The following is a 110,535-nucleotide window of genomic DNA, read 5'->3' as shown; positions in this document are numbered from 1 at the left end:
GCCCCCGTCACGATCGAGAACGACGCGAACGCGGCCGGGTGGGGCGAGTACCGCTTCGGCGCGGGCCAGGGCGTGCGCGACATGGTCATGCTCACGATGGGCACGGGCGTCGGCGGGGCCGTCGTCACCGACGGCGAGCTGTTCCGCGGCGGCCACGGCATCGGCGCTGAGCTGGGGCACATGCGCTTCGTGCGCGGCGGCCACCCGTGCGGGTGCGGGCAGAACGGCTGCCTCGAGCAGTACGCCTCGGGACGTGCCCTGCAGCGCGAGGCCAACGCCATCGCCGACGAGGGCGGCATCGGCGCGGCCCTGGCGGCGATCCGCGACGAGAAGGGCGCGATCCCGGGTCCGGCTGTGTCTCGCCTCGTGCTCGCGGGTGACCCGGGCGCCGTCGAGGCACTGCGCCGCGTGGCCACGGCGCTCGGCGAGGCGTGCGGCGGGTTCCAGGCCGTGCTCGACCCCGAGCTCTTCGTGATCGGCGGCGGTGTCGCCCAGCTGGGCGCGGATCTGCTCGTGCCGGTGAAGCTCGCGTACGAGACCTCGCTCCCGGGGTACGGTGAACGTCCGGTCGCGGAGTTCGCGATCGCGCGCCTGGGCAACGACGCCGGTCTCATCGGGGTCGCAGACCTCGCCGGGAAGGAGCGCTGACGATGTTCTACTGGCTCATGAAGTACGTGGTGATCGGGCCGGTCATCAAGGCCGTGTTCCGCCCGTGGATGGTGGGCCGGCGCAACATCCCCACCGAGGGTGCGGCGATCCTCGCCAGCAACCACCTGTCGTTCTCGGACTCGATCTTCCTGCCGCTGATGATCGACCGCCGCATGGCGTTCCTCGCCAAGAGCGACTACTTCACCGGCAAGGGCATCAAGGGCTGGGCGACCCGCATGTTCTTCACCGCGACGGGTCAGCTGCCCATCGACCGCTCGGGCGGCAAGGCCTCGGAGGCGTCGCTCAACACCGGCCTCGGCGTGCTCGGCCGCGGAGAACTGCTCGGCATCTACCCCGAGGGCACGCGCAGCCCCGACGGCACTCTCTACCGGGGCCGCACCGGCATCGCCCGCATGGCGCTCGAGGCCCGCGTTCCGGTCGTGCCCGTCGTCATGGTCGACACCGGGGCCGTCATGCCCATCGGCCAGCGCCTGCCGCGCGTGGGGCGTGTGGGCATCGTGATCGGCGAGCCCCTCGACTTCTCGCGCTTCGAGGGCATGGAGGGCGACCGTTACGTGCTCCGCTCGGTCACCGACGAGATCATGGTCGCCCTGCAGCGCCTCGGGGAGCAGCGTTACGAAGACGTGTACGCCTCGACCGTGAAGGACCGTCTGGCCACCGCGCAGGCGGCGAAGGCGCCGACCTCGCGCCACTAGACTTCAGGGGTGAATCAGCAGCTCCACGACCTCGACCACTGGCGAACCCTGCCCATCAAGCAGCAGCCCCAGTGGTATGACGAGGCCGCTGTGGCCGCGGCATCCGCAGAATTGGCGACCCTTCCTCCGCTGGTGTTCGCCGGCGAGGTCGACATCCTCCGCGACCGCCTCGCGCGTGCCGCCGCCGGCCAGGCGTTCCTCCTGCAGGGCGGTGACTGCGCCGAGACGTTCGCCGGTGCGACCGCCGAGCAGATCCGCAACCGCATCAAGACGGTGCTCCAGATGGCCGTCGTGCTGACCTACGGCGCCTCGATGCCCGTGGTGAAGATGGGCCGCATGGCGGGCCAGTTCGCCAAGCCCCGCTCGAGCGACGTCGAGACGCGCGGCGACGTGACGCTGCCGGCGTACCGCGGCGACATCGTCAACGGCTACGACTTCACCGAGGAGTCGCGAAAGGCCGACCCCGCGCGCCTGCTCAAGGGCTACCACACGGCCGCGTCGACCCTGAACCTCATCCGCGCCTTCACGCAGGGTGGCTTCGCCGACCTGCGCGAGGTGCACAGCTGGAACAAGGGCTTCGCGAGCACGCCGGCCAACCAGGCCTACGAGTCGATGGCGACCGAGATCGACCGCGCCATCAAGTTCATGGAGGCCGCCGGCGCCGACTTCGACGAGCTCACGCGCGTCGAGTTCTACACCGGCCACGAGGGCCTGCTCATGGACTACGAGCGCCCCATGACGCGCATCGACTCGCGCACGGGCCTGCCGTACAACACCTCGTCGCACTTCCAGTGGATCGGTGAGCGCACGCGCGAGCTCGACGGCGCGCACGTCGACTACTTCTCGAAGATCCGCAACCCCATCGGTGTGAAGCTCGGCCCCACGACCACGGCCGAGACGGCGCTCGCGCTCATCGACAAGCTCGACCCCGAGCGCGAGCCGGGCCGCCTCACCTTCATCACGCGCATGGGTGCCGGCAAGATCCGCGACGCGCTGCCCCCGCTGCTCGAGGCCGTGCGCGACTCCGGCGCGACGCCGCTGTGGGTCACCGACCCGATGCACGGCAACGGAATCACCACCCCCACCGGCTACAAGACCCGTCGCTTCGACGACGTGGTCGACGAGGTGCGCGGCTTCTTCGAGGCGCACCGCTCGGTGGGCACGCACCCCGGCGGCATCCACGTCGAGCTCACCGGCGACGACGTCACCGAGTGCCTGGGCGGGTCCGAGATGATCGACGAGGCCACCCTCGCGACGCGCTACGAGAGCCTGTGCGACCCGCGCCTGAACCACCGTCAGAGCCTCGAGCTGGCGTTCCTCGTGGCCGAGGAACTCGAGAACCGCTGACTCGCGTCTGTCGACACGCGACGCCCCCGACCCCCGCGGTCGGGGGCGTCGTCGTTTCCGGATGCCGCGGACGCGGGCGTGGAGGCATGTGAACGCTCGGCCACACGAACGGTACCGCGTCAGGGCGAAGCGTGCGACTACAGCGTCGGCGTGATCGTGATGGTCGAGCCCTGCGGAGCCGTCGTACCGGCCTTCGGATTGGTCGAGCGCACCTTGTAGATGTCCCAGTACTTGAACCCGAGGGGGAGGGTGCCGTCGTCGATGCCCGCGTTGACCTCGAAGCCGAGACCCTGCAGGGTCGTCACCGCCTCGCGGATCGACATGCCCACGATGTTGCCGGGGATCTCGACCGGCTTGGGACCGATCGAGACCGTCAGCGGAACGGTGTCGCCGGGGCGCCAGTTGCCGCCGCCGTCGCGGTCGCCCATGCGGATGACGTTTCCGGATGCCACCGAGTTGCTGTACTCCTCGGTGACCGAGCTGTCGAGTCCGACCTCCTCGAGGGCGTTCTGGGCACGGGACTGCGAGTCGCCCGTCACGTCGGGGATCGGACCCAGCGAGGTGACGAACGCCGACGCGTCGCCCTCGTAGACGGTGCAGCCGCCCGTGCAGTCGAAGGCGTCTCCGCCCGAGCGGGGGATGATCGACGCGCTGAGGACCGTGCCGTCGGCGGCATCCGTGAACTGTCTCTCCGGGTCGCCGACGCCGACGAACGCCTGCTCCATGACGGAGCGCGCCTCGTCGAAGCTCAGCCCGGCGAGCGAGGGGATCTGGTGCGTGGCGGGACCGGCCGAGACGAGCACGGTGACGACCGTGTCCTTGTCGAGGCGTGATCCCGGGTCGGGGTCGGAGCCGAGGGTCGTGCCCGCGGGGATCTCGCGATCGTTCACGTCCTGCTGCTGCGCGATCAGCTGCTGCTGCGCGAGCAGGGCCTCGGCGTCGGCGAAGCTGCGGCCGGACACGTCGGGCACCGACACCATCGAGCCCGGACCGGAACCGAAGTACCACCCGGTGAAGCCGGCGCCGCCGGCGAGCAGCAGCACGATCACGAGGATCCACGCCCCGCGGGCGGTGCGTCGGCGCGTGCGGGCGCGCAAGCGTGCCGCGTTGTCGGGCTCTTCGGTGGGGACCGGCGGAAGCGCTGCGGTCTGCGGGAGCACCTTCGTCAGCTCGCGCGACTCGGCGGCCGAGGCGGGGGAGGTGATGCCGACCGAGACGGCGCGCGCCACCTGCGGGGCCAGGCCCAGCTCCTTCTCGACGGCGCGCAGACGCTCGAGCATCGCGGCCGCATCGAGGGGGCGGTCGTCGGGCTCGCGCTCGGTCGACCACAGCACGAGCTCGTCGAGCTGCTCGGGGACCGACGGGTTCTTCGCGCTGGGGCGGGGGACCGAGTCGGTGGCGTGCTGGTAGGCGATCTGCATCGGCTGCTCGCCCTTGTAGGGCTGCTCGCCGGTCAGCATCTCGTAGAGCATGATGCCGAGCGAGTAGATGTCGCTGCGGGCGTCGGCGGTGCCGCGGGTGACCAGCTCGGGGGCGAGGTAGGCGATCGTGCCCATCAGCTGCGCGCCGCTGGCGGTGTTCGCCGTCGTCGCGCGGGCGAGGCCGAAGTCGCCGATCTTGATGCGGCCGTCTTCGGCCAGCAGCACGTTCTCGGGCTTCACGTCGCGGTGCACGATGCCGGCTCGGTGGGCGGCCGCGAGGCCCGACAGGATGGCATCCATGATCGTCAGGGTCTGATCGACCGTGAGGCGGCGGTGCTCGCGCAGCAGCTCGCGCAGCGTGATGCCCGGCAGGTACTCCATGACCAGGTAGGCCATCTCGCCGTCCTGGCCCTGGTCGAACACGTTCACCACGTGCGGATCGCTCAGGCGCGCGGCCGAGCGGGCTTCTTGGATGAACCGGCTCTGGAACACGGTGTCGTCGCTGAGGTGGCCGTGCATGACCTTCAGCGCGACGCGTCGCTCGAGGCGCAGGTCGGTCGCGACGTACACGGTCGCCATGCCGCCGCGCGCGATGCGCGCGCGGACCCGGTACCGGCCGTCGACGAGACGGCCGATCAGCGGGTCGGCCTGCTGACTCGTGCTCACGTGTCGAGTCTACGGAGAGCCCCCTGTGAGGCCGGGCAACGGCTCACCCTCACCTGGGGATCCGAGGCGTGATCAGCCGAGAACGGCGAGCCATGTCGTCGCGGGCTGCTCCCACTGCGCGTACCGGTCGGGGTAGGCCGAGATCTGCACGGCCTGAGCGGCGTCGGCGTAGGGCAGCTGCTCCCACCCCGGGATGTCGAGCAGGCCGCGCGTCGTGGCGCCGTTGGGGTCGGCCGAGCCGCCGAAGAACACGTGGGTCGAGCGGTCGCGGTCGCGGATCTGCTCGGCCGTGCCCCAGCCCTGGCTCGGACGCTGCTGGAACAGTCCCAGCGAGTCGCGGTCGCCCCAGTCGAGGTTGCGCAGCCACGACTCCTGCATGGCGGTGCCGAGAGCGATGACGATCCCGCGGTCCGAGACGCCGAGCTCGCGGCCGATGCGGATGATCAGGCGGGCGTTCTCGGACTGCTCGGCGTCGAGACCCGGGGCGGTGACGGGCGCGACAGAGGCGGGAGCGGGCCCGGCCGCGGGGATCTGCAGCACCTGCCCCGGGTAGATGATCGAGGCCCGGGTCAGGCCGTTCGCCGACAGCACGGCGTCGATCGACACGCCGTTGCGCGCGGCGATCGCCGACACGGTGTCTCCGGGTCGCACCTCGGCGGTCGCTCCCACGGGCGCGCTCTCGGGGGCGGGGGCGGATGCCGCCGGTGCGGCGGTCAGCGCGAGCACCTGTCCCGGGCGGATGACGTTGTCGGCGCCGATGCCGTTGGCGGCGCGCACGGAGGCGGTGTCGAGCCCGTGGGCGCGGGCGATGCCCCAGACGGTGTCGCCGGGCTGCACGACGTAGGTGAGCGCGGCGGGGGCGGCGGCGAGTACGGGGGTGCCCAGGGAGCGCGGTTCGAGCGCTCCCGTCGGGGGCACGAGGCTCGACGGGGTGAGAAGGGCGGTCGCGTGCGCGGCGTGCTCGCCGACCAGGCTGAGCGCGATCGAACCGACCACCGCGGCGGGCCAGACGGCGGGGGAGCGGCGGGGGGTCTCGGTGGGCAGGGGGGACAGCGTGAGTCGTCGCATGGTGGGGGATTCCGTTCTTCCGACTGCCCGCCACCGTCCCATGCCGTGGGGTGGATGTCAACGAATGAGGTGCATGTGACTCGTGTGACAGGCGAGCACGGGGGTTGATGAGCGCGCGGGGTGAGATAGTGAATCAGTGACCGACAACACCCGTTACGCGACCGACTGGCTGACCATCCCCGATCTGGTGGAGCTGCTCGACGAAGCCCACGGGCGCGTGCGCCGCCTGCTCGACGAGCAGTATCTGGTGGGCACGCGTCGCGACGGCGTCTTGAAGGTGCCGTCGGTGTTCATCGTCGACGGGCGTCCCCTGGCCTCGCTGCGCGGCACGATCATCGTGCTGCACGACGCCGGCTTCGACTCCGACGAGATCATCGACTGGCTGCTCAGCCCCGAAGAGACCATCGGCATGCCTCCGATCGAGGCGCTGCTGGCCGGTCGCAAGAGCGAGGTGCGTCGGGTCGCCGCGACCCTCGCCTGATCGATCCGGATGCCGCGGGCTCGCCCCCGCGGCGCCGTCGCCGGGTCTTCCGGCCGAGGCGTCTCGACTCAGGCGGTGCGCTCGGTCGCCGCTCGCGCCAGCGCGCGCAGTTCGTCGACCGCCCCGGCAGCCAGACTCGCCCCGTCGAGGGCGTCGTCGGCGCGCCGCGCGTAGTCGGCGATGAGTTCCTCGGTGCGCGCGAGGGCGCCGCTGTCGACGATGGCGCGCTGGAGCGTGCCGATCTGCTCGGCGGTGAGGGCCGGGTCGCCGAGCAGCGCGTCGATCGCGTGGCGCTCGTCGGCGGGCATCGCCTCGCGGGCGTAGGCGACGAGCACCGTGCGCTTGCCTTCGCGCAGATCGTCGCCGACGGGCTTTCCGGTGATCGCGGTGTCGCCGAAGACTCCGAGCACGTCGTCGCGCAGCTGGAAGGCCATGCCGACGTCGTGACCGAAGCGGCCGAGGGCGTCGAGCTGCCCGTCGTCGGCGCCGGCGAGCGAGGCCCCGATCAGCAGGGGCTGCTGGATGCTGTAGCGCGCCGACTTGTACGAGGCGACGCGCAGCGCGCGCTCGGCGTGCGTCTCATCGGGGTAGACGGTGTAGGCCGACTCTTCGGCGACGTCGAGGAACTGCCCGATCGTCACGTCGCGGCGCATCTGCGCGTACGCGCGACGGGTGGCCGCGGCCGTGGGGGAGCTCGAGGCGAGCCCCTCTTCGAGCAGGTCGTCGCTCCAGGCCACCAGCAGGTCGCCGAGCAGGATCGCCCCCGAGCGGCCGAACGCGTCGGAGTCGCCCGCCCAGCCGGCGTCGCGGTGGGCCGCCTGCAGCGCGCGGTGGGCGGCGGGCTGCCCCCGGCGGGTGTCGGAGTTGTCGACGAGGTCGTCGTGCACGAGGGCGGCGGCGTGGAAGATCTCGAGCGAGGTCGCCACGGCGAGGGCGGCGTCGTCGAACGAGGCGCTCGAGCGGCCGGCGGACCGCCAGCCCGTGAGGCAGAAGCGCGCACGCAGGCGCTTTCCTCCCCGCAGGGCGGAGGCGCCCGCACGGGTGAGGGATTCCGCCTCAGGGCCCAGTGCGGAGGCGTACGATAGCTGTTCAGTGAGGAACTTGTCGAGTCGCTGGGAAACAGCTTCGATCGGTTCCGGGGAGGTCGGCACGGGCCTAGCCTAGTGATCCACGCCGCGCGTAGAATCGTCCGCAACGAACAATAGAGGGGGATGCATGCCACTGTCAGAGCAGGAGCAGCGTCTGCTGGATGAGATGGAACGCCATCTCATGAGTAACGACACCGACGTCGTGACCGCCCCCAGTCGTGCCCTCAGCTACCGCAACATCGTCCTCGGTTCGATCCTCGTGCTCGCCGGCCTCGGCGCCCTCGTCGTGGGCGTGTCTGTCGGCTTCAACACGGGCGTCCTCGGCATCGCGATCGGCGTGCTCGGCTTCCTGCTCATGGTGGGTGGTGTGATCTTCGCGGTGACGCCGATGCGCGGCGCCGTGGCGTCCGCTCCGCGCTCGACGAAGCCGCGCGCCGCGCGCGCCTCGGGCGGATCCTTCATGGACCGCATGAACGACAGGTGGGACCGCCGCAACGAAGGGCGCTGATCCCTCGCAGATTTTTTGAAGCACCGGCTCTTCGGAGCCGGTGCTTTTTTTCGTGCCCGGGGCGCGGCATCCGGAACGATCTTCCGACGCGTCGACGGGGCGCGCTCGCGAGGGGGCGAGCCGCGGGGGGAGGAAGGGTGAGGCGCGTTTTCCCTCCCTTTCGCTCCACGCGCGGTGGCGCCACCGCCCGCTGAGCCCGCTGAACCGCGGAACCACGCGGATCTTCGACGTGCGCGGTCAAGCGTCCGGACACAGTACACGGCGACGCCCATCGCGAGAAGAGTGGGTTTTCGATAGCAAAGTGGAGGGCGGTGGAGTAAAGTGGGGGAAACTTCGCAGGCCGGACGAAGGGGGTGGACGCCCGAATGCTGCTCGGTACGCACACACCCAAGCTCGACGACAAGGGTCGGGTCATCCTGCCGGCGAAGTTCCGTGACGATCTCGGCGCCGGAGTGGTGATCACGCGCGGGCAGGACCGCTGCCTCTACGTGTTCAGCACCGAGGAGTTCGAGCGCGTGCACGAGCGGATCCGCGAGGCCCCGCTCAGCAACAAGCAGGCCCGCGACTTCCTGCGCATGTTCCTCTCGGGGGCCAGCGCCGAGAAGCCCGACAGCCAGAACCGCATCACCGTTCCCCCGGCGCTGCGCACCTACGCCGGCCTCGGGCGCGAGCTCGTCGTCACCGGCGTCGGAGCCCACGCCGAGATCTGGGACGCCGAGGCCTGGAACACCTACGCCGAGAGCAACGAAGAGACGTACGCCGAGATGGAGCAGGAGGTGATCCCGGGACTGTTCTGACCCTCCGGCTGTGATGCCCAGCCGCACGCCCTGACGCACTTCCCCGGCGCCAGGTCGAGCGGATGGGGATCAGAGCCGAAGGATCGGACCCCGACATCATGGACATCCGCGACATCCACACTCCCGTTCTCCTCGAGCGCTGCGCCGAACTGCTCGGTCCCGCCCTGCAGAAGCCCGGATCCGTCTTCGTCGATGGCACGCTCGGCATGGGCGGGCACTCCGAGGCCTTCCTCGAGCGCTTCCCCGAGGCCCGACTCATCGGCCTCGACCGCGACACCGACGCCCTGCGCATCGCGGGGGAGCGCCTCCAGCGTTTCGGCGACCGCGTCACCCTCGTGCACACCGTCTACGACGGCATCGCCGAGGCCGTGGCATCCGCCGGCGTCTCGAAGGTCGACGGCATCCTGTTCGACCTGGGCGTGTCGTCGCTGCAGCTCGACGAGGCCTCGCGCGGGTTCGCCTACGCGCAGGACGCCCCGCTCGACATGCGCATGGACCAGACCACCGGCGTGACCGCCGCCGAGGTACTCGCCACCTACGGCGAGGGCGACCTCCGCCGCATCTTCGAGCGGTACGGCGAAGAGAAGCTCGCCGGCCGCTACGCCCGCGCCATCATCGCCGCCCGCGCCGAGGCTCCTCTCGAGCGCTCGGGTCAGCTGGTCGACGTATTGCAGGCGGCGACGCCCGCGGCGGTGCTGCGCGAGCGTCACCCGGCCAAGCGCGTGTTCCAGGCCCTGCGCATCGAGGTCAACGCCGAGCTCTCGGTGCTCGAGCGCACGATCCCCGCGGCTCTCAAGGTGCTGGGCGTCGGCGGCCGCATCGTCGTGCTGTCGTACCAGTCGCTCGAAGACCGACTGGTCAAGCGCGTGTTCGCCGACGCGTCGACCTCGACCGCGCCTCGCGGCCTGCCGGTCGAGCTGCCCGAGCACGCGCCCAAGTTCACGCTCCTCGTGCGCGGTGCCGAGCTGGCATCCGAGGAAGAACGCGCGGTCAACCCCCGCGCCACCCCCGTTCGCCTGCGGGCGGCCGAGCGAATCCAGGAGGACGCATGAGTGCACCACAGGCCATCGATGCGGCTTTCCTGCCCGACTTCCCGACGCCGGTCCGCGAGCGTCGGCTCACCGTCGTCCCCGCGACCGCCCGCCGCCGCGCCCCGCGTCGCCTCTTCGGCGTCATCGCGGTCACGGGTGCCCTCGTGATCGTGCTCGTGCAGATGGGTCTCGGCATCCTGACCACGCAGAGCTCGTTCGAGATCGCCTCGCTCACCCAGCAGCAGCGCGACCTGACGTACCAGAAGCAGATCCTGAACGACGAGAGCGCCGGGCTCGCCTCGCCGCAGTACCTCGCCGCCAACGCCGCCGCGCTCGGCATGGTGATCGACGAATCGCCGACCTACCTGCGCCTGAGCGACGGGGCCGTGATCGGCTCCGACAAGCCCGCCGACGCGGTGTCGTCGGTGGATGCCATGGGGCGCGGTTCCGTGCGCAACGCGCTCATCGCCGGCGTGCCGCTCGTGACCGACCCCGCTGCCTCGACGACGGCGGACGGCGCCGCGACGGAGGCTCCCGCCGCCGACGCCACGGCCGGGGCGACGACGACCGGTGCGGCCACCCCGCCCGCCGGATCCGCGACACCCCCGTCGATCAGCGACGGTCTGCCGACTCCCGCGACACGATGAGAGCCATGACGACGACAACCTCCCGGTCCCCGCGGCGTCGCACCGTCGTCGCCCTCTCGATCGTCCTCGTCGTCCTGCTCGCCTTCGTGGTGCGCCTGGTCGACATCCAGGTCGTCAACGCACGCACCCACGTCGACGACTCGCTCGCGATGGGCCTCGAGAGCTCGCGCACCGAGTACGGCTCGCGGGGCTCGATCGTCGATGAGAACGGCGTCACCCTGGCATCCGCCGTCAACCGCTACGACGTGCAGATCGACCCGAAGCTCGCGGTCGAGGGCATCACCACCCGCACCGACGACGACGACGAAGACGGCACCACCACCGCGTGGCCCGTGCTGGCCGCGCAGATCGCCGCGGTCACGGGCCAGGAGGCCTCCGACGTCGAGAAGATCGTCACCGACGCCGTGGCCGAGAACCCCGACTCGCGGTACGCCATGATCGCGCGGAGCGTCTCGACCGAGCAGTACCGCGCGCTGGTCGACCTGCACCTGCCGTTCCTCAGCTTCCCGCCGCAGGCCGGACGCATGTACCCCGACGGCGCGGTCGCCGGCAACCTGCTCGGCTTCGTCGGCAGCGACGGACAGCCCCTCGCGGGCCTCGAGGGGGCCGACAACGCGTGCCTGGCCTCGAGCAACGGCAAGGTCGTCTTCCAGCAGAGCCGCGACGGCGTCGTGCTTCCGGGCACCGAGGTCGTCACCCAGCCCGCCGTCGACGGCGGCACGCTCACGCTCACGATCGACCGCGACCTGCAGTGGTACCTCCAGCAGCTCATCGCCGAGCAGGTGCAGAACACCGGCTCGCTGTCGGGCACCATCACGGTGGTCGAGGCGAAGACCGGCAAGATCCGCGCGCTCGCGGAGTACCCCTCGGTCGACCCCAACGACCCCACCGCGACGCCCGAGAACGACCGCGGCAGCGCGGCCTTCGGCAACCCCAACGAGCCGGGTTCGACGATGAAGGCCATCACGGCCGCGATCGGTCTGGACAGCGGGTCGTTCACCTCCGACACCACCGTGACCGCGTCGTCGAGCGAGACGCTCCCCGGCGGCTCGCGCGTCTCGGACTCGTTCTCGCACCCCGCGAACAACTACACCCTCACGGGCGTGCTCATCGACTCCTCGAACGTCGGCATCTCGAAGTTCGGCGAGATGATCCCGCTCGACACCCGTGTGTCGTACCTCGAGAAGTTCGGCCTCACGCAGCAGACCGCCGTCGGGTTCCCCGGCGAATCGGGCGGCATCATGCGCGACCCCGCCGGCTGGGACAAGCAGACCTTCTACAACACGACCTTCGGCCAGGGCATCTCGGTCACCGTGCCGCAGCTGGCCGGGGCGTACCAGACCATCGCCAACGGGGGAGTGCGCATGCCGCTCTCGATCGTCGAGGGTTGCACCGCGGCCGACGGCACCGTCACCGACGTGCCCGACGCCCAGGGCGAGCGCGTGGTCTCGGCCGACGCGGCGCACCAGGTCGGACTCATGCTCGAGAACGTCGCCACGCAGGGGACCCTCGCCAAGCAGGTCGCGATCCCCGGCTACCGCATCGCCATCAAGACCGGTACCGGCGAGAAGACCGACCCCACCACCGGGGCCTACAAGGGCGACGCGTACTTCACGACGATGATCGGTTTCGCCCCCGCCGACGACCCCCAGTACGTGGTCGAGGTCAACCTCGACGAACCGCGGACGGTAAAATCGTCCGCGGCCACCGCCCCCGCGTTCCAGAAGGCCCTCACGCAGGTTCTCAAGACCTACCGCGTGATTCCGTCCGGAACCACGACCCCCGAACTGCCCAAGTTCGGCTGAGACACCGCCGACGCCGGTCTCGTCTCGGTAACGAATGCGACACGGAAAGGGCGTCCGCACAGCAATGATCTCCACCAGCCTCTCCCACCTCGCCGACGTGCTCGGCGGGCGCCTCGTCGTCCGCTCCGGCGACACCCCCGACACCACGGTCTCGGGGCTCGTCGACACCGACTCGCGTCTCATCGAGCGCGGCGACATCTTCGTCGCCAAGCCCGGTGAGACCACCGACGGGCACCTGTTCGTCGGCACCGCCGTCGAGCGGGGAGCGGCTCTCGCGATCGTCGAGCGCGAGGTCGAGGCCGAGGTGAGCCAGATCGTCGTCGCCGACGTCGTGGCCGCCCTCGCCGACCTGGCCCGCGACGTCGTCGCGCGCGTGCGCGCGCACGGCGACTTGAAGATCGTCGGCATCACGGGCTCCAACGGCAAGACGACCACCAAGAACCTCCTCGCGCGCATCCTCGAGGGTGAGGGCGAGACGGTCGCCCCGCGCGCCTCGTTCAACAACGAGGTCGGCGCGCCGCTGACGATGCTCCGGGTGACGGATGCCACGCGCTACCTCGTGAGCGAGTTCGGCGCCAGTGCCCCCGGCGCGATCGCGCGCCTCGCGGGCCTGGTCACCCCCGACATCGGCGTCGTGCTGATGGTGGGCATGGCCCACGCCGGAGGCTTCGGCGGCATCGAATCGACGTTCCACGCAAAGAGCGAGCTGGTCAAGGCCACCCGCGAGGGCGGTCTCGCCGTGCTGAACGCCGACGACCCCCGCGTCGCGGCGATGGAGCCGATCGCGCGCGAGCGCGGCCAGCAGGTGCGCTGGTTCGGCCGGGGCGAGCGGGCCGAGGTGCGCGCGGTCGACGTCGAGGTCTCGGCATCCGGCACCCGCGCCGACCTGCTGGTCGACGGAGAACCCTTCACCCTCACCCTGCGGGTGCTCGGTGAGCACCACGTGATGAACGCCCTCGCCGCCCTGGCCGCCGCCACCGCCCTCGGCGTGTCCGCAGCCGACGCGATCGCGCGCCTCGAGACCGTCGAGATCGCCGAGCGCTGGCGCATGCAGCCGCTCGGCTCCGACCGCGTGCGCATCATCAACGACGCCTACAACGCCAGCCCCGACTCGATGGCCGCGGCCCTGCGCACCCTCGCGCAGATCACCGGCCCCGACGAGCGCACGGTGGCCGTGCTGGGCGCGATGAGCGAGCTGGGGGAGTACGCCGACGAGGAGCACGACCGCGTCGGCCTGCTCGCCGTGCGTCTGCGCATCCAGCGCATCGTCGTGATCGGGCCCGAGGCGCGCCGCATGTACCTCGAGGCGATCGCTCAGGGCTCGTGGGACGGCGAGGCGGTGTTCCTCGCCGACGCCGACGCCGCGTTCGACTACCTCTCGACCGAGCTGCGCGACGGCGACCGCGTGCTGGTGAAGTCGTCCAACTCGGCCGGGCTGCGACACCTCGGCGACCGACTCGGGGAGCTCTTCGCGTGAGATCACTTCTGACCGCGGCGGCGATCTCGCTGGCGTTCACCCTGTTCCTCACGCCCGTGTTCCTGCGCTGGTTCCGCAAGTGGGGCTGGGGCCAGGTCATCCGCACGCCCGAGAACGTGCACAACCCCTCGCACGGGGCCAAGCGCGGCACGCCCACGATGGGCGGCACGATCTTCATCCTCGGCACGATCGTCGGCTACCTGATCGGCTCGTTCGCCGGCAACAACCCGCCGACGATCTCGGGTCTGCTCGTGCTGTGGCTCATGCTCGGCTTCGGCGTGGTCGGCTTCATCGACGACTACATGAAGGTGCACTACCAGAACAGCCTCGGACTGTCGGGGTGGCGCAAGATCGCCGGCCAGGTGATCGTGGCCGTGCCCTTCGCCATCGTCGCCCTCAACTTCCCCAACGCCATCGGACAGACACCGGCGTCGGAGTACATCTCCGTGTTCCGCGACATCCAGGTGCTCTCGCTGTTCGCCCTGGGCCCCATCCTCGGCTGGCTGCTCTACCTGGCATGGATCTCGTTCATCGGCACGGCGGCATCCAACTCCGTCAACGTCGCCGACGGCCTCGACGGCCTGGCCGCGGGCTCGGGCATCTTCGTCGTGGGCGCCTACAGCCTCATGGCCTTCTGGCAGAACAAGCAGATGTGCGCCGAGGCTCTCGACCCGACGGTCCAGGCCGGCTGCTACGCGGTGCGCGATCCCTTCGACCTCGCCATCGTGTCGGCCTCGTTCGTGGGCGCCCTGGTCGGGTTCCTCTGGTGGAACGCGCCCAAGGCCAAGGTCTTCATGGGCGACTGCGGCTCGATGGCGATCGGCGGCGTCATCGCCGCCATGGCGATCCTCACCCGCACCGAGATTCTGCTCGTGCTCATCGCGGGCGTCTACGTCATCGCGTCGGGCTCCGTGATCCTGCAGCGGGCCTACTTCAAGGTCACCCGGGGCAAGCGGCTGTTCCTCATGAGCCCCCTGCACCACCACCTCGAGATGCGCGGGTGGCCCGAGGTCACCATCGTCGTGCGCATGTGGATCATCGCGGGCCTGCTCGCCGTCTCGGGCATCGGATTCTTCTACGTCGAATGGCTTGCACGCGTATGACCGACCTCACCACCCTCACCAGCTGGCACGCCGACTGGAAGGGCCTGCGCGTCGCCGTGCTGGGCCTGTCGGTCACGGGCTTCTCGGTCGCCGACACCCTCGCCGAGCTCGGCGCCGAGGTGCTCGTCGTGACCGAGCGGGCGGATGCCGAGTACGCCCGGCTGCTGCCGGTGATCGGCGTCGCGCTGCACGAGGGGTCGCTCGACACCGTGCCCGAGGCGCTGACCGCCTTCGCCCCCGAGGTCGTCGTCGCCTCGCCCGGCTTCCCGCCCCACCACCCGGTGATCCGCTGGAGCCTCGAGCACGACATCGCGCTCTGGGGCGACGTGGAGCTCGCATGGCGCGTGCGCGACAAGGTCGTGCGCGCCGACGGCCGACCCGCCGACTGGGTGCTGGTCACCGGCACCAACGGCAAGACCACCACCACGCGCCTCACGGCCGAGATGCTGATGACGGCGGGGATGCGCGCCGTACCCGTCGGCAACATCGGCACGCCCGTGCTCGACGCGGTGCGCGACCCGAGCGGCTTCGACGTCTTCGTCGTCGAGCTCTCGAGCCACCAGCTCTGGTACCTCAACCGTCAGAGCGGCGCCGACGCGCTCTCGCCCCACTCCGCGGTGTGCCTGAACCTCGCCGACGACCATCTCGAGTGGCACGGCGGAGCCGACGCGTATCGCGCGGCGAAGGCCGGCGTCTACGCCCGCACGCGCGTGGCCTGCGTCTACAACAAGGCCGACGCCGCCACCCGCGAGATGGTCGAAGACGCCGAGGTCGTCGAGGGCGCCCGCGCCATCGGCTTCGACCTCGGCGTGCCCGGCCCCAGCGACCTCGGTGTGGTCGACGGCATCCTGGTCGACCGCGCCTTCCTCGAGGAGCGCGCGACCTCGGCCCTCGAGCTCACGACGATCGCCGACCTCGCCGAGCGGGGTCTCGCGGCGCCGCACATGGTGGCGAACATCCTCGCGGCATCCGCCCTCGCCCGCTCCCTCGGAGCGACACCGGCGCACATCTTCGACACGCTCGAGCACTTCCGCCTCGACCCGCACCGCATCCAGGTCGTCGGCGCCCACCGGGGCGTCACGTGGGTCGACGACTCCAAGGCCACCAACCCGCACGCCGCGGCCTCGTCGCTGGCGGCGTATCCCGGAGCCGTGTGGATCGTGGGCGGGCTGCTCAAGGGCGTCGACCTCGGCGACCTCGTGCGCACGCGCGGCGCGACGGTGCGCGCGGCCATCGTGATCGGCACCGAGCGCGATGACATCGTCGCGGCGTTCGCGCGACACGCCCCGGCGGTGCCGCTGTTCGAGGTCGACCACGCTGAGACTGAAGACGTCATGGCGCAGGTCGTCGAACTGGCGGCGGGTGTGGCGCGGGACGGAGACACGGTTCTCCTGGCTCCGGCGGCGGCATCCTTCGATCAGTTCGCGTCCTACTCCGACCGCGGCACGCGATTCGCCGACGCGGTGCGGGCCTGGATCGCCGGCCACGACGGAGCATCACGACCGCAGGACTGAGAGGACACGCGTGACCACGACGGCGCCTCGTCCGCGGCAGAGCCCCGACGAACCCGCGCGCGCGGGTCTCGCGGCCCGCGTCTCGCTGGGCCGGGCCTTCCGCCCCGTGCCGAGCGAGTTCCTCCTCATCGCCTCCGCCGCCCTGCTGCTGACCGGATTCGGCCTGGTCATGGTGCTCTCGGCGACCTCGGCGCTCGACAACGGTCAGACGCCGTTCGACCACGTGCTCAAGCAGGGCATCTTCGCCGTGGTCGGCATCCCGCTCATGTTCGTCCTGAGCCGGATGCCGATGCAGTTCTGGAAGCGCGTGGCGTGGCCCGTGCTGATCTTCGCCACGGCGTTCCAGATGCTGGTGTACGTGCCCGGGCTCGGTATCGCCTCGTACGGAAACCGCAACTGGGTGAACATCGCGGGCTTCCAGTTCCAGCCCGCGGAGTTCCTCAAGCTCGCCCTGGCGCTGTGGATGGGCGCGGTGCTGTACCGCAAGCGCCACTTGCTGACGTCGTGGAAGCACGTGTTCATCCCCGTCGTGCCCGTCTCCGTGCTCGTCATCGGCACCGTGCTCGGCGGAAAAGACCTCGGCACCGTGATGATCCTCGTGCTCGTGGTGCTCGGCGCGCTGTTCTTCGCCGGCATCAAGCTGCGCATGTTCGTCATCCCTGCCGTGCTCGCCCTCGCCGTCGTGCTCGCCTCGGCCGTGGGCAGCGAGAACCGCATGGCGCGTATCGCGAGCCTGTTCAACCCCGACGACGCGTCGTGCTACTACACCTCGTGCTACCAGTCGCTGCACGGCATCTGGGGGCTCGCGAGCGGCGGCCTGTTCGGTCTGGGCCTGGGCAACTCGAAGGAGAAGTACGACTGGTTGCCTGCCGCCGCCAACGACTACATCTTCGCCATCATCGGCGAGGAGCTCGGACTCATCGGGTGCATCGTCGTGCTGCTGCTGTTCGCGATCTTCGCGGTGGGCGCGTTCCACATCGTCCGTCGCACCGACGACACCTTCGTGCGCATGATCGCCGGCGCGATCACGCTGTGGATCGTCGGCCAGGCCCTCGTCAACATCGGCGTCGTGCTGCGCATCTTCCCCGTGCTCGGTGTGCCCCTGCCGTTCATGTCGCAGGGCGGAACCTCGCTGCTGTCGGTGCTGATCGCGTGCGGCGTGCTGCTGTCGTGCGCGCGCACGTTGCCCGATCGCCGCACCGAGGTCGTCTCGGCGCCGCGAGCGCCGCGCCGTGGGGCGGCCCCGCGCTCGCGCGGCTGAGCATTTCGCGGCGACACCCCCGTACCCGCTCACGTGGCCGGGGCGCCCCGGGCGGGAACGCCCCGCGACCTCGTTAGGGTCGTACGGTGACGACTTACCTCCTCGCCGGCGGCGGTACCGCCGGGCACGTGAACCCCCTGCTGGCCGTCGCCGACGGCCTCCGCGCGCGCGACGCCGCGGCCGACGTGCTGGTGCTCGGCACCCGGGAGGGTCTCGAGGCGCGGCTTGTGCCCCTGCGTGGCTACGAACTGCTCACGGTCGCCAAGGTGCCCTTCCCGCGTCGCCCCGATCGGGCGGCGGCGGCGTTCCCGATGCGTTTCGTGCGCGCGATCTCGCACGTGAGGCGCCTCATCCGCGAGCGCGGAATCGACGTCGTGGTGGGCTTCGGCGGCTACGCGGCGGCGCCGGCGTATCTCGCCGCGCGGGCCGAGCGCGTGCCGTTCGTCGTGCACGAGGCGAACGCGAAGCCGGGCCTGGCGAACGTGCTGGGCGCGCGGTCGGCCGCGGGCGTGGGCGTCGCGTTCGCCGGAACCCCTCTGCGCGGCGCCCGCGAGGTCGGGATGCCGCTGCGTCGCGAGATCGTCGAGCTCGACGCCGAGGCTCTGCGCGCCGAGGCGGCCGCGCACTTCGGACTCGATGCGGCCAAGCGCACTCTGTTGGTGTTCGGCGGTTCGCTCGGCGCGCTGCGACTGAACACCGCGTTCGGAGGTGCGTGGCAGGACGTGCTCGACGCCGGATGGCAACTGCTGCACGTCACCGGCCAGAACTCCGACCTGCCCGACCCGGGCGTCGAGGGGTACGCCGTCGTGCGCTACGTCGACCGGATGGACCTCGCCTTCGCCCTCGCCGACTTCGTGGTGTCGCGCTCGGGCGCGGCGACCGTCAGCGAGATCAACGCCCTCGGCATCCCCGCCGTCTACGTGCCGTACGCGGTCGGCAACGGCGAGCAGAGCCTCAACGCCGCCGCGGCCGTGCGCGCGGGCGCGGCGCTGCTCATCGCCGACGCCGACCTCACGCCGGAGCGGGTGCGCGCCGAGATCGTGCCGCTGCTCGCCGACGACGAGCGCCGCGACGCCATGCGGGCCGCTGCCGCGCGCACCGGCATCCGCACCGGTACCGAGAACGTGATCGCCCTGGTCGACGAGGCCCTGGCGCGCTGAGCCCCTGACCCCACCCGCCGTCCCCGGTCCGCCCCGGCGCCGTCCGCCCCGGCCCCGCCGTCCTGCGGATTCCGCGCCCGACACGCCGTCCCGGGACGCGGGACCCGCGGCGTGTCGACGGTCGACTCCGCAGGACGGTGGCCGCCCCGACCGCGCCGCCGCCCCGGATCACCCGGCGCCCCGACCGCCAGCGCGCCGAGGCCGACGCGCAGGATCGGCGACGTAAACTCGCTACGCCATGATCAGACCCGACCTGAGCCTCCCCATCCCCGAGACCATCACCTCCGCGCACTTCATCGGCGTGGGGGGATCGGGCATGTCCGGACTCGCCCGCATGTTCCTCGACCGCGGCATCCGGGTCTCCGGCTCCGACCGCTCCGACGGCGCGGCCCTGCGCGACCTCGCCGCCCGCGGCGCGACGGTGCACGTCGGTCACGACGCGGCTCACCTCGGCGACGCCGACACCGTCGTACACACCGGGGCGATCTGGCCCGAGAACCCCGAGTTCGTCACCGCCAAAGAGCGCGGGCTGCACGTGATGCACCGCTCGCAGGCCCTGCACTGGCTCATCGGCGGGCGCCGCCTCGTCTCGGTCGCGGGTGCGCACGGCAAGACCACCTCGACCGGCATGATCGTGACGGCCCTCCGCGCCCTCGAGGTCGACCCGACCTTCGTCAACGGCGGCGTCATCGCCGACCTGGGCGCCTCCAGCGGCACGGGCTCCGACGACCTCGTGGTGATCGAGGCCGACGAGTCCGACGGCACGTTCGAGCTCTACGACACCTCGGTCGCGCTGATCACGAACGTCGACCCCGACCACCTCGACCACTACGGCTCGCGCGACGCGTTCGACGCCGCGTTCGCCCGTTTCGCGAACGCCGCCCGCGAGGCCGTCGTCATCTCGGCCGACGACCCGGGCGCCCGGTCGGTGCGCGAGCGCATCACACACGCGCACGTGGTCACGTTCGGCGAAGACGCCGCAGCCGACGTCCGCCTCAGCGGCATCCGCACCGACGGACCCGTCGCCTTCACCCTCACCGCCGACGGCGAGAGCGTCGACGTGCAGCTGCGCGTGCCCGGCGCCCACAACGCGGTCAACGCCGCCGGCGCGGTCGCCGTGCTGCGCGTGCTCGGGCACTCCCTCGCCGACGCCGCGCGCGCGGTCGAGGGCTTCGGCGGCACGGTCCGCCGGTTCGAGCTGCACGGCGTGCAGCACGGGGTCAGCGTCTTCGACGACTACGCGCACCACCCCACCGAGGTCGCCGCGGCCCTCTCCGCCGCCCGCACCGTCGTGGGCGAGGGGCGCATCATCGCGATCCAGCAGCCCCATACCTACTCGCGCACGCAGGAGATGTACCGCGAGTTCGCCGAGGTGCTCGAGTCGCACGCCGATCACACGGTCATGCTCGACGTGTACGGCGCGCGCGAAGACCCGGTGCCCGGGGTGACGGGAGAGCTGGTGAGCGGAGCGTTCGCCGACCCCACGCACGTGCACTACGTGCCCGACTGGCAGCAGGCGGCCGACTACACCGCCGGCATCGCCCGCCCGGGCGACTACGTCATCACCCTCGGCTGCGGCAACGTGTACCAGATCATCCCGCAGGTGCTCGACGCGCTGTCGCGCACCGAGGCCGCGGCGGTCTGATCGTGGAGCGGCCCTCGCCCCTGCCGTCGACTCCGGCCTCCGCTCGCCCGGCCAAGACCCCGCGCGAGCCGGTCGCCGCGCCGACTGCCGACGAGACCGCTCCGATCCTCCCTCTCGCGCGCACCGAGGTTCCGCCCGTCGACGAGCGGGTTCCGGATGCCGAGGGCGCGAGCCTGCGCGACGTCTGGCGCGCGTCGAGAGCGCGTCGGCGCGCCCTCTCGGCCGAGGTGCGCCGGTTCACGGTGCGCCAGCGCCGCCGTCGCCGCGTGTGGATCGGCGTGGGTGCGGCGTTCCTGGTGATGGTGCTGGGCACCGCCGGAGCGGCGTACAGCCCGCTGTTCGCGGTCGAGAAGATCGACATCGAGGGAGCGTCGTCGCTCGACGTCGCCGCCGTGACCGATGCTCTCAGCGGCCAGATCGGCACTCCTCTCGCCATGGTCGACGACAGTGCGGTCAAGGCCGCGCTCGTGCGCTTCCCGCTCGTGGAGTCGTACACGCTCGAGGCGCGTCCTCCGCACGACCTGGTGGTGCGCATCGTCGAGCGCACGCCGATCGGGGCGATCCAGGGTCCGGCGGGCTTCACGGTGGTGGATGCCGCCGGGGTCGCCCTGTCGACCACGCCCGAGGCTCCGGCCGGTCAGCCCGTGCTCGACATCGCGGGCGGTCCCGACTCTGCGGCGTTCCGTGCGGCGGGCCGGGTCGTCCGGGCACTCCCCGACACCGTGCGCGCGCAGGTGACCGCGGTGTCGGCATCCACCCCCGACGACGTCACGCTGACCCTGGGCGCCACCGGGTCGCGTGTGGTGTGGGGGAGTGCCGACCGTTCGGCCGAGAAGGCGATCGTGCTCGACCGGTTGATGGCCAAGAGCCCGCCGGATCGCGTCAAGGAGTACGACGTGACCTCGCCCGAAGCCGGCGTCGTCCGCTGATATCCGAAGCGATCCTCCGACACTCCGCGTGTCGGTCCCGTGGCGTGCGCGCGGCGACCTACCTTCAACTTAAGGAATTGCATACCGGGCAATTCTTTAACCCTCAACATGAGGTTTAGAGTTTCGGGTTCGGGGACAAACGGAGGCCGGCATGAGCCACAACCAGAACTACCTCGCCGTGATCAAGGTCGTCGGTGTGGGCGGGGGCGGCGTCAACGCCGTCAACCGCATGATCGAGCTCGGCCTGCGCGGCGTGGAGTTCATCGCGATCAACACCGACGCACAGGCGCTGCTCATGAGCGACGCCGACGTCAAGCTCGACGTCGGTCGTGAACTGACGCGCGGCCTGGGTGCCGGCGCCGACCCCGAGGTCGGCCGACGCGCCGCCGAGGACCACGCGGAAGAGATCGAAGAGGCCCTGCGCGGCGCCGACATGGTCTTCGTCACGGCGGGTGAGGGTGGCGGAACGGGCACCGGCGGTGCTCCCGTCGTCGCCAAGATCGCTAAGTCGATCGGCGCCCTGACCATCGGTGTCGTCACCAAGCCCTTCTCGTTCGAGGGTCGTCGTCGTCAGAGCCAGGCGGAGGCAGGTGTGGGCCGGCTGAAAGAAGAGGTCGACACCCTCATCGTCGTCCCGAACGACCGCCTGCTCGAGATCAGCGACCGCGGCATCTCGATGATCGAGGCGTTCGCCACGGCCGACCAGGTGCTGCTCGCCGGTGTCCAGGGCATCACCGACCTCATCACGACCCCCGGTCTCATCAACCTCGACTTCGCCGACGTCAAGTCGGTCATGCAGGGTGCCGGCTCCGCCCTCATGGGCATCGGTTCGTCCCGCGGGGCGGATCGCGCCATCAAGGCCGCCGAGCTCGCCGTCGAGTCGCCGCTGCTCGAGGCCTCGATCGAGGGTGCGCACGGCGTGCTGCTGTCGATCCAGGGTGGCTCGAACCTCGGCATCTTCGAGATCAACGACGCCGCCCAGCTGGTGAAGGAAGCGGCTCACCCCGAGGCCAACATCATCTTCGGTACGGTCATCGACGACACCCTCGGCGACGAGGTGCGCGTGACCGTGATCGCGGCCGGCTTCGACGGCGGCGAGCCCTCGCTGCGCATCGACGCGGTCGGCGCCCAGCGCCCGGCATCCGCCCCGGTCGTCCCCGTCATCCCCGCCGAAGAGGTCGCGCGCGACCTCGACGCGGCCGAGGAGCAGAAGGGCTCGACCGAGCGTGCGCCCGAGCGTCGCCCCGAGCCCGCGCCGGTCACCGCCCGCGTGCCCGAGACCTCGTACGACGCCGGCTACGCCGACGACGACCTCGACGTTCCGGACTTCCTCAAATAAGCACGACCGCCTCGACGAGAGCGGGTCCGGTCTCACCGGGCCCGCTCTCGTCGTCGAAGGAGCCTCATGGACACCGCCCTGGCCGACCGCCTCGCCGCCGTCGACGAGCGCATCCGCGACGCCGCCCGCGCGGCCGGACGCGACCTCGACGAGATCACCCGCATCGTCGTGACGAAGTTCCACCCCGCCGCGCTGGTCACCGACCTGTACGAGCTGGGCGTGCGACACGTCGGCGAGAACCGGCAGCAGGAGCTCACCGCCAAGCGCGCCGAGCTCGACGGCATCCGGGATCTCACCTGGCACTTCATCGGCCAGGCGCAGACGAACAAAGCGCGTGCGGTGCGGGCGTCGGCGGATGCCGTGCACTCGGTCGACCGCGCGCGCATCGCCGACGCGTTGCACGCAGCGGATCCGGATGCCGCGCCCCTCGACGTGCTCGTGCAGGTCAACCTGACCGACGACCCGGGCCGCGGCGGCGTCGACCCCGACGGTGTCCCTGCGCTCGCGACGCACGTGGCGGGCCTGTCGAGCCTGCGACTGCGGGGCGTGATGGCCGTCGCCCCCCTCGACGAAGAACCCGCGCGGGCGTTCGAGCGCCTCCGTCGCTGCGCCGACGCGACACGCGCGGTCGTGGGCGACGCGACGTGGATCTCGGCCGGCATGACCGGCGACTTCCCCGAAGCGATCGAGATGGGCGCGACACACCTGCGGATCGGCTCCGCAATCACGGGCCCGAGACCCGCGCGCCAGTAGCCTCGAACCAGACGAGCGAACGGAGGATGCGATGTCGAACCCCCTGAAGAAGACCATGGTGTACCTGGGCCTCGCCGACGAGGAAGAGACCTATGAGGAGACCGCGCCGCAGCCCATCGCGCGCAAGCAGGCAGCGCCCGCAGCTCCGGTTGAAAAGGCCGCGCCGGTGACCCCCCTGCACCGTCCCACCGTGGTGCGCCAGCCCTCGGTCGGACCCGTGAGCGAAATCCTCACGGTGCACCCCAAGCAGTACCGCGACGCGCAGCTGATCGCCGAGAACTTCCGCGAGGGAATCCCGGTCATCATCAACCTGTCGCAGATGAGCGACGCCGACGCGCGTCGCTTGATCGACTTCGCGAGCGGACTCTCGCTCGGACTGTACGGCCGCATCGAGCGGGTGACGAGCAAGGTGTTCCTGCTCTCTCCCGAGAACATCGCCGTGTCCGGCGACGGTGCGATCGCGCAGGCCGACCCCGAGGGTGCGCCCTTCGCGTCCCAGTAACAGTGGCCGTCCTGAGCCTCATCGGCTCCATCCTCAGTGCGATCCTGTTCGTCTACATCGTGTTCCTGCTCGCGCGCCTGGTGCTCGAGTACATCCCGATGTTCAACCGTGAGTGGCGTCCCCGTGGCGCCACCCTCGTGATCGCCGAGATCGTCTACACCGTGACCGATCCGCCCATCAAGCTGATCCGTCGCGTCGTCCCACCCCTGCGCATCGGGGGGATCGCGATCGACTTCGGTTTCGCGATCGTGATGTTCGTCTGCTTCCTGCTGCTGAGCGTCACGCGGTCCCTCGCGGCCGCGTAACGCCCTCACCGCCGCCCTTCGTCCGTGCCCTTCGACACCGATGGAGGGCGGCGGCTATGCTGTTCCGAAGCGGTACGCCCCGGTGCGACACCCCCATACAGTTCCGATTCAGAGCTCTCGAAAGAGGAAACACCATGGCACTGACCCCCGATGACGTCGTCACCAAGCAGTTCCAGCACGTTCGCTTCAAGGAGGGCTTCGACCCCGATGAGGTCGATGACTTCCTCGACGAGATCGTCGTGGAGTGGCGCAAGACCATCGCCGAGAACGATGAGCTGAAGACCAAGCTCGCGGCGTACGAGTCGGGCGAGGCCGCCCCCGCCACCACCGAGGCCCCCGTCGCCGAGGCGCCCAAGGCCGAGGAGCCCAAGGTCGAAGAGGCCGCTCCGGCCCCCGTCGCCGCCCCGGTCTCGGCTCCCGCGTCGTCCGACGTCGAGCCCGCCGCGCAGAGCGCCGGCATCATCGAGCTCGCGCAGCGTCTGCACGACGAGCACGTCGCCGAGGGCAAGGCCCAGCGCGACCAGCTCATCGGCGAGGCGCAGGCGCAGGCCGCGTCGATCGTGGCCGAGGCCGAGCAGAAGGGCCGCGAAGAGCGTTCGCGTCTCGAGAAGGAGCGCGTGACCCTCGAGGCCCGCATCACCGAGCTGCGCAACTTCGAGCGCGACTACCGCTCGCAGCTGCGTTCGTACATCGAGGGCCAGCTCCGCGACCTCGACACCAACGCGTCTTCCTCGGGCTCGACGCCGGTGTCGGCGATCGGTCTGTAGGCCGACTCTTTGCGCAGTCGATCACCCCTGCGTTCGGCGGCGGCCGGCATCATCATCGCGATCCTCGCGGTACTGGTGCTGGCCGCCGACCAGTTGGCGAAGACCGCCGCGATCGCCTCGCTCCCCGCTGAGCGCGTCGTGCCGATCATCGGCGAATTCCTGCAGTTCTACCTCGTCCGCAACCCCGGAGCGGCGTTCTCGCTCGGCGAGAGCGTCACGTGGTTGTTCACCATCGCGCTGGCCGTCGTGGCCTGCGTGATCATCTACCTCGGCATCCGCCGCGTGCGCTCGCGCCTGTGGGCCGTCGTGCTCGGCCTCCTGCTGGGCGGCGTGCTCGGCAACCTGACCGACCGACTTGCGCGCGAGCCCGGCTTCCCGGTCGGACACGTCGTCGACTTCATCTCGACGCCGTGGATGATGCCCGCCATCTACAACGTGGCCGACATGTTCATCGTCACGATGATGATCTCGGTCGCGCTGCTCGTGCTGTTCGGCCTGCGTCTCGACGGCACCCGCGAGACCCGCGCCTCGCGCGCCGCCGAAGCCGACGCGTCCGACGATGTCGCCGCGCCGCACGACCCGGGCACCCGCTGACATGGAGTCGCGGAGCTTGCCCGTTCCCGACGGGCTCGAGGGAACGCGCATCGACCAGGCGCTGGCCAAGATGCTCGGCTTCTCGCGCACGTTCGCGGCCGAGGTCGCCGACGCCGGGGGAGTGAGCGTCGACGGACGCGTCGCCGGCCGCAGCGACCGCCTGCACGCGGGCGCGTGGTTGAGCGTCGAGTGGGAGCCCAAGCGCGACCCCGAGATCGTTCCGGTGGAGGTGCCCGACCTGGGCATCGTGCACGACGACGACGAGATCGTCGTGGTCGACAAGCCCGCCGGTGTCGCCGCTCACCCCTCCGTGGGGTGGGAGGGCCCGACCGTGCTCGGCGCCCTCGCCGCCGCCGGGTTCCGCATCGCCACGAGCGGCCCGGCCGAGCGCCGCGGCATCGTGCACCGGCTCGACGCCGGCACGAGCGGTCTGATGGTGGTGGCCAAGACCGAGCGCGCCTACACGCTCCTCAAGAGCGCGTTCAAAGAGCGCGAGGTCGACAAGATCTACCACGCCGTGGTGCAGGGGCACCCCGATCCTCTCGCCGGCACCATCGACGCGCCGATCGGACGGCATCCGCACCACTCGTGGAAGTTCGCCGTGACCCCCGACGGCAAGGACTCGATCACCCACTACGAGACCCTCGAGGCCTTCCCGCGCGCCTCGCTGCTCGAGATCCACCTCGAGACCGGGCGCACGCACCAGATCCGCGTGCACATGGCCGCGCACCGGCATCCGTGCGCGGGCGATCCGCTCTACGGCGCCGACCCGACGCTGTCCGCGCGCCTCGGCCTCACCCGCCAGTGGCTGCACGCGCATCGGCTGGCGTTCGCGCACCCGGGCACGGGGGAGCGGGTCGAGTTCGAGTCGCCCTACCCGGCCGACCTCGCGCACGCGCTCGACCTTCTCGGCGACGGCGTCTGATCCCGGCGCGACCGGCGCCGACACGCCGCCGGCGCTGACTCGGCGCCGTCCGACGCGCCCGGTGAACACCCGCGAGCAGGGAGTCCGCCGCGAACATCGAGGGGCCGATGTCGGAGGCCGAACGTAGACTCGATCCGTGGCAGCAGACTCCTTCGTTCACCTTCACGTGCACAGCGAGTATTCGATGCTCGACGGCGCGGCGCGCATCGGTCCGATGGTCCAAGAGGCCGTCACACAGGGCATGCCCGCGATCGCCGTGACCGACCACGGCAACACCTTCGCGGCGTACGAGTTCTACAAGACCGCGAAAGACGCCGGCATCAAGCCGATCATCGGCATCGAGGCCTACGTCACCCCCGGCACCCACCGTTCCGACAAGACGCGCGTGCGCTGGGGCACCCCCGAGCAGCAGAGCGACGACGTGTCGGGTTCGGGCGCCTACACCCACATGACCCTGCTGTCCGAGACGACGCAGGGCATGCACAACCTGTTCCGCCTGTCGTCCAAGGCGAGCATGGAGGGCTACTACTTCAAGCCCCGCATGGACCGCGAACTGCTGCAGACCTACAGCAAGGGCCTGATCGCGACGACCGGCTGCCCCTCGGGCGAGGTGCAGACGCGCCTGCGCCTCGGGCAGTACGAGGCCGCCCGCGCCGCCGCGGCGGAGTTCCAGGACATCTTCGGCAAAGACAACTACTTCGCCGAGATCATGGACCACGGGCTGTCGATCGAACGCCGGGTCATGAGCGACCTGCTCAAGCTGTCGAAAGACCTCGGCATCCCGCTCCTCGGCACGAACGACCTCCATTACACGCACCAGCACGACGCGACCAGCCACGCGGCGCTGCTCTGCGTGCAGTCGGGTTCGACCCTCGACGATCCGAAGCGCTTCAAGTTCGACGGAGACGGCTACTACGTCAAGTCGCCCGCCGAGATGCGGCAGGTCTTCCGCGACCATCCCGAGGCCTGCGACAACACCCTGCTGATCGCCGAGCGCTGCGAGGTCGAGTTCGACACCTCGGCCAACTACATGCCCCGCTTCCCCGTCCCCGAGGGCGAGACCGAGGGCAGCTGGATGATCAAAGAGGTCGAGAACGGCCTGAACGACCGCTACCCCGACGGCATCCCGGATGCCGTGCGCAAGCAGGCCGAGTACGAGACCGACGTCATCCTGCAGATGGGGTTCCCGGGCTACTTCCTCGTCGTCGCCGACTTCATCAACTGGGCCAAGCGCAACGGCATCCGCGTCGGACCCGGTCGCGGGTCGGGCGCCGGCTCGATGGTCGCCTACGCGATGAAGATCACCGATCTCGACCCCCTGCAGCACGGTCTCATCTTCGAGCGCTTCCTCAACCCCGACCGCGTCTCCATGCCCGACTTCGACGTCGACTTCGACGACCGTCGTCGTGGCGAGGTCATCCAGTACGTCACCGAGAAGTACGGCGACGAGCGCGTCGCGCAGATCGTGACGTACGGCACCATCAAGGCCAAGCAGGCGCTGAAAGACGCCGGTCGCGTGCTCGGCTTCCCCTTCAGCATGGGCGACAAGCTCACCAAGGCCATGCCGCCCGCGGTGATGGGCAAAGACATGCCGCTCGACGGCATGTTCAACCCCGAGCACCCGCGCTACAAAGAGGCGAGCGAGTTCCGCACGCTCATCGAGACCGACGCCGAGGCGAAGACGGTGTTCGACACCGCGCTCGGTCTCGAGAACCTCAAGCGCCAGTGGGGCGTGCACGCGGCCGGTGTGATCATGTCGAGCGAGCCGCTGATCGACATCATCCCGATCATGCGCCGCGAGCAAGACGGTCAGATCGTCACGCAGTTCGACTACCCGGCCTGCGAGTCGCTCGGCCTGATCAAGATGGACTTCCTGGGGTTGCGCAACCTCACGATCATCAACGACGCGCTCGACAACATCGAAGCCAACCGCGGCCACCCCCTCGTGCTCGAAGAGCTCGAGCTCGACGACCCCGCGTCGTACGAACTGCTCGCTCGCGGCGACACGCTGGGCGTGTTCCAGCTCGACGGGGGGCCGATGCGCTCGCTCCTGCGCCTGATGCGCCCCGACAACTTCGAGGACATCTCGGCGGTGCTCGCGCTGTACCGCCCGGGCCCCATGGGCGTGAACTCGCACATCAACTACGCGCTGCGAAAGAACAAGCAGCAGGAGATCGAGCCGATCCACCCCGAGCTCGAAGAGCCGCTGGCCGACATCCTCGACACCACCTACGGCCTGATCGTGTACCAGGAGCAGGTGATGGCCGTCGCCCAGCGCGTCGCCGGATACACCCTCGGCCAGGCCGACCTGCTGCGCCGCGCGATGGGCAAGAAGAAGAAGAGCGAGCTCGACAAGCAGAAAGAGATCTTCTTCGGCGGCATGACCGAGCGCGGCTTCGGCGACGTCGCACAGCAGACGCTGTGGAAGGTGCTCGAGTCGTTCGCCGACTACGCCTTCAACAAGGCGCACACCGCGGCCTACGGTCTCGTGTCGTACTGGACGGCCTACCTCAAGGCGCATTACCCGGCCGAGTACATGGCCGCCCTGCTCACCAGCGTGGGCGACTCCAAAGACAAGATGGCGGTGTACCTCAACGAGTGCCGCCGCATGGGCATCAAAGTGCTGCCGCCCGACGTCAACGAGTCGATCCGGTACTTCGCGGCCGTCGGCGAAGACATCCGCTTCGGCCTCGGCGCCGTCCGCAACGTGGGCACCAACGTCGTCGAAGGGATCGTCGCGTCGCGGCAGGACGCCAAGTACACGTCGTTCCACGACTTCCTCGCGAAGGTCCCCGCGCACGCGGCGAACAAGCGCACCGTGGAGTCCCTCATCAAGGCGGGGGCGTTCGACTCACTCGGGTCCACGCGCCGCGCGCTCATCGAGGTGCACGAAGACGCCTGCGAGGGCGCCGTGATCGACAAGAAGCGCGAGGCGAACGGCGAGGTCGGTTTCGACTTCGACTCGCTGTGGGACGAACCGCAACAGGTCGTCAAGGTGCCCGAGCGACCCGAGTGGACCAAGAAGGACAAGCTCGCGTTCGAGCGCGAGATGCTCGGCCTCTACGTCTCCGACCACCCTCTGGCGGGTCTCGAGGTGCCGTTGGCGAAGCACGCGTCCACCTCCATCCACGATCTGCTGGCGTCCGAAGACGTGCAGGACGGCGATCAGGTGACCGTGGCGGGTCTGCTCACGAGCGTGCAGCACCGCGTCGCCAAACAGAGCGGCAATCCCTACGGCATGGTCACCGTCGAGGACTTCAACGGCGAGGTGACCGTGATGTTCATGGGCAAGACCTACGCCGAGTTCGCCCCGGCGCTGGTCGCCGACTCGATCATGGTCGTGCGCGGGCGCGTGTCTCGTCGCGACGACGGGCTGAATCTGCACGCCCAAAGCGCTTTCGCCCCCGATCTCGAAGGACTCGACGAGACCGGGGGACTCACGCTGGTCGTCCCCGAGCAGCGGGCCAACGAGGCGCTCGTCGGCGAGCTCGCGCAGATGCTCCGTCGCCACGCCGGCTCGACCGAGGTGCAGCTCAAGCTTCACAAGGGCGGCACCGCGAAGGTCTTCGAAGTGCCGATGCCCGTGCGCGTGACGGCCGACCTCTTCGGAGAGCTCAAGGGCCTGCTCGGCCCCAACTGCCTCGGCTGAGGTCACCGCCGCCTCTTCCTCCTGCTTCCGCCGCAAGCCCAGCGGATGCCGTAGACCACCTGGTTAGGATGACCGGGCGCTTCGGCGCCTCTGTCGAAAGGACCACCGTGACCGATCAGAACCCCCACGACGGCGTCACGTCTCCCGATGCCCCCGACGAGCGCGACACCGTCGCCCCCGTCGTCCCCGATGTCTCCGCGCACGAAGCCGCGGAACGCGACACCTTCCCGCACACCGGCACCCGTTCGGCCGACGCCGACGGCGACATGCTCGACGACGATTCCTCGTCCTCGGCCGGCTACGCGGCCGCCGCGAGCGCACGCTCCTCGCGTGCCGAGCACACCCCCGTGTCATCCGTCCCCGCGGCGTCTCACGCCAACGCCGCAGCGCACGACCGCGACCGTGAGCGCCCCTCGGGCGACGTGCAGTACGGCGTCGGACCGTTCTCGATCCGCGAGGTCAGCCTGCTGGGCATCTGGGTCGTGGCGTTCTTCGTCTCGTTCTTCCGCACGAACATCCTCGACTCGCCGTCGGGGGTGCTGATCGGCGGACAGAACGTCTGGCTGTCGGGGCTGTGGTGGATCCCGACCGTCGCGCTGCCCACCGTCGCGGTGGGGCTCCTCGTGCTGCGTCGCCTGTCGCCGCAGGGCATCCGCCGCGTCGGATCGCTCGGCATCGACCAGTTCGCCTCCGTCGCGTTCACGGTCTCGGCCCTCGTCTGGGTCGCATGGGTGTGGGACACCGTAGCCGTGTTCAACGAGACGGGCATCTGGACGCGCTCCTGGGTCATCTGGGTCGAGGCGGTGCTCCTCCTCGCCGGAGTCGTGCTCACGGTCTTCGCGCCGTTCATCCCTCCGTTCTCGGCCGACTTCCGCGGCCGCGAAGAGGTCGCCGCGCACCGCAACGCGCGCCCGATTCGCCCCGTCACCGCGCGTCCGCGTACGCCGCGACCGGCCCGCACCGCGGCGACGACGCATCCGGCACCCGTCGAGGACGCACCGACGCCCGGCAGCTACACGGGCTCGACCGATCTGCCGCACGCCGAGGCCGAGGCGCACCCGCGCACGAGCGTGATGCCCGCCGCGCACGACGACAACGACACCGACGTGTTCGCGTCGCTGCGCGACGACCACGACGCCGACGAGCACCGCACCGGCTACGCGCGTCGCAGCAGCGACGCCCACACCGCGCTCTCGGAGCAGCCGAGCGACCGCGACCACCACGAGCACGCGCGCGACGAGCACGAGGCGCACCCGCACGCGCAGGCGTTCTGGGCGCTCGTCCCCGAGGAGCGCGACGTGGTCGACGATTACGGCACGCCGATCTTCCGCATCGGACCCACCGCGTGGGCCCTCGTCATCGAGGACCGCGGAGAGGCGTTCGTCGTCCGCCACGACGACGGTCGCATCGGCTACCTGCACGACGTCTCGGGAGTGACCCGCGGCTGAGGCCGACCCGAAAGGGGTCGCTGCGTTTCTCGCAGCGGCCCCTTTCGTCGTTCCCGGGTCGGAGCGGGGCGACCTCGGTGCCACCATCCTCCCCGGTGGGCTTCGATGCCCTCCTGGCGTCGAGCTGACTGCCGCGCCGCGCGCCTGAGCACACGCTGCGAGCCCACGCGGGCGCGCGAGGGCGTCCGCGGGCGGCCGGTAGCCTGGACGCATGCTCCGCACGATCGATCTCCGCGGCCGCGTGCTCTCGCCGGCCGAGCTCCTCGCCGTCGTCCCCCGCGCCGACGCCGCCCGTGACGAGGCCCTCGCCACGGCCGCGCGACTCGTCGACGACGTCGCCCGTCGGGGCGAAGAAGCCCTTCGGGAGCAGGCTGCGCGCTTCGATCGGGTCACCGACCACGCCCTGCGGGTTCCCGCCGACCACCTCGACGAGGCGCTGCGCGACCTCGATCCCGGCATCCGTTCCGCCCTCGACGAGGCGATCGCGCGCGTGCGTCGAGCCTCGGCGGCGCAGGTGCCCGCCCCGGTCGTGACCGAACTCGGCGAAGGCGCTCGCGTGACGCAGCGCTGGCAGCCCGTGCGCCGGGTCGGTCTCTACGTGCCGGGCGGCAAGGCCGTCTACCCCTCCAGCGTGGTGATGAACGTCGTGCCCGCGCAGGTCGCCGGTGTGCGCGAGGTCGCGCTCGCCTCCCCGCCGCAGTCGGAGTTCGGCGGTCGCGTGCACCCCGTCATCCTCGCCGCGGCCAAGCTGCTCGGCGTCACCGAGGTCTACGCGATGGGCGGCGCCGGGGCCATCGGCGCCTTCGCCTACGGCGTGGCCGAGATCGGACTCGACCCCGTCGACGTCGTCACGGGGCCGGGCAACAACTTCGTCGCCTCGGCCAAGCGCGCCGTCGCCGGCCGCGTGGGCACCGACTCCGAGGCGGGGGCCACCGAGATCCTCGTCGTCGCCGACGACAGCGCGGTTCCGGCCCTCGTGGCGGCCGACCTCGTCAGCCAGGCCGAGCACGACGAACAGGCCTCCGCGGTCCTGGTCACCGACTCGGTCGCCCTGGCCGACGCGGTCGCCGCCGCGCTTCCCGCCCGGGTCGAGGCCACCCGCCACACCGAGCGCGTCACCGCCGCGTTCCACGGACCGCAGTCCGCGGTCGTGCTCGTCGACGACATCGCGCAGGCCACCGCCTTCAGCAACGCGTACGCGCCGGAGCACCTCGAACTGCACCTGGCCGACCCCCGGCCCGAAGACTTCGTCAACGCCGGTGCCGTGTTCGTCGGGCCGTACACGCCGGTCAGCCTCGGCGACTACCTCGCAGGCAGCAACCACGTGCTGCCCACCGGGGGACAGGCGCGCTACGGCGCCGGGCTGTCCGCCGCGACCTTCCTCCGCCCTCAGCAGGTCGTCGAATACGACCGCGCGGCCCTCGCCGCCGTGCACGAGGCGATCGTCACCCTGGCCGACGCCGAGGCTCTGCCCGCGCACGGCGAGGCCGTCACCGCGCGGTTCGACGCGTAGGCCGGAGTCGTCATGCACTGTCCTTTCTGCCGCAACCCCGACTCGCGGGTCATCGACTCCCGCACGAGCGATGACGGCCTCAGCATCCGTCGTCGTCGTCAGTGCCCGAAGTGCGGTGGCCGCTTCTCGACCGTCGAGACCGCGGGCCTGAACGTCATCAAGCGCTCGGGCGTGGTCGAGCCGTTCAGTCGCGAGAAGGTCATGTCGGGTGCGCGCAAGGCGTGCCAGGGGCGTCCCGTGACGGATGCCGATCTCGCCGTCCTCGCGCAGAAGGTCGAAGAGGCCATTCGCCAGACCGGATCGTCGCAGATCGAGGCGAACGAGATCGGCCTCTCGATCCTCGGCCCCCTTCGCGAACTCGACGAAGTCGCATACCTGCGCTTCGCGAGCGTGTATCAGGCCTTCGATTCGCTCGAGGACTTCGAGGCGGCCATCGCCCAGCTCCGCGCCGACCACGCCGGCCGGACGGATTCCGATGCGCAGTCGGATGCGGAGCGGACGAGCGAGCACGATACCGTCCAGTAATCTGGCCGGGATGTATCCCCTCCTCTTCCGCACGGTTCTCACCCGCTTCGATCCCGAGTTCGCCCATCACCTGGGCGCCCTCGTCATCCGTGTCGCGGGTGTCGAGCCGGTGGCATCCGTTCTGCGTCGTTTCACCGCCCCGGCTCCCGACCAGCGCGTGCACGCGCTCGGGCTGACCTTCGAGTCGCCGTTCGGGGTCGCGGCCGGCTTCGACAAGAACGTCACCATGGGCCGCGGCCTGGGTGCGCTCGGATTCGGTCACGTCGAGGTGGGAACCGTCACCGCCCTGCCGCAGCCCGGCAACCCCAAGCCCCGTCTGTTCCGGCTCGTCGTCGACCGTGCCGTCGTCAACCGGATGGGCTTCAACAACGAGGGAGCCGCCGTCGCCGCCACCCGCCTGCGGCGCCTGCGCCGAGCGCGACGTCGCCCGGTCATCGGGGTCAACATCGGCAAGAGCCGCGTGGTCGCCGTCGACGACGCCACGACCGACTACGTCCGCTCCGCCCGCCTGCTCGCCCCGCTCGCCGACTACCTCGTCGTCAACGTCTCGTCGCCGAACACTCCGGGCCTACGCGGCCTGCAGGCGGTTGAGACGCTGCGCCCGCTGCTGACCGCGGTGAAGGACGCCGCCGGCGGCACGCCCCTGTTGGTCAAGATCGCGCCCGATCTCGCCGACGACGAGGTGCAGCAGATCGCGCGGCTCGCCGTCGACACGGGGCTCGCGGGCCTCATCGCCACGAACACGACCATCGAGCGGGCCGGGCTGCGCACGCCGGCGGCGACGGTCGAGGCGGCCGGGGCGGGAGGACTCTCGGGAGCACCGCTCAAGCAGCGTTCCCTCGACGTGCTGCGCCTCGTGCGCGCGGCCGTGCCGGCGGAATTCGTCGTCATCTCCGCCGGGGGAGTGGAGACGGCCGACGACGTGCGGGAGCGCGTCGACGCCGGAGCCACCCTCGTGCAGGGCTACACCGGGTTCCTGTACCGCGGTCCGCTCTGGGCTCGCCAGATCAACCGGGGTCTCGCGCGCGGGCGCTGACCTCCGGGCTTCGCGTCCCGGTCGCTCCGCGACCGCACGTCGAGTGTCCACGACACGCCGCGCCCGGTCGGGTCGAACGGCGTGTCTCGGACGGTCAACGCGGGAGCGGGCCTCGACGCGCGTGGCGCGAAGCGACCCCGCGAACGACGAAGCGGCGCGCCCGGAGGCACGCCGCTCGGTCACATCCGTCGGATCAGACGGGGTACTGTCCGCGCTTGACCTGCGCCTTGGGCAGGCGCATGAAGCGCATCTGCACGGTGCGCATCGCGGCGTACCAGCCCAGGCCCTTCTCGAGACGCGTCTCGCCGAACTTCTCCTTCGCCGCGCGCTTGACGCGAATCGAGGTGATGATCATGTCGCCGACGACGAAGAGGATGAAGATCCAGAGCGCCACGAACGACCAGTACTGGAAGAACGCGACGGGGATCAGCGTCGCCACGATCACGAGCACCATGAAGGGCATCACGCCCTCGCCGAGGTGCCAGCCGGCGTCGACGAAGTCGCGCGCGAACCGGCGCTGCGGGCCGCGGTCGCGGACCGGGAGGTACTTCTCCTCGCCGGCGGCCATGCCGATGCGGGCCTTCTCGCGCTGCGCGGCGAGCTCTGCACGCGCGCGGGCCTTGGCCTCTTTCGTGTCGGGCACCAGCGGACGCTTGCGGGCGGCCTCCTGCTCGGCGCGCGACGGGGTGGCGCGGCCCTTGCCGAATCCACTCACCGTCGGGTCGACGGGGGTGTCGTTGGGGGCGGGGGCGGGGGACTTGGCCACGGGAAACCTCGGTGCTTCGCTGATCGGGAGATTTAAGATTACCCGCATGACCCTCGACCTGTCCCGGCAGGACGCTGTGCAAAACGCAGCGGACGCCGGCATCCCCTCCGCCCTGGCCGACCTCGGCTCCCTCGTGCGCATCCCCTCGATCGCCTGGCCGGCGTTCGACCAATCGGCCCTCGTGAAGAGTGCGGATGCCGTCGCCGCCCTCCTCGAGGGCACCGGCGTCTTCGACTCGGTCGAGGTGAAGCGCGCCGCGATCCCCGGAACCGACGAGTTCGGCCAGCCCGCCGTCCTCGCCACGCGCGCCGCGCGCAACGGGCGGCCCACCGTGCTGCTCTACGCCCACCACGACGTGCAGCCTCCGGGCGACGAGGCGCTGTGGGACTCACCGCCGTTCGAGCCCACCGTCCGCGACGGTCGCCTCTACGGTCGTGGCGCCGCCGACGACAAGGCCGGGATCATGGCGCACGTCGGCGCGATCCGCGCGGTCGCCGAGGTGCTCGGCGACGACCTCGACCTCGGCATCGCCGTCTTCATCGAGGGCGAAGAAGAGTACGGCTCGCGCTCGTTCGCCCAGTTCCTCGCCGACAACGCCGACGTGCTGCGCGCCGACGTGATCGTCGTGGCCGACTCGGGCAACTGGGACGAGCGCACGCCCGGGCTCACCGTCTCACTGCGTGGCAACGCCCGCTTCACCCTGACCGTCCGCACCCTCGAGCACGCATCGCACTCGGGCATGATGGGCGGCGCGGTTCCGGATGCCATGCTCGCCACCGTCAAGCTGCTCGCGACCCTGTGGGACGACGACGGCGCGGTCGCGGTGGAAGGCCTCGCCGTGCGCGACGCCGAGACCCCCGCCTACGACGAGGCGACGCTGCGCGCGGAGTCGGGCCTGCTCGAGGGCGTCAGCCCGATCGGGCGCGACTCGATCCTCAGCCGCATCTGGAACAAGCCCTCGGTCACCATCACCGGCTGGGATGCCACGCCCGTCGAGGCCGCGTCGAACACGTTGGCGCCGCAGACGAGCGTCGTCATCAGCGCGCGGGTCGCCCCGGGGCAGGATGCCGAAGAGGCCTTCGCGGCGGTCGAGAAGCACCTGCGCGCGCACGCGCCGTTCGGTGCGCAGCTGGAGTTCACCGACGTCGACTGCGGCGACTCCTTCCTCGTCGACACCAGTGGATGGGCGGTGGGGGAGGCCCGCGCGGCCTTCGCCGACGGATACGGTGTCGACTCGGTCGACGTCGGCATCGGCGGCTCGATCCCCTTCATCTCCGACCTCGTGCGCGAGTTCCCGTCGGCGCAGATCCTCGTGACCGGCGTCGAAGACCCTCACGCGCGTGCGCACAGCCCGAACGAGTCGCTGCACCTCGACACGTTCCGCAACGCGCTGGTGTCGGAGGCGCTGCTGCTCACTCGTCTGAACGGCCGCACGGTCTGATCGGATCCGCGGGGGCGCGACGGGCGTAGACTCGTGACGTCCCCGCGACCGATCAACCCGAAGGGCATCGCCATGACCGACACCACTCTGTCGTCCTCCGCCGAGACCCGCGAGCACGGCGTGGGCCTGACCGCGGCCGCCTCCGACAAGGTCAAGAGCCTTCTCTCCCAGGAGGGCCGCGACGACCTGCGCCTGCGCGTCGCCGTCCAGCCCGGCGGATGCTCCGGCCTCATCTACCAGCTCTACTTCGACGAGCGCTATCTCGACGGCGACAAGGTCGTCGACTTCGACGGCGTCGAGGTCATCGTCGACGACATGAGCGTGCCGTACCTCGACGGTGCGAACATCGACTTCAAGGACACGATCTCGGAGCAGGGGTTCACGATCGACAACCCCAACGCCCAGGGCTCCTGCGCCTGCGGCGACAGCTTCCACTGACTCCCGACGCCGTTCGACGGCGCCGACACGAGGGCCCCCGTTTTCCTGGAATCTCCTATGGAAAGCGGGGGTTCTCGATGTCTCGGCACTGGACGAATGGCCTGAGAGTGGTGAGAGGTTGCCCTAGACTGTCAGAGCTACATCCACGACCCGGAAAGGTGCATTGTGCCCTCCAAACGTCGCCTTCGCTGGGCAGCGCTTCCCCTCGGAATCGCCTCCGTCGCCGCTCTCTCCGGCTGCACCACGACTCAGCTCCACGGCTTCCTGCCCGGCTTCGTCGATGACGGCACGCCTGCCACGAACCACACCGACATGGTCGCCGGTCTGTGGGTCAACTCCTGGATCGTGCTCCTCGCGGTCGGCGTCATCACGTGGGGCCTCATGCTCTGGTCGGTCATCGCGTACCGCCGCCGCAAGGGCCAGTCCGGTCTTCCGGTGCAGCTGCGCTACAACATGCCGGTCGAGATCTTCTACACGATCGTCCCGCTGATCCTCGTGGTCGGGTTCTTCGCGTTCACCGCGCGTGACCAGAACACGCTCGAGACGCAGTACGACGACCCCGACGTCTCCATCACCGCCTACGGCAAGCAGTGGGCGTGGGACTTCCAGTACAACGGCGAGCAGGAGGACAACTCCGACGCCGTGTACTCCATGGGTGTGCAGGCCAAGGCCACGTCCGACGGTTACGACCTCCAGGACGTGCCCACCCTCTACCTGCCGGTGAACAAGACGGTGAAGATCGACCTGCGCTCGCGCGACGTCATCCACTCCTTCTGGATCATCGACTTCCTCTACAAGAAAGACATGTACATCGGTCGTGACAACGAGTGGTCGTTCACGCCCACCCGTGAGGGCACGTACGAGGGCAAGTGCGCCGAGCTCTGCGGTGAATACCACTCCGCGATGCTCTTCAACGTGAAGGTCGTCAGCGACGACGAGTACGAGGCATACCTCGGCTCGCTCCGTGAGGCCGGCAACACGGGCGACATCAGCGACCTGACCCGTCTGCAGAACCTCACGACGACCGGTACGGCCGAAGGGAACGAGTGATCATGGCCACGACGCTTCCGCTCCAGGGGACAGGGCCTTCGCGCCCGACGACTCTCCCGCCGCGTCAAGCCGCTCTGCTGAGCACCTCGCGTGTCGAGCAGAAGGGCAACCTGGTCGTCAAGTGGATCACCTCCACCGACCACAAGACGATCGGGTACATGTACCTGATCGCCTCCGTCATCTTCTTCATGCTCGGTGGCGTCATGGCGCTGATCATCCGTGCGGAGCTCTTCGAGCCCGGCATGCAGATCATCCCGACCAAGGAGCAGTACAACCAGCTGTTCACGATGCACGGCACGATCATGCTGCTGATGTTCGCGACGCCGCTGTTCGCCGGCTTCGCCAACGCGCTGCTGCCGCTGCAGATCGGCGCGCCCGACGTGGCGTTCCCGCGTCTGAACGCCTTCGCCTTCTGGCTGTTCCTCTTCGGCTCCACGATCGCGGTGTCGGGATTCCTCACCCCGCAGGGTGCGGCCGGCTTCGGCTGGTTCGCGTATCAGCCCCTCGCGAATGCGAGCTTCTCTCCGGGCGTCGGCGGAAACCTCTGGATGCTAGGTCTCGGCATCAGCGGTTTCGGCACGATCCTCGGTGCGGTCAACTTCATCACCACGATCCTGACGATGCGCGCCCCGGGTATGACCATGTGGCGCATGCCGATCTTCTCGTGGAACACGCTCATCACGAGCATCCTGATCCTGCTCGCGTTCCCCGTGCTGGCCGCGGCGATCTTCGCCGCCGCCGCGGACCGCGTGCTGGGCTCGCACATCTACAGCCCTGAGAACGGCGGCGTCCTGCTCTGGCAGCACCTGTTCTGGTTCTTCGGTCACCCCGAGGTGTACATCATCGCGCTGCCGTTCTTCGGCATCGTCTCCGAGATCTTCCCGGTGTTCAGCCGCAAGCCGATCTTCGGATACAAGACCCTCGTCTACGCGACCATCGCCATCGCGGCGCTCTCGGTCGCGGTGTGGGCGCACCACATGTACGTCACGGGTGGAGTGCTCCTGCCGTTCTTCGCCCTGATGACGATGCTCATCGCGGTGCCGACCGGTGTGAAGATCTTCAACTGGATCGGAACCCTCTGGCGCGGTTCGGTGACGTTCGAGACCCCGATGGTGTTCGCCCTCGGCTTCCTCGTGTCGTTCGTCTTCGGTGGTCTGACCGGTGTCATCCTCGCGTCGCCCCCGCTCGACTTCCACCTCTCCGACTCCTACTTCGTCGTGGCGCACTTCCACTACGTGGTCTTCGGAACAGTCGTGTTCGCGATGTTCGCGGGCTTCTACTTCTGGTGGCCGAAGTGGACCGGCAAGATGCTCAACGAGCGTCTGGGCATGGTGCACTTCTGGATGCTGTTCGTCGGCTTCCACATGACCTTCCTCATCCAGCACTGGTTGGGTGTCGACGGCATGGTCCGTCGCTACGCCGACTACGCGGCCGCCGATGGATGGACCTGGGAGAACCAGCTGTCCACGGTGGGCTCGATGATCCTCGGCGCCTCGATGATCCCGTTCCTGCTGAACGTCTGGATCACGGCCCGCAAGGCGCCGCGAGTGACCGTCGACGACCCGTGGGGCTACGGAGCTTCGCTCGAGTGGGCGACGTCGTGCCCGCCGCCGCGTCACAACTTCACCTCGATCCCGCGTATCCGCAGCGAGCGTCCCGCGTTCGACCTGAACCACCCCGAGGCCGGCATCCCGGTCGGTGTGGGGCCGGCCAAGGACGCCCCCGACGCCCCCGTCGTGGATCACGCAGCCGGAGAGGTCAAGTAAGAACATGCGTACCAACGTCAACCTCTGGTGGATCCTCGCGGTCTTCGCCTTCCTCATCTCGGCCGTCTACACCGTCTGGAGCCTCATCCAGCATGGTGGGGTCGAGTGGGTCGGCACCGTCGCTCTGGCCTTCCTCGGCCTGATGTCGTCAATGATCGCGTTCTACATCGGCCGCGTGCACAAGTCGCAGCGCGGTGAGCTGCCCGAAGACCTGCTGACGGCCGACATCGACGACGGCGACCCCGAGATGGGCGAGTTCAGCCCGTGGTCGTGGTGGCCCATCATCCTCGCCGGTTCGGCTGCGATCGCGGTGATCGGCCTCGCGGTCGGCAGCTGGCTCGTGCCCGTGGGCTTCGTCGTGTTCGCGATCGCGATCGTCGGCTGGGTGTACGAGTACTACCGCGGGTACTTCGCGCGCTGATCCTGTGCCCATTCGGTTGAATGCGGCCGCCGTCTCCGACGCCGGCGCCCACCGTCCCACCAACCAGGACGCCGCTTTCGCGGCGTCCTGGGGTGCGGCGGTGGCAGATGGCGTCGGGGGAGGCCCTTCGGGAGACCTTGCCTCCGCCGCTCTCCTTCATCGGCTCGTCGCCACCAGCGGTGGCGGGATGGATGCCGATGGTCTGCTCGTTCGCATCCGCGAGGCGAACTGGGACATCCGTGCTCACGTCGAGCGCGATCCCGCCCTGCAGGGGATGGCGACCACCTTCACGGGGCTCTTCCTCAGCACGGGTGGCGAGCTCCTTCTCGCGCACACGGGCGACTCGCGTGCGTACCTGCTGCGCGATGGCGACTTCACGCGCGAGACGCGTGACGACTCCTACGTGCAGGCTCTCGTCGACCACGGCATCATTCCGCCGGAGGCCGCGCAGGCGCACCCGCGCCGGAACATCATCACCGCCTCTCTCGGGGGTGCGGAGGGCGATGTCGTCTCGGTCGCCGAGCGTCCGCCGGTCGTCGGTGATCGGTGGGTGCTCTGCAGCGACGGTCTGACGGACTACGTTCCCGAGGCGGACGTCGCTCGGCTCGTCGCCGAGGCCTCGGATCCCCGCGCCGCTGCCGCGTCTGCGGTCGCTCTCGCCCTCGAAGCAGGGACCCGCGACAACGTCACCGTCGTGGTGTGCGACGTCGTCGACGACGACGAGCCGAGCGGAGTCGACCCGATCTTCTTCGGCTCAGCCGCGCGGTGGTTCGCTGAAGACGTCGAGACCGCCTGACGGACGCGGGCTCGGCCGTGCGGTGACACGCGTTCGGCACGACCCTCGGGCACGATGCTGCGCCTCGTCACTCGGACGACGTTGTCGCGCTCGCTCCCGGAGGCCGGATCGTCGCGAGGACGAAGACGAGCGAGCCGATCAGCAGTCCCACCGGCACCAGCAGGAAGACGGAGGTCGACGGGGTCTCTGCGGCGGTCACCGCGGTGATCCACATGAGAGCGAACGAACCGGTGAGCACCGTCAGACTCCCGAGTCCGATGCTGCCGGAAACCCGTCCGATGTCATCGCCGACGAACACGACTACCGACGCCAGTGGTCGAGCGTCACCCGTGTGATCGACCACTTCGCGCTCTGGGCCGGAGGGAGCGTGGCGCGCAGCGCGAACGGCGACGACTGCGGCCCACCCGAGGGCGCCGATCATGACGATCACGACCAGGATGGGTTCCAGCACGGAGTCGGATCGTCCGAGCGCTGACACGGCGAGCACGAGCGCGCCGACAAGAGCTCCGGCACCGGCCGGTCCGACAGCGGCCGAATGCCCCGCCCGCCAGGCGGCATCCGACGCGAGAAGGGCTGGCAGCCGGATACCGACGACGCGGTTGCGAGGGACGACGTCACGCCCGCACAGCCACAGCAGGAGAACCGACGCGAACGCCGCGACCACGATGATTCCAGCATCGACCAGCACGAGCGCACGCTAGCAGTCCGGCGAGCGGTCGGGGTCGTCGGTGTCGCTCACCGGTCGCCGCGCGCGAACGCGTCCATCGCCTCCTGAGTCAGTCCGGCGCTTCGAGGGCCCCCGTGGCCGTCTTCCTCGACGATCTCGAGCCTGCTCCCGGGCCACGCGCGGTGGAGCCGCCACGGCGTCTCGACGGGACCGCTGATGTCGCGGCGCCCGTGCACCAGGACGCCGGGGATGCCGGCGAGCTCATGGGCGCGTGACAGCACCGACCGATCACCGGGGAGGAAGCAGTCGTTGGCCCAATAGTGGGAGGTCAGGGTGGCGAAGTTGAGTCGATGACGGGCGTCGTCGTGCAACGGACCTGGTGTGGCGAGGGGGCCGAGGGACATGTGCGCGACCTCCCAGGCGTCCCACCGTTCCGCGGCATCGCGGCGGACCTCCCCGCGAGGATCCGTCAGAAGCCGCGCGTACCCCTCGATGGTGCGCTCTCCGGGCTCGAGCGGTTCTCTGAGCGCCTCGTGCGCCTCGGGGAAGACCGGTGCAATGCCGTCCGTGATCCAATCGATCTCCCACCGCCGGCCCGTGGTGACGGCGAGATTGACGATCTCGCTCACCCGGTCGGGATGCTCGAGTGCGTACGCGAGCGCGAGCGTCGATCCCCACGACACCCCGTGCAGCAACCATCGCTCGACACCGAGGAAGGCGCGCACCGCCTCGAGGTCGTCGATGAGGTGCGTCATGGTCTGGAAGCGGAGTGTCGACAGGTCGTCGCTCGCCCACGGCGTGCTGAGGCCGCAGCCGCGCTGATCGATGCCGATGATCAGATGACGCTCCGGATCGAAACGACGGCGATAGCCGCGCTTGCCGAGACCACCGCCCGGGCCTCCGTGCAGATAGAGCGCCGGCCGCCCCTGCGGGTTGCCCGACGTCTCCCAGTACAGACGAGCGCCGTCGGGGCGCTCGAGGTGGCCTGAGGCGAACGGTTCGATCGGGGGATGCTGCATCCGGGACTCCTTCGCGACGCGTCCCGACAGCCTAACGATCAGGTGCGGACGACCATCACCGTCGGGTCGAAGACGCGGGCGCAGGGACCTCCGTCGTTCTCGAACGGCTGACCCTCGCGCACCCAATACTCGAAGCCGCCGATCATCTCCCTCACTTCGTACCCGAGCTGGGCGAAGGCGAGGGCGCCCTTCACTCCCGCGTTGCACCCAGGGCTCCAGCAGTACACGACCACCGGCATGTCGATCGGGATCTCGTTCGGCGCGCGGTCGGGGATGGAGCGGTACGGCATGTGCACGGCGCCGCTGATGCGCCCCTGCTGCCATGCGTCGTCGCCCCGGACGTCGACCAGCACGAAGCGCTCTCCGGCCTTCTGCACGGCGTACACGTCGGAGGGATCCGTCTCGTGGGCGAGTCGGGTGGAGAAGAACAGGGTGGCGTCTGACATGACCCTCACGCTAGACAGGGCTGCGAGGGGGAGCCACGACCCCGGATGCCACGAGCGCACCGATCTCTGCCACTTCGCCCCTGCGCGACAACGACGAGACCCCGGTGCCGAAGCGCCGGGGTCTCGTCGTTCATGCGGAGTGGTTACTCGCTCTTGTCACCGGAGGGGCGGTTGCGCTCCTCGAGTCCCTTCGGAGCGGGGATCTCGACCTCGACACGCTCGCCGATGGCGTTGCGCGGACGGCCGTCTTCGTCGGCGCGAGCGTTCGCCCCGGCGATCTCGTCGGCCTCTTCGTGGTCGATGTGGTCGAGCTCGTGGTGCTGGTGGGCGACCGCGGCGTCGAGCTCCGCCTGCGTGAGGGGAGCGAGACGGTCTTCGAAGAACCAACGCGACACCGAGGCACGGAAGTTCTCGTGCCAGGGGATCTGACCCTGGTCGTTGGGACGCACGACCAGCGGCTCGTAAGTCTCGTTGTCCACGAGCTTCCAGCGCTCGAACTCGTCGACCGGCTGGTGGACCTCGATGTACTCGCCACCGGGAAGGCGGACGATGCGACCCGACTCGTAGCCGTGGAGAGCGATCTCGCGGTCCTTCTTCTGCAGCGCGATGCAGATGCGCTTGGTGACGAAGTACGCCAGGATCGGCCCGAGGATGAGCAGCGCCTGCAGGGCGTGGATGACGCCCTCCATCGTGAGGTGGAAGTGCGTGGCGATGATGTCCGACGAGGCGGCAGCCCACATGACGGCGTAGAACGTGACGCCGGCCGCACCGATCGCGGTACGCGTCGCGGCGTTGCGCGGACGCTGTGCGATGTGGTGCTCGCGCTTGTCGCCCGTGACCCACGCCTCGATGAAGGGGTAGACCAGCACGAGAACGATGAACAGTCCGAGCACGCCGACCGGGATGATGATGTTCCACGAGAAGGTGCGGTCCCAGAGGACGAACTCGAGGTGCGGCGGGATCAGACGCAGCATGCCGTCGGCGAAGCCGATGTACCAGTCGGGCTGGGTACCGGCCGACACCGGAGACGGGTCGTAGGGGCCGTAGTTCCAGATCGGGTTGATCGTCACGAGCGCGGCGATCAGGACGATCACACCGAACGTGATGAAGAAGAAGCCACCCATCTTGGAGGCGTACACCGGGAGGATCGGGTAGCCCACGACGTTGCTGTTCGTGCGAGCGGGCCCGGCGAACTGCGTGTGCTTGTTGATGATCATCAGCATGAGGTGCACGGCCAGCAGCGCCACGAGGATCGCGGGCAGCAGCAGGATGTGCAGCGTGTACAGGCGTCCGACGATCGCGGTGCCCGGGAACTCGCCACCGAAGAGGAGGAACGAGGTCCAGGTGCCGATAATCGGCAAGCCCTTGATCATGCCGTCGATGATGCGGAGGCCGTTGCCCGAGAGCAGGTCGTCGGGGAGGGAGTAGCCGGTGAAGCCCTCGGCCATCGCGAGGATGAAGAGGATGAAGCCGACCACCCAGTTGAGCTCGCGGGGCTTGCGGAACGCGCCGGTGAAGAACACGCGCAGCATGTGCACGCCGATACCGGCGACGAACACGAGGGCCGCCCAGTGGTGGATCTGGCGCACGAGCAGACCGCCGCGCAGATCGAACGAGATGTGCAGCGCCGACTCCATGGCGGCCGACATCGCGATGCCGCGCATGGGCTCGTACGCACCGTTGTAGTGCGTCTCGACCATGGAGGCCTGGAAGAAGAACGTCAGGAACGTGCCCGAGAGGAGCACGACGACGAAGCTCCACAGCGCGATCTCGCCGAGCATGAAGGACCAGTGGTCGGGGAAGATCTTGCGACCCAGCTCCTTGACCAGACCCGACATGCTCGTGCGCTCGTCGAGGTAGTTCGCGGCGGCACCGACGAACTTGCCGCCGAGCGGCTTGCCGTCACGGCCGGCGGGCGCCTGCGGCGGACCGGAGTAGACGGCCGGCTCGGTGACGACGTTTTCGGTGGGATGGGTACCGGTGCTCATGAGCGCTCCCAGAAGCTGGGGCCGACGGGCTCTTGGAAGTCACTCTGGGCGACGAGGTAACCCTCGGCGTCGACGGTGATGGGGAGCTGCGGCAAAGGACGGGCGGCCGGGCCGAAGATGACGGCCGCGCCGTTGGCGACGTCGAACTGCGACTGGTGGCAGGGGCACAGGAGGTGGTGGGTCTGCTGCTCGTACAGTGCCACGGGGCAACCGACGTGGGTGCAGACCTTCGAGTACGCGATGATGCCGTCGTACGACCAGTCCAGCTTGTTGGTCTCGGGATTGAGCTGCTCGGGCTGCATGCGCATGAGCAGGACGATCGCCTTGGCCTTCTCCTCGAGGTAGCCCTCGTCGTGGCCCAGGCCGGCGAGTTCTTCGGGGATGACGTGGAACGCGGAACCCAGGGTGACGTCGGCGGCGCGGATGGGACGACCGGAGGGGTCGTGGGCCAGGCGCATGCCCTGCTTCCACATGGTGTGGCTGAGCGCGGTCACCGGGTCGACGTCCTGCGGGGCGAGACCGCGGAACAGGGTGATGCCGGGGATGATCGACGCCGCGAGAGCGGCGAAGAGCGAGTTGCGGATGATCTCGCGACGGCCGAAGCCGGAGTCCTTCTCGGCCTCGACGAAGACGTTGACCGCGCCCTCGCGGACCTCGTCGCGACCACGCGTGCCGTGACGGTCTTCGATGAACTCCTTGTCGGACATGACCGACTTGCCCCAGTGGATGGTGCCGATGCCGATTGCGAGCAGCGCGAAGGCGATGCCGAGTCCGATGAAGAGGTTGTTGTACCGGATGTCGATCATCGACCCCGACTCGATCGGGAAGATCATGTAGGCGATGCTCGCCCAGATGCTCGCCGCGACCGAGATGTAGAACAGCGTGTAGACCGTGCGGACCGCGCGCTTCATCTCCTGCGGGTCTTTGTCCGTCATGCGCTGACGGTGGCCGGGGAGTCCCGGATTCGCCGCGGCGTCCGGAACCGCGACGGCGAGGCCCGAGCCGGGCTTCCAGGAAGCCCTCTCGTGCTCGAGTGCGTCGTCCTCGTGTGCCATGGTGCTCCTCGTGCGTTTACGTGATGTCGAAGACGACGGTCAGTTGGACTTCGCCGTGATCCAGACGGTGAGGGCGATGAGCGCCCCGATTCCGAAGATCCAGATGAACAGACCCTCCGACACCGGTCCGAGCGAGCCCAGGGCGTAGCCGCCGGGGGAGTCCGTCTTCTGGAGGTACATCAGGTACGAGATGACGTCGCGCTTGTCTTCGGGGGTGAGGTTGAGGTCGTTGAAGACGGGCATGTTCTGCGGGCCCGTGACCATTGCCGCGTAGATGTTGACCGGGGTCGTGCTGTGCAGGTCGGGGGCGTACTTGCCCTCGGTCAGTGCGCCGCCGGCGCCGGCGACGTTGTGGCACATGGCGCAGTTGATGCGGAACAGCTCCGCACCGTGCGACAGGTCGCCCTCACCGTCGAGGAGTTCGTTCGACGGGTACGACGGACCGGGGGCCGCGGACTGCACGTAGGCGGCGATCGCGTTGGTCTGCTCTTCGGTGAACTGCACCGGCTTGACCGGAGCCTGCGGGCCCTGCGCCTGCAGGGGCATGCGGCCGGTCGAGACCTGGAAGTGCACCGACAGCTCGCCGACGCCGAAGAGCGAGGGACCTTGGTCGCTGCCCTGCAGGTCGAGACCGTGACAGGTGGCGCAGTTGGCCTGGAACAGCTTCTGGCCCTCTTCGACCGCCGTCGCCGAGTTGGCTTCGCTGACGGGGGTGTCGGAGGTGGCGGCCATCGCGGCCGATGCGCCGGCGTAGACGCCTCCGGTGAGGAGGAGTCCGATTCCGATCAGCGCGGCGGCGGCCAGGGGGCTACGACGCCCGGACGCCCGACGAGTCTTCTTCTCGCGTGCCATGTGAGTACAGCTCTCTTACTTGAGGAAGTAGATGACGAAGAACAGGGCGATCCAGACGACGTCGACGAAGTGCCAGTAGTACGACACGACGATCGAGGTGGTCATCTCTTTGCGTCCGAAGTTCTTCACGGCGTACGCGCGGCCGATCACGAGAAGGAAGGCGATGAGGCCACCCGTCACGTGCAGGGCGTGGAAGCCGGTGGTGAGATAGAAGGCAGATGCGTAGGGGTTGGCGCTGATGGGCATGCCCTCGGCAACCAGCGTCGCGTACTCCCACACCTGGCCCGACACGAAGACCGCGCCGAGGATGAAGGTGAGGTAGAACCACTCGACCATGCCCCACTTGAGGATGCCGGCCCGCGCACCGGTGCGGTACGGCTGGTACCTCTCGGCGGCGAACACGCCCATCTGGCACGTGACCGAGGACAACACGAGGATGATCGTGTTGACGGTCGCGAAGGGGACGTTGAGCAGCTGCGTCTCGTCAGCCCACAGGGAGGCCGAGGTGCTGCGCAGGGTGAAGTAGATCGCGAACAGGCCGGCGAAGAACATGACCTCGCTGCCCAGCCACACGATGGTGCCAACGGCGACCGGGTCGGGTCGCTTCACGGCACGCACGGCCTGGGAATACGTCGCTGAGGTCGTCACCATCCCATTATGCGCGATCCTGCGACGGGATATTCCCATCCCCAACTTGAGATATTCCATCGTCGAGACTTAGGGAAGCCTCAGAATCTGCGGATAATCCCCGGTGCGACGGGTGTTCCGCGGCGACCGTCCGCGCCGCTCGAACGCGACACGCGAGGACAGGTCGCTGTGAAAGGATTGCCGCATGGCGGAACGCTTCACCTGGCCCGATCTTCTCGCCTCGCTGCTCGCCGGCGACGACCTCAGCGTGTCGGAGTCCACGTGGGCGATGCGCGAGGTCATGGCGGGGCGTGCGACGCCCTCTCAATTGGCCGGATTCCTCATGGCGCTGCGCGCCAAGGGCGAGACCGTCGAGGAGATCGTCGGCTTCCGCGACGCCATCCTCGAAGCGGCGGTGCCCCTCCCCGTCCGCGCGGACGTGCTCGACATCGTCGGTACCGGCGGGGACCGCTACGGCACCGTCAACATCTCGACGATGGCGGCCGTGGTGGCCGCGGCATCCGGAGTCCCCGTCGTCAAGCACGGCAATCGCGCCGCGAGCTCGGCATCCGGAGCGTCCGACGTGTTGTCGTCGTTGGGCATCGCGCTGACGCTGTCGCCCGAGAAGGTCGCCGAGATCCTCGACCGCACGGGCATCACCTTCGCCTTCGCCTCGGCGTTCCACCCCGGCTTCCGCCACGCGGCCGCCACGCGGTCGGAGCTGGGCGTGCCGACGGTCTTCAACTTCCTCGGGCCGCTGTGCAACCCCGCACGCGCCGAAGCGAACGCCGTCGGCGTCGCGCACCTCGACCGCGTGCCGCTGATCACGGGCGTGTTCCGTACCCGCGGCGCGACCGCGCTGGTGTTCCGCGGCGACGACGGCCTCGACGAGCTGACCACCACCGGCCACAGCCGCGTGTGGGAGATCAGCCGCGGCGACGTGCACGAGCACGACCTCGATCCGCGCGACCTCGGTCTTCCTCTCGCCGACATGGACGACCTCCTGGGCGGGACGCCCGACCACAACGCCACCGTCGTGCGCCGCGTGCTCGGCGGCGAGTCGGGTCCCGTTCGCGACATCGTGCTGTTGAACGCGGCGGCGGGCCTGGTCTCGTTCCGCCTGTTCCGCGACGCGACCCAGGTGCAGCGGCCCATCCTCGAACGCCTGGCCGAGGCGATGGCCGACACCGCCGCCGCGATCGACGACGGGCGCGCCGAGGCCAAGCTCGACGCCTGGGTCGACACGTCGAAGGCTCTGGCGGAGTAGATCGTGAACCCGCTCGACGCCCTCACCGAGATCGCGTATCTGCTCGAGCGGGAAAGGTCGTCGCGCTACAAGAGCAAGGCGTTCCGTACCGCCGCCGCCGCGATCGAGGGGCTGAGCGACGCCGAACTCCGCGATCCTGCCCTCCGGCGACGCGCGGGCATCGGCGACTCGACGTACGCGGTCATCACCCAGGCCCTCGCGGGTGAGGTGCCCGAGCGTCTCGCGACCCTCCGCGCCGAGGCGGCGCCCGTCGGCGGAGCCGAGCTGCGCGCGCGCCTACGCGGCGACCTGCACAGCCACAGCGACTGGTCGGACGGGCTCACCCCGATCGAGGCGATGGTCGACGCCGCACGCGGGCTGGGGCACGAGTACCTCGCCCTCACCGACCACTCGCCCCGCTTGACGGTGGCGAACGGCCTGTCGCCCGAACGCCTGCGCGCGCAGATGGAGATCGTTCGCGGTCACCGCGGCGACGGCTTCACACTGCTGACGGGCATCGAGGTCGACATCCTCGACGACGGCGCGCTCGACCAGGAGGACGAGCTGCTGCATGCGCTCGATGTGGTCGTGGCATCCGCCCATTCGAAACTGCGCATGGACCGTGCCCCCATGACGAAGCGCCTGGTGGCGGCGGCGGGGGATCCGCGGGTCGACGTGCTCGGACACGTCACGGGTCGGCTGGTCGAGGGAGCGCGGGGTACGCGCCCTCCGTCGGAGTTCGACGCGGCGGCCGTGTTCGCCGCGTGCGCGGAGTCGGGCGTCGCGGTCGAGATCAACTCGCGACCCGAGCGGCAGGATCCGCCCGACGAGCTGATGGTGATGGCGATCGAGGCCGGGTGCCTGTTCTCCATCGACTCCGACGCGCACGCGCCCGGACAGCTCTCACTGCTCGACCACGGGGCCGCACGGGCCGAGGCGCTCGGGGTTCCGGTCGACCGGATCGTCACGACGTGGCCGCTCGAGAAGCTGAGGGAGTGGCTCGAGCGCACCCGCTGAGGCTCAGCGCGGGAGCGCGGCGAGCACGCGGGTCATCGAGGACCCGAGGTTCCACGTGTCGGCGAGCGCCACCGCGGCGTCGTGGTCGACGGGACGCAGGCGGTCGTCGAAGGGCGCGAGGTCGAGATCGCGCGCGACGCGCACGACCGTCGGCGCGACGTCGAGGTAGTCGGAGGCGGCGAGGATCTTCGCGCGCTGTGCGGGCGTGCCGGCACTGCCGTCGGCGGCGGCCGCGCGGATGCCGTCGAGGGTCGCGCAGGCCGCGAGCAGCGACGCCGCGGACTTCTCGCCGATGCCGGCGACACCGGGGAGTCCGTCGGAGGGGTCGCCTCGCAGAGCCGCGAAATCGGCGTACTGCGCGGCGTGCACCCCGTACTTGGAGACGACGGCCGCATCGTCGACGATCTCGAGGTTGCTCATGCCGCGCGCCGTGTACACGACGCGGATGCCCCGGTCGTCGTCGACGAGCTGGAACAGGTCGCGGTCGCCCGTGACGATGTCGACCGGGACATCGGCGCGGGTCGCGAGGGTGCCGATCACGTCGTCGGCCTCGTGGTCGCTCGTCCCCGAGATCGGGATGCCGAGCACCTCGAGCGCCGCGCGGATGACCGGCAGTTGCGCCTCGAGCGGGTCGGGCACCTCTTCGACGTCGGGTCCGGTCGCGACCGCCTCGACGACGCGGTGCGCCTTGTAACTCGGGAGAAGGTCGACGCGCCACGCGGGACGCCAGTCGTCGTCCCAGCACGCGACGAGGCGCGTGGGCTCGTACGTGGTGACGAGCTTGGCGACCATGTCGAGCAGACCCCGCGCCGCATTGACCGAGGTGCCGTCGGGGGCCTTCACCTTGTCGGGCACCCCGTAGAAGGCGCGGAAGTACAGCGACGCGGTGTCGAGGAGCATGAGGCGGTCGGTCACACCCCCGATCCTGGCACGGGGGTCCGACACCGCGACCTAGAGTGGCGGGATGTCTTTCGGCTCGGCATCCGTCCGCCCCTCCGCCACCGACGCGTGCCCCTGCGGCGAGGGGGAGTTCGGAACGCACTGCGGCCCCCTCCTCGACGGAGAACCGGCCCCCGGGGCCGAGCGGTTGATGCGGTCGCGCTACACCGCCTTCGCGATCGGCGATGCGGCCCACCTCGCGCGCTCGTGGCATCCGCGCACCCGTCCCGACGAGATCGAGGTCGGCGACGGCACCCGGTGGATCGGCCTCGACATCGTGTCGGCGGAGGAGGGGGCGGATGCCGCGGAGGTGAGCTTCCGCGCGCGCTGGCGGCACGGGAGCGAGGCCGGCGAACTGCGCGAACGCAGCCGCTTCGTGCGTCGAGCGGGCCGCTGGGTGTACGTCGACGGCGACGTGGACTAGCGCGGCGGACGAGCGGCCCGGGGCGAGGCGTCAAGCCCGAACGGGCGTGTCGGAGGTTCGGCGTACGGTCGTGAGCGGATCCTCGGCGAAAGGACACGCATGATCCCCGACGCGCACCGCGACCTGCTCGAGAACCCGAACTACGGAAGCCTCGGCACCGTCCGTCCCGACGGAACGGTGCAGGTGAATCCGATGTGGTTCGACTTCGACGGCGAGCACCTGCTGTTCACGCACACGACCACGCGGCAGAAGTTCCGCAACCTGCAGCAGAACCCCTCGATGAGCCTGATGGTCTTCGACCCGGCGCAGCCCTACCGCTACATCGAAGTGCGCGGGCGGCTCGTCGAGGCCGAACCCGATCCGACGGGCGCGTTCTACGTGCACCTCGGAAAGCGTTACGGCAACGCGGAACAGGAGGCGCCACCGGACAGCGCCGACCGCGTGATCCTGAAGATGTCGATCGAGAAAGTCGGAGGACAGTGACATGGAACGAATTGTGATCATCGGCGGCCACGGCAAGGTGGCCCTGCACCTGGCGCGGCTGCTGGCGGACCGCGGAGACGAGGCCACCTCGGTCATCCGCAAGCCCGAGCAGAAGGACGACATCGAGCAGGCGGGCGGCACGCCCCTCGTGCTCGACGTCGAAAGCGCCGACGTCGACGAGATGGCCGAGGCGTTCGCCGGCGCCGACGCGATCGTATGGTCGGCCGGAGCGGGCGGCGGCAGCGCTGAGCGCACGTACGCTGTCGACCGCGACGCCGCGCAGCGGGCCGTCGACGCCGCCGCACAGGCGGGCGTGCGTCGCTTCGTCATGGTGTCGTGGATCGGTTCGACCCCCGACCACGGCATCGACCCCGACGACTCGTTCTTCGCCTACGCCGACGCGAAGCTCGCGGCCGACGACCACCTGCGCGCGAGCGAGCTCGACTGGACCATCCTCGGCCCCGGCACGCTGACGCTCGACCCCCCGACCGGTCGCATCACCACGGCTCCGCAGGGCAAGGGCGAGGTGTCGCGCGCCGACGTCGCCGCCGTCGCCGCCGCGGTGCTGATCCAGCCCGCGACGATCGGTCGCTTCATCCGCTTCGGTGCGGGTGACACGCTGATCGCCGAGGCCATCGTCGACGACGAGACCCGCACGACAGGAGACCACGCATGACCGCCCTCAGTGACAAGGCCCAGGCCTTCGCCCAGCTCCACACCGCTCCCGAGATCCTCCGGGTCGTCAACATCTGGGACGTCGTGTCGGCCACCGCCGTCGCGGCGCTGCCCGAGACCAAGGCGCTCGCCACGGCCGGCCACTCGATCGCCGCGACCTTCGGCTACGAGGACGGCGAGAACATCCCCCTCGACGTCATGCTCGACATGGTCGGTCGCATCGTCGCCGCCGTCGACGTACCCGTCACGGCCGACCTCGACTCGGGCTTCGGAAACCCCGGCGAGACCACGCGGCGCACGATCGGCGTGGGAGTCGTCGGAGCGAACGTCGAGGACCGCGTCAAGCCGCTGGCCGAGGCCATCGCGGCCGTCGAAGCGGTCATCGCCGCCGGTGAGGCGGAGGGTGTGCCGTTCGTGCTGAACGCGCGCACCGACGTGTTCCTCAAGGGTGCCGATCGGCCCCTCGACGACAAGGTGGCGGATGCCGTCGAGCGCGGCCGCGCCTTCCTCGCGGCGGGCGCCACCTCGGTGTTCGTCCCGGGGCTGCTCGACGCCGAGACGACGCGACGCCTCGTGGAGGGCATCGGAGAGCGCCGGCTCAGTGTGATCGGTGTGCCCGCGGCGCTCACGGCCGCGGAGTACGAGGCTCTCGGCGTCGCCCGCATCTCGTACGGCCCGCAGACCCAGCGCGTGGCGCTGACCGCTCTGCAGGACCTCGCGATCGACCTGTACGGCGACGGCGTGATCCCCTCGTCGGTGCGCGCGCTGAACTGAGCCCGCGCCGCTCAGTCCTCGTCCCCGGGGGTGGAGTCGTCGTCGGTGACGACGATCACGCCGTCGGGGACGGGGTCGCCGAGCAGAGGCTCGGCGGCGAGGGTCAGATCGATCGTCGCCCGCAGGAGTCCGCCGAGCGTCTTCGAACGCAGCAGCTCCATCTGGTCGAGTTCGCCGAGCGGGGCGATCGCGGCCACCTGCCATGCGCGCGGCAGCGGCTCTTCGGCGAGTTCGACCTCGGGGTCCCACCGCGTGCCGCCGAACTGCTGGGCCTTGCCGAGCACGCGGCGCACGATGCGTTCGGCCTCGTCGAGCAGAGGAGAAAGCGCCTCGTTCCATTCGAGGTCGGGCAGGGACCGGACGTCGGCGCGGGGATAGGGCGCGTCATCGAGCCACTCGACGATCTCGAAGCGCTGCGTTCCGTGCGCGAGGACCTGCATCTGGTCGGCGAGGGGCACAACCTGGCTGAGCTGGGCCATCGTGCCCAGAGCGAAGCGCTGGTCGCCGCCGCCCGTCTCGGTCCCGCGTTCGATGAGAACGACGCCGAACGAGGGGTCGGTCTCGTCGAGCAGACGACCGAGCATCACGAGGTAGCGCTCCTCGAAGATTCGCAGAGCCAGGGGCGTGTGCGGGAAGAGGACGGCGCCGAGGGGGAACATCGCGGTACCCATGCGCCCAGTCAACCAGCGCGGGGCGCGGCGCGGGCCGCGTGCGGCGAATCCACAGCGCGCCGGCGGCGTCGGCGGTCGGAGTCCGCGGTTCGGCCGGGGTGTCGGCATCCGGATGCCGTGTTTCCGTCGGTCAGTCGGCGGCGTCGCGCAGTGTCTCGTGCACGCGGTGCAGGTCCATCAGCAACGACCCCACCAGCACCCAGTGCGCGGTCGAGGGGGTCTGGATCTGCAGGGGCCGGGTCAGTGCCGGCTCCTCTTCGACGAGGCGCTCGGGGCCGGCATCCACCGCGAAGGCGAGACGTACGTCGTGGGCCGCGCGGTGCAGTTGCTCGGCGATCGCGCGCACCGCGGGTTCGTCCGCGATCGTGGCTTCGTAGCCGTCGTAGACGGCGCGGGTCATGCCGATCGTCTGCGTGACGACGGGCGAGAAGCGCTCCAGCAGGTCGCGCATCCCGACGAGGTCGTTGCGGTGCCTCCCGCTGCGCGGGTTGAGGGCGAGAGAGTCGGTGGCGTCGGTGATCGCCGTCGCCGCGGCGTCGCGCACGGGGCGCAGCAGGCGGGCTTCGAGCAGCAGCCCCTCGAGCGAGGCGGGTGTCTGCGGAGTTTCGAGGGCCGCGGCGAGACGCTCGAGCGCCTCGGCCAATTCGCGGCCGAGCACCTCGACCTTCTCGCGCGCGCTCGGAACCAGCACGGGCGGCACGAGCACGGCGTTGACGACGATGCCGATCGCCGCGCCGATGAGGGTCTCGAGCACGCGGTCGAGCGCGTAGTTGGGGGTCGCGGTGCCCAGGGCGAGCACCAGCAGAGCGCTGATCGCGATCTGGTTGGTCGCGCCGGGCGAGATGCGCGCGGCCCACGCCACGACGAGGGCGACACCGGCCGACAGCAGCGCGACCCACGGCTGCGACCCGAAGACCAGCCCGAGCAGGGCGGCGATCACGACACCGACGATGACCCCGACGCTGCGCTCGACGGCGCGCGTGAACGACTGGTTGATGCTCGGCTGCACGACGAGCAGGGCGGCGATGGCGGCGAAGATGGGCGGCGGCCCCTGCACGAGCCAGCCGGCGATCAGCCACGCCGCGACGATCGCGATCGCCGACTTCGTCACCTGCAGCAGCGGGACGCGTCGGGGTGCGCGGACGGTGAGCGAGTCGCGCATGGCGCGCGTCGACGGCAGGCGCACGGTCAACTCCGTCGCGCGACGATGTCGTCGGCGTTGTCGGCGACCCACTCCATGAGGGGGATGACGCGCGTCATGAGGTCGCGGCCGCGGTCGGTCAGCGCGTACTCGACGCGCGGCGGCACCTCGGGGTAGGCGGTGCGAGCGACCAGCCCGTCGGCCTCGAGCGTCTTGAGGGTGCTCGCGAGCATCTTCTCGCTGATCCCGGCGATATTGCGCCGGAGGGCTCCCCACCGCTGCGTCCCGTCGGACAGGGCGACGAGCACGAGGATGCCCCACTTGCCCATCACATGATCGAGCACGGTGCGGGTGGGGCACCCGTCGGCGAAGATCTCGGGGTTGCGTCCCCGCAGATCGCTAAGACTGACGCTCATGTAAGTACCTAACCAGAAAGTGGGTACCGGCATTCCGGAATGCGCTCCCGCGCGGGCGGTTGCACCAGGGGAACCCGTCGAAAGGACCACCCCATGACCATTCTCGTCACCGCCGCCACCGGCCACCTCGGCCGCCTCGTCGTCGACGCCCTGCGCGAGCGCGGCGTCGCGGCATCCGACATCGTCGCCGGCGTCCGCACGCCGGCCAAGGCCGCCGACCTCGCCGACAACGGCGTGAACGTGGTCGAGCTCGACTACGCCCGCCCCGAGACCCTCGCTGCCGCCCTCGAGGGCGTCACGCGCGTGCTGCTCATCTCGGGCACCGACGCCGACCGCGTCTCGGGCCACCGCAACGTCATCGACGCCGCACGCGCGGCCGGCATCGAGCGTCTCGTGTACACCAGCGCCCCGCGCGTCGACGAGGTGGACTACGCGCTCGGCGCCGACCACAAGGCCACCGAGCAGGCGATCGCCGCCTCGGGCGTGAGCGCCACGATCCTGCGCAACAACTGGTACACCGAGAACTACCTGGACTCCGTGGCGCGCGCCGCCGACACCGGCGAGATCGTCGCCGCCGTGGGTGACGCGCGGGTGGCGAGCGCCAGCCGTCGCGACTACGCCGAGGCCGCCGCCGTCGCGCTGACGACCGACGACCTGGCGGGACTGACGATCGAGATCGGCGGAGACGTCGCGTGGACGTACGACGAGCTCGCGGCCGCCGCCGCCGAGGTGCTCGGTCGCCCGGTCACCTACACGCGCGTCTCGCTCGAGCAGCTCACCGCCGGACTCGAGGCCGCGGGGCTGGACGCCGGGACCGCGGCGTTCGTCGCGGGCATCGACGACGCGATCGCGCGCGGGGCACTGTCGGAGACCGACGGATCGCTCGCGCGCATCATCGGCCGCCCGACGACTCCGCTGGTCGAGGGCCTGCGCGCGGGTCTCGCCTCGCGCTGAGCCCGACCCTCTCGCGTGAGGGGTCATCTTCTGTCGCGTGCAGCCCCGTCGAGGCGACACGAAGTGACCTCTCACGCGGGGTGGGTGGGGGAGGACCGCCGCGCGGTCAGGTGCCGCTGGCGCATCGCGAGGAACAGCGGGAACGTGAACGCGAACGCCGTGATCCCCGACAGCACGATGTACAGCCATGCGAAGCGCATGCCGAGCCGTCGCGCCTCGACGATGATGAACACGCTTCCGGCGATGGCGACGATCAGCAGGTCGACGGTGATGGACGACACCGCCGGTCCGCTCGAGACGAGGTCTCCGAGGAAGTCGCGCATCTGCACGATCGCGAAGACGTTGAAGGTCCAGGTGCCGATGAGTCCCGCGACCGCGAGGGCGAGGAACACCACAGCGGTCGGGGTCCAGTGTCGTCGAAGCTCGCTCATGAGCCGATCCTGCCGCAGTGCCGGTGTCGGCGGTGGGGGCTAGCGTCGAAGGATGGATGCCATGACCGCGGGGCGCATGCTCGACCACCTCGAGCGCGAGGTGGAGCACCGTCTCGCGCGGTTGCACGACGACGAGGAGAGCCTCCGCCACGACCGCGCCGACGGCACCGCCGACGACGAGCACGACCCCGAGGGCTCGACGCTGTCGGGGGAGTGGGCGCAGGTCGATGCGCTGCGACGCGGAGCCGAGGCGGAGCGGGCCGAGATCCGCGCGGCGCGCGAGCGCGTGGCATCCGGGACCTTCGGGGTGTGCGAGGTGTGCGGTCGACCGATCGCCGACGCCCGGCTCGAGGTGCGCCCGTTCGCGCGTCGGTGCATCGCGTGCGCCGCGTGACGGCCGGCCGAGAGGCAGCCCGCGCGTAGGCTCGAGGCGTGGAACCCCTGCTGATCGTGCTGCTCTTCGCCAACGCCGTGTTCAACGCCGTCGTCTGGCCCCGCTTCTACCCGCGCATCGCGAAAGACCCGCGCGCGCGGGACGCCGCCGGAAAGCCGACGCCGTTCCTGATCGTGCACACGGTGCTCATCGCCGTCGCGCTGGTGCTGGCCCTGGCATCCGTGATCGCGGCGATCGCCGCCCTCGTGAGCTGAGCTTCCCGGGCGCTCTTCAGCGCCCCGCGGTAGAATCGTCGAGCGGGTTCGCCCGCCGCACGCTGTGCAACTACCTACCGGACCCGGCAAGGCGGCACGTTCCATCGCCTCCGAGAGACCGCTCCATGTCTGCGCCCGCACGCCCACCCGCCTCCCCGGCCGTCGCCCACCGCTCCCTGATCCACCACACGGGGTTCTGGTACTTCCCCGTCGCCTTCATCGCCCGTCTGCCGTTCGCGATGATGACGGTGGGGGTGCTGGCCATCGTCGTCGCCGAGCGCGGTTCGGTCGCCCTCGGCGGCCTGACCTCCGCCGCGGTCGGCCTCGGCGTCGTCGTCGCAGGCCCCGTGCTCGGCGACCTCGCCGACCGCTTCGGACAGCGGCGCGTGCTCGTGCCGGTGGGCCTGGCGAACGGCATCCTGCTCGCACTCTTCCCCCTCGTCGTGCAGGCCGCGAGCTCCGAGGCGCTGCTGCTCGGGGCGGCCGCCGCGATCGGCCTCACCGGCCCGCAGACGGCGGCGATGTCGCGCAGTCGCGTCATGGCCCTCATCGGCGATCGCGTGCACCCCACGCGACGCGAGCGCACCTTCTCGCGGGCCATGGCGTACGAGTCGGCGGCGGACGAGACGGCCTTCGTGATCGGCCCGTTCGTGGTCGGTGTGCTGGCGGCGCTCATCGCCCCGTGGGCTCCGATCGCGGGTGCCGCGCTGTTGAGCTTCGTCTTCGTCACGGCCTTCGCCCTGCACCCCACCGGGCGGGCGGTTCCGGAGCGGTCGGAGCGCACCGCGATGGCGCCGTTCCGCGAACTGCTGCACCCGCGCATGCTCGTGCTGGTGGCGGCCGTCTTCGGTGTCGGGCTGTTCTTCGGGTCGACCCTCACCTCGCTGACCGCGTTCATGGAGGCGCAGGGCGCTCCCGAGGCGGGCGCGTTGCTGTACGGCGTCATGGGCGTGGGCTCGGCCGTGCTGGCACTGGCCGTCGCGGTGATCCCCGAGCGGTTCACCCTGCGCTGGCGCCTGGTCGTGTTCGCCGTGATCCTCACCGCGTCGGCGGGGGCGTACTCGGTCGGCGGATCGGTGCCCACGGTGACGCTGGTGCTGTGCCTGATGGGCATCGGCGTCGGCCCCTCACTGGTGACGCTGTTCAGCCTTGCCGGGCACCGCGCGCCGCGCGGGCGCACCGCCTCGACCATGACGATCCTCGCGTCGGCCCTCACGCTCGCCCAGGCACTGTCGTCGGCGGTCACCGGAGCGGTCGCCGAGAACGATTCGGTGGAGACCGCCCTGCTCTTCCCGGCCGCGGCCGCGGTGCTGGTGCTCGCGATGGCCGCGGTGAACGCGTCGTGGTCGAAGCGGTGGGACGCCCGCTCGGCGCTCACGCCGGCAGCGGGTAGCGCCGCCTGAGCACCACCCGCTGCACGAGCGTCCACACCGTCGTCACCGTGAGGTAGAGGGCGGCGGCCAGAGGCACGAACAGCGCCACCACCGCCGTCGTGAACTGCAGCGCGCCGAAGAGGGGCGTCGTCCACGCGGGGGCGGCCGGGGCGACCGCCGGCCGCAGCAGACGACGGGTCAGCTCGGCGGCGGCGACGATGACGGCCACCAGCACCGCGAAGACCGCCAGGGTCCCGGCATCCGCGGTTCCGGTCGTGACGGCGGCGACGAGGCTCCGCCCGAGCGGGGCGCCCAGCAGATCGTGCGCGAGCAGGGCGTTGGCCTGGCCGCCCACGGTCGGGTGCAGGAAGACGGCGTAGAGCAGCCCCACCACGGGAGCCTGGGCCAGCAGGGGCAGGCACCCGGCCACCGGCGAGGCACCCTCGTCGCGGTACAGCTGCATCGTCTCGCGCTGCAGGCGTTCGGTGTTGCCCTTCCACCGCTGCTGCAGGGCGCGCAGGCGCGGAGCGAGACGAGCACGCGTCTGCTCGGCGCGGGCCTGCGAGACCCCGACCGGGATCAGAGCGAGGCGCACGAGCAACGTCACGACGACCACCGCCACGGCGGCGGCCGCGCCCGCGGTGACGGGTTCGAGCGCGGTGGTGAGGGCGAGCAGGGCTCGGGTGGTCAGGTCGAGCAGAAGGGCGAGGGGAGGGAAGGCGAAGAGGTCCAACGGGGCGTCCAATCGGTGCGGCGATCACGGCAGGACCGGTCGCCGGCGCGAGCGCGTACGAACGACCGGTGGTCGCGTGAGGGCACCGGATGCCGCGAGGGCGGCGGACGGCGGGCTACGCGACCGGGATCGCGAGCCCCGGAGCGCGCGGGCGCGGGTGCCCCGCGGCATCCGGATCGCTCTGCGCCACCAGCGCGGAAGGGTCGATCGGACGCGGCGAGGGCCGAGGGGCGGATGCCACGAGCCCGGGCACGACGAGCAGCACGACCGCGACCGTGACGACGACCGCGGCGGCCAGCACGACAGCCAGCAGCGGGGCGTCGAAACCGGGGGTGAGCGACAGCTCGGCGAACGCGAGCAGGAGGTTGATGGTCGCGATGATCGACGCGATCATGCGCTCACCTCCTGTCGGGTCGGAAACCTCACGGTATCAGCGCGGCCGTGGGTACGCTGTCGCCATGACCACCCTCGTCCTCACCGTCGTCGGCGATGACCGCGCGGGCCTCGTGTCCGCGGTCGCCGACATCGTCGGCGCCCACGGCGGCAACTGGGAGAACAGCGAACTCGCCGAACTGGCGGGAGCGTTCGCCGGCATCGTCGAGGTGTCGGTGACTCCCGAACGCGCCGACCACCTGCGCGCCGCCCTCGAGGGGCTCGCGGGCACCCTCACCGTCACGGTTCACGCGGGCAGCGGCTCGCTCGCCGCCGCGGCGCCGCGCTCGGTCACCTTCGACGTGGTCGGCAACGACCGGCCGGGCATCGTCCGCGAGGTGTCGGCGGCGCTCAGCGCGCGCGGGGCGAGCATCGAGCGCATGTCGACGCAGACGACGGATGCCGCGATGGCCGGCGGGCGCCTGTTCGAGGCGTCGATCACGGCGACGGTGGCCGCCGACGTCGAGGTCGACGACCTGGTGGCCGAGCTCGAGCGCCTCGCCGCCGAGATCCAGGTCGACGTCACGCTCGCCGACTGAGGCCGAAGCGGCGCTCGCGCGGACGGGCGACGCGCGTCAGGCCCGACGCCGCCGCGCCGCGAGACGCGCGAGGCCGCGCCACCCGAGCAGGAACACCGCGAGGGTGATCGTCGCGACGATGATGAACGCCACCGCCACGCCCTGACCGCTGAGCGCACGCAGCACCATGCCGAGCGCGACGGTGATCGCCCACACCGGCAGACCGGTGCGCACCACGACCGTCGGCCGACGCCACGCGCGCGTGACGAGCCACCCGATCAGGAGCGCCGCGACGAAGGGCCACGCGGTGGTGGCGAGGCCGGAACCGAACGGGCCCAGCACGTCGCCGTCGTGGGTCGCCCTCCCGATCGCCGCGAAGACGACGACCAGCACGACGTCGAGGAGCAGGGCGAGGGCGGGGGAGCGACGCGAAGGAGACACGCCTCCATTCTGCGCGCCCCGCGGCGACGTATCGTCCGTGTATCGCGGTCGCGAGACGCCCGGGCAACAGGCGGGTCGATGGGATGGGATCTCCGCACCCTGGAGGTCATCCGTGTCCGATCGATCCGCTTCCGTCTTCTCCGCGCCGCGCCTGCTGGTCGCCGGCGCCGTGCTGGCCGCCGTGGCCGCCCTGACCCTCGCTCCGCGCACGATCGCGTGGCCGGCGCGGACGCTGGTGCTCGACGCCCTCGATCATCTCCCGCCGTGGGGGAGCGCCCTGCTGTTCGGTGCGGGCGCCGACGTGGCGCTCAACGTCCTGCTCTTCGTTCCGCTGGGAGCCGCCGTCGCCCTTCTGCTGCCGCTGCGGTGGGCGCCGGCATCCGTTCTCGTGGGAGCCGCCGTGTCGCTCACCGTCGAGATCGCGCAGACGCTGATCCCTGGTCGGGTTCCGGATGCCGACGACGTGGCGTCCAACACCCTCGGCGCCCTGATCGGAACGGTCGTCGTGCTCGTGATCCGGCTGATCGCGCGGCGCTGAGCCGCGCGTCGGTCTCGCGCCCGCTGCTCGGCGCGGGGCGGCGAGTGGCGCGTCGGTCTCGCGCCCGCTGCTCGGCAGGAGGTCGACGCGGGATCGCGCCGCCGAGCGGAGGGGTGTCAGCGCGGCAGGCGCAGGCGGGCGCGCAGCCCTCCGGCCTCGCCCGGCCACAGCTCGAGGTGCCCGCCGTGCGCGCGGGCGATCGAGGCGACGATCGCGAGCCCGAGTCCGGTGCCGTCGGCGCGCCCGCGCGTGCGTCCCGCGCCCCGCACGAACGGCTCGGGCAGGGTGGCGACGAGTTCTCGCGAGAGCACCTCGCCCGAGTTGTCGACGTCGACGACCACCTCGTCGTCGCGGCCGGTCACGGCCACGCGCGCCCATCCGCCGTGGATGTTGTGTACGAGTGCGTTGCGCACGAGGTTCGCGACGGCCTGACGCATCAACGTCTCGTCGACGCGCGCGATGCCGCCGGTGCCCGGCAGCACGGCGAGGTCGAGTCGCGCGGCGTCGGCGTCGGGGCGCGCCTCGTCGGCGACCGCGGCGATGACGGCGTCGACGTCGACGGGCTCGCGCGAGAGCTCGCCCGCGCGGGTCGAGCGGGCGAGGGCCAGGAGGGCCTCGGTCAGACGGATCGCGCGTTCGTTGGTGAGGTCGAGCCGGTGCAGCAGGCGCTCGAGGTCGATGCCGTCGGGATCGGCGCGCGCCACCTCGAGCAGCGTGCGCATCGTCGCGTGCGGGGTGCGCAGCTCGTGCGAGGCGTTGGCGGCGAACCGCTGCTGTTCGTCGAGGGTCAGCTCGACCCGCGCGAGCATCGCGTCGAAGGTGTCGGCGAGCTCGGTCAGCTCGTCGCGACGCCCCGGAAGATCGACGCGGTGGGCGAGGTCTCCGCCGCGCACGGCGCGCGCGGCGTCGGTGATGCGGTGCAGGGGCCGCAGCATGAGCCCCGAGACGACCCACCCGCCGCCGAGGCCGATGACGGCGAGGGCGAGCACCGCGTACCAGGCGTAGCGGACGAACACGTCGATCAGATCGCCCCGGCCGGGCGTGAACGTCCCGCTCTCGGAGTACAGGTTCCCGTCGGGAACGAACCGCAGCACGAGGAACCCGACGACGAACACCGCGATCCCCACGATCACGACGAACGCCGCGTAGCTCAGCGTGAGCTTGAGGCGGATCGAGAGCCCCGGGGCGCGCTCACGCATCGGCCGGCCCCATGCGGTAGCCCACTCCCGCGACCGTCTGGATCAGCCACGGCTCACCGAGACGCTTGCGCAGCGTCGAGATCGTGATGCGCACCGCGTTGGTGAACGGGTCGGCGTTCTCGTCCCACGCGCGCTCGAGCAGGGTCTCGGCGCTGACGACCCCGCCGCCCGCGCCCATGAGCACCTGCAGCACCGCGAACTGCTTGCGGGTGAGTGAGACGTATCTGCCGTCGCGGTAGACCTCGCGGCGGAAGGGATCGAGACGGATGCCGTGCTGCTCGAGCACCGGCGGGGTCGAGGCCGCGGGGCGGCGGGCGAGGGCATGCAGGCGCATCACGAGCTCGCGCAGCACGAAGGGCTTGGTCAGGTAGTCGTCGGCGCCGCTCTCGAAACCGCTCGCCTTGTCGTCGAGCCGGTCGGCGGCGGTCAGCATGAGCACGCGCGGGGCGGCGGGCTGCGCGCTGAGGTGCCGGGCGATCTCGTCGCCGTTCGGCCCCGGGATGTCGCGGTCGAGAACCACGACGTCGTACGAGGTGTACCCGAGAAGCTCGAGCGCGGTGTCGCCGTCGCCGGCGATGTCGGCGGCGATCGCTTCGAGGCGCAGGCCGTCACGGATCGCCTCGGCGAGGAAGGGTTCGTCCTCGACGATCAGCACGCGCATCCCGTCATCGTAGGCGGGGCGGCATATCGCCGACGTATGCCCGGCGCGCATCCCCACCCGCGTCGGTAGCGTGGGGGCATGGCGACCAGACTGCTCCTCGTGGCCGACACGCACGTGCCGAAGCGGGCGCGCGTGCTCCCCGAGGCGGTCCGGCACGCGGCATCCGGAGTCGACCTCATCGTGCACGCGGGCGACTGGGTGGGCGCGAGCGTGCTCGACGAACTCGAAACGCTCGGCCCCGTGCTCGGGGTGTGGGGCAACAACGACGGCGATGACCTACGTTCGCGTCTGCCCGAAGTCGCCCGCACGGAGATCGACGGGGTGCGGCTGGCGGTGGTGCACGAGACGGGGGCGGCGACGGGACGCGAGAAGAGGATGGATGCCGCATACCCCGGCACCGACCTGCTCGTGTTCGGGCACAGTCACATCCCGTGGGACACGGTGACCCCGAACGGCCTGCGTCTTCTCAACCCCGGTTCGCCGACCGACCGACGACGGCAGCCGGCGTGCACGCTGATGACCGCGACGCTCGACGACGGTGCGGTGCGTGACGTCGTGCTGCACGAGGTCTCGCGCGACTGAGGGCCGTCCCGACCGGGTTATCGCCGCCGTATCGTCGCGGCCATACGCCGTGGCAACGCGGCCCCCGCTCGACTGGGGTCATGGCTCCTTCGGCATCCCTCGTCCCTTCGCCCTCTCGTCAGCGACTCGCCCTGCTCGCGATCGCCGCAGCGATCGCCCTCGCCCTGACCGTGCTGGCCGCCCTGCTCGCGGCGAGCACCGCCTCGTCGTTCGCGGCGGGGGTCGCCGCCCACGCGCCGTTCGCCCCCGCCGAGGCCGACGGCATGATCCCGGCCGAGTCGCCGCTCACGGTCGACGACGAGCGTCATCCGGCGATGACCGGACTCGACGGCGAGCTGCGCGAGGCGCTGCGCTCCGCACAGGCGGCGGCCGCGGACGACGGGATCGTGTTCGACGTCACCAGCGGGTGGCGCAGCGCCGACTACCAGCGCTGGCTGCTCGGCGACGCGATCCGCACCTACGGCACCGAGGCGATCGCGCGACAGTACGTCGCCTCACCCGAGGGCTCGAGCCATGTCACGGGCAACGCCGTCGACATCGGATCGCTCGACGCGCAACTGTGGATCATCGAGCACGGCCGCGAATGGGGCCTGTGCCAGACCTACGCCAACGAGCGCTGGCACTTCGAGAACCCGACGGATGCCGGGGGCGAGTGCCCCGAACCGATCGCCGACGCGCGGGGATGAAACGACGACGGCGCCGCCCCTTGCGGGTGCGGCGCCGTCGAACGATCTCACTCGACGTTCAGTTGCCGGGTGAGGGAGGTCAGCGGGCAGTCGAACGGGTCGCGGGCGGCGAGGCCCACGCGGTTCAGGTACGCGATGACGATGCCGTACGACTGGAACAGGGTCGTCTCGACGTAGGGGACGTCCAGCGTCGCGCACTGCTCGCGGACGATGGCGCGGGCCTTGCTGAGGTGCGGGCGCGGCATGTTCGGGAACAGGTGGTGCTCGATCTGGTAGTTCAGACCGCCCATGAGCCACGTGGCCCACCAGCCGCCGGAGACGTTGCGCGAGGTGCGCACCTGCTTGCTGAAGAAGTCGAGCTTGGCTCCGGGCTCGATGATCGGCATGCCCTTGTGGTTGGGAGCGAAGGACGCGCCCATGTAGATGCCGAAGACCGCGACCGAGACGCCGAAGAACGCGAACGCGAGACCCACCGGCAGGAAGATGAAGATCGGCGCGATGAAGAGGGCGTGACGCAGCGTCAGCAGCGCGATCTCGCCCCAGCGGCCCTTGACCTCGCCGCGCGAGAACAGGTGGCGGAAGGCGAGGACGTAGAGGTTGATGCCCTCGAACGCCAGCAGGGGGAAGAAGAGGTAGCCCTGGCGCTGGGTGATCCAGCGCTGGACGCCGCGGGCCTTGGCCGCGTCGACGTCGAGGAACGAGATCGTGTCGATCTCGATGTCGGGGTCTTTGTCGACGCGGTTGGGGTTGGCGTGGTGACGCGTGTGCTTCGACGCCCACCACGAGCGGCTCATGCCGACGATGCCGTTGCCGATGAGCAGCCCGAGTCGGTCGTTGGCGGGACCGGAGGCGAAGATCTGGCGGTGCGCGGCCTCGTGGGCGAGGAAGGCGACCTGCGTGAACAGGATGCCGAGCACCGCTGCGACGATCAGCTGGAACCAGCTGTCGCCGAGCAGGATGAAGGCGGTCACGCACCCGGCGAGGCCGAGCGCGATCGCTCCGGCGACGACGGAGTAGAAGACCGGCGTGCGCACGAGGAGTCCGCTCTCACGGACGACCTGAGACAGCTCTGTGTAGGCCTTCGTGAGCGGGGGGAACTCCTTCGTGCCGGAGTACGTCTGACGAACGGGGCCGAGGCGGGACTCGACGATGGTGGAAGCGATGCTCTGCTCCTCGGATCGGGGGTGACCGGGTTCTCGAGCCAGGGCGGCTTCCCGGGCTCGGGCCCACATTATCGGGCGATGTATGGAGGGCTCGGCATACGAGCACACGTCCAGCAGGCTCACGGGAAACCGAAACGCAAGCGTTCGTCCGCGACCGTGAAAACCCGCGGAAAGACGACGAAAGCCGGGGCGTCGCCGAAGCGACGCACCCGGCTCTCACGCCTCGAACGGCGAAGGCCGGCGCGTCGCGTCAGCGACGCACCGGCCCTCGCGGTGCGGAGCGATGCTCAGAGGGGGCGAATGTTCGCAGCCTGCATGCCCTTGGGGCCCTGCTCAGCGTCGAACTCGACCTTCTGGGCCTCTGCGAGCTCCTTGAAGCCGTTGCCCTGGATCGCGCTGAAGTGCGCGAAGAGGTCGGCCGAGCCGTCATCGGGAGCGATGAAGCCGTAGCCCTTTTCGGAGTTGAACCATTTCACGGTGCCAGTGGCCATCGTGTTCTTCCTTTATTCATGTTGGGCCGCAGACGCGGCCGTGGGTGCCGCTCCGACGCATGCGGAGCGGACGGGGACGCCGCAACACCGGGAAGGTGTCGCGTACGCGATGCCCGTCGACGGCGGCCTGAGCCGCCACGACGGACGCGTGGACGCCGAGATTCTCGCCGAGCGGACCCTGGGCTTCATAGCCCGAGGTGGCCGCGCCGACGAAACCGGCGTAGTCGGATCCGGCCATCGCGACGAACACGTCGAGATCGGCCTGGCGCCACGCGAGTGGCGAAGGGTGAAGCAGAGACACAGAAACTTTCCGCGAGTGCGATGCGGTGGCGGATGCCATCAAGCGGTGCACGCGATGATTGAGGGAGGGATTGCCTTCGTAAACGGCTCGGCTCCGTGCGCCCGGCATCTCAGCGATGAGGCGGGCGTCGATGAAGCAAGTCCCAGAACGAATAACCTCACCGTAGCACGGAAGTCTGCGAGACGCCCGGGTGATTTCGCGGGGACGGTGGCTGCGCTGCACTGGGCACATGGCATCCGCAGACGACGACGACCGATGGCTGGTGATCGACGGACGCCGGTGGCGTCGCACCGACCCCGCACTGCCCGCGCAGATCGCTGAGCGCCTGCGCTCGCACCTGGGTCGCGCACGGTCGGCGGTGGGCACCGCAAAGCGGGCCGGCGACGACGAGGCGGTCGCCGCCGCGCGGCGCCGGGTGGGCCTGGCCAAGCACGGGCTGGGGGAGCGCGGGCCCCGGTGGTGGGATGACGAGGTCGCGGCGCGCGTGGGCCGCGCCGAAGAGGCACTCGACGAACTCGACACGATCGCGCCGCCGAGAGCAGACGGCGACGACGGCGTCAACGCGTAGCGCCGGACGCGAGGAGGCGGTGGGCTGAAGGTCCACGAAACGAGGGGGAGCCCCATGTCATCCACCGCCACCGAGCTCGAGACGCTCAACGATCTGCTCAAGAAGTTCCGCTTCGCCATGGTCACCACCCGCGCCGAAGACGGCGCACTGCACGCGCACCCGCTGACCGTGCAGGAGAAGGAGTCGGACGGCGACCTCTGGTTCATCGTCGGCACCCACGCCTCGGCTGTCGAACACGTGCGGCGCGACCCCAAGGTCGGGCTGTCGTTCAGCACCGACGGCACGTGGCTGTCGCTCGCGGGAGAGGCCGAGGTGGTCGACGACCTCGCGAAGTTGAAGGAGCTGTGGTCGACCACGGTGGAGGCATGGTTCCCCGATGGTCCCGAGTCGCCTGGGGTGACCCTCTTGAAGGTCTCGACCCTCACCGGCGAGTACTGGGGGAGCGTCGGCGGACGCCTCGCCACCGCGATCGCCCTCGTCACCTCGAAGGTCACCGGCGACCGGCCGCGCGGCGGCGAGAAGCAGACCTTCGACCTGACCGACTGAGCACGGCGCGGACCTCGCGGCCGCGCCGTGCCGCGAGGTCACCCGCCCGAGGGATTGTCGACGGGCGCGTCGTCGTCGTCGGTGGTGTCGGGGATGACGGGCGCATCGGCCGTCTCGAGCTCGTCGGGCTCGTCGGCGGTGTCGTTGCTGCGGTCGTGTGTGGTGTCCATGCCGACACCCGACCACGATCCGCCGCCTCCGCGCGCGGGCCTTGCGCGCACCGGTGTGCTGTGCAGCGCAAGCCCCCGGATGCCGCATGCCCGCTTTGCGACGATGACGGCATGTCACGACCCGAGGTCCGCTCGAAACCCTGCGCCTACTGCGGACGGCCCTTCACCGACCGCAAGCGCTGGAGCGGACGCGACCAGTGGGACCAGGTGCTCTACTGCTCGCGGGGCTGCCGCGCGAAAGCCGCCGCTCAGAGGCGCCACGCATGAGGGCCGCCCTGATCCTCGCGACGCAGCAGTTCGACGAGCACCCCGCGTACGTCGACGAGGGCATCGAGGAGTTCTTCTTCATCGAGTCGGCGCCCCGCTTCGCCAAGCTCCCCTACCACCGCCACAAGATCGTGCTGCTCGTCTCGGCGATGCGGCACACCGCCGAACGCCTCGAAGCCGAGGGCAAGACCGTTCGTCGCATCACGCTCGACGACGACCTCACCTTCAAGGCCGGGCTCGAGAAGCTGCTCAAAAAGCACCGGGTCACCGAGCTGACGTGGATGAGCGACCCCAACCGCCCCGTCGACGAGCGCATCGCGCGCATCTGCCAGGCGCACGACGTCGAGACCGACGTGCTCTCGGACGGGCTCTTCCTCACCCCCGAAGACGACGTCGACGCCTGGTTCTCGGAGCACCAGACGCCGCTCATGGAGGACTTCTACCACTGGCAGCGCCGGCGCACCGGCATCCTGATGGACGGCGGGAAGCCCGCGGGGCGGCGCTGGAACTTCGACGCCGACAACCGCAAGGCGCTGCCGAAGAAGGGGATCGAGATCCCCCCGCTGCCGCAGCTCGAGCACGACGAGATCACTCGCACGGTGATCGCCGAGGTCGACGAGCGCTACCCCGAGCACCCCGGCAGCGCGGCCGACTTCTGGCTCCCCGTGACTCCCGCGGACTCCCGCGACTGGCTCGACGTCTTCGTCGCGGAGCGCCTGCACGACTTCGGCCGCTACGAAGACGCGATGAAGGCCGACGAGCCGTTCCTCTTCCACGCGATCATCTCGCCGATGCTCAACATCGGCCTGCTCACCGTCGAAGAAGTGGTCGCCGCAGCCACGCGGACGGATGCGCCCCTGGCATCCGTCGAGGGGTTCATCCGTCAGGTCATCGGGTGGCGCGAGTACATGCGCGGCATGTACCGGGCGCACCCGAAGCTCGAGCACGTCAACGCGCTGCACCTCGAGAAGAGGATCGAGAAGTACTGGTACTCGGGTGAGCGGATGCCGAGTGACCTGCCGATCCCCGTGCGAACGGTCCTCGAGCGCGTGCACGAGTGGGGCTACGCGCACCACATCGAGCGCCTGATGGTGCTGGGCAACTGGTTCCTGCTGCAGGGCTACGCGCCCCGGCAGGTCAACGACTGGTTCCTCGCGCTGTTCGTCGACGCGTACGACTGGGTCATGGTGCCCAACGTCATGGGCATGAGCCAGTTCGCCGACGGCGGGTTCGTCGCGACCAAGCCCTACGTCTCGGGCGGCGCGTACCTGCAGAAGATGGGGTCGTGGTGGCCCTCGGCGCAGGAGGCCAAGGACTCGGTCTTCACCGACGCGTACTGGGGGTTCCTCGAACGGCACGAGGACGTGCTGGCCGGCAACCACCGGCTGAGCCTCGCGCTGGCGCAGATGCGCAAGCGGCGCGACGCGCAGGGGTAGCGCGGGCGGAGGTGGCTGAGCTTGTCGAAGTCACCGGTCTCGCGGTGGTTCCGGTCCCTTCGACAGGCTCAGGGACCTGGGTTCGGAGGTGGCTGAGCTTGTCGAAGTCACCGGTCTCGTGGTGGGTCCGGTCCCTTCGACAGGCTCAGGGACCTGGGTTCGGAGGTGGCTGAGCTTGTCGAAGCCACCGGTCTCGCGGTGGGTCCGGTCCCTTCGACAGGCTCAGGGACCTGGGTGGCGGAGGTGGCTGAGCTTGTCGAAGCCACCGGTTCCCGCGGGTCCCTTCGACAAGCTCAGGGACCTGGGTGGGCCGCCGGTCTCGCGGTGGGTCCGGTCCCTTCGACAGGCTCAGGGACCTGGGTGGCGGAGGTGGCTGAGCTTGTCGAAGTCACCGGTTCCCGCGGGTCCCTTCGACAGGCTCAGGGACCTGGGTGGGCCGCCGGTCTCGCGGTGGGTCCGGTCCCTTCGACAGGCTCAGGGACCTGGGTGGGCCGCCGGTCTCGCGGTGGGTCCGGTCCCTTCGACAGGCTCAGGGACCTGGGTTCGGAGGTGGCTGAGCTTGTCGAAGCCACCGGTTCCCGCGGGTCCCTTCGACAAGCTCAGGGACCTGGGTAGGCCGCCGGTCTCCCGTGGTGTCCGGTCCCTTCGACAGGCTCAGGGACCTGGGTGGGAGGCCCCGCGACCTGGCTCAGCTCTTCAGCTTGTTCAGCGCCGAGCCCTTGTGGGCGGCGGTGGCATCCGTCTTCTCCGACTTCACGATGTAGGCCGGGTCGTCGTCGGATGCCGTGAACTTCTGCCCGTCGTGCTGGAAGTCCTTCGTCTTCTTCTCCACGACCTCACCCTGGGTGCGGCCCTGCGGGGTGTCCCAGCTCACGCGGTCGCCCTTCGACAGATCCTTCGACATGACGCTTCCTTCCGTTGATGTGGGTTCATGGTGTCGAGCGGCGGGAGCGTGCATCGGGGGATTGACAGCAGCGGAGCGCGTCGCGAGCGATCGCTGCGATGATGGACGGCCGGGAACGACGAACGCCACCACACCGGCGTGACGTCCCGCACGTCGCCAGAGAGATGAGGGAGCTCCGCGTGATCGCGACCCTCCTCGTCGAGTACTCGCGCGTCGTCCCCGTGCTGTTCTGGGTCGCCGTCGTCGCGGCGGCCGTCGTGGCGTGGCTGCTGCACCGCCTCGGACTCCGCTCCGTACTGTTCGTTCTGGCCGGGCTGTCGCTCGTCGCCGTGCTCGCCCTCACCCTCGTACCCGAGAGCGAGCCCGCGCCGGGCGGGTGCACGGTGCAGTTCTCCGTGCCGTTCCTGGGGATCGACACCCTGGCCAACATCGCGATGACGGTTCCGCTCGCCCTCTTCTTCGGCGTGGCGACGCGGCATCCGCTGCTCGTCTTCGCCGGGGTGTCGGCGCTCTCGGCGGTCGTCGAGACCGTTCAGTCGCTCGCTCCCGTCATCGGTCGCCGGTGCGACACCGACGACTGGCTCATGAACACGATCGGTGCGGCGCTCGGTGCGGGGGCGGTGCTCGTCATCCTCTGGGTCGAGGGTCGACGGCGGGCGACGGTCTCCGCGTGAACGGATTTACGCGTTCGCACGGCGGCCGAAACGGCATCCGGATGCCGAGGATTGGGGCGACCGTCTGAGAGGCTGCCGTCATGAGAGGACCTGTGTGGGGGATCGTGACGGCGGGCATCGGCGTGCTCATGATCGGGCTGCTCGTGGCGTGGGGTACGGCCTACGGCACGTGGCTCGATGAGATCGGCCCGTTCATCGACGACCCCGGCGCGGCCCCCGAGGCCCCGACGATCATCCTCCCGGGTCTCGTGGGGCTCCTCGCCGTCGCGCTCGTCGTCGGCGGTGCCGTCATCGCGGTGACGACGGGTCCGGAGCGCGAGCCGCGGGGACGGTGAGTCGCGCCGGCGCCGAGTCGCGCGCTCGCTGAACCGCCTCGGTCGCCTTCTGAGCCGCGAGACTGCATCTCGCTGACAACTCCGCGTCACCCTGCAACCAATTGGTCAGCGAGATGCAGTCTCGCGGTGAAAAGAGAAAGCTCAGCGCGAGCCGCGCGGTCGCTGACCGCGACGTCTACAGTGCCGCGCGATCAGCGCGCGTCAGGCGGAACCGGGATGCCACGATGCCCAGCAGCAGCGCGCCCGCGCCTCCCGCGATCATGTCGCCGATCGTGTCGTCGTAGGTGACGAAGATCGCGTCGGTGATGAAGCGGTAGCCGAACCACTCGATCATCTCCCACACGGCGCTCAGGGCGAGGCCCGCCATCGTGGCGACGACGATGGGCGTGCGACGTCGGCCGGTCGGCTCGATCACGCACGCGTCGTCGAGCAGAACGAGGGCGACGGCGGCGAGCACACCGGTGCAGACGGCGTGGACGATCAGGTCCCACCCGGTCCAGGCGCGGTACAGGTCGATGACGTTGCTTCCCGCGGCGACGAACACGGTGACGCACGTGACGAGATCGAGTCCCGAACGCAGGCCGATCATGCGCGAGAGCATCACCGCCGGCAGCGACATCGACAGCACGGCGAAGTCGGTGAACGGCAGGGTGAACAGCGAGACGATCACGACGACGATCGCCACGGCCCGCACGACATCGGCCAGCCACTCGACCACCGACCGCGGCGGCCGCTTGAGGTTGGCGTACATCGCCCGGATCATCGGCATTCGCCCGTCACGGCGTCGCCGCCGGATGGATGCGCACGATCGCCTGCACCGGCAGATGATCGCTGGGCCACTGCGTGCCGGTCGGGCGCGGGTCGATGCCGACCGCGCGGACTCCCACGTCGGGAGTCGCGAGCAGGGCGTCGATGCGGCGCGCGCCCACGCGCGGGCTGGCGTAGTTGTTGAACGTGCCCCACTCCGCCGTGCGGCGGGCCGGCGCGTACGACCACGTGTCGACGAGCAGGCCGTCGGCGAACATGTCGGACAGCTCCGCCGAGCGGATGTGGGCGTTGACGTCGGCGGTGAACAGCAACGGGTGGGTGCGGGCGGCGACGAGGTCGTGCAGCCACGTCGCCGAGCGGCGGCGCGCCCGGCGCGAGAACGCGTCGAAGTGCGTGTTGACGAACGTGAAGCGCGCATCGGTCTCGCGGTCGCGCATCTGGGCGATCACGGCGATGCGCGGGATGGTGTTGCCCCACCCGGTGGATGCCGGGGTGTGCGGGGTGTCGGAGAGGGCGACCTGCTCCCAGCTCTCGACCTCGAGGCGGTCGCGGTCGTAGAACAGGGGAGTGCCCTCGCCGTCGAGGCGCGGACCCCGGCCCAGCCCGACGCGACCGTAGTTCGACCCGAGCGCGGACTGCACCCACTGCGCCTGGTCGGGCATCGCCTCCTGCGTGCCGAGCAGGTGCGGGCGGTTGGCCTCGAGGAAGGTGCGCAGGCGCTGCTTGCGCAGGGGCCACCGGTCGGCGGGCGGCCAGGTGATGCGGTCGAACCGTCGGCGGATGTTGAAGCTCATCACGTGCAGGTCGGGCGCGTCGACCTCGCCGAACAGCACGCCGGTCACGACCGCGCCCCCGCCCCGTCGCGGCGCTCGCGCGCGAGCCGCCACCAGCGCACGGGCGGCGCGTCGCCCGGCCAGTGCGCGAACACCGTGCCCGCCCCGCGGCGGAAGCACCGGACGAACCGGCCGGGCTCCACCGTGCGCGACGAGACGCGCATGTGCTCGCCCGACACCCGGCGGATCCGGTGGGCCCGGCCGAGGTGGTACGCCAGATCGAGGTCGTCGTGAAGTTCGGGGTCGAGGTGCACGTCGCCGCGCACCGCCTCCCACGCGTTGCGGCGGAACGCCATGTTCGAGCCCCACAGTGGAACGTGCCCGAGCGCGGGGGTCGCGAACGCGGCATAGGTGCCGAGGAAGGCCCGCGCCAGGCCGACACGGCCCCGCGCAGGACCGTCGTGGAACACGGCGCCGCCGGTCACGGCATCCGTCTCGGGGTCGGCGAGGGCGTCGACCATCGACCGCACCCACTGCGGGGAGGGGAGACTGTCGGCGTCGAGTCGCAGGATCAGGTCGCCGCGCGCGGCGTCGTAGCCGGCGGCCGCGGCGGCGGGGATGCCGCGCTCGCCGCAGAAGACGACGCGGGCCCCGGCGGCGCGGGCGATCGCGGCGCTGTCATCGCTCGAGTCGTTGTCGACCACGACGATCTCGGTGGGGGCGAGGGTCTGCGCGGCGAGAGCGCGTAGGCAGCTCCAAAGATGCGGGCCGTCGTTTCGTACGGGGATGACGACGGAGACGGTGGCCGAGGCGGGTGCGGCGGGGGTGGGCACAGCGGGGGTCCTCCCGGGGACGAGTGCTTTCACGCTAGGCGATGCGCGCGCCGCGTTTCCCGGCTTGACGCCTGCGCCGTCGGCTGACACCGCTCGGCTTTCGTATCGTGGAGGTCATGGCATCCGTCCTCAACGTCTCGGCGTACCTGTTCGCGCGCATCGACGACCCGGCCGCCCTGCAGGTCGTGCTGCGCGAGAGGGCGGGGGCCGCGGGGCTGCGCGGGACGATCCTGCTGGCGGAGGAGGGCATCAACCTGTTCCTCGCGGGCGACCCCGCGGGGGTGCGCACCTTCGTCGACGCCCTGCGCGCCGACGCGCGTTTCGCCGCCCTGCAGACCAAGGAGAGCTGGTCGGATGCCGTGCCCTTCGGCAAGCTGCTCGTGAAGGTCAAGCGCGAGATCATCCGCATGGACCGGCCCGAGGTGCGCCCGCAGGACGGCCGAGCGCCCGCCGTCACCCCCGACACCCTGCGCCGCTGGCTCGATTCGGGCGTCGACGACGCGGGTCGCGAGGTCGTGCTCGTCGACACGCGCAACGCCTTCGAGGTCGACTACGGCACCTTCGCCGGCGCGAAGGATTGGCGCATCGAGAGGTTCACGCAGTTTCCGGATGCCGCGGACTCCCACCGCGACGAGCTCGAGGGCAAGACCGTGGTGAGCTTCTGCACCGGCGGCATCCGCTGCGAGAAGGCGGCTCTGTATCTGCGCGACGAGGGCGTCGAGGCCTTCCAGCTCGAGGGCGGGATCCTCGGGTGGTTCGCCGCGCAGGGCGGTGCGCACTGGGACGGCGACCTGTTCGTGTTCGACGGGCGCGAGGCCCTCGACGCGGAGCTCGCCGCACGGGCCGGGGCCTGACGTGCTCTGGGACCAGCACGCGTGCGCCGAGCTCGTCGAGACCGCCGACCTCCGCGAACTGCACCGTTACCGTCCGGCCGGGGGCGGGCTCGTCTCGCTCAACGTCGGCTTCGCCCCGCATGGGCCCGAGGTCGCGGCATCCGTCCTCCGTTCCTTCCGCGCCCAGGTCGAGGCGATCGAGGGGCTCGAGCTCGCGGCATCCGTCGACGACGTCGACCGGATCGCGGCGGCCGGAGACACCGCCGTCGTGTTCGACCTCGAAGACATCGCCCCCCTCGGCGGCGACCTCGACGCCGTCGCGCGGCTCGTCACGCAGGGCGTGCGCACCCTCGGACCGGTGTACAACCACGCCAACGCCGCCGGCGGTGGATGCCTCGACGCCGTCGACGAGGGACTCACCGCGTGGGGCCGCGACCTCGTCGCCGAGATGAACGCGCGCGGCATGGTGCCCGATGGCTCGCACGTGGGCGCCCGCACCACCTTCGACATGTGCGCCGCGTCGACCCGGCCGGTCGTGTTCAGCCACTCGAACCTGCGCGCCGTGTGGGATCACCCCCGCAACATCACCGACGACCAAGCCCGCGCGGTCGCCGACACCGGGGGAGTGGTGGGCGTGACCGGGGTGGGCATCTTCCTCGGGCCGAACACCCCGACCCTCGAGGCGATGGTGCGCCACATCGAATACGCGGTCGAGGTCGTCGGCATCCGTCATGTGGGGGTCAGCACCGACTTCTCGTTCGATTGGGAGACGTTCCGCATCGCCCTGGCCGACACCCCGGCGCTCTACGACTCCAGCTACACCGCGTGGGGACCCGTGGAGTGGATGCCGCCCGAGACCTTCATCGGCATCGGAGCGGCGCTCGCGGCGCGAGGATGGAACGACACCGACGCCGCCGCGGTGCTCGGCGGGAACTTCCGCCGCGTCGCGGCCGAGAGCTGGGAGCCCCTGTCATGACCGACCTGAGAGACGGCGCCGTCCTGCGCCCCGCCCGCCCCGGCGACGAAGGGGGCATCCTCGCGTGCATCCAGGCGCTCGCCGACTACGAACGCGAGCCGGATGCCGTGGACAACACCGCTGCGATGCTCGCCGCCACGCTGTTCGGCGACGACCCCCGCGCGTTCGCCTTCGTCGTGGAGGGCCCCGACGGCGGCATCCGGGCCATCGCGATCTGGTTCCTCACCTATTCGACGTGGACCGGGCGCCACGGCATCTGGCTCGAAGACCTGTACGTGCACGAGCAGTACCGTGCGAACGGCTACGGCGTGGCCCTGCTGGCCGCGCTCGCCACCGAGTGCGTCGACAAGGGCTACTCGCGCCTCGAGTGGACGGTGCTCGACTGGAACGAGCCCGCGATCGGCTTCTACCGCGCGCTCGGCGCCGAGGCGATGGAGGAGTGGACGACCCGCCGCGTCACGGGCGAAGCTCTGACGGCGCTGGCGGCGCGGGGGTAGCGCGGGCTCTGCGTGCGGGCTCCGCGGATTGCCGGGGCGCACCGTGCGCCGCCCACACCGAGACTGCATCTCGCTGACGAACCCGCGTCAGGCTGCAACGGGGTTGTCAGCGAGTTGCCGTCTCGCGGTCTCAGACGGGTCGCGACACCGCCCGCTCACCGCGCGAGGTCGGCCAGCACCGCCTCGGCGGCGCGCTGCCCCGACACCAGCGCGCCCTGGATCGACGCGGTGTCGCGGTGGTCGCCGGCGAGGTAGCGGCCGTCGTCGAGACGCACGGGGCGGCGCAGGCGCAACGGCGGATCCTGCACGGGGAGCGCGTGGGCGATGTCGTCGCGCCGCAGCAGGCGCCACGGCCGGGTGTCGGCCTCCCACACCTCATCGAGCTGACGCCGCACGTCGTTCTCGGTCGCGTCGGACGGCAGCACGCACGTCGCCTGGATGAGGTGCTGCCCGCGCGGGGCGTACGTGGGGGCGGTGTTCGTCATGACCGCGGTGTTCACGATCGGCCCGCGCCGGCGTCCGTCCACGCGCAGGGCGGCATCGGCCGAGGGGGCCTCATCGGCGGCGAACCACCACGTCTGCAGCCCGCGCGTGCGAGGGTGCGGGGCGTCGAGGGCGTGGTCGAGGCCGCTCGCGAGCACGAGGGTGCGGGCGGTCACGGCATCCCGACCCTCCACCCCGAGGTGCCAGCCGTGCGCGCGCCGCCGGGTTGACACGACGCGGTGCGAGAGGCGGATGCCGGCACCCGCACGCCGCGCGGTGTCGGCGAGCTGCGCGGGAAGGGCGCCGATCCCCGCGGCGGGGACACCCGGGCGCCCGAGCGCGAAACTGCGGATGAGCAGGCGCACGAACGCGTCGGAGGTCTCTTGCCGGTCGTCGGCGATCACCCCGGCGAGGAACGGCTCGAGCACCGCCTCGCGGAGGGGGCCGCGCAGGCCCGCCCGGTCCCAGCCCTCGTCGAGCGAGAAGTCGCGGCCCTTCTTGGCAGCCCGGGCGTTGAGCACCGTCGGCGCGGCCCATCGGATCAGCGCCGCGAGGTCGGCGGGCCGCACCAGGCCCGAGCGCAACGTCGTCGGAAGAGATCCCGGATGCCGCAGCGGATGCGCCACCCGCGCGACCCGGTCGTCGAGCCGCACGCCGACGGCGACCGGAAAGCGCCGGAGCGCGAGGGCGTCGACGTCGACCCAGCGCCGCACGGCCGGATACGCCGGGTTCAGCACGTGGAAGCCGAGGTCGAGGCGGAACCCGTCGACGATGTCGGTGCGCTCGCGTCCGCCGACCGCGTCGTTCGCCTCGAGCACCACGACATCGCGCCCGGCCTCGGCCAGGCGGGTCGCGGCGCGGAGTCCGGCAAGCCCTGCTCCCACCACGACGACGTCGTACTCGCTCATGCCGCGAGCCTAGGCAGGCGAACGCGAGCGGACGCGGGGGTTGCGAGCGTCAGCGACGGGGCGCGATGGCCGCGGCGACGCTGTCGAGAGCGCCCGGCACGAGCGAGAAGTACGCCCAGGTGCCGCGCTTCTCGCGGGTCAGGATGCCGGCATCCACCAGCACCTTCGTGTGGTGCGAGACCGTGGGCTGCGAGAGGCCGAGGGGTTCCTGCAGGTCGCACGCGCACGTGGCGCCGGCGTCTTGCGCGGCGATGATCGACACGATCCGCAGGCGCGCCGGATCGGCGAGCGCCTTGAGCGTCTTCGCCAGCGTCTCCGCTTCGGCCGGGGCCATCGCCGCGTCGCCCGACGAGACGCAGCAGGGGGCGTCGAGCAGGGGCAGGGCGATGGTCGAGGTCATGGCATCCATCATCGCCTTCACATCGATGAACGTCAATATTGACGAGCGTCGATGTGTTGCGTCATGCTGTTCCCGTTCGACCCGACCCGAAGGAAGCGCCATGTCCGACACCGCCACCATCCTCTTCGTCTGCGTGCACAACGCCGGCCGCTCGCAGATGGCCGCCGGCTACGCCCGCACCCTGGGCGGCGACCGCGTGCGCGTGCTGTCCGGCGGCAGCGCCCCCGGCGACGCCCTCAACCCCATGGCGGTGGCCGCGATGGCCGAAGAGGGGATCGACATCGGCGCCGAGGTGCCGCAGCTGCTGCTCACCGACGACGTGCGTGCCTCTGACGCGGTCATCACGATGGGCTGCGGAGACGCGTGCCCGATCTTCCCCGGCAAGCGCTACGAAGACTGGGAGCTGACCGACCCGGCGGGCAAAGGCCTCGACGAGGTGCGCCCGATCCGCGACGACATCAAGTCGCGGGTGACCACGCTGCTGCGCGAGCTCGGGATCGACGCATGAGCCTGACCCTCACCGTCCCACCGCGTCCCGAGGCCGATCGCCGCGCGGGTCTGCCCATCGCGATCATCGGCGCCGGCCCCGTCGGCCTGGCGGCCGCCGCGCACCTCATCGAACGCGGGCTGCCCGTTGTCGTCTTCGAAGCGGGCGACACCGCCGGCGCGGCCGTTCGCGCGTGGGGGCACACCCGTCTCTTCTCACCGTGGCGCTACGTCGTCGACGCCGCCGCGCGCCGCCTGCTCGAGGCCGAGGGGTGGACGGCTCCGGATGCCGAGGGCCTGCCCACCGGAGACGAGCTGGTCGACGGCTACCTCGAACCCCTCGCGCGCACCGCCGCCCTGGCATCCGTCATCCGGTACGGCACGCGCGTCGAGGCCGTGGCCCGCCAGGGCATGGACCGCACGCGGTCGGTGGGTCGGGCGGCCACCCCCTTCGTCCTGCGACTGCACACGGAGGAGGGCGTGGCGGATGCCACGGCTCGCGCCGTCATCGACACCTCCGGCACCACGAGCTCGCCGCGGTCTCTGCTGTCGTCGGGTCTCGCGCACGACGACCTCGGTGATCGCGTGACGACGGCGCTCCCCGATGTGCGCGGACGCGACCGCGACCGCTTCGCTGGTCGGCGCGTGCTCGTCGTCGGTGCGGGGCACTCGGCGGCGAACACCCTGATCGCCCTCGCCGCCCTCGCCGCGGACGAGCCCACGACGCGCATCGCCTGGGCTGTCCGCAACGAGGGAACCGCCCGCCTCGCCGCCGACGCGGACGACGACCTCGCCGCGCGAGGACGCCTCGGCGCGGCAGTGCATCGCCTGGTCGCCGATGGTTCAGTCGAGCAGATCGCCTCGTTCGAGATCGACGACGTGCGGCTCTGCGACGACGGCGTGCGCGTCAGCGGCCGCCGCGCGGGTGAGACGTTCGTCCTCGAGGTCGACGTGGTCGTCAACGCCACCGGATTCCGTCCCGACCTGACGATGCTGCGCGAGATCCGCGTGGGTCTCGACGAGATCGTCGAGGCACCGCGGGCGCTCGCCCCGCTGATCGACCCGAACCTGCACTCGTGCGGCTCCGTGCCGCCGCACGGGGTCGCCGAGCTGACGCACCCCGAGCCCGACTTCTACCTCGCGGGCATGAAGTCGTACGGGCGGGCGCCCACGTTCCTGCTGCTCACCGGGTACGAGCAGGTGCGCTCGATCGCGGCGGAACTCGCCGGCGACCGGGCGGGGGCACGGCAGGTCGATCTCGTGCTGCCCGAGACGGGCGTGTGCACGACCGACGCGGGGTCCTGCTGCGCGTGAGCGTGTCGCTGCGCCCGCTCGCCGCGGCCGACTGGCCGGAGGTGCACCGCATCTACGCGGAGGGCATCGCGACCGGTCACGCGACCTTCGAGACGGCGCCCCCGGCGACATGGGAGGAGTTCGATGGGGCGAAGCTGGCCGCGCATCGGCTCGTCGCCGTGAGCGAAGACGGGGTCGTCGCCTGGGCGGCCGTCGCCGCCGTGTCGTCGCGGCCCGTCTACCGCGGAGTCGTGGAGCACTCGGTTTACGTCGAGGCCGACGCCCGCGGCCGGGGGATCGGTCACCTGCTGCTCGACGCCCTCATCGCCTCGACGGAGGCCGCCGGTGTCTGGACGATCCAGTCGTCGATCTTCGCCGACAACCACGCCTCGCTCGCCCTGCACGCGCACCATGGATTCCGTACCGTCGGCGTGCGCGAACGCATCGCCCGCGACGTCGCCGGCATCTGGCGCGACACCGTGCTGATCGAGAGACGCAGTCCCACTGTCGCCTGACATGACGAAGGGCCCGGATGCCATGGCATCCGGGCCCTCTTGACGCTTACGCGGAGGCTTGCTCGCGCTTGGGCAGCACCCAACCGGGACGCACGAAGTGGCACGTGTAGCCGTTGGGGATGCGGATCAGGTAGTCCTGGTGCTCGGGCTCGGCCTCCCAGAAGGGCGCCTCGGGCTCGATCGTGGTGACGACCTTCGCGGGCCAGATGCCCGACGCGTCGACGTCGGCGATCGTGTCGCGCGCGACCTTCTCCTGCTCGGGCGAAAGGGGGAAGATCGCCGAGCGGTAGCTCGTGCCGATGTCGTTGCCCTGACGGTTCAGGGTCGACGGGTCGTGGATCTGGAAGAAGAACGCCAGGATGTCGCGGTACGACGTCTGCGTGGGGTCGAAGACGATCTCGACGGCCTCCGCGTGACCGGGGTGGTTGCGGTACGTCGCGTGGTCGTTCTGACCGCCGGTGTAGCCGACGCGCGTGTCGAGCACGCCGGGCTGACGGCGGATGAGGTCTTCGACGCCCCAGAAGCATCCGCCCGCGAGGACGGCGGTCTCGGTGCCGGGGCGACGGGTGATCTCGCCGGTGTCGGTGGATCCGCTGGTCATGGTGGTGCTCCTTCTGCGGTTGACGCTGCTGCGGGTGAGGAAAGAAAAGAGGTTCATGAGGCTCGGCTTTCGCGGAACAGGGGGAGGTACGCGCCGTACCCCTGGGCCTCGAGCTCGCTGACGGGCACGAAGCGCATCGCCGCCGAGTTCATGCAGTATCTCAGCCCGCCGGCGTCGCGCGGGCCGTCGTCGAACAGGTGTCCGAGGTGGCTGTCGGCTCCGGCCGAGCGCACTTCGGTGCGCGTCATCCACAGCGAGCGGTCGGTCTTGTTCACGACGGCGGCGTCGTCGATGGGCTTGGTGAAGCTCGGCCAGCCCGATCCGCTCTCGAACTTGTCGGTCGAGGAGAACAGCGGCTGTCCCGACACGACATCGACGTAGATGCCGTCCTCGTGGTTGTCCCAGTACTCGTTGCGGAACGGCGGTTCGGTGGCGTCGTCCTGCGTGACGGCGAACTGGCGGTCGGTGAGGCGGCTGAGCGCCTCCGACGTCTTCCGGTACTCCGTGCTCACGGTGCGTATCCCTTCGTCATGTCGCCCTGTGTCGGGCGTCAATGAGGAGAACGCGGGGGCGGCCGGATTTGGTCCCGTGGGGCTGGGAGCGGGCTGTGAGTTCTTTTCGGGACCGGATGCCACGGGCAAGCCCTGACGTTCACATCGGAGCCCGCAGTAGCGTGGCGCTCTTCGACCCAGGAGGTTCGCATGACCCGCACCATCGTCATCACCGGAGCCAGCGACGGCATCGGCGCCGCATCGGCGAAGCAGCTCACCCAGGTGGGCGAAGAGGTGGTCGTGGTGGGCCGCAACCCCGACAAGACCGCCCGCGTCGCGCGCTCGCTGGGGGTGGACTCGTTCGTCGCCGACTTCAGCGACCTGGCGCAGGTGCGGGAGCTCGCGGCATCCCTCCTCGAGAAATACCCGCGCATCGACGTGCTCGCCAACAACGCCGGCGGCGTCTTCGGCGAGCGCACGCTGACGAAGGACGGCTACGAGACGACGTTCCAGGTGAACCACCTCGCGCCGTTCCTGCTCACCAACCTGCTGCGCGAGCGCCTCATCGAGTCGGACGCCTCGGTCATCCAGACCTCGAGCGCCGCGGCCAAGCTGTTCCCGCGTTTCGACCTGAACGACCTGCAGGGCGAGCGGCGCTACTCCTCCACCGCGGCCTACGGCAACGCGAAGCTCGCGAACGTGCTGTTCACGAAGGAGCTCAACCGGCGCTTCGGCGACCAGGGGGTGTCGGCCGTGGCGTTCCACCCGGGCGTGATCGCCTCAAATTTCGGATCGTCGAGCGACGGCCCCTGGAAGTTCCTCTACGGCGGCCCGCTCGCCAAGAGCCTCATGACCTCGACCGCCGTGGGCGGCGCACGTCTGACCTGGCTCGCGCTCGGGAAGCCCGGCGTCGACTGGGAGCGCGGCGGTTTTTACTCCAACAACAAGCCCGCGAAGACCAACCGCATCGCCGACGACCCGGCCGTGGCGAAGGTGCTGTGGGAGCGGAGCGCAGCGCTGGTCGGTCTCGACGACTGAGCGGCGGTTGCGCGTCGTCGGAACGCGGGTCGGGAGACGGCCGGGACGTGGGGGTGACCGGGGTCGGTGAGCTCGTCAAAACCCCGACCCCGGCCACGTCAGTACGGACGCTTCACGTCCGAGTTCTGGTGCGCCGCACCCAGCCCACGCCGATGTCGACGAGCACGAATGCGGCGAGGGTGAAGCCCACGAGCGGCAGCCACAGGCCGATGACGACAGCGCCGACGAGCACTGAGGCGATGCCCCACCACGGGGCCCCGCGAAGAGCCCCGCGACGGGGAGGGGCACCGACGAGGGCGGGGGTGCGGGTGGGGCGCCGCTTCCACCACATCAGGTAGCCGAGGACGACCATGGCCGCGATGCCCGCCGCGAGGAGGAACATCACGATCTGGTTGACGAGGCCGAACATTGTTCCCATGTGGATGGCGATGCCCCACGTCGCGAGCTTGGCCGGGAGGGAGAAGTCCGCGAAGTCGACGCGGTCGACGACCTGCATGCTCGACCCGTCGATGGCGACAGCATCCGCTTCCGTGGGGGAGGTGCGCTGGATTTCTTGAACGACCCACGCGGTGCCGGCCGTCTTCGGCGGGATGATCTGCACCAGTCCGGTGTTGACGTTCGTGCGCTGCGCGATGGCGAGGACGGCGTCGAAGGTGGCGGGGTTCGCCGCGCCCGTGGGAGCTGCCGAGGAGCCACCGTGGTGCGAATGCTCTCCGCCCTCGGAGGAGTCTCCGCTCAAGCTGGTGGTGACGGTCGGAGTGCCCCAGTCCAGGGCGGCGCGCAGGTCCGAGACGTTGGCGCCGGCGTAGGTGGACCAGGTGATGCCGGTGGCCGAGAGGAACAGCGCACCGACCGCAACCCAGATACCAACCGACGCGTGCCAGCTGAAGGTGCGGCGGTACCCGGTGTGCTTCCGAGCGGGGCGGAACAAGTCCTTCTTGGCGCGGGACTTCCGGATGCGGATGACCCACAGCCCGACCCCCGCGACGACCACGATGCCGAGCCACGAGGCGGCCAGCTCGCTGTACAGGCGTCCGGGCTCGCCGAGGTGGAGATTGCGGTGCAGAGTGCTCAGCCACGTTCGCAGCGGCAGCGATCCGCTTGTGCCGTAGACCGTGGTATCGCCGCGGATCTCACCCGTGCCGGGGTCGATGAACACGGCGCGCGACTCGCTGGGACCGAGGCCGTCTGCGGTGAACATGACGCGGGTGGTGTCGCCGGGGGCGGGTGCGGGACGGACGGCGGAGAGAGTCGCCCCGCCATCGACGTGCTCTTGCGCGATCGTGATCTGCTCCGCGAGAGTGAGCCGTTCGGCGGTGACGGGGGCGTGCAGCTCGCGTTGATAGACGCCCTGCTCGATGGCGGGCGCGATCGCGTAGAGCGCACCGCTGAGGGCGGCGATCAGGATGAACGGGCCGACGAGGATGCCGGCGTAGAAGTGCAGCCGGAGAAGGAGCGGACCGAACCATCCGCCACGAGGGCGGGGTTTCGGGGGCTCGTCGGATGTCGTCGGGGTGGTGAGAGTGGCAGTCATGGGGTGCTTTCAGGAGAGAAGGGTTTCGCCGATGTAGCCGCCCTCGGAGCAGCCGGGCGGAGCCGCGAAGACGGCGGAGCCGATAGGCGTCGTCCATTCGTTGAGAAGGTCGAGCTCGTCGAGTCGGCGCTGAATGGGCGTGAACTGCCGGTCGATGTCGGCTTGGAACGACACGAAGATCAACCCGGCATTCGAGAGGCGTCCGGAGGTGGGGGCGTCGTCGTAATTGAACGCGCGGCGGAAGATCCGCTCCCGGGCGTTGTCGCTTCGCGAGCGGCGCAGGTGAGAGAACTCCGGGATGACGGGGAATCCGATGGGGGTCTTGGCGTCGAAGTCGGGTTCGTCGAATTCGTCCGACCCCGTCAGTGGCGCTCCGTTCGACTGGTATCGCCCCACGGATTGATCCCGTCCGGGCCGATCAAGCCGGTCCCACTTGTCGAGGTCCATGGCGATACGGCGCAAGACGATGCCGGTGCCGCCCGCCACCCATCCGTCGTCGGCGTTCCACACGACAGTGTCGAAGTCGGGCGTGCCGGGTTCGGGATTGCTCGTGCCATCGACCTGCCCGAAGAGGTTGCGCATCGTGGTTCCCGGTTTCACCGTGCCGTGAGCGCGTCGGAATCCTTGCTGGGTCCACCGGAGCGTGGCGAAGCTGCGGGTGTCTTTCAGTACCATGCGGCCGGCGTGCGCCACGGTGAGCGGGTCGTCCGCCGCGATCTGGATGAGGAGGTCTCCCTCGCTGTACTCCGGCTGCAGGCGGTCGATGGTGAACACCGGCAACGGCGCCAACCACGGCGGTGCCGTGCCACCCGCCCGCGCGACCAGGCGCGGACCGAAGCCGAACGTGACGGTGAGACGGGCCGGGGCAACAGCCAGCTCCGGCTCGGAATCGGCCAGGGCGGACTGGCCCTGCGTCATTCGAGCCGCGTCATCAGTGAGGATGCGCATCATCCGGCGGAGCCCGTCTCGGTCCGTGTCGGGGAGGAGGTCAAGCGCCAGAAACAGACCGTGGGCCTGTGCCGCGGTGTCGATTCCGGCTTGATGGGCGCCGTGGAACGGAACGGTGACGTCACCGTTGAGAGGCTCGGAGGCGGTAGCGGTGGGCGGTGTGCCGCGCAGAGCGGCGTCGATTCCGATCGCACTGACGGCGCCGACGCCGGCGACGGTTCCTCCGAGGAGGAACTGTCGCCGGGTCGAGCCGTTGCGATCAGAACGGGGGCCCCGATCGCGGGAGGCCATTACTGGCCGGTTCCCATGTTCATCTCGCCGCCCTCGTAGGTCTCGTTCGCACCGGAGTAGTCCTTCACCGGTGCGGTGAACTCGTAGGTGGAGTCATCCGAGAACGTGAGCGTGAAGGTCACCCCTTCGCCCGCAGTGAGCGGTGCAGCGAGGTCCATGAGCATGATGTGGTTGCCGCCGGGCTCGAGCATCAACGACCCGTGGGAGGGAATGACGAAGCCGCCTTCGATCTGCCGCATCACCATCTCCCCGTTCTCGTTCTCAACGGTCTCGTGCAGTTCGAGCATCGGCGATGCCTCGGTGGTGGCCGAGACCACTGTCACGTCAGCGTCGCTGTCGTTGGTGAGTTCGCCGAAACCGGCGGACATGCCCGACTCTGCGGACTTCACCCAGGCGTCGCTCATCTCGATCGCGTCGCGTGCAGGAGTGTCCGCGGTGTCGGTGGTCGATGTGGCCGCTCCCGAGCAGCCGGTCAAGGTGAGCGCTGCGGCAGCAATGAGGATGCCGAAGCGGATGCGGGTGGTGCGGGTGATCACAGAAGTACCTTTCACGGAGTTTTCGACGACGGCTCGACGGCCTCTTCGTCGGAGTCGCCGGCTGATCGCCGACGACGGAAGAAAGAAAAGGCGGCGAGGGCGGCGATGGCGACCGCTGCCCCTCCCGCCCCGATGAGGACGACCCGGAGGACGCCCCCGTTCTCCTGCGTGTTCTGACCCTCTTGTTCCGGCGCGCTGCTCGCGATCGACGGCGTGGTTTCTCCGTCACCTGTGATCGCGCGCTGCAGGGGTTCCGCGTCGCCCACGGTGAACGGGATGACCCCCGAGATGGGGTGCCCGTCCGATGAGACGACACGCCAGCGAACCTCGTAGCCGCCGACCGGCAGCTCCTCCGCGAACGGAGCACTGACGGTGGTCGCTTCCACCGTCGCCTCCGCCGCCGTCCAGTCGCGGCCGTCGGCATCCGCCACCATGATCAACGCCCCTACATCCATCAGCTCGGCGCTGAATTCCAACGACACCGAAGTCGGAGAGACATCGAGACGTTCATCGGCGGACGGGGTGCTGGAGATCAGATCATCGTGAGCGGAAGCGGGGGCGACGGAGGTCATGACGAGCACGACCGCTGCCGTCGCGCCGACCGCGAAGCGGCGGAACGGAGACATGGAAACCTTTCGCGGGTACCCAACGGCGGGTACGCACAGCACAAGAGCGTTCAACGAACGCAGGGAACGCGCCGAGCGCGGCCTCGTGTGCGGCGTCGGCGAAGGTCAGAACACGGCGACGGTCGGCGGACCGCGGCGCGTCAGCGAGAACACCAGCCGCGAAACGACAGGGCTCGACGGCTTGACGAAGATCGGTCGCAGGTCGCGGGACGTAGTGGCGACGAACGCCACCAGCACACGCAGAAGTCGCCGACGCGCCCACCGCACCAATTCGACCGCGATCTCACGCAGTCGCAGACAGGCCTTCTCTCCGCGATACAGCGCGACGGTGGTGAGCACTGCAGCGATGCCGTGCATCAGCCACATTGAGGCACCCGCGTGACCGTGCATCGAAGTCATACCCGGGTCGATCGCCATCTGGGCGGCGCCATGTACGTGATGCGAGACCGTCGCCGAGGACGCGGGCGAGGGGGAGAACGTCCCCAGCACGAACAGTGTGTGGAACAGCGCTTGGCTCGCCACCACGGCGAGCGAGAGCCGCCACAGGGACATCTGCCTGCCGGCCAGGAGCGTACACACCGCGACGGACAGGACCGCGGGGAGAGCGATGCCGATCCAGCCGGGCATCTGACCGCCGCCGGTGACGTGAGAGACCAGGGCGATGAAGGTGGCGATCCCCGCCGCCGTCGAGCCGCGCGCGACGCGGACGGCTCTGGACGGGGACATGCATGCCATTCTCACAGAGAACGGGGCGGGCGCCGACGCCGGACGCGGTCGGGGTGGGCGTCGTCACGGTGTCGAGCCCAGTCGCACCGCGGCGCTGAGCGGCCGTTCCCCGTCGTCGCCGCACGTGCGACGTGCCGGATGATGGGGACGTGAACCGCACCGATCGTCTTTACGGCCTCGTGGAGGAATTGCGGGCCGTCTCGCCGCGGCCACGCAGTGCTCGTCGTCTGGCGGAGCGGTTCGAGGTGTCGGTGCGCACCATCGAGAGGGACCTGTCGGCGTTGCAGGAGGCGGGCGTGCCGATCTGGGCGGAGCCCGGCCGGACCGGCGGATACGTCATCGATGCGTCCGCGACGCTGGGGCCGGCGGGGTTCACCCTCAACGAGGCGCTCGCGGTGCTGATCGGGCTCGGAACCCTCGGGCGCAGCCCGTTCCGGCAGTCCGCACGCACGGCGGCCCGCAAGATGCTGGCGGTCATGCCGGAGGGGGAAGCCGCGCGTGCCCGGGCGCTCGCCTCCCGCGTGCACGTCCTCGAGAGCGAGGACGAGGCCGTCGTGCCTGCCGAGTTCGCCGCAGCCCTGCGCGCGGATCGCGTCGTGCGCATCCGCTATCAAGACGCCGAGGGTGCCGAGTCGAGCCGCGACGTCGAACCACTGGGGTCGATCGGCAAAGACGGGCAGTGGTACCTCCTCGCATGGTGCCGTCTGCGCGACGGGGTGCGGGCGTTCCGGGGAGACCGGATGCTGTCGATCGAGGTGACCGAGGAGCGCCCCCCGCAGCGGGCTCTGCGTGCCGCCGACCTCGCGATCCCGTACGGACGGTTGCGGTCGGTCGTCGAGGACTGATCTCACGGGACTTCGCGAAACACCGACAGGACGGTGTCGCGATGCCGGGGGAGGCTGGGGTTCTCATCCCGTCGACATCACCGAAGGAAACCCATGCCGTTCGCCTCCATCCGCATCGTGACCGCTGACCTCGACGCCCTCGTCGCCTTCTACGAGCGCGTCACCGGCCAGCAGGCCGAACGGCCCGCTCCCGTCTTCGCCCAGTTCCGCGGTCCCGGCGCAACCCTCGCGATCGCGAGCACGGACACCGTCGCGATGCTGAACGGGGCTCTCGTTCCCGCGGCCAACCGATCGGTGTTCATCGAGTTCGAGGTCGACGATGTCGACGCCGCGTTCGCCGTGCTCCAGACGCCCCGACAGGACGTCGTCCTCGAACCGACCACGATGCCGTGGGGCAATCGATCCGCACTGGTCCGCGACCCCGACGGCAACGTCGTCAACCTGTTCAGCCCGCCCGCCGCGAGGTAACGCCTCGGCGCCCGCTCTTTGAACGAGCGAAGCCGCAATCTACGTGTTCCCTATGCATCACCCCCGGGCGCCCCATTCTTGGAGCCGTCTGGGGAGCGCGCGGGCACGCTGAGCGCATGACCGCAGCACCCGCCCTCGCCGCCCCGCCCGCCGCCGCCGTGCGCCGCGCTCGCCAGGTCTCGCGGAGAAGGCCGAACACCCGTCCGCTGTGGAACCTCGCCGCGATCGTCGTCATCTGGGCGACGAGCCTCGTCGTCGTGGCAGTGTGGGTCGCGGGCGGCGAAGTGCAGTCGCTGCTGGCCGGGGGAGCCGACTCGCTGAACTCCCTCGGTCGCGCCGCGGGCCTGGCATCCGCGAACCTGCTCTTCTACCAGGTGCTGCTGATGGCGCGCGTGCCGCTGTTCGAGCGGGGGTTCGGCCGCGACGGCATCACCCGCATGCACCGCATCGTCGGATTCTGGTCGTTCGCGCTGTTCGCGGCGCACATCGGGCTGCAGATCCTCGGCTACGCGGTGCAGGCGGGCATCAACCCCGTGGTGCAGGCGTGGCAGTTCGTGTGGGACTACCCGGGCATGCTGTTGGCGACCGCGGGCACCGCCCTGTTGCTGCTGGTCGTGGTCACCTCGGTGCGCAAGGCCCGCAAGCGCCTGCGGTACGAGTCGTGGCACCTGCTGCACCTGTACGGCTACCTCGGCGTCGGTCTCGCCATTCCGCACATGCTGTGGACGGGCGCCGACTTCACCGTCTCTCCCGCCGCCACCGTGTACTGGTGGGCGATGTGGGGTGTGACCGTGGCGACGGTCGTCGTCTTCCGCCTCGGGCTTCCGCTCGTGAGGTCACTGCGCCACGGCATCCGGATCAGCGCCGTCGAACGCGACGGGCAGAGCGGCGTCTCGGTGCGCATGACCGGGCGCCGGATCGACGCGCTGAAGGCCCGCGGCGGACAGTTCTTCATCTGGCGCTTCCTCGATGGGGCGGGTTGGACGCGCGGGCACCCCTTCTCGCTCGCCACCGATCCGGCCGACGGCGAGCTCGTCATCTCGGCCCGTTTCGTCGGCGACGGCACGCAGCGCCTCGCCGCGCTCCGCGCCGGCACGCGCGTGCTCATCGAGGGCCCGTACGGCACGATGACCGCCGACGAGCGCCGCGGCGGACACCTGCTCATGATCGGCGCCGGTGCGGGTGTCGCGCCGCTGGTCGCGATGCTCGAAGAGGCCGAGTGGGCTCCGGGCGAGGCGACGCTCATCGTGCGCGACCACACCGCCGCCGACGCCCTGCGCGCCGACGCGATCGACCGCCTCGTGCGGGAGCGCGGCCTGCGTCACGCGCCGCTGCCCGGCCGTCGAGCCCTGACCACCTCGTCGTGGCTGCCGACCTCTCACGCGCAGTGGGCGGGGGCCGACCTCATCCGCTACGTCTCGCCACGACCCGCCGACACCGACGTGTTCCTCTGCGGCCCCCAGCCGTGGATGGATGCCGTGCGCGCCGACCTCCGCCGCGCCGGCGTTCCCGCCGAGCGCGTCCACCTCGAAGCCTTCACCGTCTGAGGAGATTCCGATGAAGAAGATCGTCTACGCCCTCATGGCGACCGTCACCGGCCTCGTGCTGCTGTTCAGCTACCGCACCTCGACGGTCCCCGAGTCGACGAGCGCGCTCGCCGACGCCCCCTCGTCGGGGGTCGCCACGGCTCCGAAGACCACGGCGACGACGCCGAGCCCCTCGGCATCCGCGTCCTCCGGCTCGACCTCGAGCGGCTCGACCTCGGGCGCGCAGACCTCGTCCAGCGGCCTCGCCGACGGCACCTTCACCGGGCAGGCGGCGAACACCCGCTTCGGTCCCGTGCAGGTGCAGATCACCGTGTCGGGCGGCGCGATCACCGACGTGCAGGTGCCGCAGTACCCCTCCGAGAGCGGACGCGACCAGCAGATCAACTCGCGCGCGCTGCCCGTGCTGGTGAAAGAGACCGTGCAGGCGCAGAGCGCCCAGGTCGACATGGTCTCTGGTGCCACCTACACCAGCACCGGGTACCGCACCTCTCTGCAGTCCGCCCTCGATCAGGCCCGCGCATGACCGGGGCGTTCACGGTCGTCGAGCCCGTGATGGGAACGGTCGCCTCGATCACCGTCATCGGCGAGCGCACCGACCGGGTGGAGCGGGCGATCGCCGCGTGCGTGGCGCGCCTGCGCGATGACGAGCGCGTGTTCTCGACGTACCGCGACGACTCCGACATCTCGCGGCTGCGCGACGAGGGGCTCGAACTCGGCGGCGTCGATCCGCGGGTGGCCGAGGTGGCAGCGCAGTGCCGCGATCTGCGCGAGCGCAGCGGCGGCCGCTTCGACGCGCACTGGCGGGGTTGGTTCGACCCGACCGGGTACGTGAAGGGATGGTCGACGGATGCCGCGACCCGGGCTTTCGACGAGCTGCTCGCCGACGGCGAGATCGAGGCGGTCGGCGTCAACGTGGGGGGAGACATGCGCTTGCGCACGGCCGCGACGAGCGACCACGTGTGGCGCATCGGCATCGCGCACCCGACCCACGAGGGCGAGCTGCTGGCCACGGTCGAGGTCGTCGACGGGGCCGTGGCCACCTCGGGCACGTCCGAGCGCGGCGCGCACCTCGTCGATCCGCGCACGGGCGTGCACCTCGCGGGTCCCGTGAGCGCGACGGTCATCGCCGACGACCTCACCACCGCCGACGCCTGGGCCACGGTGGCGGCCATCGCCGGGATCGACGACCTCGACTGGATGCCGGTGGCCCCCCTGGCATCCGGGATCGTGTGGGAGCACGGCCGCACGCGCCGCTTCGCCGGTCGGGTCGAGGTGTCGGCGTTCCACGACGCGCTCGTCGGCTGAGTCCCAGCGATCAGCGGGCGCGGGGGAGACGCAGGGCGAACACCGTGCCCGCGGGTGAGGTGCGCTCGACCTCGATGCTGCCGCCGTAGCGGGTCGTCGCCTCGCGCACGAGCGCTAGCCCGAGACCGAACCCCCGGCGGCGGCCCGACTCCGCCCCGCGCGCGAAGCGTTCGAAGATGCGGGGCAGATCGTCGTCGCGGATGCCGCTTCCCCCGTCCTCCACGCGGATGACGACGTCGCGCTCGTCGGCGTCGGCGGTGACCGTGACTGTGGAGCCCGCGGGCGTGTGCCCGATGGCATTGTCGAGCAGGGCGGTGCACATGCGTACGACGGTGACCGCGGGCACCGCGACGGTCGCGGTCGTCAGCCGGGCCGGGCGCAGGTGCACCCCCGCGTCGTCGGCGAGCGACCCCAGCGCCGCCGTCGCCGCCCGCACGCTGTCGTCGACCCGCGCGGTTCCCGTGTGTACCTCGCCCTCGGCGGTCAGCAGCATGTCGGCCAGCACGTCGTCCATGATCTGCGCATCGCGCCGCAACTGATCGAGGGGGTCGTCGGCCGGTTCGCCGCGGTGCAGGCGTCGCTGCACGATCTGAATGCGACTGGTCAGGGCGGTCAGGGGCGTGCGCAGCTCGTGGCTCGCATCCGAGACGAACGCGCGCTGGCGGCGCAGGGCCTCATCGAGCGGGCGCACCGACCAGCGCGCAGCGGCCCAGCCGACCAGCCCGAGCACCACGACCCCGACCAGACCCAGGCCGAGGATCCAGGGCAGCACGTCGTCGAGGTCGACGACGAACCGATCGCCCACGGGGGCGCCGCCCGGGCCGCGCCGACCCCCGCCCTCGGTGCGGGCCTGCGCCACCAGAACGGCGACGAGGATGCCGACGCCCACGGCGATCGCGACCGCGGAGGCGCCCGCGACCAGCGTGCCCACCCGTAGCGCGGCTCGGCGGACGACCCGCCGGTCGTCGTCGGCGCTCACCGCTCGGCCCCGGCCCGATACCCGCGCCCGCGCACGGTCTCGACCAGATCGGTCGCCGTCTTGCGGCGCAGGTAGTGCACGTACGTGTCGACGGTGGTCACGGCATCCGGAGACGAGAACACCGCGCGGGCGATCTCCTCGCGCGAGAAGACGTGGTCGGGGCTGCGGGTGAGCAGTTCGAGCACGGCGTTCTCGGTCGAGGTGAGGGCGATGCGCTCGCCGGAGGGGCCGTAGACGACGGCCGTGTCGGGGAGGTAGGTCCAGTCGGCGACCGCGCGTCGACGCCCCTCGGCACGGAACCCCCGCCGCAGCGCCCGCAGCCGCGCGAGCAGCTCGTCGAAGTCGAAGGGCTTGAGCAGGTAGTCGTTCGCGCCGGCATCCAGTCCCTCGACGCGGTCGGCGACGGCACCCAGCGCCGTGAGCAGCAGCACGGGGGTCGTGATGTGGGCGGTGCGCAGGTCGCGTACGATCTCGGCGCCGTCGCGGCCGGGAAGACGGCGGTCGAGCAGGATGACCTCGAAGCTGTCGCGCAGCGCCCGATCGCGACCCGCCAGCCCGTCGGCCTCGTGCACGACGTCGTAGGTCTCGCGGAGCACCTCGAGCATCATCGCGGCGATCTCGGCGTCGTCCTCGACGTAGAGCAGACGCGGCCGCGGCGCGGCGGTCTCGCTCACTGCACGCCCGCGCGCGGCGGGCTCACGTTCCAGCCGAAGCGCTCGAGGGCGTCGAACAGGCGCCGGGCCTGCGCCCACGCCACCGCGCCCGACACGTCGGAGTACACGTCGATCGCGAACGGCGGGGGATCAGCGAACTTGGGGATCTCGACCTCGGCCCACGCGTGCGGGGCGAGCCAGACGCGCGGGCTCATCGTGCCCGCACCGTCGACACCCCCGTCGGCGGCGAAGGCGATCGCGTCGAGGGCGTCGATCTTGGTGATCGGCATGTTCACGACGAGGGTCACGGCGTGCAGTGTTCCGGTCATCGCGTACCTCCCTCGTTCATCCTGACACGTGCATCGGGGGCGGGGACGGTGGATCCCGGGCGGATCCGCCGCGCATAGCCGGTCCATAGATTCGGTGAGGGAGGGGGCAGGGTCCCTGCGTCATCGTCGCTTCATCGACACCCGCCTCGACCGATGGAGCAGACCGTGAGCAGAATCCCCGACACCCAGATGACCCCCGACGGCCCCGCCTACGAAGGCCGTCTGCTCGACCGCGCCGACGAACCCGTCGTCGACCAGGGCGCGCCCTTCGACATCCGCACGCTGGTCTCGCGGCGCGGCATCCTGGGCCTCGTCGTGCTGGGCGCCGGCACCGCCACGCTGGCCGCGTGCGCTCCGTCGGCCTCCGGCGCCGCCGCGACGACTGCGACGGCGACCCCGACCGCGACGCCCACGGCGAGCGCGACCCCGAGCGCCACCGCGACGAGCGCGGCCGCCGCCCTCCCCTCGGGCGAGATCCCCGACGAGACCGCCGGCCCCTACCCGGGCGACGGCTCGAACGGCCCCGACATCCTCGAGCAGTCCGGCATCGTCCGCAGCGACCTCCGCTCGAGCCTCGACGGCGGAGCCACGGCCACGGGCGTTCCGATGACCCTGAACCTCACGATCTTCGACTCCGCGAACGGCGACGTGCCCTTCGCGGGTGCCGCCGTCTACGTCTGGCACTGCGACGACCAGGGACGCTACTCGATGTACTCCTCGGGCATCGAGAACGAGAGCTACCTCCGCGGCGTCCAGGTGGTCGGCAGCGACGGCGTCGTGTCGTTCACCTCGATCTTCCCCGGCTGCTACGACGGCCGGTGGCCGCACATCCACTTCGAGGTGTACCCGAACGTGGATGCCATCACCGACGCCGCGAACGCGATCGCCACCTCGCAGGTCGCCCTGCCGCAGGCCGCCTGCGACGTGGTCTACGCCGACGCGGCCTACCCGTCCTCGGCATCCAACCTCACCCGGGTGTCGCTGGAGAGCGACAACGTCTTCGGCGACGACGGGGGAGCCCTCGAGCTCGCCACCGCCACCGGCGACAACACCACCGGGTGGACGGTCGCCCTCGGCGTCCGCGTCGACACCACCACCACCCCGACCGCGGGCGCGATGCCCGGCGGTGCGCCCGGCGGGCGCTGACCCCTCCCTCGAAAGGAACCCCTCTCATGCTGTAGAACCTCACCGGCTGGCACGCGCTGATCGTGCTGGCGGTCATCGTCCTCATCTTCGGAGCCGCCAAGCTCCCCGCCCTCGCCCGCAGCCTCGGTCAGTCGGTGCGCATCCTCAAGACCGAGGTGAGTGACTCCCGCGCCGAGGCGACGGGCGCCGACCCGCAGGCCCCGGCCCCGGCTCGGGCCGAGTCCGCCGCACCCGTCCTCGCACCCCCGAGCACGCCGTGACCTCCGCCGCCGCTCCCACCGTCGCGTCTCCTCGAGCCGAGGCTCCCCGGTCGGCCGCCATGCCCGTCGCGGCGCATCTCGACGAGGCGACGCGACGGGCGGTGCGGGCGGCGGTCGCCCTCGCGGTCTGCGCCCTCGCCGGCTGGTTCCTGTACGAACCGGTGATGGACCTGGTCCGCGCCCCGATCGCGCAGATCGCGGCGGAGCGCAACGCGAGCCTCAACTTCGACAGCGTCACCGGGGCCTTCGACCTGCGCCTTCGCGTGGCCCTGATCGCCGGATTCGTCCTGTCGAGTCCGGTCTGGCTGTACGAGCTCTTCGCGTTCGTGCTCCCGGGGCTCACGCGGCGCGAGCGGCGGTACGTCCTCGGCTCCGTCGGGGCCGCGGTTCCGCTGTTCGCCGCCGGGTGCGCGACGGGACTGCTGCTGTTCCCGCACATGGTGTCGGTGCTGGCGGGCTTCGCCTCGAGCGACGACTCCACGATCCTCGACGCGGGCGCCTACATCGACTTCGCCCTGAAGATCGTCATCGCGACGGGCCTCGCCTTCGTCCTGCCGGTCGTGCTGGTGGTGCTGAATCTCGCGGGCATCGTCTCGGCCCGCGCTCTCGCGCGCAGCTGGCGGTACGCGGTCGTGGCGATCGTGCTCTTCAGCGCGCTCGCGACGCCGTCGGCCGATGTGATGTCGATGTTCGTCGTCGCCGTTCCGATGACCGCCCTCTACGCCGCGGCGCTCGCGATCGCCGCCCTGCACGACCGCGCCCTCGCCCGGGCGTCGGCGTCGGAGGAGACCTCATGTTCGGCCTGACTCTCGAGAAGCTCCTGCTCGTGGGGCTCATCGCCGCGGTGGTCATCGGCCCGCAGCGCCTGCCCGCGGTGGTCGCGCGCGTCGCGTCCCTCCTTCGAGGGCTTCGCGCAACGGTGGATGCCGCGCGGCACCGCGCCGCGACCGAGCTCGGCGTCCCCGCCGACGTGACCGAATGGCGCGCCCTCGACCCCCGGCGGTACGACCCGCGTCGCATCATCGCCGAGGCCCTCGCGGCACCGCCCATCGCGATCGCCGCCGGCACGGCATCCGCCCCCGTCCCGATCGAGCAGTCGGTTCCGGATGCCGCGGACACCGCCGGTCCCGTCACGCCCGAGCCCCCGAGCGCCCCGATGCGTCGCGTGCGGGTCGGAAGCTCCGCCCACCCGCGCTGGATCGAGGTGCCCGACGCCGCCGAGCCGGCCGCTCACGCCTCCGATGCACCGGCCGCCACGGACGGGGAAGCGACCGCGCGGGTCGGCGTCACGGCATAGCCTCGAAGCATGTCCTCGCCCCGCGCTCAGCTCGAAGCCCTGCTCGCGCGCGGCCTCGGCGACGTCTCCCCGGCGTTGCAGGCGCTGCCGGTCGAGGGCGAGGCGCGGGCGGCGGCGGTGCTCATCCTCTTCGGCGTGCTCGACGGGGTGCCCAGCCGCCGGGCGTCGAGCACCGTCCCGATCGATCTCGACGTCCTCCTGCTCGCGCGAGCGAGCACCCTGCGCGCCCACCCCGGGCAGGTCGCGTTCCCCGGTGGGCGGCTCGATCCCGAAGACGCGGATGCCGTGGCGGCGGCGCTGCGCGAAGCGCGAGAAGAGACGGGGCTCGACCCGAGCGGCGTCGACGTGCTGGGGACGCTCGAGAACGTCCCACTGGCGTTCTCCCGTCACGAGGTGACCCCGGTGCTGGGGTGGTGGACCCGCCCGACGCCCGTGCGCGCGGTCGACGCCGCCGAATCGGCCGAGGTGTTCCGCGCCCCCGTCGCCGACCTGCTCGACCCCGACCAGCGCGGGGTCACCGTCATCCGCCGCGACGGCCGCGAGTGGCGCGGCCCCGCGTTCTCGCTCGAGACGCCGCGCGGACCCCAGACCGTCTGGGGCTTCACCGCGATGCTCCTCGACGGCCTGTTCGACCGGCTCGGGTGGACCGAACCGTGGGACGACGCGCGCGAGATCGCCCTTCCGGTGCCCCCGTCGGCCGCGCGCGCCTAGCGCGTCGCGCGGTGTTCGTCATCCGGCCCGCGCGCCGGCCCGATGCTCGCTAGCGTGGGGTCTGTGACTGCGCCTATCGACCCCACCTCCACCTCCGCCTGGTCCCGCCTCACCGCTCTGCGCGACGGGTTCGAGCCCGACCTGCGCGGCTGGTTCGCCGCCGACGCCGACCGTGCCGCGACCCTCACCCGCACGATGGGCGACCTGCACGTCGACCTGTCGAAGAACCTCGTCACCCCCGAGGTGCTCGAGGCCCTCCTCGCGCTCGCCGACGAGACGGGCGTGCGCGAGCGCTTCGCCGACATGCTCCGCGGCGTGCACCTCAACACCAGCGAAGACCGGGCCGTGCTGCACACCGCCCTCCGTCGACCGGCCGGCGCCGAGCCCGCACTCGTCGTCGACGGTCAGCAGATCGACCACGACGTGCACGAGGTGCTCGACCGGCTGAGCGCCTTCGCCGACCGTGTGCGCTCGGGCGAGTGGCGCGGCGTCACCGGCAAGAAGGTCACGCACGTCGTCAACATCGGCATCGGCGGCAGCGACCTCGGCCCCGTCATGGTCTACGAGGCTCTGCTCCCGTACGCCGACGCCGGCATCCACGCGCGGTTCGTGTCGAACATCGATCCCACCGACATCGCGCAGAAGACCGCCGACCTCGACCCCGAGACGACGCTGTTCATCGTCGCGTCGAAGACGTTCACCACCCTCGAGACGCTGACCAACGCCCGCCTCGCGCGCGACTGGCTGTGGGCGCAGCTCGCCGAGAAGGGCGCGATCGCCGACTCCGACGAGGCCCGCACCGACGCCGTGGCCCACCACTTCGTCGCCGTGTCGACCGCTCTCGACAAGGTCGAGGCGTTCGGCATCGACCCGACCAACGCGTTCGGTTTCTGGGACTGGGTGGGCGGGCGCTACTCCGTCGACTCCGCGATCGGCCTGTCGCTGGCGATCGCCCTCGGGCCCGACGTCTTCCGCGAGCTGCTGGCCGGGTTCCACACGGTCGACGAGCACGTGGCATCCACCCCGCTCGAACAGAACGTGCCGGTCCTGATGGGACTCCTCAACGTCTGGTACACGAACTTCCTCGGCGCGCAGTCGCACGCCGTGCTGCCCTACGCCCAGCAACTGCACCGCTTCGCCGCGTACCTGCAGCAGCTCACGATGGAGTCGAACGGCAAGTCCGTGCGGTGGGACGGCTCGCCCGTCACCACCGACACCGGAGAGGTCTTCTGGGGGGAGCCCGGCACCAACGGTCAGCACGCGTTCTACCAGCTCATCCACCAGGGCACGCGCCTGATCCCGGCCGACTTCATCGCCTTCGTCAACCCCGCGTACCCGCGGGCCGACGACGGGCGCGATGTGCACGGGCTGTTCCTGGCCAACTTCCTCGCGCAGACCAAGGCCCTCGCGTTCGGCAAGACGGCCGAAGAGGTCGAGGCCGAGGGCACGACCGGAGCCCTCGTCGCCGCGCGCACGTTCCCGGGCAACCGCCCGACGACGTCGATCTTCGCGCCGTCGCTGACCCCGTCGGTGCTGGGGCAGCTCATCGCGCTGTACGAGCACATCGTGTTCACGCAGGGCACGATCTGGGGCATCAACTCCTTCGACCAGTGGGGCGTCGAGTTGGGCAAGCAGCTCGCCCTGCAGATCGCGCCCGCGATCGAGGGCGACGCTGACGCCCTGGCGTCTCAGGATGCCTCGACGCGCGCGCTGCTGGACTACTACCGCGCCCACCGCGGCTGAGAGATCGGGGCTCCCCGGGGCTCACGGGGCCGATTCGGCGGATTTTTCTCCGCCGGATCGGCCCTTTCGTTTCGGCGGCGCGCGGCCCCGTGGCTGCCGCGTCGGCCGGAGGTTCCCCGCGCGGGTCGTCGGCTCGGAGAAAGACCAGCTCAGATGCTGTTTCTTCGCCCGTGAACGCAGGGGGCGAACGGATGCCGATTCCGCGGTCTTCCGCGTGTCTGCGCACCCCGCCCGACGCGCCTCGCTCTCACGGGCCTTTCAGGTAACGAAGAGATAACGCTCAGAACCGGCCCCCACACTCGGGGACTTGTGTCGACCCGAACGACACAGCTCTCGCTCGAACCCGACGAGCGTGCCCCCGACGAAAGACCATTACTTTTGCTGCGTTCCGACCTCAAGATCACCCACGTCAACCGCGCCCGGCGCACCCTCGTCACCGCCGCCACCTGCGCGGGTCTCGCCCTCGGCCTCGTCGCCACCACGGGTCTGGCCTTCGCCGCGCCGGTGTCGTTGCCCGACGCTTCGGCCGCGACCTTCCCCGCCCCGGCCGCGACGCTCTCGGTGGCGAACGCCCCCACGATCGACGCCGTCGTGACCGGCGCGACCTCCGCTCTCGACGACGCGCAATCGACGTTGTCGGATGCCGAGGCCGTGCAGGCCGACGTCGCCGCGACCGGCCTCCCGCTCTCGATCGGCGACGCGACGGTCGACACCTCGGCCCTGCAAGACGCGGTCACCCGCCTCGACTCGCGCGACATGCTGCCCGTGCTGCTCGTCCCCGCGCTCAGCCAGAACGCGCAGACCGAGGCCGAGCGCGTCTCGGCCCGTGTCGCCGAGGTCAAGGGCAGCCTCGAGCAGGCGAAGACCGAGAAGGCGGCGGCGGATGCCGCGGCCGAGGCGCAGCGTCAGGCGGAGGCCGTGGCAGCGGCCGCCGCGGCCGCCGAAGCGCAGGCCAAGGCCGATGCCGCCGCCGCGCTCGCCCGCGTCAACACCCCCGACGGTGCTCGGGCGTACGCCCAGCAGTTCATGGCGCAGAAGTACGGCTGGGGTAGCGACCAGTTCTCGTGCCTGTCGTCGCTGTGGAACAAGGAGTCGGGCTGGAACTACAAGGCCTACAACAATGACGGTGGTGCCACCGGCATCCCGCAGTCGCTCCCCGGGAGCAAGATGGCGACCTTCGGCGCCGACTGGCAGACCAACGCCGCCACGCAGATCCAGTGGGGTCTCGACTACATCGATCGCGCCTACGGGGCTCCCTGCAGTGCCTGGAGCCACTCGCAGGCGATGAACTGGTACTGAGTCCTTTTCTCTGCACGAACGCTGCGCTTCCCCGTCGTCGGGGGAGCGCAGCGTTCGTTTCGGCGGTGCCTCGACGTCGAGCGATCGCGGGCCGATTCCCAGCCTCGAGGGGCGTTCAGCGATATATCGTTATGTATCGCTGACTCAGATCGGGTCCGCGCGAAGGAGGTCGTCATGAGTGGTTCATTCCTGGGAGACGCGTTCGGCGGACGCGGTGGCAACAACACCCCCGGCTGGCCGATGTCCAACATCCTCGAGGGTCTCGAGCAGCTGCGTACGCAGTTCGAGCAGAAGACCGCCTCGACGCCGCGCATGAACAAGGGCGACGTGCGTTCGGCCGTCCTCTCGCTCCTGCTCGAGCAGCCGATGCACGGCTACCAGATCATCCGCGAGATCGAAGACCGCAGCGGCGGCTCGTGGAAGCCGAGCCCCGGCTCGGTCTACCCCACGTTGCAGTTGCTGACCGACGAGGGCCTCGTGCAGGCCGAGGAGTCGAACGGCCGCAAGACGTACTCGCTCACCGCCGAGGGCCGCGCTGCGGCCGGCGACGAGACCACCGAGCGCACGGCCCCCTGGGAGGCGGCCGGTTCGCGCGACGGAGGTCGCATGACCGCGCTGCCCAAGGCGGGTATCGAACTCGCCCAGGCGGCGGCCCAGGTCGGTCGCACGGGCGACAAGGAGCAGGTCGCGCAAGCGGTCGAGATCCTCGACGAGGCTCGCCGTAAGCTCTACTCCATCCTCGCCCAGGGTTGAGGTCACGCCCGCTCGACGGGGGCATTCCACCCGTCGGCATCCAGGAGATTCGATGACCGACGACGCCCTCATGAAGGCCCGCTACCGGCGGATCACGCGCTTCGCGGCGCGCTATCTGGTGCAGGCCTGGTGGTTCGAGCTGTTCCTGCCGCGGTTCGGTCTCGGGTGGATCTCCGCCCGGGGCCGCACCCGGCGGCTCGAGCGCATCGCCCAGCGCTTCCATGTGCTCGCTGTCGACCTCGGCGGTCTCATGATCAAGGTCGGGCAGTTCATGTCGTCGCGCCTCGACGTGCTGCCCCCCTCGATCACGAAGCAGCTCGAAGGCCTGCAGGACGAGGTGCCCGCGGTCCCGTTCGTGCAGATGCGCGCCCGGGCAGAAGAAGAGCTCGGGATGCCGTTGGAGCGCGCCTTCGCGAGCGTCGACGAGCGCCCCCTCGCGGCGGCTTCGCTCGGTCAGGCGCACCGTGCCGTGCTGACGGAGGATCTGGCCGCCGAGACCGGCCTGAGCGCCGTCGTGCTGAAGATCCAGCGCCCGGGCATCGACCGCATCGTCGACGTCGACCTGCGCGCCCTCCGCAAGGTCGGCGTGTGGCTCAGCAAGGTCGCCCTGGTCCGCGACCGCGTCGACATGCCCTCGCTCGTCGAGGAGTTCGCCGTCACGAGCCTCGAAGAGATCGACTACCTGCACGAGGCCGCCAACTCCGAGCGCTTCGCGGCCGACTTCGGCGGACCCGACGGCGTGGCCGTGCCCGAGGTCGTGTGGGAGCGCACCACCCGTCGTGTGCTGACCCTCCAAGACGTCACCGCGATCAAGATCAACGACGTCGACGCCCTCCGCGCCGCCGGCATCGACCCCTCCGAGGTCGCCGCCCGCTTCGCGCGGGTGATGTTCGACCAGCTGTTCGACGACGGCTTCTTCCACGCCGACCCGCACCCCGGAAACGTCTTCGTCACGCCCCTCGAGGGCACGACCGACGCCGGCACCCCGGCCTGGCGCTTCACCTTCATCGACTTCGGCATGATGGGCGAAGTCCCGCCGAGCCTGCGCCGGGGGCTGCGCCGCGTGCTCATCGCGGCGGCCTCGCGCGACGGAAAGGGTCTGGTCGACGGCATCCGCGATGTCGGCGTGCTGCTGCCCTCGGCCGACACCGTGCAGCTGGAGCGCGCGATGACGGGCCTGTTCTCCCGCTTCGGCGGAATGGGCTTCGCCGAGCTGCAAGAGGTCGATCCCCGCGAGTTCCGCGCGTTCGCGATCGAGTTCGGCGACGTCGTGCGATCGCTGCCGTTCCAGCTGCCCGAGAACTTCCTGCTGATCGTGCGCGCGATGTCGCTCACCAGCGGCATGTGCAGCGCGCTCGACCCCGCCTTCAACATCTGGGACGCCGTCGAGCCCTACGCCCAGCGCCTCATCCGCGAAGAGAGCGGCAACACCGCGCAGGCCTTCGTCCGCGAGGTCGGAGCGGTGGCAGCCGTCACCGCGCGCCTGCCGCGCCGCGCCGACAACCTCATCTCGCGCTTCGAAGACGGCTCGGTCTCGGTGCAGACGCCGCGCATCGAGCGCCGCATGCGCGATCTCGAGCGCATGGTGCGCCGGGTCGTCTCGTCGGTGCTGTTCACGGGCCTGCTCATCGGCGGCGTGCTGCTGCAGGCCGAGCAGGCGGTGCTGGGCACGATCCTCATGATCGTGTCGATCGCGCCGCTCTCGCACGCGCTTCTCGCGGGGTGGGTCGCTCGCCGCAACGGCCTCTGACCCGGGGCAGCGCCGGCGGGGGTGAAGACGGTTCCGGATGCCGCCGGGCTCAGCGCCCGTCGACGATCGACATGAAGCCGGCGAACGCGAAGACCCCCGGCACGACGTAGAGCCCCGTGCGCACGACGATCCACGTGATCTTCGCGATGACCGGGAGCCGTCCCGTCTGGGGCGTTCGGGCGTCGAGGCGTCTGCCGTCGCGGCCGATCAGCGGCGACGGCGGTCGCCAGGTCGCGACCTCGCGCGCGGCGGCGGAGATCTCCACCGCACCTTGCCCGGGCACGCGCTCGTCGACGTAGAGGCGCGAGAGCGCGGCGAGACGCGGAACGACGTGCGTCAGCGCGGCATCCACCCGCTCCCAGTCGGCTGCGCGGGTGTAGTCCGCGTCGAGCTGCCGGAAGAAGACAACGGTGTCGTCGCGCATCTCGACGTCGAAGTCCGCCGCGTGATCGACGAGGGCGCCCATGACGTCGGGAGTGAGCACGTAGAGCGCGTCGGGGCCATACCCGTCGGGGGCGAAGGTGCGGAACGACCGGTCGAAGTCGCCCTCGAGCGAGAGTTGCTGATGACGGGCGACCGCGGCCGGAAGGCCCGCGCCCCAGCCATCGTTGCGGCGGGAGTCCAGCACGAGGTGGGGGAGCGGCGAGGCGAGCCGCACGAGGAGGTACTGCCACGGGCGCGCCCGCGGAGCCCGCGCCCGCACGGTCCCGAACTCGGCGCTGGCCGCGACGAACCGCGGATACTCCCGCACACCGACGCTGTGGTCGGTCACCAGCGAGGCGAAAGTCGCGTGTCCGCTCGCCTCGGGGCGGAAGCCGTTGACGAGCGCGGTGAGCTCGCGTCGCCCCTGCCGCAGCCGCGCGCGGGTCGCGAGGGGCTGCAGAGACCAGCGCCAGAGCGCGACGGTGAGGCTGAACCACACGACGAAGACGCCGACGGCCCACCAGAACGCGGTGGCCTCGCCCGCGCCCACAGTCCCGTCGCCGTAACCGTCGACCGCGACCCCGATCGAGAAGAAGACCACGAACAGCGCCCACAGCAGCACGGTGTTGTTCACGTGCAGCAGCACCTGGCGTCCCGTGGGCACCCAGTCGGGTCGGGGGCGGGGAGCGGCGGATGCCAGGGCGGCGGCCACCTCGTCGGCGGGGGCGTCGAGCCACCTCAGGTCCACGTGCACGTCCTCTCCGGGCCTGCGCCGTGTCGCGGCGCAGCGCCTCCCTAGACTGGCGCGGTGTCGACCGATCCGCAGCGTCCCCTGTCGGCGTGGCGGTTCGACGGGACGCTCCGCGCGTACCAGGCCGATGCCCTCGACCGCGTCGACGTCGATGCCGGCGAGCCTCTGCACCTCGTCGCCCCGCCCGGGGCGGGTAAGACCCTGCTCGGTCTGCTACTGGCGATGCGCCGGGGCGGACGCGCGGTGGTGTTCGCCCCGACCACGGCGATCCGCGCGCAGTGGGTTTCGGCCGCCCGGGGGCTCGCGCCCGACTCCGCCGCCGTCTCCGACGACCCCGAAACCCCGGCCGTCCTCACCGCGCTGACCTACCAAGCGATCAGCGTCGTCGACTCCGCCGACCCGTTCGCCGGTCTCGCCCGGCGGCGCTGGCTCGACGAACTGGAGGCCGACGCGCGCACGCCCGACGGGGCCGCGCGCTGGCTCGACGCGCTCGCGTCGAGCAACCCGCCGGCGCACCGCCGCGGCATCCGGTCCCGCTCCCGTGCCCTGCGGCGCTCGCTCGCGCGACACGACGCCGAGGCGCTCATGGCGTCGCTGCACCCGCACGCCCGTGAGCTGATCGATCGGCTCGTCGACGCCGGGGTCGAAACGGTGATCCTCGACGAGTGCCATCACCTGCTCGACCACTGGGCGCTCGTGGTGGCCGCCCTGCTCGCGCGGCTCCGCGCGGCGGGTCGTGCGCCGCTCGTCATCGGTCTGACCGCGACGCTTCCCTCGCCCGACGACGCCGACGAGTACGACAACTACGTCTCGCTGCTCGGAGACGTCGACCTGGAGGTCCCGGTTCCGGCGGTGGTGCGCGAGGGCGACCTCGCGCCGTACCGCGATCTCGTGCACGTCGTCGCCCCCACCGCCGAGGAGCAGGCGTTCCTCGGCGCCCACGCCGAAGCGCTGCAGGTGGCCCTGCACACGACCTTCTCGGTCGGCGAGGGCCGCGACTTCCTGCTCCGCGCCCTGCAGCCCCCCGAGGCGCCCGCGGCGACCCTCGATCCCCCGTCGGCGGGTACGCCTGCGCACACCGCCGCGGAGACGCCCTCCGGCCCGCTCGCGCCTCCGCCCGCAGCCGCCCCGGACGACAGCGATGCCGAAGCCGCCGCGATCGACCGCCGCCTCGCCCTGGCGTTCGCGGCCGATTTCGCGGGCGCCGAGGCCGCCGCCGCGATGCTCGCGCTCACCGCGCCCGGCCATCCGGTGGTCGCGCGGATGCCCGCCGTCGCGCGACGCGCCCCCTCGACCGACGAGACGGTGCGTCTGATCGGGCGCTACGCCCTCGAACACGTACTGCCCGACCCCTCGCGCGAACCCGATTGGCAGCGGCTGAAGCGCCTGCTCGCCGACTTCGGATACGCCTTGACCGACCGGGGAGTGCGCCGGTCCCGCGACGCGATCGACACGGTGCTGTCGTCGTCGCTCGCGAAGGACCGCGGAGCCTGCGACGTGCTCGCCCGCGAGCGCGCCGAGCTGGGCACCCGCCTGCGGGCCCTCGTCGTGACCGACTTCGTCACCCACGGCAACACGCACGGGGGTCTGCTCGGCAGCGCGGGCGCCGTGCGCACGTTCTCGGTCGTGATCACGGATGCCGCGACCCAGGGCCTGCGAGCCGTGCTGGTCACCTCGTCGACGGTGCGCATCGCGGCCGTCGACGCCGATGTCCTCCTGCCGGTCCTCTCCGCCGAACTGGGGGTCGAGGCGACCACAGCGCCCTGCGACGACGACCCCGCCGCCCTCGAGGTGCGGGGGATCGCAGGGGCGGGCATCGTCCGCGCGGCGGCGCGACTGCTCGCCTCGGGAGCCGTCGACGTCGTCGTCGGCACGCGGGGCCTCTTCGGCGAGGGGTGGGACTGCCCCGCGGTCAACACGCTGATCGACCTGACGGCGGTGGCCACGGCGTCGGCGACGCAGCAGCTGCGCGGGCGCACCCTTCGCCTCGACCCCGCGTGGCCCGAGAAGGTCGCGCACAACTGGACGATCACCGCGATGCTGCCTCCCTCGTCGTCGTTGCAGGCGCAGCCGGATGCCGCTCGCCTGACCCGCAAGCACGCTCGCCTCTGGGGGCTCGACGTCGACAGGCCCACCGAGGTGGTCCGCGGAATCGGCGCGGCGCTGGGGGCGGAGCGCCGAGGGGCTCTCGACGCGGTGCGCGAGAAGACCGTCGGCGCTTCGCTCGCGCCCCTGTCCGGTCTCGACGCCGTGCCGCCGCGGGCGCAGACGCGTGCCGAGTGGCGCGTCGGCACGCCCTACGTCGACCGCGAAGAAGCGGCATCCGTCATCGAACGTCCGCGCGGGGCCCCGACGTTCTCGACCTCGGTCGTCGCCGCGCGGGCGCTCGGGTCGAGCCTGGGCGCCGCGGTCGCGCTGGTCGTGCTGGGGCTGGGGGCGGCGGTGCTCCTGCCGCACCCGGTGGGCTCGCCCGTCGCCGCGCTCGTCGCGCTGTGCGGGGCTGTCGCCGCCGTCCCGTTCGGCCGCGCCTGCGTCCGCACGCGTCGTCAGGTGAACGACGCCCCCGAGACGCTCCGCCGCATCGCGGGCGTGGTGTGGGACGCCCTCGTCGCCGCCGGCCGGGTCGCCCCGGTGCCAGATCGCCCGATCGTCGAGACCGAGCCGCTCGAGGGCGCTCGCGTGCGAGCCCGGATCCGCGTGCCGAGCGCGCCGGTGCCGGCTCAGCGCACGCTGGCCGCAGCGCTCGAGGAGCTCACCGCGCCGATCCGCTCCCCGCGGTTCGTCCTCGAGATCGATCGCGGCGCAGGGCCGTTCCTGGTGCGCGCGGTGCTGGGCCGGGCCGGGCGCGGTCGTGCCCGCACCTTCGTGGCCGTCCCCGCCGAGATCGGTCGTCGACGCGACGACGCCGTGCGCTTCGCCGCGCTGTGGCGGACGCAGGTCGGTCCCGCAGCCCTCCGCGAGGTCTCAGGAGTCGAACACCTCGCCCTCATGAGCGAAGCGCGCCGCTCCGGAGGATTCTCCGAGGCGGCGCGCTCCGTGATGCGCTGGGACTGACGGGTCAGTACCAGCCGACCGACTGCGAGTGGCCCCACGCGGCGCAGGGGGTGCCGTAGCGGCCCGAGATGTAGCCGAAGCCCCAGGCGATCTGCGTGGCGGCGTTGGTCTGCCAGTCGGCGCCGGCCGACGCCATCTTGCTGCCGGGAAGGGCCTGCGGAATGCCCGTGGCGCCGCTGCCGGCGTTATAGGCCTTGTAGTTCCAGCCCGACTCCTTGTTCCAGAGCGAGACGAGGCAGCTGAACTGGTCGTCGCCCCATCCCCACCCGGCGAGCATGCCGCGGGCGGTCGCCTGGGCACCGGCGGGGCTGTTGTCGCCCGATCCGCCGCCGCTCGAGGCCGGGGGAGCCGACGACGTGCCGCCGCCCCCACTGCTCTTGTTGCTGCTGCTGCTTCCGCTGTTGGAGCTGCTGGAGCTCTTGGCGGCCTGCTGCTCGGCGGCGGCCTTCTCCGCGGCGGCTGCGGCAGCGGCCGCTTCGGCCTCCTGGCGCGCCTTCTCGGCGGCGGCTTCCTCTTCGGCCTTCTTGGCGACGGCGGCGTCGAGGCCGCCGCGCAGCTCCGACACGCGCTGATCGACCGTCGCCGAGGCGGCGGTGACGTTCTCGGTGAGCGCGGGCAGGAAGGTCTCGGGCAGCACGTACGCCTTCTCGAGACGGTCGGTCGCGGCCTCGAGGGCCGTGGTGTCGACGGTGGCGGGCTGGCCGATGTCGAGACCGGATGCCGCGATGTCGCCCTGCACCTGCGTGGCGGCGCCGAGAGAGGTCGAGGCGGCGGCGGTGGCCGCGCGCGCTTCGGAGATCTCGGGTCCGGCGGAGGCCGCGAGGGCGACGGGGGTGGTCGCCGAGGCGAGCGAGAAGGTGGCGGTCGACAGGTCGGCGGGGGAGGCCGTCGCCGCCGGGACGGTGCCGGTGAGGGCCGCTGCCGCGACGACTCCGACCACGAGGGCGCCCATGGCCGTCACAGGACGACGACGGGTGCGACGGGTGGCCAGGCGACGGGCGCGACGATTGGTAAGGGGCGTCGAATCAGAGCGCATAGAACCGGTTTCACGTGAGGGAGGACGGTGCGGGTGTCACCGTCCGGCCCGCGCACGGCGGGTACGAAATCGGGAGCCTGGCACGGCAGTCTGGATGCCACCTGGGCGTAACGCTCTCGATCGGCCCGAGAAAAGTGCCGATCCGGGGCGAATCGATCACGCCGTTTCCTGGCCTCCGGATGCCGTTCGCCCCGCGTGCGCCGACTCAGGCGACTCGCAGAGCCGGTCACGCCGGCCCACGGAGCGGGGCGGACGGTCGGTGCGCTAAACTGAGGTGTCACACGTATGGCTCTGCTCGTTTCCCGAGTGAGCCCGTGGCATCGCACGAACAAATCCGCTTCGCTTCGACTCGCGGTATTCGTTCGCCCATGGGCGGCCGAATGCCCGAAGGCCATGGTCCGCCGGACCACTGGCACAGGAGTCGGAGCCCGACACCACACCCAACTAGGACAACCCACTACATGACTACCGCAACGACCGCCCCGGCTACCAAGCAGGTCGCGATCAACGACATCGGCTCGGCCGAAGACTTCCTGGCCGCGGTCGAGAAGACGCTCAAGTTCTTCAACGACGGAGACCTCATCGAGGGCACCGTCGTGAAGATCGACCGCGACGAGGTCCTCCTCGACGTCGGCTACAAGACCGAGGGTGTCATCCCCTCCCGCGAGCTCTCGATCAAGCACGACGTCGACCCCAACGAGGTCGTCAACGTCGGCGACCACGTCGAGGCCCTCGTTCTCCAGAAGGAGGACAAGGAAGGCCGCCTCATCCTGTCCAAGAAGCGCGCGCAGTACGAGCGTGCGTGGGGCGACGTCGAGAAGATCAAGGAGAACGACGGTGTTGTCACCGGTTCCGTGATCGAGGTCGTCAAGGGTGGTCTCATCGTCGACATCGGCCTCCGCGGCTTCCTCCCGGCGTCGCTCATCGAGCTGCGCCGCGTCCGCGACCTCACGCCGTACCTCGGCCAGGAGATCGAGGCCAAGATCCTCGAGCTCGACAAGAACCGCAACAACGTCGTGCTGTCGCGCCGCGCCCTGCTCGAGCAGACGCAGTCCGAGTCGCGCACCACGTTCCTCAACAACCTCCACAAGGGCCAGGTACGCAAGGGCACGGTCTCGTCGATCGTCAACTTCGGTGCGTTCGTCGACCTGGGTGGCGTCGACGGTCTCGTCCACGTCTCCGAGCTCTCCTGGAAGCACATCGAGCACGCCTCCGAGGTCGTCGAGGTGGGCCAGGAGGTCACCGTCGAGATCCTCGAGGTCGACCTCGATCGCGAGCGCGTGTCGCTCTCGCTCAAGGCGACGCAGGAAGACCCGTGGCAGGTGTTCGCCCGTACCCACGCGATCGGTCAGATCGCGCCGGGCAAGGTCACCAAGCTCGTTCCCTTCGGTGCGTTCGTCCGCGTGGCCGACGGCATCGAGGGCCTCGTGCACATCTCCGAGCTGTCGGGCAAGCACGTCGAGCTCGCCGAGCAGGTCGTGTCGGTCGGCGAAGAGGTCTTCGTCAAGATCATCGACATCGACCTCGAGCGTCGCCGCATCTCGCTGTCGCTCAAGCAGGCCAACGAGTCGGTCGACCCCAACGGCACCGAGTTCGACCCGGCCCTGTACGGCATGGCGACCGAGTACGACGAGCGTGGCGAGTACAAGTACCCCGAGGGCTTCGACCCCGAGTCGGGTGCGTGGCTCGAGGGCTTCGACACTCAGCGCGAGGCCTGGGAGCAGGAGTACGCCGCTGCTCAGGGTCGCTGGGAAGCCCACAAGGCTGCCGTCGCCAAGGCCCTCGAGGCCGAGGCCGCCAACCCGACGGACGCCGGTTCGTTCGGTGGATCGTTCTCGTCGGAGACGCCCGCCCAGGGCACCCTCGCCGACGACGAGTCGCTGGCTGCGCTTCGCGAGAAGCTCTCCGGCCGCTGATCCGTCCCGTATCGAAGGCCGGTACCTCTTCGGAGGTGCCGGCCTTCGGTCGTTTCCGGGCGCAATCCCCCGCGCGAGGTGGGGGAGCAGGGCAAGATGGAGTCATGGCCTCTCGACTTCCGCTTCTCATCACCCTCGCCGGCGTCGCCGTGCTGTTCCTCTCGATCCTGTTCGTCTTCGCCCTCGTGATCGGCGCGATGTTCTTCGGGGGCATCGAGTTCTACGGCGGCTTCTCCGAGGCGGCGTCCGCGGTGGCGCCGGTGCACCTCGCCGCCTGACCGGCGACGCGGGAGGGCTCGGGCGACGACACCGTCGCTCGAGCCCTTCGTCGTTTCCGCAGGATTCCGCGGTTCCACGCCCCCGACACGCCCGGGAGGCGCCCGGATTCGACGGGTCGCCGCCTCGCGCGTAACTTATTACTTGTTCGCCCCACAGGGGAGAGCGGAAAGGCCGGAAGGCCACGCTCCCTCTCACGCGGTGAACCACCCAGAACCCCACCGAATGGTGTAGGGTTTTGGTTATGGTCATTCGACCGGTTCCCGAGGTTGATCTCTTCGTGAGGTCCCACTGCGGAATCGAGTGCTGAGTGGCCGGTGAAGGTAGTGAACTGCCTCACGGGTAGGTCGGAAGACTGATTCCTGTGGGTGCGTCCGTTCCTTGAGAACTCAACAGCGTGCACTTGTCAAATGCCAATTTATTCCTCGTCGATCTTCGGATTGCGAGAAATTCCTTTGGATCAAAGACCAGCCCTTTCGGGGGTTGGCATATGGATACGTCAGTAATGATGTTTCTCTTTGGTCAGTTTCAAACTCGCTGCGGCCCCGTTTTCCCGGTGGTTGTATGCATTTCTTTTTTACGGAGAGTTTGATCCTGGCTC

General features: G+C 70.6%; 121 protein-coding genes (1 of these 121 only partly in view). 78 read left to right on the top strand and 43 right to left on the bottom strand.

Annotated features, from left to right (window positions below; all coding sequences use genetic code 11):
- The 3 genes in view from RWH43_RS16410 to RWH43_RS16400 are tightly spaced (at most 9 nt apart) and all read left to right on the top strand, a layout consistent with a single transcriptional unit that may run on beyond the window.
- Positions 1-648, top strand: partial view of an ROK family glucokinase gene (locus tag RWH43_RS16410; RefSeq protein ID WP_144828010.1) — the 3' portion only. It extends 288 nt beyond the left edge of the window; the window shows 648 of its 936 coding nt (coding positions 289-936); the start codon falls outside the window, past its left edge; it ends in the stop codon at positions 646-648.
- A 2-nt stretch (positions 649-650) separates the two neighbouring features.
- A complete protein-coding gene (locus tag RWH43_RS16405; protein ID WP_154095852.1) occupies positions 651-1,364 on the top strand; it encodes a lysophospholipid acyltransferase family protein in 714 nt (237 codons plus the stop codon).
- A gap of 9 nt (positions 1,365-1,373) precedes the next feature.
- Positions 1,374-2,711 carry a class II 3-deoxy-7-phosphoheptulonate synthase gene (locus RWH43_RS16400; RefSeq protein ID WP_230704452.1) on the top strand — a complete coding sequence of 446 codons (1,338 nt, stop codon included), beginning with the start codon at positions 1,374-1,376 and terminating at the stop codon, positions 2,709-2,711.
- 137 nt (positions 2,712-2,848) lie between these two features.
- Here RWH43_RS16400 and pknB read toward each other — a convergent pair whose 3' ends face one another.
- Both pknB and RWH43_RS16390 read right to left on the bottom strand, forming a co-directional pair.
- Positions 2,849-4,798 (bottom strand): Stk1 family PASTA domain-containing Ser/Thr kinase, encoded by a 1,950-nt coding sequence (gene pknB / locus RWH43_RS16395; protein WP_316001976.1) that lies wholly within the window; start codon positions 4,796-4,798, stop codon positions 2,849-2,851.
- A 72-nt stretch (positions 4,799-4,870) separates the two neighbouring features.
- Complete coding sequence (locus RWH43_RS16390; RefSeq protein ID WP_316001975.1) at positions 4,871-5,866, bottom strand: LysM peptidoglycan-binding domain-containing protein; 996 nt, start codon at positions 5,864-5,866, stop codon at positions 4,871-4,873.
- A 136-nt stretch (positions 5,867-6,002) separates the two neighbouring features.
- Between RWH43_RS16390 and RWH43_RS16385 the strand changes: the two genes are divergently transcribed.
- On the top strand, positions 6,003-6,347 hold the full coding sequence (locus RWH43_RS16385; protein ID WP_144827995.1) for an Rv2175c family DNA-binding protein: 345 nt from the start codon (positions 6,003-6,005) through the stop codon (positions 6,345-6,347).
- A gap of 68 nt (positions 6,348-6,415) precedes the next feature.
- Here RWH43_RS16385 and RWH43_RS16380 read toward each other — a convergent pair whose 3' ends face one another.
- Positions 6,416-7,498, bottom strand: a complete 1,083-nt coding sequence (locus RWH43_RS16380) for a polyprenyl synthetase family protein (protein WP_316001974.1) — start codon at positions 7,496-7,498, stop codon at positions 6,416-6,418.
- 64 nt (positions 7,499-7,562) lie between these two features.
- On the opposite strand from RWH43_RS16380, the gene RWH43_RS16375 reads away from it, so the two are divergent.
- The 24 genes from RWH43_RS16375 (at position 7,563) to RWH43_RS16260 (ending at position 34,668) form a co-directional block, all read left to right on the top strand.
- A complete protein-coding gene (locus RWH43_RS16375) occupies positions 7,563-7,943 on the top strand; it encodes an SCO2097 family morphological protein (RefSeq protein WP_144827989.1) in 381 nt (126 codons plus the stop codon).
- Between the two features lie 365 nt (positions 7,944-8,308).
- On the top strand, positions 8,309-8,740 hold the full coding sequence (gene mraZ, locus RWH43_RS16370) for a division/cell wall cluster transcriptional repressor MraZ (RefSeq protein ID WP_013583202.1): 432 nt from the start codon (positions 8,309-8,311) through the stop codon (positions 8,738-8,740).
- 98 nt (positions 8,741-8,838) lie between these two features.
- Positions 8,839-9,792, top strand: coding sequence for a 16S rRNA (cytosine(1402)-N(4))-methyltransferase RsmH (rsmH, locus tag RWH43_RS16365; protein WP_187358342.1), 954 nt, complete (start codon positions 8,839-8,841; stop codon positions 9,790-9,792).
- Complete coding sequence (gene ftsL / locus RWH43_RS16360) at positions 9,789-10,418, top strand: cell division protein FtsL (protein ID WP_316001973.1); 630 nt, start codon at positions 9,789-9,791, stop codon at positions 10,416-10,418. The genes rsmH and ftsL overlap by 4 nt, the downstream gene beginning before the upstream one ends.
- Before the next feature lie 5 nt (positions 10,419-10,423).
- Entirely contained in the window at positions 10,424-12,223 is a 1,800-nt protein-coding gene (locus tag RWH43_RS16355; protein WP_144827980.1) for a peptidoglycan D,D-transpeptidase FtsI family protein, read from the top strand.
- A 64-nt stretch (positions 12,224-12,287) separates the two neighbouring features.
- Positions 12,288-13,700 carry a UDP-N-acetylmuramoyl-tripeptide--D-alanyl-D-alanine ligase gene (locus tag RWH43_RS16350; protein WP_316001972.1) on the top strand — a complete coding sequence of 471 codons (1,413 nt, stop codon included), beginning with the start codon at positions 12,288-12,290 and terminating at the stop codon, positions 13,698-13,700.
- The gene (gene mraY, locus RWH43_RS16345) at positions 13,697-14,803 is read left to right on the top strand and encodes a phospho-N-acetylmuramoyl-pentapeptide-transferase (protein WP_144827974.1); all 1,107 of its coding nucleotides are present in this window, start codon (positions 13,697-13,699) and stop codon (positions 14,801-14,803) included. The genes RWH43_RS16350 and mraY overlap by 4 nt, the downstream gene beginning before the upstream one ends.
- On the top strand, positions 14,800-16,317 hold the full coding sequence (murD, locus tag RWH43_RS16340; protein WP_316001971.1) for a UDP-N-acetylmuramoyl-L-alanine--D-glutamate ligase: 1,518 nt from the start codon (positions 14,800-14,802) through the stop codon (positions 16,315-16,317). Before mraY ends, murD begins: the two co-directional genes overlap by 4 nt.
- A 10-nt stretch (positions 16,318-16,327) precedes the next feature.
- On the top strand, positions 16,328-17,578 hold the full coding sequence (gene ftsW / locus RWH43_RS16335; RefSeq protein ID WP_144827969.1) for a putative lipid II flippase FtsW: 1,251 nt from the start codon (positions 16,328-16,330) through the stop codon (positions 17,576-17,578).
- A gap of 86 nt (positions 17,579-17,664) precedes the next feature.
- On the top strand, positions 17,665-18,738 hold the full coding sequence (locus RWH43_RS16330) for a UDP-N-acetylglucosamine--N-acetylmuramyl-(pentapeptide) pyrophosphoryl-undecaprenol N-acetylglucosamine transferase (RefSeq protein WP_144827966.1): 1,074 nt from the start codon (positions 17,665-17,667) through the stop codon (positions 18,736-18,738).
- Between the two features lie 238 nt (positions 18,739-18,976).
- Entirely contained in the window at positions 18,977-20,383 is a 1,407-nt protein-coding gene (gene murC / locus RWH43_RS16325) for a UDP-N-acetylmuramate--L-alanine ligase (RefSeq protein WP_316001970.1), read from the top strand.
- A gap of 2 nt (positions 20,384-20,385) precedes the next feature.
- On the top strand, positions 20,386-21,312 hold the full coding sequence (locus tag RWH43_RS16320; protein ID WP_144827960.1) for a cell division protein FtsQ/DivIB: 927 nt from the start codon (positions 20,386-20,388) through the stop codon (positions 21,310-21,312).
- Positions 21,313-21,463: 151 nt separating this feature from the next.
- The gene (gene ftsZ, locus RWH43_RS16315) at positions 21,464-22,651 is read left to right on the top strand and encodes a cell division protein FtsZ (RefSeq protein WP_144827957.1); all 1,188 of its coding nucleotides are present in this window, start codon (positions 21,464-21,466) and stop codon (positions 22,649-22,651) included.
- A 66-nt stretch (positions 22,652-22,717) separates the two neighbouring features.
- Positions 22,718-23,404 (top strand): YggS family pyridoxal phosphate-dependent enzyme, encoded by a 687-nt coding sequence (locus RWH43_RS16310; RefSeq protein WP_154095841.1) that lies wholly within the window; start codon positions 22,718-22,720, stop codon positions 23,402-23,404.
- 31 nt (positions 23,405-23,435) lie between these two features.
- Positions 23,436-23,906 carry a cell division protein SepF gene (locus RWH43_RS16305; RefSeq protein WP_144827952.1) on the top strand — a complete coding sequence of 157 codons (471 nt, stop codon included), beginning with the start codon at positions 23,436-23,438 and terminating at the stop codon, positions 23,904-23,906.
- Positions 23,907-23,908: 2 nt separating this feature from the next.
- Positions 23,909-24,211 (top strand): YggT family protein, encoded by a 303-nt coding sequence (locus RWH43_RS16300; RefSeq protein WP_154095839.1) that lies wholly within the window; start codon positions 23,909-23,911, stop codon positions 24,209-24,211.
- 134 nt (positions 24,212-24,345) lie between these two features.
- Positions 24,346-24,978 (top strand): DivIVA domain-containing protein, encoded by a 633-nt coding sequence (locus RWH43_RS16295; RefSeq protein WP_144827946.1) that lies wholly within the window; start codon positions 24,346-24,348, stop codon positions 24,976-24,978.
- Between the two features lie 9 nt (positions 24,979-24,987).
- Positions 24,988-25,572, top strand: coding sequence for a signal peptidase II (lspA, locus tag RWH43_RS16290; protein ID WP_316001969.1), 585 nt, complete (start codon positions 24,988-24,990; stop codon positions 25,570-25,572).
- 1 nt (position 25,573) lies between these two features.
- Complete coding sequence (locus tag RWH43_RS16285; protein WP_251503635.1) at positions 25,574-26,497, top strand: RluA family pseudouridine synthase; 924 nt, start codon at positions 25,574-25,576, stop codon at positions 26,495-26,497.
- A 184-nt stretch (positions 26,498-26,681) separates the two neighbouring features.
- Complete coding sequence (gene dnaE, locus RWH43_RS16280; RefSeq protein ID WP_230704537.1) at positions 26,682-30,146, top strand: DNA polymerase III subunit alpha; 3,465 nt, start codon at positions 26,682-26,684, stop codon at positions 30,144-30,146.
- Positions 30,147-30,253: 107 nt separating this feature from the next.
- Positions 30,254-31,594, top strand: coding sequence for a hypothetical protein (locus RWH43_RS16275; protein WP_230704456.1), 1,341 nt, complete (start codon positions 30,254-30,256; stop codon positions 31,592-31,594).
- Positions 31,595-31,805: 211 nt separating this feature from the next.
- Positions 31,806-33,107 (top strand): histidinol dehydrogenase, encoded by a 1,302-nt coding sequence (gene hisD / locus RWH43_RS16270; protein ID WP_144827934.1) that lies wholly within the window; start codon positions 31,806-31,808, stop codon positions 33,105-33,107.
- 12 nt (positions 33,108-33,119) lie between these two features.
- A complete protein-coding gene (gene nrdR / locus RWH43_RS16265) occupies positions 33,120-33,632 on the top strand; it encodes a transcriptional regulator NrdR (RefSeq protein WP_144827930.1) in 513 nt (170 codons plus the stop codon).
- 10 nt (positions 33,633-33,642) lie between these two features.
- Positions 33,643-34,668 (top strand): quinone-dependent dihydroorotate dehydrogenase, encoded by a 1,026-nt coding sequence (locus RWH43_RS16260; protein WP_316001968.1) that lies wholly within the window; start codon positions 33,643-33,645, stop codon positions 34,666-34,668.
- 193 nt (positions 34,669-34,861) lie between these two features.
- Here the strand turns inward: RWH43_RS16260 and RWH43_RS16255 are convergent, their stop codons facing one another.
- Positions 34,862-35,434, bottom strand: coding sequence for a DUF3043 domain-containing protein (locus RWH43_RS16255; protein WP_144827925.1), 573 nt, complete (start codon positions 35,432-35,434; stop codon positions 34,862-34,864).
- A gap of 46 nt (positions 35,435-35,480) precedes the next feature.
- On the opposite strand from RWH43_RS16255, the gene RWH43_RS16250 reads away from it, so the two are divergent.
- From RWH43_RS16250 to RWH43_RS16225, 6 genes are all read left to right on the top strand, one after another.
- The gene (locus RWH43_RS16250; RefSeq protein ID WP_316001967.1) at positions 35,481-36,875 is read left to right on the top strand and encodes a dipeptidase; all 1,395 of its coding nucleotides are present in this window, start codon (positions 35,481-35,483) and stop codon (positions 36,873-36,875) included.
- Positions 36,876-36,947: 72 nt separating this feature from the next.
- On the top strand, positions 36,948-37,313 hold the full coding sequence (erpA, locus tag RWH43_RS16245) for an iron-sulfur cluster insertion protein ErpA (RefSeq protein WP_056227791.1): 366 nt from the start codon (positions 36,948-36,950) through the stop codon (positions 37,311-37,313).
- 165 nt (positions 37,314-37,478) lie between these two features.
- A complete protein-coding gene (gene ctaC, locus RWH43_RS16240; RefSeq protein WP_144827919.1) occupies positions 37,479-38,363 on the top strand; it encodes an aa3-type cytochrome oxidase subunit II in 885 nt (294 codons plus the stop codon).
- A gap of 2 nt (positions 38,364-38,365) precedes the next feature.
- Positions 38,366-40,129: an aa3-type cytochrome oxidase subunit I gene (gene ctaD / locus RWH43_RS16235; protein WP_144827916.1), complete on the top strand. Its 1,764-nt coding sequence runs from the start codon at positions 38,366-38,368 to the stop codon at positions 40,127-40,129.
- A gap of 4 nt (positions 40,130-40,133) precedes the next feature.
- Positions 40,134-40,550 carry a cytochrome c oxidase subunit 4 gene (locus RWH43_RS16230; protein ID WP_144827913.1) on the top strand — a complete coding sequence of 139 codons (417 nt, stop codon included), beginning with the start codon at positions 40,134-40,136 and terminating at the stop codon, positions 40,548-40,550.
- A gap of 4 nt (positions 40,551-40,554) precedes the next feature.
- Complete coding sequence (locus RWH43_RS16225; protein WP_154095834.1) at positions 40,555-41,346, top strand: PP2C family protein-serine/threonine phosphatase; 792 nt, start codon at positions 40,555-40,557, stop codon at positions 41,344-41,346.
- A gap of 67 nt (positions 41,347-41,413) precedes the next feature.
- On the opposite strand, the gene RWH43_RS16220 is transcribed toward RWH43_RS16225, so the two are convergent.
- From RWH43_RS16220 to ctaE, 7 genes are all read right to left on the bottom strand, one after another.
- Complete coding sequence (locus RWH43_RS16220) at positions 41,414-42,034, bottom strand: SdpI family protein (protein ID WP_316001966.1); 621 nt, start codon at positions 42,032-42,034, stop codon at positions 41,414-41,416.
- Positions 42,035-42,081: 47 nt separating this feature from the next.
- Entirely contained in the window at positions 42,082-43,032 is a 951-nt protein-coding gene (locus RWH43_RS16215) for an alpha/beta fold hydrolase (RefSeq protein ID WP_316001965.1), read from the bottom strand.
- A gap of 38 nt (positions 43,033-43,070) precedes the next feature.
- Positions 43,071-43,478, bottom strand: coding sequence for a rhodanese-like domain-containing protein (locus tag RWH43_RS16210; protein ID WP_316001964.1), 408 nt, complete (start codon positions 43,476-43,478; stop codon positions 43,071-43,073).
- Between the two features lie 143 nt (positions 43,479-43,621).
- On the bottom strand, positions 43,622-45,466 hold the full coding sequence (gene qcrB / locus RWH43_RS16205) for a cytochrome bc1 complex cytochrome b subunit (RefSeq protein WP_144827899.1): 1,845 nt from the start codon (positions 45,464-45,466) through the stop codon (positions 43,622-43,624).
- Positions 45,463-46,521, bottom strand: coding sequence for a cytochrome bc1 complex Rieske iron-sulfur subunit (gene qcrA, locus RWH43_RS16200; RefSeq protein ID WP_144827897.1), 1,059 nt, complete (start codon positions 46,519-46,521; stop codon positions 45,463-45,465). The genes qcrB and qcrA overlap by 4 nt, the downstream gene beginning before the upstream one ends.
- A gap of 39 nt (positions 46,522-46,560) precedes the next feature.
- A complete protein-coding gene (gene qcrC, locus RWH43_RS16195) occupies positions 46,561-47,373 on the bottom strand; it encodes a cytochrome bc1 complex diheme cytochrome c subunit (protein ID WP_144827894.1) in 813 nt (270 codons plus the stop codon).
- A 15-nt stretch (positions 47,374-47,388) separates the two neighbouring features.
- Positions 47,389-48,024, bottom strand: a complete 636-nt coding sequence (ctaE, locus tag RWH43_RS16190; RefSeq protein ID WP_144827891.1) for an aa3-type cytochrome oxidase subunit III — start codon at positions 48,022-48,024, stop codon at positions 47,389-47,391.
- A 181-nt stretch (positions 48,025-48,205) separates the two neighbouring features.
- On the opposite strand from ctaE, the gene trpD reads away from it, so the two are divergent.
- Both trpD and RWH43_RS16180 read left to right on the top strand, forming a co-directional pair.
- Positions 48,206-49,267, top strand: coding sequence for an anthranilate phosphoribosyltransferase (gene trpD, locus RWH43_RS16185; RefSeq protein ID WP_316001963.1), 1,062 nt, complete (start codon positions 48,206-48,208; stop codon positions 49,265-49,267).
- A 3-nt stretch (positions 49,268-49,270) separates the two neighbouring features.
- Positions 49,271-50,263 (top strand): PHP domain-containing protein, encoded by a 993-nt coding sequence (locus RWH43_RS16180; protein WP_316001962.1) that lies wholly within the window; start codon positions 49,271-49,273, stop codon positions 50,261-50,263.
- Positions 50,264-50,266: 3 nt separating this feature from the next.
- On the opposite strand, the gene RWH43_RS16175 is transcribed toward RWH43_RS16180, so the two are convergent.
- Complete coding sequence (locus RWH43_RS16175; protein ID WP_316001961.1) at positions 50,267-51,178, bottom strand: 5'-3' exonuclease; 912 nt, start codon at positions 51,176-51,178, stop codon at positions 50,267-50,269.
- Positions 51,179-51,227: 49 nt separating this feature from the next.
- Here RWH43_RS16175 and RWH43_RS16170 point away from each other — a divergent pair, with 49 nt between their 5' ends.
- The 4 genes from RWH43_RS16170 to RWH43_RS16155 all read left to right on the top strand — a co-directional run bounded on the left by RWH43_RS16170 (position 51,228) and on the right by RWH43_RS16155 (position 53,558).
- Positions 51,228-51,626, top strand: coding sequence for a YchJ family protein (locus RWH43_RS16170; protein ID WP_316001960.1), 399 nt, complete (start codon positions 51,228-51,230; stop codon positions 51,624-51,626).
- A gap of 99 nt (positions 51,627-51,725) precedes the next feature.
- Positions 51,726-52,109 (top strand): PPOX class F420-dependent oxidoreductase, encoded by a 384-nt coding sequence (locus RWH43_RS16165; RefSeq protein ID WP_144831687.1) that lies wholly within the window; start codon positions 51,726-51,728, stop codon positions 52,107-52,109.
- A 1-nt stretch (position 52,110) separates the two neighbouring features.
- A complete protein-coding gene (locus tag RWH43_RS16160) occupies positions 52,111-52,785 on the top strand; it encodes an SDR family oxidoreductase (RefSeq protein ID WP_144827880.1) in 675 nt (224 codons plus the stop codon).
- Positions 52,782-53,558: an isocitrate lyase/PEP mutase family protein gene (locus RWH43_RS16155; RefSeq protein ID WP_316001959.1), complete on the top strand. Its 777-nt coding sequence runs from the start codon at positions 52,782-52,784 to the stop codon at positions 53,556-53,558. Before RWH43_RS16160 ends, RWH43_RS16155 begins: the two co-directional genes overlap by 4 nt.
- Before the next feature lie 11 nt (positions 53,559-53,569).
- Here RWH43_RS16155 and RWH43_RS16150 read toward each other — a convergent pair whose 3' ends face one another.
- The 3 genes from RWH43_RS16150 to RWH43_RS16140 all read right to left on the bottom strand — a co-directional run bounded on the left by RWH43_RS16150 (position 53,570) and on the right by RWH43_RS16140 (position 55,786).
- Positions 53,570-54,229 carry an LON peptidase substrate-binding domain-containing protein gene (locus tag RWH43_RS16150; protein ID WP_144827875.1) on the bottom strand — a complete coding sequence of 220 codons (660 nt, stop codon included), beginning with the start codon at positions 54,227-54,229 and terminating at the stop codon, positions 53,570-53,572.
- A 130-nt stretch (positions 54,230-54,359) separates the two neighbouring features.
- On the bottom strand, positions 54,360-55,415 hold the full coding sequence (locus RWH43_RS16145; protein ID WP_260979654.1) for an FUSC family protein: 1,056 nt from the start codon (positions 55,413-55,415) through the stop codon (positions 54,360-54,362).
- A gap of 2 nt (positions 55,416-55,417) precedes the next feature.
- Positions 55,418-55,786: a winged helix-turn-helix transcriptional regulator gene (locus RWH43_RS16140; protein ID WP_144827872.1), complete on the bottom strand. Its 369-nt coding sequence runs from the start codon at positions 55,784-55,786 to the stop codon at positions 55,418-55,420.
- 93 nt (positions 55,787-55,879) lie between these two features.
- Between RWH43_RS16140 and RWH43_RS16135 the strand changes: the two genes are divergently transcribed.
- A complete protein-coding gene (locus RWH43_RS16135; RefSeq protein ID WP_144827870.1) occupies positions 55,880-56,740 on the top strand; it encodes an SDR family oxidoreductase in 861 nt (286 codons plus the stop codon).
- 71 nt (positions 56,741-56,811) lie between these two features.
- Here the strand turns inward: RWH43_RS16135 and RWH43_RS16130 are convergent, their stop codons facing one another.
- Positions 56,812-57,171, bottom strand: a complete 360-nt coding sequence (locus RWH43_RS16130; RefSeq protein WP_316001958.1) for a DUF2834 domain-containing protein — start codon at positions 57,169-57,171, stop codon at positions 56,812-56,814.
- A gap of 52 nt (positions 57,172-57,223) precedes the next feature.
- Between RWH43_RS16130 and RWH43_RS16125 the strand changes: the two genes are divergently transcribed.
- The 3 genes from RWH43_RS16125 (at position 57,224) to RWH43_RS16115 (ending at position 59,222) form a co-directional block, all read left to right on the top strand.
- Positions 57,224-57,565 (top strand): TraR/DksA family transcriptional regulator, encoded by a 342-nt coding sequence (locus RWH43_RS16125; protein WP_144827864.1) that lies wholly within the window; start codon positions 57,224-57,226, stop codon positions 57,563-57,565.
- A gap of 38 nt (positions 57,566-57,603) precedes the next feature.
- Complete coding sequence (locus RWH43_RS16120; protein ID WP_144827862.1) at positions 57,604-57,819, top strand: SCO4848 family membrane protein; 216 nt, start codon at positions 57,604-57,606, stop codon at positions 57,817-57,819.
- Positions 57,820-57,944: 125 nt separating this feature from the next.
- Positions 57,945-59,222: an MFS transporter gene (locus RWH43_RS16115; protein WP_154095823.1), complete on the top strand. Its 1,278-nt coding sequence runs from the start codon at positions 57,945-57,947 to the stop codon at positions 59,220-59,222.
- Here RWH43_RS16115 and RWH43_RS16110 read toward each other — a convergent pair.
- Positions 59,194-59,925 carry a YidC/Oxa1 family membrane protein insertase gene (locus tag RWH43_RS16110; RefSeq protein WP_316001957.1) on the bottom strand — a complete coding sequence of 244 codons (732 nt, stop codon included), beginning with the start codon at positions 59,923-59,925 and terminating at the stop codon, positions 59,194-59,196. The two genes, RWH43_RS16115 and RWH43_RS16110, sit on opposite strands and share 29 nt — an antisense overlap.
- A 115-nt stretch (positions 59,926-60,040) precedes the next feature.
- Complete coding sequence (locus RWH43_RS16105; protein ID WP_316001956.1) at positions 60,041-60,319, bottom strand: DUF6412 domain-containing protein; 279 nt, start codon at positions 60,317-60,319, stop codon at positions 60,041-60,043.
- Between the two features lie 64 nt (positions 60,320-60,383).
- Between RWH43_RS16105 and RWH43_RS16100 the strand changes: the two genes are divergently transcribed.
- Positions 60,384-60,896, top strand: coding sequence for a glycine cleavage system transcriptional repressor (locus RWH43_RS16100; RefSeq protein ID WP_316001955.1), 513 nt, complete (start codon positions 60,384-60,386; stop codon positions 60,894-60,896).
- Between the two features lie 36 nt (positions 60,897-60,932).
- Here RWH43_RS16100 and RWH43_RS16095 read toward each other — a convergent pair whose 3' ends face one another.
- On the bottom strand, positions 60,933-61,316 hold the full coding sequence (locus RWH43_RS16095; RefSeq protein ID WP_316001954.1) for a DUF3054 domain-containing protein: 384 nt from the start codon (positions 61,314-61,316) through the stop codon (positions 60,933-60,935).
- A 112-nt stretch (positions 61,317-61,428) separates the two neighbouring features.
- Here RWH43_RS16095 and RWH43_RS16090 point away from each other — a divergent pair, with 112 nt between their 5' ends.
- The gene (locus RWH43_RS16090) at positions 61,429-61,854 is read left to right on the top strand and encodes a VanZ family protein (RefSeq protein WP_316001953.1); all 426 of its coding nucleotides are present in this window, start codon (positions 61,429-61,431) and stop codon (positions 61,852-61,854) included.
- 116 nt (positions 61,855-61,970) lie between these two features.
- On the opposite strand, the gene RWH43_RS16085 is transcribed toward RWH43_RS16090, so the two are convergent.
- Positions 61,971-63,053 (bottom strand): sensor histidine kinase, encoded by a 1,083-nt coding sequence (locus RWH43_RS16085; protein ID WP_316001952.1) that lies wholly within the window; start codon positions 63,051-63,053, stop codon positions 61,971-61,973.
- A complete protein-coding gene (locus tag RWH43_RS16080; protein WP_230704474.1) occupies positions 63,046-63,714 on the bottom strand; it encodes a response regulator transcription factor in 669 nt (222 codons plus the stop codon). Before RWH43_RS16080 ends, RWH43_RS16085 begins: the two co-directional genes overlap by 8 nt.
- A 78-nt stretch (positions 63,715-63,792) precedes the next feature.
- Between RWH43_RS16080 and RWH43_RS16075 the strand changes: the two genes are divergently transcribed.
- Together RWH43_RS16075 and RWH43_RS16070 are read left to right on the top strand one after the other, a co-directional pair.
- Positions 63,793-64,296: a metallophosphoesterase family protein gene (locus RWH43_RS16075; protein ID WP_316001951.1), complete on the top strand. Its 504-nt coding sequence runs from the start codon at positions 63,793-63,795 to the stop codon at positions 64,294-64,296.
- Positions 64,297-64,376: 80 nt separating this feature from the next.
- Positions 64,377-64,982, top strand: a complete 606-nt coding sequence (locus RWH43_RS16070; protein WP_316001950.1) for a M15 family metallopeptidase — start codon at positions 64,377-64,379, stop codon at positions 64,980-64,982.
- Between the two features lie 47 nt (positions 64,983-65,029).
- On the opposite strand, the gene RWH43_RS16065 is transcribed toward RWH43_RS16070, so the two are convergent.
- From RWH43_RS16065 to RWH43_RS16055, 3 genes are all read right to left on the bottom strand, one after another.
- Positions 65,030-66,214, bottom strand: coding sequence for a fatty acid desaturase family protein (locus RWH43_RS16065; RefSeq protein ID WP_316001949.1), 1,185 nt, complete (start codon positions 66,212-66,214; stop codon positions 65,030-65,032).
- A 218-nt stretch (positions 66,215-66,432) separates the two neighbouring features.
- Entirely contained in the window at positions 66,433-66,636 is a 204-nt protein-coding gene (locus tag RWH43_RS16060) for a cold-shock protein (protein ID WP_094733682.1), read from the bottom strand.
- A gap of 16 nt (positions 66,637-66,652) precedes the next feature.
- A complete protein-coding gene (locus RWH43_RS16055) occupies positions 66,653-66,937 on the bottom strand; it encodes a hypothetical protein (protein WP_144827832.1) in 285 nt (94 codons plus the stop codon).
- A gap of 229 nt (positions 66,938-67,166) precedes the next feature.
- Here RWH43_RS16055 and RWH43_RS16050 point away from each other — a divergent pair, with 229 nt between their 5' ends.
- Positions 67,167-67,505: a biopolymer transporter Tol gene (locus RWH43_RS16050; protein ID WP_307210552.1), complete on the top strand. Its 339-nt coding sequence runs from the start codon at positions 67,167-67,169 to the stop codon at positions 67,503-67,505.
- A 54-nt stretch (positions 67,506-67,559) separates the two neighbouring features.
- On the top strand, positions 67,560-68,051 hold the full coding sequence (locus RWH43_RS16045) for a pyridoxamine 5'-phosphate oxidase family protein (protein ID WP_144827826.1): 492 nt from the start codon (positions 67,560-67,562) through the stop codon (positions 68,049-68,051).
- Positions 68,052-68,089: 38 nt separating this feature from the next.
- On the opposite strand, the gene RWH43_RS16040 is transcribed toward RWH43_RS16045, so the two are convergent.
- A complete protein-coding gene (locus RWH43_RS16040; protein WP_260979653.1) occupies positions 68,090-68,221 on the bottom strand; it encodes a hypothetical protein in 132 nt (43 codons plus the stop codon).
- Between the two features lie 111 nt (positions 68,222-68,332).
- On the opposite strand from RWH43_RS16040, the gene RWH43_RS17665 reads away from it, so the two are divergent.
- Positions 68,333-68,488: a DUF2256 domain-containing protein gene (locus RWH43_RS17665; RefSeq protein ID WP_144827823.1), complete on the top strand. Its 156-nt coding sequence runs from the start codon at positions 68,333-68,335 to the stop codon at positions 68,486-68,488.
- A complete protein-coding gene (locus RWH43_RS16035) occupies positions 68,485-69,924 on the top strand; it encodes a cryptochrome/photolyase family protein (RefSeq protein ID WP_316001948.1) in 1,440 nt (479 codons plus the stop codon). The genes RWH43_RS17665 and RWH43_RS16035 overlap by 4 nt, the downstream gene beginning before the upstream one ends.
- Positions 69,925-70,612: 688 nt before the next feature.
- Here RWH43_RS16035 and RWH43_RS16030 read toward each other — a convergent pair.
- A complete protein-coding gene (locus RWH43_RS16030) occupies positions 70,613-70,828 on the bottom strand; it encodes a hypervirulence associated TUDOR domain-containing protein (protein ID WP_154095812.1) in 216 nt (71 codons plus the stop codon).
- A gap of 179 nt (positions 70,829-71,007) precedes the next feature.
- Between RWH43_RS16030 and RWH43_RS16025 the strand changes: the two genes are divergently transcribed.
- Both RWH43_RS16025 and RWH43_RS16020 read left to right on the top strand, forming a co-directional pair.
- Positions 71,008-71,502, top strand: a complete 495-nt coding sequence (locus tag RWH43_RS16025) for a VanZ family protein (protein ID WP_316001947.1) — start codon at positions 71,008-71,010, stop codon at positions 71,500-71,502.
- Positions 71,503-71,582: 80 nt separating this feature from the next.
- Positions 71,583-71,837 carry a hypothetical protein gene (locus tag RWH43_RS16020; RefSeq protein ID WP_316001946.1) on the top strand — a complete coding sequence of 85 codons (255 nt, stop codon included), beginning with the start codon at positions 71,583-71,585 and terminating at the stop codon, positions 71,835-71,837.
- Positions 71,838-72,012: 175 nt separating this feature from the next.
- On the opposite strand, the gene RWH43_RS16015 is transcribed toward RWH43_RS16020, so the two are convergent.
- The 3 genes from RWH43_RS16015 to RWH43_RS16005 are packed head-to-tail and all read right to left on the bottom strand — an operon-like array spanning position 72,013 to position 74,211.
- Positions 72,013-72,588: a DUF2238 domain-containing protein gene (locus RWH43_RS16015; RefSeq protein ID WP_230704479.1), complete on the bottom strand. Its 576-nt coding sequence runs from the start codon at positions 72,586-72,588 to the stop codon at positions 72,013-72,015.
- Positions 72,589-72,613: 25 nt separating this feature from the next.
- Entirely contained in the window at positions 72,614-73,447 is an 834-nt protein-coding gene (locus tag RWH43_RS16010; RefSeq protein ID WP_316001945.1) for an endonuclease/exonuclease/phosphatase family protein, read from the bottom strand.
- A complete protein-coding gene (locus RWH43_RS16005; RefSeq protein WP_316001944.1) occupies positions 73,444-74,211 on the bottom strand; it encodes a glycosyltransferase family 2 protein in 768 nt (255 codons plus the stop codon). The genes RWH43_RS16010 and RWH43_RS16005 overlap by 4 nt, the downstream gene beginning before the upstream one ends.
- A gap of 116 nt (positions 74,212-74,327) precedes the next feature.
- Here RWH43_RS16005 and RWH43_RS16000 point away from each other — a divergent pair, with 116 nt between their 5' ends.
- From RWH43_RS16000 to RWH43_RS15990, 3 genes are read left to right on the top strand one after another with little or no spacing between them, the layout of a single operon-like run.
- Positions 74,328-75,065 (top strand): sulfurtransferase, encoded by a 738-nt coding sequence (locus RWH43_RS16000; protein ID WP_316001943.1) that lies wholly within the window; start codon positions 74,328-74,330, stop codon positions 75,063-75,065.
- A gap of 1 nt (position 75,066) precedes the next feature.
- The gene (locus RWH43_RS15995; protein WP_316001942.1) at positions 75,067-76,020 is read left to right on the top strand and encodes a dipeptidase; all 954 of its coding nucleotides are present in this window, start codon (positions 75,067-75,069) and stop codon (positions 76,018-76,020) included.
- Positions 76,017-76,517, top strand: coding sequence for a GNAT family N-acetyltransferase (locus RWH43_RS15990; RefSeq protein WP_316001941.1), 501 nt, complete (start codon positions 76,017-76,019; stop codon positions 76,515-76,517). The genes RWH43_RS15995 and RWH43_RS15990 overlap by 4 nt, the downstream gene beginning before the upstream one ends.
- A gap of 155 nt (positions 76,518-76,672) precedes the next feature.
- Here RWH43_RS15990 and RWH43_RS15985 read toward each other — a convergent pair whose 3' ends face one another.
- Positions 76,673-77,908 carry an NAD(P)/FAD-dependent oxidoreductase gene (locus RWH43_RS15985; RefSeq protein ID WP_316001940.1) on the bottom strand — a complete coding sequence of 412 codons (1,236 nt, stop codon included), beginning with the start codon at positions 77,906-77,908 and terminating at the stop codon, positions 76,673-76,675.
- Between the two features lie 49 nt (positions 77,909-77,957).
- Positions 77,958-78,308 carry an ArsR/SmtB family transcription factor gene (locus RWH43_RS15980; RefSeq protein WP_144784495.1) on the bottom strand — a complete coding sequence of 117 codons (351 nt, stop codon included), beginning with the start codon at positions 78,306-78,308 and terminating at the stop codon, positions 77,958-77,960.
- A 100-nt stretch (positions 78,309-78,408) separates the two neighbouring features.
- Here RWH43_RS15980 and RWH43_RS15975 point away from each other — a divergent pair, with 100 nt between their 5' ends.
- Genes RWH43_RS15975 through RWH43_RS15965 form a run of 3 tightly spaced genes read left to right on the top strand, consistent with a single transcriptional unit; the run spans position 78,409 to position 80,602 of the window.
- Complete coding sequence (locus RWH43_RS15975) at positions 78,409-78,816, top strand: arsenate reductase ArsC (RefSeq protein WP_316001939.1); 408 nt, start codon at positions 78,409-78,411, stop codon at positions 78,814-78,816.
- Positions 78,813-80,108, top strand: coding sequence for an FAD-dependent oxidoreductase (locus RWH43_RS15970; RefSeq protein WP_316001938.1), 1,296 nt, complete (start codon positions 78,813-78,815; stop codon positions 80,106-80,108). The genes RWH43_RS15975 and RWH43_RS15970 overlap by 4 nt, the downstream gene beginning before the upstream one ends.
- A complete protein-coding gene (locus RWH43_RS15965; protein WP_316001937.1) occupies positions 80,075-80,602 on the top strand; it encodes a GNAT family N-acetyltransferase in 528 nt (175 codons plus the stop codon). The genes RWH43_RS15970 and RWH43_RS15965 overlap by 34 nt, the downstream gene beginning before the upstream one ends.
- Before the next feature lie 46 nt (positions 80,603-80,648).
- Here the strand turns inward: RWH43_RS15965 and msrA are convergent, their stop codons facing one another.
- Together msrA and msrB are read right to left on the bottom strand one after the other, a co-directional pair.
- Complete coding sequence (msrA, locus tag RWH43_RS15960; protein ID WP_144784491.1) at positions 80,649-81,203, bottom strand: peptide-methionine (S)-S-oxide reductase MsrA; 555 nt, start codon at positions 81,201-81,203, stop codon at positions 80,649-80,651.
- Between the two features lie 53 nt (positions 81,204-81,256).
- On the bottom strand, positions 81,257-81,715 hold the full coding sequence (msrB, locus tag RWH43_RS15955) for a peptide-methionine (R)-S-oxide reductase MsrB (protein ID WP_144781908.1): 459 nt from the start codon (positions 81,713-81,715) through the stop codon (positions 81,257-81,259).
- Between the two features lie 189 nt (positions 81,716-81,904).
- Here msrB and RWH43_RS15950 point away from each other — a divergent pair, with 189 nt between their 5' ends.
- Positions 81,905-82,732, top strand: coding sequence for an SDR family NAD(P)-dependent oxidoreductase (locus RWH43_RS15950; protein WP_154095802.1), 828 nt, complete (start codon positions 81,905-81,907; stop codon positions 82,730-82,732).
- 112 nt (positions 82,733-82,844) lie between these two features.
- On the opposite strand, the gene RWH43_RS15945 is transcribed toward RWH43_RS15950, so the two are convergent.
- From RWH43_RS15945 to RWH43_RS15925, 5 genes are all read right to left on the bottom strand, one after another.
- Positions 82,845-84,266, bottom strand: coding sequence for a PepSY-associated TM helix domain-containing protein (locus tag RWH43_RS15945; protein ID WP_316001936.1), 1,422 nt, complete (start codon positions 84,264-84,266; stop codon positions 82,845-82,847).
- Positions 84,267-84,275: 9 nt separating this feature from the next.
- Positions 84,276-85,505, bottom strand: coding sequence for a Dyp-type peroxidase (locus RWH43_RS15940; protein ID WP_316001935.1), 1,230 nt, complete (start codon positions 85,503-85,505; stop codon positions 84,276-84,278).
- A complete protein-coding gene (locus RWH43_RS15935) occupies positions 85,505-86,041 on the bottom strand; it encodes a copper chaperone PCu(A)C (protein ID WP_316001934.1) in 537 nt (178 codons plus the stop codon). The genes RWH43_RS15940 and RWH43_RS15935 overlap by 1 nt, the downstream gene beginning before the upstream one ends.
- 11 nt (positions 86,042-86,052) lie before the next feature.
- On the bottom strand, positions 86,053-86,667 hold the full coding sequence (locus RWH43_RS15930) for a copper resistance CopC family protein (RefSeq protein ID WP_316001933.1): 615 nt from the start codon (positions 86,665-86,667) through the stop codon (positions 86,053-86,055).
- Positions 86,668-86,772: 105 nt separating this feature from the next.
- Positions 86,773-87,393, bottom strand: a complete 621-nt coding sequence (locus tag RWH43_RS15925) for a hypothetical protein (protein ID WP_316001932.1) — start codon at positions 87,391-87,393, stop codon at positions 86,773-86,775.
- Between the two features lie 149 nt (positions 87,394-87,542).
- Between RWH43_RS15925 and RWH43_RS15920 the strand changes: the two genes are divergently transcribed.
- The 5 genes from RWH43_RS15920 to RWH43_RS15900 all read left to right on the top strand — a co-directional run bounded on the left by RWH43_RS15920 (position 87,543) and on the right by RWH43_RS15900 (position 91,558).
- On the top strand, positions 87,543-88,238 hold the full coding sequence (locus RWH43_RS15920; protein WP_316001931.1) for a helix-turn-helix transcriptional regulator: 696 nt from the start codon (positions 87,543-87,545) through the stop codon (positions 88,236-88,238).
- A gap of 93 nt (positions 88,239-88,331) precedes the next feature.
- Positions 88,332-88,706, top strand: a complete 375-nt coding sequence (locus RWH43_RS15915; protein ID WP_144827770.1) for a VOC family protein — start codon at positions 88,332-88,334, stop codon at positions 88,704-88,706.
- A 116-nt stretch (positions 88,707-88,822) separates the two neighbouring features.
- Positions 88,823-90,253, top strand: a complete 1,431-nt coding sequence (locus RWH43_RS15910) for a ferredoxin reductase family protein (RefSeq protein ID WP_316001930.1) — start codon at positions 88,823-88,825, stop codon at positions 90,251-90,253.
- Positions 90,254-90,263: 10 nt separating this feature from the next.
- On the top strand, positions 90,264-90,776 hold the full coding sequence (locus RWH43_RS15905; protein WP_316001929.1) for an FMN-binding protein: 513 nt from the start codon (positions 90,264-90,266) through the stop codon (positions 90,774-90,776).
- A complete protein-coding gene (locus RWH43_RS15900; protein ID WP_316001928.1) occupies positions 90,773-91,558 on the top strand; it encodes an FAD:protein FMN transferase in 786 nt (261 codons plus the stop codon). Before RWH43_RS15905 ends, RWH43_RS15900 begins: the two co-directional genes overlap by 4 nt.
- A 10-nt stretch (positions 91,559-91,568) precedes the next feature.
- Here the strand turns inward: RWH43_RS15900 and RWH43_RS15895 are convergent, their stop codons facing one another.
- The 3 genes from RWH43_RS15895 to RWH43_RS15885 are packed head-to-tail and all read right to left on the bottom strand — an operon-like array spanning position 91,569 to position 93,519.
- Positions 91,569-92,537, bottom strand: coding sequence for a sensor histidine kinase (locus RWH43_RS15895; protein ID WP_316001927.1), 969 nt, complete (start codon positions 92,535-92,537; stop codon positions 91,569-91,571).
- Positions 92,534-93,211 carry a response regulator transcription factor gene (locus tag RWH43_RS15890; protein WP_316001926.1) on the bottom strand — a complete coding sequence of 226 codons (678 nt, stop codon included), beginning with the start codon at positions 93,209-93,211 and terminating at the stop codon, positions 92,534-92,536. The genes RWH43_RS15895 and RWH43_RS15890 overlap by 4 nt, the downstream gene beginning before the upstream one ends.
- Positions 93,208-93,519: a hypothetical protein gene (locus tag RWH43_RS15885; protein ID WP_056227956.1), complete on the bottom strand. Its 312-nt coding sequence runs from the start codon at positions 93,517-93,519 to the stop codon at positions 93,208-93,210. Before RWH43_RS15885 ends, RWH43_RS15890 begins: the two co-directional genes overlap by 4 nt.
- Before the next feature lie 165 nt (positions 93,520-93,684).
- Between RWH43_RS15885 and RWH43_RS15880 the strand changes: the two genes are divergently transcribed.
- From RWH43_RS15880 to RWH43_RS15840, 9 genes are all read left to right on the top strand, one after another.
- Positions 93,685-94,665 (top strand): dioxygenase family protein, encoded by a 981-nt coding sequence (locus RWH43_RS15880; protein WP_316001925.1) that lies wholly within the window; start codon positions 93,685-93,687, stop codon positions 94,663-94,665.
- Positions 94,666-94,721: 56 nt separating this feature from the next.
- On the top strand, positions 94,722-94,925 hold the full coding sequence (locus tag RWH43_RS15875) for a twin-arginine translocase TatA/TatE family subunit (RefSeq protein ID WP_437127400.1): 204 nt from the start codon (positions 94,722-94,724) through the stop codon (positions 94,923-94,925).
- Positions 94,922-95,731, top strand: a complete 810-nt coding sequence (tatC, locus tag RWH43_RS15870; RefSeq protein ID WP_230704494.1) for a twin-arginine translocase subunit TatC — start codon at positions 94,922-94,924, stop codon at positions 95,729-95,731. The genes RWH43_RS15875 and tatC overlap by 4 nt, the downstream gene beginning before the upstream one ends.
- Entirely contained in the window at positions 95,719-96,222 is a 504-nt protein-coding gene (locus RWH43_RS15865; protein WP_316001924.1) for a twin-arginine translocase TatA/TatE family subunit, read from the top strand. The genes tatC and RWH43_RS15865 overlap by 13 nt, the downstream gene beginning before the upstream one ends.
- Before the next feature lie 9 nt (positions 96,223-96,231).
- On the top strand, positions 96,232-96,933 hold the full coding sequence (locus tag RWH43_RS15860) for an NUDIX hydrolase (RefSeq protein ID WP_316001923.1): 702 nt from the start codon (positions 96,232-96,234) through the stop codon (positions 96,931-96,933).
- Positions 96,934-96,975: 42 nt separating this feature from the next.
- Positions 96,976-98,676, top strand: a complete 1,701-nt coding sequence (pgi, locus tag RWH43_RS15855) for a glucose-6-phosphate isomerase (protein WP_154095793.1) — start codon at positions 96,976-96,978, stop codon at positions 98,674-98,676.
- A gap of 309 nt (positions 98,677-98,985) precedes the next feature.
- The gene (locus tag RWH43_RS15850) at positions 98,986-99,975 is read left to right on the top strand and encodes an aggregation-promoting factor C-terminal-like domain-containing protein (protein WP_262346148.1); all 990 of its coding nucleotides are present in this window, start codon (positions 98,986-98,988) and stop codon (positions 99,973-99,975) included.
- Between the two features lie 174 nt (positions 99,976-100,149).
- Entirely contained in the window at positions 100,150-100,728 is a 579-nt protein-coding gene (locus RWH43_RS15845) for a PadR family transcriptional regulator (RefSeq protein WP_279367188.1), read from the top strand.
- A gap of 52 nt (positions 100,729-100,780) precedes the next feature.
- Positions 100,781-102,478 (top strand): ABC1 kinase family protein, encoded by a 1,698-nt coding sequence (locus RWH43_RS15840; protein WP_316001922.1) that lies wholly within the window; start codon positions 100,781-100,783, stop codon positions 102,476-102,478.
- Positions 102,479-102,527: 49 nt separating this feature from the next.
- On the opposite strand, the gene RWH43_RS15835 is transcribed toward RWH43_RS15840, so the two are convergent.
- Positions 102,528-103,649: a hypothetical protein gene (locus RWH43_RS15835; RefSeq protein ID WP_316001921.1), complete on the bottom strand. Its 1,122-nt coding sequence runs from the start codon at positions 103,647-103,649 to the stop codon at positions 102,528-102,530.
- Positions 103,650-103,709: 60 nt separating this feature from the next.
- Between RWH43_RS15835 and RWH43_RS15830 the strand changes: the two genes are divergently transcribed.
- Positions 103,710-106,706 (top strand): DEAD/DEAH box helicase, encoded by a 2,997-nt coding sequence (locus tag RWH43_RS15830; protein WP_316001920.1) that lies wholly within the window; start codon positions 103,710-103,712, stop codon positions 106,704-106,706.
- Between the two features lie 4 nt (positions 106,707-106,710).
- On the opposite strand, the gene RWH43_RS15825 is transcribed toward RWH43_RS15830, so the two are convergent.
- The gene (locus RWH43_RS15825) at positions 106,711-107,742 is read right to left on the bottom strand and encodes an aggregation-promoting factor C-terminal-like domain-containing protein (protein WP_230704501.1); all 1,032 of its coding nucleotides are present in this window, start codon (positions 107,740-107,742) and stop codon (positions 106,711-106,713) included.
- A 461-nt stretch (positions 107,743-108,203) separates the two neighbouring features.
- Here RWH43_RS15825 and rpsA point away from each other — a divergent pair, with 461 nt between their 5' ends.
- Positions 108,204-109,658, top strand: coding sequence for a 30S ribosomal protein S1 (rpsA, locus tag RWH43_RS15820; RefSeq protein WP_056227982.1), 1,455 nt, complete (start codon positions 108,204-108,206; stop codon positions 109,656-109,658).
- Between the two features lie 104 nt (positions 109,659-109,762).
- Entirely contained in the window at positions 109,763-109,936 is a 174-nt protein-coding gene (locus tag RWH43_RS15815) for a hypothetical protein (protein ID WP_186325360.1), read from the top strand.
- Positions 109,937-110,535: the final 599 nt, after the last annotated feature.

Source organism: Microbacterium algihabitans, from assembly GCF_032464975.1.
GTDB lineage: Bacteria > Actinomycetota > Actinomycetes > Actinomycetales > Microbacteriaceae > Microbacterium > Microbacterium algihabitans.
The sequence above is the reverse complement of the archived record's forward strand: the minus strand, read 5'-3'. Positions and strand labels throughout refer to the sequence as shown.

Coding starts and splice junctions, on each gene's coding strand:
- RWH43_RS16405 (WP_154095852.1), top strand. CDS start 651: ATGTTCTACTGGCTCATGAAGTACGTGGTGATCGGGCCGGTCATCAAG.
- RWH43_RS16390 (WP_316001975.1), bottom strand. CDS start 5,866: ATGCGACGACTCACGCTGTCCCCCCTGCCCACCGAGACCCCCCGCCGC.
- RWH43_RS16375 (WP_144827989.1), top strand. CDS start 7,563: ATGCCACTGTCAGAGCAGGAGCAGCGTCTGCTGGATGAGATGGAACGC.
- mraZ (WP_013583202.1), top strand. CDS start 8,309: ATGCTGCTCGGTACGCACACACCCAAGCTCGACGACAAGGGTCGGGTC.
- rsmH (WP_187358342.1), top strand. CDS start 8,839: ATGGACATCCGCGACATCCACACTCCCGTTCTCCTCGAGCGCTGCGCC.
- ftsL (WP_316001973.1), top strand. CDS start 9,789: ATGAGTGCACCACAGGCCATCGATGCGGCTTTCCTGCCCGACTTCCCG.
- RWH43_RS16355 (WP_144827980.1), top strand. CDS start 10,424: ATGACGACGACAACCTCCCGGTCCCCGCGGCGTCGCACCGTCGTCGCC.
- RWH43_RS16350 (WP_316001972.1), top strand. CDS start 12,288: ATGATCTCCACCAGCCTCTCCCACCTCGCCGACGTGCTCGGCGGGCGC.
- murD (WP_316001971.1), top strand. CDS start 14,800: ATGACCGACCTCACCACCCTCACCAGCTGGCACGCCGACTGGAAGGGC.
- murC (WP_316001970.1), top strand. CDS start 18,977: ATGATCAGACCCGACCTGAGCCTCCCCATCCCCGAGACCATCACCTCC.
- ftsZ (WP_144827957.1), top strand. CDS start 21,464: ATGAGCCACAACCAGAACTACCTCGCCGTGATCAAGGTCGTCGGTGTG.
- RWH43_RS16310 (WP_154095841.1), top strand. CDS start 22,718: ATGGACACCGCCCTGGCCGACCGCCTCGCCGCCGTCGACGAGCGCATC.
- RWH43_RS16305 (WP_144827952.1), top strand. CDS start 23,436: ATGTCGAACCCCCTGAAGAAGACCATGGTGTACCTGGGCCTCGCCGAC.
- RWH43_RS16295 (WP_144827946.1), top strand. CDS start 24,346: ATGGCACTGACCCCCGATGACGTCGTCACCAAGCAGTTCCAGCACGTT.
- RWH43_RS16285 (WP_251503635.1), top strand. CDS start 25,574: ATGGAGTCGCGGAGCTTGCCCGTTCCCGACGGGCTCGAGGGAACGCGC.
- dnaE (WP_230704537.1), top strand. CDS start 26,682: ATGCTCGACGGCGCGGCGCGCATCGGTCCGATGGTCCAAGAGGCCGTC.
- hisD (WP_144827934.1), top strand. CDS start 31,806: ATGCTCCGCACGATCGATCTCCGCGGCCGCGTGCTCTCGCCGGCCGAG.
- nrdR (WP_144827930.1), top strand. CDS start 33,120: ATGCACTGTCCTTTCTGCCGCAACCCCGACTCGCGGGTCATCGACTCC.
- RWH43_RS16260 (WP_316001968.1), top strand. CDS start 33,643: ATGTATCCCCTCCTCTTCCGCACGGTTCTCACCCGCTTCGATCCCGAG.
- RWH43_RS16250 (WP_316001967.1), top strand. CDS start 35,481: ATGACCCTCGACCTGTCCCGGCAGGACGCTGTGCAAAACGCAGCGGAC.
- erpA (WP_056227791.1), top strand. CDS start 36,948: ATGACCGACACCACTCTGTCGTCCTCCGCCGAGACCCGCGAGCACGGC.
- ctaD (WP_144827916.1), top strand. CDS start 38,366: ATGGCCACGACGCTTCCGCTCCAGGGGACAGGGCCTTCGCGCCCGACG.
- RWH43_RS16230 (WP_144827913.1), top strand. CDS start 40,134: ATGCGTACCAACGTCAACCTCTGGTGGATCCTCGCGGTCTTCGCCTTC.
- RWH43_RS16215 (WP_316001965.1), bottom strand. CDS start 43,032: ATGCAGCATCCCCCGATCGAACCGTTCGCCTCAGGCCACCTCGAGCGC.
- RWH43_RS16210 (WP_316001964.1), bottom strand. CDS start 43,478: ATGTCAGACGCCACCCTGTTCTTCTCCACCCGACTCGCCCACGAGACG.
- qcrB (WP_144827899.1), bottom strand. CDS start 45,466: ATGAGCACCGGTACCCATCCCACCGAAAACGTCGTCACCGAGCCGGCC.
- qcrA (WP_144827897.1), bottom strand. CDS start 46,521: ATGGCACACGAGGACGACGCACTCGAGCACGAGAGGGCTTCCTGGAAG.
- qcrC (WP_144827894.1), bottom strand. CDS start 47,373: ATGGCACGCGAGAAGAAGACTCGTCGGGCGTCCGGGCGTCGTAGCCCC.
- ctaE (WP_144827891.1), bottom strand. CDS start 48,024: ATGGTGACGACCTCAGCGACGTATTCCCAGGCCGTGCGTGCCGTGAAG.
- trpD (WP_316001963.1), top strand. CDS start 48,206: ATGGCGGAACGCTTCACCTGGCCCGATCTTCTCGCCTCGCTGCTCGCC.
- RWH43_RS16170 (WP_316001960.1), top strand. CDS start 51,228: ATGTCTTTCGGCTCGGCATCCGTCCGCCCCTCCGCCACCGACGCGTGC.
- RWH43_RS16165 (WP_144831687.1), top strand. CDS start 51,726: ATGATCCCCGACGCGCACCGCGACCTGCTCGAGAACCCGAACTACGGA.
- RWH43_RS16160 (WP_144827880.1), top strand. CDS start 52,111: ATGGAACGAATTGTGATCATCGGCGGCCACGGCAAGGTGGCCCTGCAC.
- RWH43_RS16155 (WP_316001959.1), top strand. CDS start 52,782: ATGACCGCCCTCAGTGACAAGGCCCAGGCCTTCGCCCAGCTCCACACC.
- RWH43_RS16150 (WP_144827875.1), bottom strand. CDS start 54,229: ATGGGTACCGCGATGTTCCCCCTCGGCGCCGTCCTCTTCCCGCACACG.
- RWH43_RS16140 (WP_144827872.1), bottom strand. CDS start 55,786: ATGAGCGTCAGTCTTAGCGATCTGCGGGGACGCAACCCCGAGATCTTC.
- RWH43_RS16135 (WP_144827870.1), top strand. CDS start 55,880: ATGACCATTCTCGTCACCGCCGCCACCGGCCACCTCGGCCGCCTCGTC.
- RWH43_RS16130 (WP_316001958.1), bottom strand. CDS start 57,171: ATGAGCGAGCTTCGACGACACTGGACCCCGACCGCTGTGGTGTTCCTC.
- RWH43_RS16125 (WP_144827864.1), top strand. CDS start 57,224: ATGGATGCCATGACCGCGGGGCGCATGCTCGACCACCTCGAGCGCGAG.
- RWH43_RS16115 (WP_154095823.1), top strand. CDS start 57,945: ATGTCTGCGCCCGCACGCCCACCCGCCTCCCCGGCCGTCGCCCACCGC.
- RWH43_RS16105 (WP_316001956.1), bottom strand. CDS start 60,319: ATGATCGCGTCGATCATCGCGACCATCAACCTCCTGCTCGCGTTCGCC.
- RWH43_RS16100 (WP_316001955.1), top strand. CDS start 60,384: ATGACCACCCTCGTCCTCACCGTCGTCGGCGATGACCGCGCGGGCCTC.
- RWH43_RS16085 (WP_316001952.1), bottom strand. CDS start 63,053: ATGCGTGAGCGCGCCCCGGGGCTCTCGATCCGCCTCAAGCTCACGCTG.
- RWH43_RS16080 (WP_230704474.1), bottom strand. CDS start 63,714: ATGCGCGTGCTGATCGTCGAGGACGAACCCTTCCTCGCCGAGGCGATC.
- RWH43_RS16075 (WP_316001951.1), top strand. CDS start 63,793: ATGGCGACCAGACTGCTCCTCGTGGCCGACACGCACGTGCCGAAGCGG.
- RWH43_RS16070 (WP_316001950.1), top strand. CDS start 64,377: ATGGCTCCTTCGGCATCCCTCGTCCCTTCGCCCTCTCGTCAGCGACTC.
- RWH43_RS16065 (WP_316001949.1), bottom strand. CDS start 66,214: ATGTGGGCCCGAGCCCGGGAAGCCGCCCTGGCTCGAGAACCCGGTCAC.
- RWH43_RS16060 (WP_094733682.1), bottom strand. CDS start 66,636: ATGGCCACTGGCACCGTGAAATGGTTCAACTCCGAAAAGGGCTACGGC.
- RWH43_RS16050 (WP_307210552.1), top strand. CDS start 67,167: ATGGCATCCGCAGACGACGACGACCGATGGCTGGTGATCGACGGACGC.
- RWH43_RS16045 (WP_144827826.1), top strand. CDS start 67,560: ATGTCATCCACCGCCACCGAGCTCGAGACGCTCAACGATCTGCTCAAG.
- RWH43_RS16040 (WP_260979653.1), bottom strand. CDS start 68,221: ATGGACACCACACACGACCGCAGCAACGACACCGCCGACGAGCCCGAC.
- RWH43_RS17665 (WP_144827823.1), top strand. CDS start 68,333: ATGTCACGACCCGAGGTCCGCTCGAAACCCTGCGCCTACTGCGGACGG.
- RWH43_RS16035 (WP_316001948.1), top strand. CDS start 68,485: ATGAGGGCCGCCCTGATCCTCGCGACGCAGCAGTTCGACGAGCACCCC.
- RWH43_RS16030 (WP_154095812.1), bottom strand. CDS start 70,828: ATGTCGAAGGATCTGTCGAAGGGCGACCGCGTGAGCTGGGACACCCCG.
- RWH43_RS16020 (WP_316001946.1), top strand. CDS start 71,583: ATGAGAGGACCTGTGTGGGGGATCGTGACGGCGGGCATCGGCGTGCTC.
- RWH43_RS16015 (WP_230704479.1), bottom strand. CDS start 72,588: ATGTACGCCAACCTCAAGCGGCCGCCGCGGTCGGTGGTCGAGTGGCTG.
- RWH43_RS16000 (WP_316001943.1), top strand. CDS start 74,328: ATGGCATCCGTCCTCAACGTCTCGGCGTACCTGTTCGCGCGCATCGAC.
- RWH43_RS15990 (WP_316001941.1), top strand. CDS start 76,017: ATGACCGACCTGAGAGACGGCGCCGTCCTGCGCCCCGCCCGCCCCGGC.
- RWH43_RS15985 (WP_316001940.1), bottom strand. CDS start 77,908: ATGAGCGAGTACGACGTCGTCGTGGTGGGAGCAGGGCTTGCCGGACTC.
- RWH43_RS15980 (WP_144784495.1), bottom strand. CDS start 78,308: ATGACCTCGACCATCGCCCTGCCCCTGCTCGACGCCCCCTGCTGCGTC.
- RWH43_RS15975 (WP_316001939.1), top strand. CDS start 78,409: ATGTCCGACACCGCCACCATCCTCTTCGTCTGCGTGCACAACGCCGGC.
- RWH43_RS15970 (WP_316001938.1), top strand. CDS start 78,813: ATGAGCCTGACCCTCACCGTCCCACCGCGTCCCGAGGCCGATCGCCGC.
- msrA (WP_144784491.1), bottom strand. CDS start 81,203: ATGACCAGCGGATCCACCGACACCGGCGAGATCACCCGTCGCCCCGGC.
- RWH43_RS15950 (WP_154095802.1), top strand. CDS start 81,905: ATGACCCGCACCATCGTCATCACCGGAGCCAGCGACGGCATCGGCGCC.
- RWH43_RS15945 (WP_316001936.1), bottom strand. CDS start 84,266: ATGACTGCCACTCTCACCACCCCGACGACATCCGACGAGCCCCCGAAA.
- RWH43_RS15940 (WP_316001935.1), bottom strand. CDS start 85,505: ATGGCCTCCCGCGATCGGGGCCCCCGTTCTGATCGCAACGGCTCGACC.
- RWH43_RS15930 (WP_316001933.1), bottom strand. CDS start 86,667: ATGTCTCCGTTCCGCCGCTTCGCGGTCGGCGCGACGGCAGCGGTCGTG.
- RWH43_RS15925 (WP_316001932.1), bottom strand. CDS start 87,393: ATGTCCCCGTCCAGAGCCGTCCGCGTCGCGCGCGGCTCGACGGCGGCG.
- RWH43_RS15915 (WP_144827770.1), top strand. CDS start 88,332: ATGCCGTTCGCCTCCATCCGCATCGTGACCGCTGACCTCGACGCCCTC.
- RWH43_RS15910 (WP_316001930.1), top strand. CDS start 88,823: ATGACCGCAGCACCCGCCCTCGCCGCCCCGCCCGCCGCCGCCGTGCGC.
- RWH43_RS15905 (WP_316001929.1), top strand. CDS start 90,264: ATGAAGAAGATCGTCTACGCCCTCATGGCGACCGTCACCGGCCTCGTG.
- RWH43_RS15900 (WP_316001928.1), top strand. CDS start 90,773: ATGACCGGGGCGTTCACGGTCGTCGAGCCCGTGATGGGAACGGTCGCC.
- RWH43_RS15885 (WP_056227956.1), bottom strand. CDS start 93,519: ATGACCGGAACACTGCACGCCGTGACCCTCGTCGTGAACATGCCGATC.
- RWH43_RS15865 (WP_316001924.1), top strand. CDS start 95,719: ATGTTCGGCCTGACTCTCGAGAAGCTCCTGCTCGTGGGGCTCATCGCC.
- RWH43_RS15860 (WP_316001923.1), top strand. CDS start 96,232: ATGTCCTCGCCCCGCGCTCAGCTCGAAGCCCTGCTCGCGCGCGGCCTC.
- pgi (WP_154095793.1), top strand. CDS start 96,976: ATGCTCGCTAGCGTGGGGTCTGTGACTGCGCCTATCGACCCCACCTCC.
- RWH43_RS15845 (WP_279367188.1), top strand. CDS start 100,150: ATGAGTGGTTCATTCCTGGGAGACGCGTTCGGCGGACGCGGTGGCAAC.
- RWH43_RS15840 (WP_316001922.1), top strand. CDS start 100,781: ATGACCGACGACGCCCTCATGAAGGCCCGCTACCGGCGGATCACGCGC.
- RWH43_RS15825 (WP_230704501.1), bottom strand. CDS start 107,742: ATGCGCTCTGATTCGACGCCCCTTACCAATCGTCGCGCCCGTCGCCTG.
- rpsA (WP_056227982.1), top strand. CDS start 108,204: ATGACTACCGCAACGACCGCCCCGGCTACCAAGCAGGTCGCGATCAAC.
- RWH43_RS15815 (WP_186325360.1), top strand. CDS start 109,763: ATGGCCTCTCGACTTCCGCTTCTCATCACCCTCGCCGGCGTCGCCGTG.